Origin of the sequence: Streptomyces sp. NPDC127177, from assembly GCF_042672475.1 — a bacterium.
GTDB lineage: Bacteria > Actinomycetota > Actinomycetes > Streptomycetales > Streptomycetaceae > Streptomyces.
In genome coordinates, this window is sequence record NZ_JBHXUW010000031.1 from 1 (window position 1) to 97,951 (window position 97,951).

Genomic DNA, 97,951 nt, shown 5'->3' on the forward strand with positions numbered 1-97,951 from the left:
TCCGGAAAGAGCCCCCGGGGTACGCGATCGCGTACCCCGGGGGCTCTTTCCGGACAGTTCGGTTCCGCTGCCGCGGACTACTTCTTGTCCTGGCCGCCCTTGCCCTTGCCCTTGTCCTTGTCGCCGCCCGCGCCCATGGACTCGTAGATCTCCTTGCACATGGGGCATACCGGGTACTTCTTGGGGTCGCGCCCCGGTACCCAGACCTTGCCGCACAGTGCGACCACGGGGGTGCCCTCCAGGGCACTCGCCATGATCTTGTCCTTCTGGACGTAATGGGCGTAGCGCTCGTGGTCGCCGTCGCCGTTCGACACCTGTGGCGTCGGCTCCACGAGGGTTCCCGTACCTGCCCCGCGCTCGGGCTCAAGAGTGCTCATAACCGCCAAGCGTACTGAAGGACTGGCGCATCAGTTCAGCGAAGGGTCGTCCGGATAGGTGGCGATCATGGCCAGTTCGCTGCGCTGACGCCGCAGGACCGCTCTCCAGAGGCTCTCCGGACGGGGCGACGAGACGTCCCCGGGCTCCGACTCGACGACGTACCAGGCGCCCTCGGAGAGTTCCGACTCCAGCTGCCCGGGCCCCCAGCCCGCGTAGCCGGCGAAGATCCGCAGCGAACCGAGGGCCGCCGCCAGCAGCTCGGGCGGCGCCTCCAGATCCACCAGGCCGATCGCCCCGTAGACCCGGCGCCAGCCCAGAGGCCCCTCGTCCCCCGGGATCACCGCCACACCGAGCGCCGAGTCGAGGGAGACCGGGCCGCCCTGGAAGACGACGTCCGGCTCGCCGGTCAGGCCGGCCCAGGACGTGAGGATGTCACCGACGCCGACAGGGGTCGGGCGGTTGAGGACAACGCCGAGCGAGCCCTCCTCGTCGTGGTCGAGGAGCAGCACCACCGCGCGGTCGAAATTCGGGTCCGCCAGGGCGGGTGTGGCCACGAGCAGCCGCCCTGTGAGCGAGGACACCTCGGTCATGGCAGAAATGATCCCGCATCTTCGGCTTCCGCGGGGGACAAGTGACGCGGTCCTCGCGGTGCACGCCCGAGCGCAGCTCAGGGCGCACGGATGCACGAGGAGCGCACGGCCGGACCGCCATCCGGACGGCAACCCTCCGCGATCAGATGGACGCGGAGCGTGTTGTGACGGATTCATGACGTTCGTACACCACCCCTTCCCTTACGGAAGGAGGGCGTACGGCCATTACCCTTTCGATTGGCCCCCTGCCCGACCACTCCGGAACGCGAGATTCATGACCGGCACAGACGATGTCCTGCTTGTCCACGGCGGAACCCCGCTGGAGGGCGAGATCCGCGTCCGAGGCGCCAAGAACCTGGTGCCGAAGGCAATGGTCGCCGCGCTGCTCGGCAGCGGGCCCAGCCGGCTCCGCAACGTGCCCGACATCCGCGATGTGCGGGTGGTCCGCGGGCTGCTGCAGCTGCACGGTGTGACGGTCCGCCCGGGTGACGAACCGGGCGAGCTGATCCTCGACCCCACGCACGTCGAGAGCGCGAACGTCGCCGACATCGACGCCCACGCGGGCTCTTCGCGCATCCCGATCCTCTTCTGCGGCCCGCTGCTGCACCGGCTGGGCCATGCGTTCATCCCGGGGCTCGGCGGCTGCGACATCGGCGGACGGCCGATCGACTTCCACTTCGACGTGCTGCGCCAGTTCGGCGCGACGATCGAGAAGCGGGCGGACGGTCAGTACCTGGAGGCCCCGCAGCGGCTGCGCGGCACCAAGATCCGGCTGCCGTACCCGTCGGTGGGCTCCACCGAGCAGGTGCTGCTGACGGCCGTGCTGGCCGAAGGCGTCACCGAGCTGTCCAACGCTGCCGTCGAACCGGAGATCGAGGACCTCATCTGCGTACTGCAGAAGATGGGCGCGATCATCTCCATGGACACCGACCGGACCATCCGGATCACCGGTGTCGACCGTCTCGACGGCTACACGCACCGGGCGATCCCGGACCGCCTGGAGGCCGCATCCTGGGCGTCCGCGGCGCTGGCGACCGAGGGCAACATCTACGTCCACGGGGCGCAGCAGCGCTCCATGATGACGTTCCTGAACACCTTCCGCCGGGTCGGCGGCGCCTTCGAGATCGACGACGAGGGCATCCGCTTCTGGCATCCGGGCGGCGCGCTGAACGCCATCGCGCTGGAGACGGACGTGCACCCCGGCTTCCAGACCGACTGGCAGCAGCCGCTGGTCGTGGCGCTGACGCAGGCCGCGGGCCTGTCGATCGTGCACGAGACGGTGTACGAGTCCCGGCTCGGCTTCACCTCGGCGCTCAACCAGATGGGCGCGCACATCCAGCTCTACCGCGAGTGCCTGGGCGGTTCGGACTGCCGCTTCGGCCAGCGCAACTTCCTGCACTCCGCGGTCGTCTCCGGGCCCACGAAGCTCCAGGGCGCGGATCTGGTCATCCCCGACCTGCGCGGTGGCTTCTCGTACCTGATCGCCGCTCTGGCGGCGCAGGGGACGTCCCGGGTGCACGGGATCGACCTGATCAACCGCGGTTACGAGAACTTCATGGAGAAGCTGGAGAAGCTCGGCGCGAAGGTCGAGCTGCCGGGCGGTTCACTCGTCTGAGGCGGGCAATCCGCGGTCGCGGGGGTTCGGAGGCGCCGCCTCCGGGCCCCCGCTTCTCGGTCCGGCCGACCGCAGGGGCCCGGCCGGACCGCCCGGAGGGGTCCGTTCCGGCCTCCGAGAGGCCGGGAACGGCCTTCTGCGGCCCGTACGCCGAAGGGCGGCCACCCTGGTCGGGGTGACCGCCCTCCGTCGTGCCTATGGGGCCTTACTTGCCCTTGGCGGCTTCCTTGAGCTTCGAGCCCGCGGAGACCTTCACGCTGTAGCCGGCCGGGATGTTGATCGGGTCGCCGGTCTGCGGGTTACGAGCGGTGCGAGCGGCACGGTGCGTGCGCTCGAAGGTCAGGAAGCCGGGGATGGTGACCTTCTCGTCGCCCTTGGCGACGATCTCACCGACGGTCTCGGCGAGCGCGGCCAGCACGGCGTCGGCGTCCTTGCGAGTCACCTCGGCGCGGTCGGCCAGGGCGGCCACCAGCTCACTGCGGTTCATGTTGTTACTCCCGTGTTCTTCTTGCCTGTGAGGCGTGAGATCGAAGCCGATGCTGCCAGGGCCCTCGGACAGTCCCCGGACCCGGGTCCGTGTTAGACCCTCGCGCCCCGTGGGGTCTCCCCCGGACGAAGTCCTTGGGAAAGCATCCTGCCCCCACCTGCGGCGGGAAAGCCAATCCGGCACCCGCCGGAGTCACACGAAAAGCGCCACTGCCTCGTAGTGGTGACGTTCCGTCGACTCCCCGAAAGCGGTCCGCAGCGGGTGCGGGGCTCTGCGGGACGCGTCGCCCGCCCACCCTAAAGGGGCGTTTGGGGCGCCGCGACCCGCGACGCGCCGGACATCAGACCGACGTGGGACCCGTCACAGCCGCGCCGGCCGCTTTGGCGGCGTCCCGGACCGCTCCGGCGACCGCTCCGGCGACCTTGTCGTTGAAGACCGACGGGATGATGTAGTTCGCGTTCACCTCGTCCTCGGCGACGACATCGGCGAGGGCGCGCGCGGCGGCGAGCATCATCTCCGTGTTGACGGTGCGGGACTGGGCGTCCAGCAGTCCGCGGAAGACACCGGGGAAGACCAGGACGTTGTTGATCTGGTTGGGGAAGTCGGAGCGGCCGGTGGCCACGACCGCGGCCGTCTCGCGGGCGATCGTCGGGTCGACCTCGGGGTCCGGGTTCGCGAGCGCGAACACGATCGCACCGTCCGCCATGGCCGCGACGTCGTCCCCGTCCAGCACGTTGGGGGCCGAGACGCCGATGAAGACGTCGGCGCCCACGACAGCCTGCTTGAGGGTGCCGGTGACGGACTCCGGGTTGGTGTTGTCGGCGATCCAGCGCAGCGGCGAGTCGGCATCCGCGGAGACCAGGTCCTCGCGGCCGGAGTGCACCACGCCGTGGATGTCGGCGACGACCGCGTGCTTGACGCCCGCGGCGATGAGGAGCTTCAGGATGGCCGTACCGGCCGCCCCGGCGCCGGACATGACGACCCGTACGTCCCCGATGGCCTTGCCCACCACGCGCAGCGCGTTGGTCAGCGAGGCGAGCACGACGATGGCGGTGCCGTGCTGGTCGTCGTGGAAGACGGGGATGTCCAGGGCCTCGCGCAGCCGGGCCTCGATCTCGAAGCAGCGCGGCGCGGAGATGTCCTCCAGGTTGATGCCCGCGAAGCCGGGGGCGATCGCCTTGACGATCTCGACGATGGCATCGGTGTCCTGGGTGTCCAGGCAGATCGGCCAGGCGTCGATGCCGGCGAACCGCTTGAAGAGGGCCGCCTTGCCCTCCATCACCGGGAGGGCGGCCATCGGACCGATGTTGCCGAGGCCGAGCACCGCGGAACCGTCCGTCACGACTGCGACGGAGTTGCGCTTGATGGTCAGACGGCGGGCGTCCTCGGGGTTCTCGGCGATCGCCATGCACACCCGGGCCACACCCGGGGTGTAGATCATCGAGAGGTCGTCACGGTTGCGGATGGGGTGCTTCGACTGCATCTCGATCTTGCCGCCGAGGTGCATCAGGAACGTACGGTCGGACACCTTGCCGAGGATGACGCCCTCGACGTCGCGCAGACCTTCGACGATCTCATCCGCGTGCGACGTGGAGGAGGCCGCGATCGTGACGTCGATCCGAAGCTTGTCGTGGCCGGAAGCGGTCACGTCGAGGCCGGTGACCGAACCACCGGAGGACTCCACGGCCGTGGTGAGCTGGGAGACCGCTGTGCCGCTCGCGGGCACCTCCAGCCTGACCGTCATCGAGTACGAGACGCTGGGCGCCGTTGCCATGGCCGAGTCCTTCGCTTTCCTTAGCTTCATTGCTACGCGGCCGGGTCCGTCGATAGGGGAACAGATCCGCACACGCCTTCAGATATTCGCACCTACCGGTGGGTAGCCGGTAATGACTGCCACACTTCGGAAAGTGTTTTCCACCATACGAGATATGAGGGCCCCAATGGAACCCCCGTTCGCCCTCGTTCGGAGCCGTTCGGACCCGTAAACGAAAACAGACCCACGCCACCGGAGGGTGACGCGGGTCTGTCTTCTTCAGTTAGGTGACACCGGCCCGCCATGCTCGCCTCGCGGCAAGTGGTCGCTCGAAGCGACGAAGGTTGGGCCCGGGGGCTTGGATCGAGCCGGTGCCAACACCAGGCTAACAAACACCCCGGAGAAGTGATTCCCGCAGCGCAGGTTGACCGAAAAAAGGCTCCTGCACCGGCCACCGCCCCGGTAGGCGTCAGTCCCTCAAGAGGTCCGGCACCCCGTCCCCATCAGGCAGATCGCGCTCCCCGGAGACGACCGTGAGCTGCTGCGTCGCCCGCGTCAACGCGACGTACAGCACCCGCAGCCCCGCCGGGGACTCGTCGGCGATCTCCGCGGGCGAGACGACCACCGTGGCGTCGTACTCCAGACCCTTGGCCTCAAGACTGCCGAGCGCGACCACCCGTTCGCCGAGTTCCGCGAGCCACGCACGGGCCTGCGCCCGCCGGTTCATCGCGACGACCACACCGACCGTGCCGTCCACCTCGCCGAGCAGCCGTCGCGCCTCCTCGCGCACCGTGCCGGCCAGATCACCGTCCCGGACGGTGACGAAGCGCGGCTCGACGCCCGTGGAGCGGACGGCGGCCGGTGACTCCATGCCCGGCATCGCGAGTGCGAGGACCTTGGCGGCCAGCTCGGCGATCTCCGCCGGGTTGCGGTAGTTCACGGTCAGGGTGAACCGGCGGCGCGGCCGGTTGCCGAGCGCCTCGTCACGGGCCGCGGCCGCCTCGTCCGGATCGGACCAGGAGGACTGCGCCGGGTCGCCGACGATCGTCCAGGTGGCGTGCCGGCCCCGGCGGCCGACCATGCGCCACTGCATCGGCGTGAGGTCCTGCGCCTCGTCGACGATGACGTGCGCGTACTCCGTGCGCTCGGCCGCGAGCCGCTCCGCCCGCTCCCACTGGGTCTCCTCGCGCTGCGGCATCAGCTCCTCCAGACCGGTGAGGTGGTCCAGCGGATCGGACTCGCGCCTGCGCTTGGGGCGGTTCGGCGTGCCGATCAGATGCTGCAGCTCGTCCAGCATCGCCACGTCGTGGACGGAGAGCGGTCCCTGCCCCGCGCCGTCCAACCGCTTCAGGGAGCGCGCCAGCCGGCGCACCTCCCCCTGGTTCAGGGTCCGCCGCGACCACCGGGCGAGCCGCTTCTCGTCGGACATCGCGGCGAGCACCCCGCGCGGGGTGAGCTCGGGCCACCACGCGTTCAGGAACTCGATGAACGGCGTCTCGGTGGAGACGTCCTCGTCGAACGACGAGCGCAGTTCGGCGGCGAGCTCCGGATCGGTGTAGCGGCCCCGGCCGGACGACCTGCTCCACAGCGCGTCCAGCAGCAGTTTGCGGGCGCGCGGGCGCAGCAGGTTGACCGGTGCGGTGCCGCTGAGCACGTTGTTCCGGATGCGCCGGAGCTCGTCCTCGTTCAGCTCGACGCGGGCGCCGAAGGCGACCACCCGCAGCCGGGTGGGCGTGGCGGCGGCCTCCTGCGGGGCCTCCTCCTCGCCGAACGCCAGCTGGCCGTCGTCCCCGGCGGCCGACCGGACCACCGGCTGCTCCAGCGCCCCGCGGGCCGCCTTGCGCAGCACGTGGAGGATCCGGGACGAGCCCTTGATCCGGGCGACGGCCGGTTCGTCGTACGTGGTGGCGCCCGCGGGCCCGGCCGCCTCGTCCGACAGGGAGCCGACCGCACGGATCGCGACCTGGCCCTCCTCGCCGAGCGAGGGCAGCACCCCTTCGGTGTAGGCGACCAGCAGCGGCGTCGGCGAGACGACGAGGATGCCGCCCGCGTACCGCCGCCGGTCCTGGTAGAGCAGGTAGGCGGCACGGTGCAGGGCGACCGCGGTCTTGCCGGTGCCGGGGCCGCCCGAGACCTCGGTGACCGAGGCGGCGGGCGCACGGATCACCAGGTCCTGCTCGGCCTGGATGGAGGAGACGATGTCCCGCATGGTGTGGCTGCGGGCCTGCCCGAGCGCCGCCATCAGGGCGCCGTCCCCGATGACCGGGAGCTTCTCACCCCCCAGGTACGCGGTCAGTTCGGGACGCATCAGGTCGTCCTCGACGCCGAGGACCCGGCGGCCCTTGGAGCGGATGACCCGGCGGCGTACCACCCGGCCCGGCTCCTTGGGCGTCGACCGGTAGAAGGGCGCGGCGGCCGGCGCGCGCCAGTCGATGACCAGCGGCGCGTAGTCGGAGTCCAGGACCCCGATCCGGCCGATGTGCAGCGTCTCCGCGATATCGGCGGTGCTGTCCTCCCGTACGACGTCGTCGGCCGGCTCGACGGAGGTGAACGCGCCGTCCGGGCCGCGTTCGCCGTCCTTCCCGAGCAGCAGGTCGATCCTCCCGAAGAGGAAGTCCTCGAACTCGCTGTTCAGCCGGTTGAGGTGGATTCCGGCCCGGAACACCTGGGCGTCGCGTTCGGCGAGCGCTCCCGGTGTGCCGACCTGGCCGCGTTTGACGGCATCACTCATGAGAAATTCCGCCTCGTGGATCTTCTCCTCGAGGCGGTGGTAAACACGGTCGAGATGTTCCTGCTCGACACCGATTTCCCGGTCCCGCAACGAATCGACAGCGGCATCCTGCGCGGCCACCGAGACCCCCTTCTGACGTGCATTGGGCAGCCGTCAACCCTATGCGACGCGGGGCCCGTCGCGCACCCGCCACGAGCGTCGATCTCGGCGACCGGGATAACGGTCAGGCGTCGACGCTCACCAGCCGCTTCCCGTCGAACGTCCGCACCTCGAAGTGGTCGATGTCGCTCCGGGCCATCGCCGCCCCGCCGTGGACGTAGAGCGGGTAGGCGGCGGCGGGGTGCGCGGAGGTCTTGACGCCGTACCCCCACCTCGGTACGGACCAGGAGGTGACGACCTCCTCCTCGCCGGTCTTCGAGACCGCGACCAGGCGGCACTTCCGCGGCCCCGTCACGTTCGTCAGCTCCAGCACGGTGTCGGTGCCCCACGGCTCGGGTTCCATGCCGATCGTGGCGGAGACCGCGGTGGTGGGGTCGGTGGCCCGTACCTTCTCCGCCATGCGGTGGAGGAACGCGTCCTCGGCGGGGCCCGTCGGGTACGGGGGGGCCGCCTCGGCCGCGGGCCGGTCGCCGCCGGTGGCCGTCACCGCGAGCACCGGGCCGCCGATGACCAGCACCGCCGCCGCCGCGACCAGATACCGGCCCCGCCGGGTGCGCCGGGCGCGCCGGGCGCGCCGGGCGGTGACCTCGTCGAGCAGTTCAGCGAGCATCCGGGGCGCGGGCGGCCCCGGTACGTGCGGGACGGGAAGCGCGCCGGGCACTCCGGACGGGGACTCGGCGAGCATCGCGAGCATCGGCTCCAGGCCGGCGAACTCGTCGAGACGGGCGCCGCAGCGGGCGCAGCCGGCCAGATGCGCCTCGAAGGCGGCGGCCTCGGCGTCGTCCAGGACGCCCAGGGCGTACGCGCCCGCGGCGTCGTGCCCGGACTCGTCATCGCCCGGGCCGAGGGGGCCGGCCGGCCGGCGCCCGAAGGGCTCCCACTCGTGGTCGCTCATGCCGTGATCCCCCTCTCCTCCAGTACGAGCTTCATCGAGCGCAGGGCGTAGAAGACCCGGGAGCGGACCGTGCCGCTGGGGATGCCGAGCGCCTCGGCGGCCTCGTTGACCGTGCGGCCCCTGAAGTAGGTCTCGACCAGTGCCTCCCGGTGGGCGGGGGTCAGATCGTCGAGCGCGTCCGACAACGTCATCAGCCACAGGGCCCTGTCGATCTCGTCCTCCGCGGGAATGGCATCGAGCGGCGACGGCTCGACCTCGCGCGGCCGGGCCAGGCGGCTCCGGTGGCCGTCGATGACGATCCGCCGGGCGACCGTCACCAGCCAGGGCCGGACGGAACCGGTGGCCCGGCCCAGCGAACCGGCGTTCTTCCAGGCCCGGATGAGCGTCTCCTGCACCACGTCCTCGGCACGCTGCCGGTCCCCGGCGACGAGCCGGAGCACGTAGGCGATCAGCGGCCCGGCGTGTTCGCGGTAGAGCGCGCGCATCAGCTCCTCGTCGGGGGCGGCGGAGGGCGACGGGGGCGGCTTGCCGCGGTGCCGAGCCCCGCGAGGACGGTCGTCGGCCACGGCCGCATCCTTGCGCACCCGCACCTCCCGGTCGAGACCCTGTCGAGCTCCTTGCCCTTCGGTACGGGGATGCGGGGCGAACCATTCAATCCGGGTCCAAGATTCTTTACGGCGGCGGGCGTTGACGGCCCCGGGCGGTCAACGTCCCGCGGGACCGCCCGCCGGACCGGCGTTCCGCCGCCGGTGCCGGGCGACCCGTTCGCGGTTCCCGCACCCCTCGCCGGAGCACCAGCGCCTGCGCCGCCCGCGTGAGGTGTCCAGGTAGATCCGGCGGCAGTTGTCGCCCTCACAGCGGCGCAGCCCGCCCAGGGCCACCGGGTCGGTCAGCAGCTCCACCGCGTCGCGCGCCACGGCGGCCAGCAGCGCCCGGCAGTCGGGTTCGGTGCTGAGCCCGCGCACCAGGGCGCCGCTCCCGGTGCGCACGGCGCGCACGCCGGGCGGGGCTCCGGCGGCGAGGGCGTTGACGCGGTCCAGGGCGCCCTCGGCCCCGCGGCCGTCGAGCTGTGCGGTCAGCAGCCGGTCGACGGCGGTCCTCAACTGCCGGAACAGCACGAGCCAGTTGTGGTCGACGTGGGCGAGCCGGGTGCCCTGCGGCACGGTCCGGGAGGCCACCAGCCAGTCGGCCAGCCGCTCGGGTCTGTCGAGCGGATCGGGGACACCGGGGCTGCCCGCCCCGGTCGCCACCAGGTCCAGACAGAGCCGTCCGGCGTCGAACCGCCAGTCGCACGAGCCCTTGCGCGCCGCCATGCGCATGCCACCGCCTTGGGTCCGGCCGTCGTCCACACCAGAGTGCCCCTCGGAGCCCCCGCCCGTAACCCCTGCCACCGCGCGGGCGGGGGCGGCCCCCCTCGTACGATGCCCGGATGAGCGACCACCCGCGCACCGCCCGCCTCCGGAACGGCTCCCTGGTGCTGCGCCCCTGGCTGCCGGGCGACCTGGAGGTCCTGCTCGACGCCTACCGCGACCCGGCGGTGCGGGCGGGGTCCCGCGCCGCGGTGGCGGACGAGGAGGCGGGAGTGGGCTGGCTGCGGGCCCAGGACGAGGGCCGGGTGTCCGGGCTGCGCTACGGCTTCGCCGTGGTGGACACCTCGCTGGGGGACGGACCGGTCGCAAACGTCGCCCTCGTGTTCCCCTCCCCCGGGTCGGCTTCGGCCGAGGTGGGCTACTGGACGGTCGCCCGGGCCCGTGGCCGCGGGATCGCCCCGGGAGCCCTGCGCACGCTCACGGACTGGGCGTTCGGGTCCTTTGCCGGGGACGGGCTCGTACGGCTTGACCTGCTGCACCAGGTGGACAACGAGGCGTCGTGCCGGGTGGCGGGAAAGGCCGGCTACGGCCTCGCGGAGGTGCTGCCCGCGCATCCGCCGTGGCCGCTGGAAGGACACCGCCACGAGCGCCGGGCGGCCGGCTGACGAGGCCCCGGAGGCTCCGGGCCCTCAGGCTCCGGGCCCGGCCGGTTCCCCGGTCACCGGTCCGTCGTGCAGGATGCGCTGGAAGAGCCGGTGGTCGCGCCATTCGCCGTCGATGTGGAGATACCGCGGGGCGAAGCCGAACTCCTCGAAGCCGCACTTGGCGAGCACCCGCTGCGACGCCGTGTTGTCCGCCACCGTGCCGGCCTCGACGCGGTGCAGCCGCAGCTCGTCCCGGGCCAGATCGCAGATCCGGCGCACGGCGGCGGTGGCCAGCCCGCGGCCGGCGTGACCGACGTCCACCCAGTAGCCGAGCGTGGCGCTGCGGAACGGCCCGAGCACCACGGCGTTGAGGTTGAACCCGCCGATCGCCCGGTCCTGCCCGTCCGCCAGCACCCACGGCATCACGCGCCCCGCCTCGCGTTCGGCCAGCAGCAGGGCCAGTCGCTGCCGCTGCCCCTCCTCGGTGTAGAAGGCCTCGGTCCGTACGGGCTCCCAGGGCCGCATGTACGCACGGCTGCGGGTCATGGAGACCGCGAGAGAGGCGGCATCCGCCTCCGTTACCGGACGGAGCCGTATCTCCGCGTCGAGCCAGTGGGTGTCGTCGATCATCCCTGCACGGTATCCCGGTCCCCCGCACCGGCCCTTGGACGCCCTCGTATGGAACTGCGCGCCCGAGCGATGGATCGGGCCCTCGCGCGCCACTTCACTGGAGACCATGACAACCACCCTGGCCTGCCCGCCGGTCCGCACCCTCAACCACCTCGTGCTCGGTGGCGCGGCCGTCACCACCGGCCTCGTCGCGGGCACGTTCTACGTGTTCTCCTGCGCGGTCATGCCCGCGCTCGGCCGAAGCGACGACCGGACCTTCATCGAGGTGATGCAGAACATCAACGACGTCATCGAGAACCCGGTCTTCTTCGCCGGATTCCTCGGCGCGCTGGTCCTCACCGCGGCCGCCGCCTGGCAGCAGCGCCGTACCCCCGGCCCGCGCGGCCCGCTCGTCGCGGCGCTCGTGGTGTACACCGTCGCCTTCCTGCTCACCTCGGGCGTCAGCGTCCCGCTCAACGAGGCACTCGCACACGCCGGGAACCCGGCGCGCATCGCCGATCCCGCCTCCGTGCGGGAGCGGTTCGAGGACGCGTGGGTCGCCTGGAACGCCGTACGGGCGGTGCTGTGCACGGCCGCCCTCGCCCTCCTGCTGCGGGCCTCGTACCTGATGGCGCGCCGGCTCCCTCAGGAGTCCGCGTACTTGGCGTCCGACGCCGGGTCCAGGGCCAGCCGGTAGCCGCGTTTGACCACCGTCTGGACGATCCGGGGCACGCCGAGCGCGGTACGCAGCCGGGCCATGGCCGTCTCCACCGCGTGCTCGTCCGTACCGCTGCCGGGCAGGGCGCGCAGCAGATCGGCGCGGGCCACCACCCAGCCCGGCTTGCGGGCCAGGGTGTGCAGCAGGGACATCCCGGCCGGTGGTACCGGCCGCAGCTCGTCGTCGACCAGGACGGCGTGGCCGCGGATCTCCACCCGGTGCCCGGCGATGGGCAACGTGCGTGCGCCGGAGGGAAGTTCGCGGCAGAGCAGCTGGACGAGCGGGCCGAGCCGGAAGCGCTCCGGCTGGACGGTGTCCACCCCGCGGGCCTGCAACGGCAGTGCGGTGACCGGTCCGACGCAGGCCGATACGACGCCGTCGCGCAGGGCGCCCAGCAGTTCGGGCAGCAGGCCGCGCTCCTCGGCCCGGCGCAGCAGCGAGGCGGCGGCCGGGGCGCTGGTGAAGGTGAGCGCGTCCAGACCGCGGGCGATGGTGAGGTCGAGGAGCCGGTCGAGCGGGGTGATGTCCTCGGGCGGCATCCAGCGGTAGACGGGGACGCCGATGACCTCGGCCCCGGCGGCCCTCAGTGACTCCACGAAGCCGGGGAGCGGTTCGCCGTGCAACTGGAGCGCGATGCGGCGGCCCTCGACGCCCTCCGCCAGGAGCCGTTCCAGCACCTCCGCCATGGATTCCGAGGCGGGCGACCACGCCTCGATGAGCCCGGCGGCCCGGACCGCGCCCTTGACCTTGGGGCCGCGGGCCAGCAGCTCCACGCCGCGCAGCCGGTCCAGCAGCTGGGCGCCGATGCCCCAGCCGTCGGCGGCCTCGATCCAGCCCCGGAAGCCGATCGCCGTGGTGGCGAGGACCACGTCGGGGACGCTCTCGATGAGTTCCTCGGTGGCCGCGAGCAGTTCGCTGTCGTCGGCGAGCGGCACGATCCGCAGGGCGGGTGCGTGCACCACGGTGGCGCCCCGTCGCCGCAGCAGCGTGCCGAGCTCCTCCGCCCGGCGCGCGGCGGTGACGCCGACCGTGAAGCCCGCGAGGGGCCCGTGCTGTTCGTCGTCGCTCATATGGTCTTCCCGGCTCTCGTCCCGCTGCTGCTCGATGGTGCGGAGGACCGAGACTGCCAACGATGCGTGACAGGCTCGGTTCACCCGTATTTCCCGCCCGTTACGTCACCCGACACCATCCCGCCATCATCACACCTCGGCGTAGCTGAGCTGCGGCTTCGCCGGGACCGGAGCGGTGCGGCGAAGGTATACCGCCCAGGTGAGCCCGAAACACACACCGTAGAAGACCAGGAAGGACCAGAAGGCCGCCGTTCCGGTGCCCGAGGCCTGGAAGGACTGCCGGAAGGCGAGGTTGATGGCGAGCCCGCCCAGCGCCCCGACCGCCCCGATGAGCCCCATGGCCGCCCCGGACAGCCGCCGCCCCCGGGCCGCCGCCGCCTCGCCGCGCAGCCCGCGCGCGACCGCCTTGGCGTGGAAGATGCCCGGGATCATCTTGTACGTCGATCCGTTGCCGAGCCCGGTCAGCACGAACAGTGCGGTGAAGCCGGTCAGGAACACGGTGAGCGACTCGATGCCGGAGGCGTACACGACGACACCGGTCGCCGCGGCCATCGCGGCGAAGTTCGCCATGGTGATGCGGGCGCCGCCGTACCGGTCGGCGAGCCGGCCGCCCACCGGCCTGACCAGCGAGCCCAGCAGCGGGCCGATGAAGGTGAGCGAGGCGGCCTCCAGCGGGGTCCGGCCGAACTGGGTCTGCAGGACGAGGCCGAAGGCGAAGCTGTAGCCGATGAAGGAGCCGAACGTGCCGATGTAGAGCACCGCCATGATCCAGGTGTGCCGATCGCGCACGGCCTCCCTGGCGGCCCCGGTGTCGTTCTGCACGGGAGCCAGGTTGTCCATGAAGGCCGCGGCGCACAGCGCGGCGACGAGGATCAGCGGAATGTACGCGCCGAGCACGATCCGCGGATGCGTGGCGCCCGCCGTCCCGATGACCAGCAGCCCGGCGAGCTGGACGACGGGCACCCCGATGTTGCCGCCGCCCGCGTTGAGGCCGAGCGCCCAGCCCTTCTTCCGCAGCGGGAAGAAGGCGTTGATGTTCGTCATGGACGAGGCGAAGTTCCCGCCGCCGATCCCGGTGAGCGCGGACACCACCATGAAGGTGGTGTACGAGGTGCCCGGCTCCATCACCGCATAGGCGGCGACGGTCGGCAGCAGCAGGGTGAGTGCGCTGAACACGGTCCAGTTCCGTCCGCCGAACCGGGCCACGGCGAAGGTGTACGGCACCCGGGCGACCGCACCGACCAGCGTCGCGGTGGAGATCAGGAAGAACTTGCCCGCCGGGTCCACCCCGTACTCCGGTCCCATGAACAGGACCATCACCGACCACAGGGTCCAGACCGAGAAACCGATGTGCTCGGAGAGGACGGAGAACCACAGGTTCCGGCGGGCGATCCGCTCGCCCTTCTCCCGCCAGAACGTCTCGTCCTCGGGTTCCCACTGCTCGATCCAACGGCCGGCCATGACGCGCCTCCACAGGGGGTCGGGGTGTTGTCCCCGACGCTAGGGAGCGCGCGTTTCGGCGCGGTGCCGTGAGGTGACCGGTGCGCAACCTTGCTCTCACCGGGCCGGCGAAGGCCCGGTGAGGGCGGTCACCACCTGGGCGGTCCCGGGGTGCCGGGCGGTTCCGTTGTACCGGCCGGTTCCGGTGTGCCTGCCCGGGCGGCGCGCTTCCCGGTCCGCTTCGGTGCGCCGTTGGGCCAGAGCCTCGGCCGCCGTTTGGCCGCCACGTCCTCGACCCAGCCGATCGCGACGATCATCACCCCTATCAGGGGCCATATCAGGATCAGCACGAGCACGTCGTACGAGGCGTCGATGTACGTGTCGAGGTGGTCGCCGACCCAGGGGATGTTCCACAGCTGGTCGATGATCGGCATCGCCGCCATGAGCAGCATGTTGTGCCAGAGGTAGATCGTCACGGCCCGGTTGTTGGCCAGGGTGATCGGGCTGTCCCAGCCGGCGAGGCGGCCGGGCAGCTCCTTCCAGGAGGGCGCGTACTGGAGCAGGATCGCGCAGAAGCCCAGCGACCAGGTGGCCTGGGCGAGCGGGATCTCGTCCAGGTTCCAGCCCTCGTCGGTCAGGTGTCCGGACGCCCACCAGAGGCCGAAGGCCATGATCATCGCGGCGGACGAGACCGAGATGTAGCGCGGGATCTGTCGCAGCAGCCCGTCGTTGTGGGCGAAGCCCAGGATCCAGCAGGAGCCGAAGGTACCGAAGTCGACGAGCGCCTCGCCCGTCGCCCCGGGGACGCTGACCAGGCCGGTGCCGATGACGGCGGTGAGGCCGATCGGCGCGAGCAGCGTCGCCCACGGCAGTCTGCGGAAGGCCTTCAGCAGCAGCGGGGAGGCCAGGACGAACCACAGGTAGGCGCGGATGTACCAGAGCGGGCCCGCCGCCTGCTCGGCCCACGACTGCTCCAGGAAGCCGCTCTCGGAACCGCTCTCCCAGGGGAACGGGGGTGAGCCGACGGGAAGGATGTAGCAGCCCAGCTTGAGGAACCACCAGATGCCCTCCTCCCGTACCGGCTTGAGCCCCATCACGAACATCATCGGTACGACGAGGGCGGCGAACGCCCACATCGGCGGCAGCAGCCTGCGCAGCCTGCCCCGGATGACGCTCAGGGCGGGCCGGGCCAGCGACCGGGCCATCAGGGAGCCGGCCAGGGCGAACATCACGCCCATGGACGGGAACAGGATGGTCAGCCAGGCCCAGCCGAACAGGTGGAAGACGACGACGCGGACGAGCGCCACGGCACGGAGCAGGTCGAGATAGCGGTCCCGGCCGCCCCCCTTCGCCGCGGCGGCCGGTGCCTTCGCGTGCGAGGGCGCCGCCGCCCCGGCCCCGGGCACCGGCCCCTGCGGGGTGGCGGCCGGCGGGTACGGCGCCTGCACCGGGAACGGCACGGTGTGCGGCTCCGGCGGCTGCTGCGGGTACGCGGAGGGATAGCTCGGGTGGGTCATGCGACGGGCCTCCGGTCGTTGCTGCTCCCCCGCCGCCGGCCGGTCATCGAGCCGGGCGCCTCCACGACGCCGGTGCGGCGCAGCTTCTGCCAGCGCAGCCGGCCACCGGTGAGAGCGGTGATCCAGGACTGGAGCAGCACCACGTACATGAGCTGCCGGTAGAGGATCTGCTGGAGGGGCAGCGAGATCAGGTGCGTCATGCGTTCCCGGTCGAGCCGGAAGGCGTACGCGGCGCAGACCGCCTGCACGGCGAGGACGCCGAGCCAGGCGACGACCGTCTGCTGGGTGGGGCCGAAGACGAGTCCGTAGAGCAGGAAGACGTCGATGAGGGGCGCGAGCAGCGGGGCGACGACCATGAAGAGGGCGACGAACGGCAGGCCCACGCGTCCGAACCGGCCGGACGGCCCGCGTTCGACGACCGCGCGGCGGTGCTTCCAGATCGCCTGCATCGTGCCGTACGACCACCGGTAGCGCTGCGACCACAGCTGCTGCACGGACTCCGGCGCCTCGGTCCAGGCGCGGGCGTTCTCCGCGTAGACGACGCGCCAGCCGTCCCGGTGCAGGGCCATCGTGACGTCGGTGTCCTCGGCGAGGGTGTCCTCGCTCATCCCGCCGATCCGGTCCAGCGCGTCACGGCGGAACGCCCCGACCGCGCCGGGGATGGTGGGCATGCAGCGCAGCAGGTCGTACATCCGGCGGTCGAGGTTGAAGCCCATCACGTACTCGATGTGCTGCCAGGCCCCGATGAGCGAGTCGCGGTTGCCGACCTTGGCGTTGCCTGCGACGGCTCCGACCCGCGGGTCCGCGAAGGGCTGCACCAGTTCACGGACGGTGGCCGGTTCGAAGACCGTGTCGCCGTCCATCATCACGATGATGTCGTGGCGGGCGTGCGCGATGCCGTTGTTGAGGGCGGCGGGCTTCCCCCCGTTGCGCTGGCGCACCACCCGTACGTTCGGCAGCCGCATCGCCTCGACGATGTCCGCGGTGCCGTCCGTGGAGCCGTCGTCGATGACGATGACTTCGACCGGATAGTCACTTGCCACCAGGGAGCGCACCGTGTTGGCGATGCACTCGCGCTCGTTGTACGCGGGCACCAGGACGGTCACCGGGCGGGTCACCGGCTCACCCCAGCGGAAGTCCCGTTTCCGGACCCGGCGGGCGTGCACGAAGGAGAGCAGCAGCATCAGCCCGAAGCGGCTGATGACCAGCACCCCGATGACGGCGAGACCGGCCACCATCACATCGGTGATGTGGTCCGAGACGCCGACGGCGTAGACGAACGCCTTGCCCTTCCAGAGGGCGAGACCACTGACGGGGGTGTGCGCGCTGGGGCCGCCGAGGGCGGCGGTGAGGTTGGCGAACTCGTATCCCTGGCCCTGCATCCTGGGCAGGAAGCGGTCGAGTGCGGCCACGGTCTCGGACCGGTCGCCGCCGGAGTCGTGCATCAGGACGATGGCGCCCTTGCCGTGCTTCGGTGTGGCGTTCTTGATGATGGTGCGGACACCGGGGCGCTTCCAGTCCTCGCTGTCGGTGTTGTTGACGACGGTGAGGTAGCCGCGGCTGCCTATGTACTGGGCGACCGGCCAGGACTTGTCGTCCATGGCGTCGGCGAAGGAGGAGTACGGGGGCCGGAAGAGCGAGGTACGAATTCCGGCCGCGCCCGCCAGCACCAGTTGGTTCTGCGAGAGCTCCCAGTCGATGCGGGAGTGGGACTGGTAGGAGAGGTCGGGGTGGTTGAAGGTGTGCAGCCCCACCTCGTGCCCCTCCTTGACCATGCGCTCCACCAGCTCGGGATAGCGCGAGGCCATGGTGCCGGTGACGAAGAAGACGGCGTGCGCGTCGTACTCCTTGAGCTTGTCGAGCACGCGCGGGGTCCACTCGGGGTCCGGGCCGTCGTCGAAGGTCAGCACGATGCGGTGATCGGGGATGCGCAGGGACTTGGCCGGTTCCGTCGCGCTGCGCGCGTCGATGACCGGTCCGCCTTCGAGGATCTGATCGGGCACCTGATCGGTGGCCGCCGGTGGCTGGATCCGGTGGTCGGCATGGATCTCGCTGTGCACGTATCCACGCAGCATCAGCATGGCGAGCAGGGCGACAAGAAGCAGGAACGGCAGCAGATAGCGCAGGGGGAGCCTGCGCCTGCGGATCTGCTTCTTGCGGTTGTGCCTGCCCCGCGGTACGGGGATGGTCATCTACTTGGCGCCTTCTTGGTCTTGCACAGGAGGTTCCGGAGTCTCCGCGGGCGGGGTCGTGGTGTCCGGCGGAGGGCTCTCCGGATCGCCGCTGGGCGCCACGGGGCCGACGGGCGGGGCCGAGACCGAGGTGTCGGCGGACGGCGTTTTTGCGCCACCGCCACCGCCCGCACCACCGGCGGAGCCTCCCGCGGTCTCGGTGCCTGCCTTGGGCGGGGCGGCGGTGGCCGATGCCGAAGAGCCGGCGCCCGGCGTCGACGAGGCTCCGGCCGCGGAGCCGCCCGGCGCCGCTGCGCCGGTCCCGTCGACCGGGGCGGACGGCGAGGAGCTGGGTGTCGCACCCGGTGACACCGGGGCGCCCGCGCTCTCGCCGGGGGCGGCGGGCACCTCCACCTCCTCCGCCTTCTTGTGCTCCTCCTGGCCGGAAAGCGGCAGGAAGGGAGCGCTGGAGTTGCCGCCGAGGACAGCGCCGACGAGCACCACCGCGAAACAGACACAGACGGCGGCCACGACCCAGCCGAGCCGCCGGAGGTTCTTGCTGCGCCGACCGCTCTCGTCGACGAAGACGGGGCCGTCGGAGCCGTCCGGCGCGCCCGGTTCCGGGAGCAGCTCGGAGAGCTGTCGTCCCAGTCCGTCGAGCTGGATGGTGACTTCGTTCGGCTCGTGTGTGTGCCCCACCTGGGCACCTTCACGCCAAGTTTCCACTGTTGTACGCACTTCCCCCACTCAGGATCGGGTGCGCGCAACTGACCGGTTATATGCCGCCGGACCGGGCCCCCACCCTGTCCGCGCCCCCCCACCACAGTGCACCCGGACGACGAATGTAGCGCACGCCGACGACACTTCGACCCCACAGTGACGTGTTGTTCACCATGAGAGACGAGGCCTGAACGCACGCCGGGGGCGCACGCCCCCCCACGCCCCCGTGGGCGGTCCGCCGCCCCGCGGGCAGCAAAAAACGAGGACCCCGTTGCCGGTGGCAACGGGGTCCTCGTTCACATGGGAATTGTGGAGATGGCGGGAATCGAACCCGCGTCCAACGGTGCGGAACCAGGGCTTCTCCGAGTGCAGTTCGCTGCGCTTTTCTCGGCCCCGGAGGTCACGCGAACAAGCCTCCGACAGGCCCAGTCACTGTTTGATTTCCTTCAGGGCCCCGTGACCGGGCCTAGAAGTTTAGATCCCTTAATGATGCCAGGATCCGGGTCGGGATCACCCCCGGGCTGACACTCCGCAGAGTCTTCGCTTAGCTGCTAATTAGGCAGCGAGGGCGAAGGCGGAGGAATCGCGCTTGGAATTGGCGATTATTGGTTGCGACATATGGTTAACGAGATCATTGCCGCTTCCTCGACTCGCTTCCCCTGCTTCGACATCCGCTGTCGAAACCGATCATCCCCATGTTGATTTTTCAAAGGTGGTACACACCCCGTGGGGTGCAGTGCCATCGTACGTGACCAACGCACGACGATGCCAGCGTATTCCCGGCGGACCGGCCGGTGGCCGGTGCCCCGTGCCCGGTCAGGCGGCCCGCTGGCGGCGGCGCGCCGCCGAGATCGCCCGGTTCGTCTCCCTCGTGTCCTGCTTCTCGCGCAGCGTCTGCCGCTTGTCGTACTCCTTCTTGCCCTTCGCCAGCGCGATCTCGACCTTGACCCGGCCGTTCACGAAGTACAGGGAGAGCGGCACGATCGTGTGCCCGGTCTCCTGCGACTTCGACTCCAGCTTGTCGATCTCGGCCCGGTGCATCAGCAGCTTGCGCTTGCGCTTGGCCGAGTGGTTGGTCCAGGTGCCCTGGACGTACTCCGGGACGTGGATGTTGTGCAGCCACGCCTCGCCGCCGTCGATCTGCACGAAGCCGTCCACCAGGGAGGCCCGGCCCATGCGCAGCGATTTGACCTCGGTGCCCATCAGCACGAGGCCGCACTCATGGGTGTCGAGGATGGTGTAGTCGTGACGCGCCTTCTTGTTCTGCGCGATGATCTTGCGCCCGGTGTCCTTTTCCTTAGCCATAGTGCGGCCATTTTCGCACTACGACCCACCCCCGAGGCCACTCAATACCGACTCGGCCCGCTCCTGGGCCCGTGAGCTCACCGCGAGGTCCGGCGTGATGCCCCGGTTGTCGATGCTCCGGCCCGCCGGAGTCCGGTAGTGGCCCACGGTCAGCTCGGCCACCGAACCGCCGGCGAGCTTGCTCGGCATCTGGACCGATCCCTTGCCGAAGGTGCGGGAACCGACGGTGACCGCGCGCCCCCGGTCCTGCAGGGCGCCGGTCAGGAGTTCGGCCGCGCTCATCGTGCCGCCGTCCATCAGGACGACGACGGGGCGCTCGGTGTCGCCCCCCGCGTCCGCGTACAGGGCGCGCTGGTCCCCGTGCACGTCGTAGGTGGCGACCAGGCCGCCGTCCAGGAAGGCGGAGGCGGCGGTGACGGCCTCCGTGACCAGCCCGCCCGAGTTGCCGCGCAGGTCCAGCAGCACCCCCGCGCCCGCCGGTGCCTCCCGGACCGCGTCACGGACCTCGGCACCCGATCCCTTGGTGAACGAGTCGACGTCGATCAGTACAGCTGCGGAGGAATCGGAACGGTCCGGTCCGATCCGGCGCACGGTGACGGCCTCGGTGGTGAGGCGGGCCCGGTGCAGGGTCTCGGTGCGGGCGACGGAACCCCGCTGCACGCCCAGGACGACGGGGCTCCCCGCCACCGCGCCGGTACGGTCGCCGCGCAGCCGGGCCACGACGTCGGCGACCGGGCGCCGGTCGACCCGGCTGCCGTCGATCGTGCGGAGCAGGTCGCCCGCGCGGATACCGGCCCGGTCGGCGGGGCTGCCGGGCTGGACCCGGGCGACGGCGACCAGCCCGTCCGCGGAGCGTCTGGCCGCGATCCCGACGCCCGTGTACGAACCGTCGAGGGCCTGCTCGAACTCCTGGTACTCACGCTCGTCGTACACCGCGCCCCAGCGGTCCCCGCTGCGGCTGACGGCCTCCTCGGCCGCCTCCGTGCCGGATTTGCCGTCCGCCACGGCATCGGCCGCCGCGTCGGCCACCGCGTCGCGGTCGGCGAAGGAGGCGACGGACCGGGCCTTTATCTCCGGTGCGTGCCCGTCGCCGTGCGGCAGCGAGCCGGTGGCGGCGGCCGTGGCGAGCACGCTCGCGAAGACCAATGTCAGGGCCGCCCCGCGGCAGAGCCCGCGGGGACCGACTCGGGGAACAGGGTCCGGCATGGCGCCGAGTCTAGGACAACGCCCCGGGGGCGCACGGCCGGTTGGCCGCGCGCCGCACGGGGCGCTTGTCACACCTTGAGGTACTTGCGCAGCGCGAAGAGAGCGGCAACCGCGGGCATCAGCAGGCCGATCGCCAGCACCAGCGGGAGCTTGGTGAGGACCGCCTCCCAGCCGATGAAGTCGATCAGATTCAGCTTGTCCTGGAGGGCGAGACCGCCGTCGATCAGGAAGTAGCGCCCGGCCAGCAGCATGACGCAGGCCAGCACACCGCCGATCAGACCGGCGAACGCGGCCTCCATGATGAACGGCATCTGGATGTAGAAGCCGGAGGCACCGACGAGCCGCATGATGCCCGTCTCGCGCCGTCGGCTGAACGCGGAGACCCGGACCGTGTTCACGATCAGCATCAACGCGATGACCAGCATCAGCGCCATCACGAAGAGCGCGGCGACGTTCATGCCGTTCATCAGCCCGAAGAGGTTGTCCAGGATGCTTCTCTGGTCCTGGACCGACTGCACCCCGTTGCGGCCTGCGAAGGCGGTGGCGACGACCTTGTACTTCGTCGGGTCGTGGAGCTTGACGCGGAAGGACTCCGGCATCTGGTCCGGCGTGATGTTCCCCGCCATCGGGGAGTCGCCGAACTCCTCCTGGTAGTGCTTGTACGCCTCGTCCGACGACTCGTACGTCACCGTCTCGACGACGTCCATCTTCTTGAGATCGCCCTCGATCTCCTTCTTCTGCTCAGCGGTGACCGCACCCTTGGCGCACTGGACCACCGTCTCCGCATCCCCCTTGCCGCAGAGGTAGATGGAGACGTTGACCTTGTCGTACCAGTAGTCCTTCATCGTGCTGACCTGCTCGCGCATGAGCAGCGCGCCGCCGAACAGGGCGAGCGAGAGGGCGACGGAGACGACGACGGCGAAGGTCATCGTGAGGTTGCGACGGAGGCCGACGCCGATCTCCGACAGGACGAACTGGGCGCGCATGGCGTCCTTTCAGTGCTGAGTGCTCAGTGCTGGTAGCCGTAGACGCCGCGCGCCTGGTCACGTACGAGACGGCCCTGCTCGAGCTCGATGACGCGTTTGCGCATCTGGTCGACGATGTTCTGGTCGTGGGTCGCCATGATCACGGTGGTCCCGGTCCGGTTGATCCGGTCCAGCAGCTTCATGATGCCGACCGAGGTCTGCGGGTCGAGGTTGCCGGTCGGTTCGTCCGCGATCAGCAGCATGGGCCGGTTCACGAAGGCCCGCGCGATCGCCACGCGCTGCTGCTCACCACCGGAGAGCTCACCGGGCATCCGGTCCTCCTTGCCGCCGAGACCGACGAGGTCGAGGACCTGCGGGACCGCCTTGCGGATCTCGCCGCGCGGCTTGCCGATGACTTCCTGGGCGAACGCCACGTTCTCCGCGACGGTCTTGTTGGGAAGCAGCCGGAAGTCCTGGAAGACCGTGCCCAGCTGGCGGCGCATGTGCGGCACCTTCCAGTTGGACATGCGGGCGAGGTCCTTGCCGAGGACGTGGACCATGCCCTGGCTGGCGCGCTCCTCGCGGAGGATGAGCCGCATGAAGGTGGACTTGCCGGAGCCGGAGGAGCCCACCAGGAAGACGAACTCGCCCTTCTCGATATCGAGAGACACATCCCGTAGAGCGGGACGGCTCTGCTTCGGGTAGGTCTTGGAGACGTTGTCGAATCGGATCACGGATGCACCACGGTCGGCCGGGAGTAGGTGAGCGTGACCATACGCGAACCCGGCTGACGCGTGCAGGCGCGCGTACCGGGATGGGTGATTTATGCCGGAACGCAAGCGGGAGCGAACCAGGAGCTTCCGGGACCTGTCCGGCGGGCCGCGCCGAAATCCTCGCGAGCTGGCACAGTGGTAGGGGGAACGGTCGCGTTTCCGTGAGCGTTGTGCGGAGAGAAAGCCTTGTGCGGCTCCGCCGCGCGGGAGGAGGAAAGCGCATGACCTATGACCGGCTGGTGTGCGCGAACTGCGCGGCGCCCGTGGCCGAGGGGCGCTGCCCCGTGTGCCGGGCCAGCCGCGCGCGGCTGGAACAGCAGGGGCAGGGACAGGGCCCCCTCGGCGGGATGAACCCGATGATGCTGATCGCCCTGCTGGTGGTGCTGCTGTGCGCGCTGGCACTGCTCGCCCACCAGGCGGCGTGACCCGAGGCGACGCCCGGGTCACCTGGGGTAATCCACCCTGTTCAGGCCGCCGTCTCTCGCGCGGGTAGGCGCACGAGCACCTCGGCCAGTAGCTCCCCCGCCCTCAGCTTGCCCGTCGGGCTGTACGGGATCGAGGCGACCGGCACCACATGGGCGGGCAGGCAGGGCACCCTGCTCGCGCAGGCGACCAGGACCGCCCAGCGGCCCTCTGCCTCGCGCTCCGGGGAGACCGGCACGAAGGGCACGATCAGCGCGTCACCGACGTCCGGCAGATCCACGCGCAGGACCGCGGTGTCCCGCACACAGTCCAGGTCCATCAGGTCGTATTCGAGCCCGAAGACGTTGACGTCCAGCGGCGCGGTGCCGTCGACCTTGGAGACGCCGTCCGTGCGGCCGGTGAGTTCGAGGCGCCCCTCCTCGTCGAGCACACCGCTGTCGCCGGTGAGCAGGAAGCGCCGGGTGCCTTCGCCGTCGCCGGGATCGAGCTCCAGGAAGACCGGCCGGCCACTCGCGTAGTCGTCCATCAGCTGGAAGCTCGCGACGGCGACGCGACCCCGGACGCCCGGTGGCACGAGATGCCCCTGTGCGTCGACCACGGCGACGGCGCTGCCCTCCATCGCCCGGCCCGCGCGGCCGGGGTCGTCGTGCAGTTCGTCGGGGGTGATGAGGGTGTTCAGTCCGGTCTCGGTGGTCCCGTAGTACAGGTGCAGCACGGGTCCGAGCCGTTTCCAGGCGGTGTCGACCAGCCAGCGGTTGAGGTGCCTGCCGCCGGAGAGCACGAAGCGCAGCCGGGAGCCGGTGGCCAGGTCCGCCGATTCGGGGTGCGACACCAGCGACGCCAGGACGGGCGGCACCACGAGCGTGGTGGAGACGCCCTCCGTGCGGATCAGCCGGGCCATCTGCGCCGGGTCCCCCGGCGGGCAGAGGACGATCCGGCCGCCGACGGCGAGGAACACCCGCGCCCAGCCGGGGCCCGACGAGTGGTGGAGGGGCACGGTCACCAGGTGCACGTCGTCCCGGCCGAACGCGAACTGCTCGACCAGCAGGGCAAGTCGGCGGGCCTCGAACGAGGCGTGCCGGATGACCATCCGGGGTGTGCCGCTGGTCCCGGACGTGAAGCAGTACATCGCGAACGGCTGGTCGACCGGGTCCACGTCACGGGGTTCGGCGGCCGCAAGGGAGGCGTAGCTGGTGGGGCTCCCGGCAGGACCGTCGAGGTGGACGGAGAGCACGTCGCCGTCCTGCGGGCCGGCGGCGGACGCCAGCAGGGCCCGGTGCGGGGCGGTGCTGAACAGCACGGTGGGGCGCAGCTGTTCCAGCGCGCGGGCGGTCGCTTCGGGCGTCGCGGTGAAGTCGAGGCCGACGCAGGGGATGCCGAGGGTCGAGCAGGCGGCCATGACGACGACGAGCTGCCAGCTGTTCCGGGCGGCGAACGCGGCGCGGGCCGGGCGTCCGGGCGGCAGGAGCGCGTGCAGGGCGGCCGTCACCCGGCTCACCTGGTCCTCGAACTGCTGCCAGGTCAGCCGTGTCGGGCCGTCGACGACGGCCACGTGTTCGGGGCGGTCGGCCGCGTGCCTGCGGATGTCGACGAGTCTGAGCATCGGGTCACTCCGTATCTGCCGTTCCACTGAGGAGGGAGGATGCCGGAGCCGGGTGGGGCGCTGCGCCTCCTTGGCGCAGCGTGTAGATCTCGACGCCGCTGGTGCGCAGCGCGTCGAGTTCCTCGCGGGTCCGGTCAGAGAGCCTCTCGCCCGGCACGGTGATCGGTATGCCCGGCGGGTAGGCGATGATGAAGTGTTCGGCGGTGTCCCCGGCCAGCGCCTCGGACGTGGCCCGGTAGGTGCGCTGGATGGTGCGCAGGGCGTCGAGCAGCCGCAGCAGCGTCCCCTCGTCCACGCCGATGTGGACGTGGAAGACGACGGCGTCGCCGCTCTCCCGGGCGACGTAGAGGGCGTACTCGTCGAACAGGATGCGGCGGAACTCCGCGGCGGTGATGCCGAGGGCGCCGATGTCCACCAGGACCCGGGTGGGGTCCTCGTGGACGAGGAGGGCCGGATCGCTCAGGTGCCCCTCCGGTCCCAGTACCCGGAAGGCCGAGAGCCGGGGGTCCGAGCGGATCTCGGCGCGCAGGGTCCGGGCCAGCCGCAGGGAGCGCTCGAGCAGCGCCTCCCCCTCGGTCTCGGCCTGCAGCCTGGCCAGGTCGAGACTGGCCAGCACGGGCCAGCTCGGTGAGGTCGTGTGGTGCTGGAACAGGGACTGCGCGACGCGTTCGCGCAGCTCGCCGTCGCCCATCAGGTGCAGGTACGAACCCTGTCGCAGCGCCGACATGGACTTGTGGGCGGAGTGCGTCACCGCGACCGTCATCGGCAGCCCCGGCTCCCTCTCGCGCAGCCGCCGCACCGCCTCCAGCGCGGTCAGCGAGCGCAGCGTGGAGTGGTAGTGGTGGACGGCGCCCCAGGCCTCGTCGACCAGGACCGATACGGCCGGGTGCAGTTCGGCCAGGGCCGCGAGCAGGGCGGGCAGGTCGTAGCGGACCCCGTCGTAGGAGACGGCCGACAGCACGACCGTGTCGTAGGGCACCCCTTCGGCGACGGCGAGCGCGAACATGTCGAGGAGCTGCCGGAGGTCGGCGAAGGTCCGCGGGCAGTCGGCGCAGCAGCGGCGCATCGGCGCGTACTCGGTCACGGCGTCGAGGTCGCCGAGGGCGAAGTGCACGGACTGGTGGCAGCTGCGGTCGGCCAGTACCCGGCCGCCGGTGGGTACCAGGGCGCCGAGCGCGACGCGGTTGGCGGTGCTGGTGCCGGCGGACAGGAAGAGGGTGGCGTCCGCGCCGAAGCTGCTCGCCGCCAGCCGTTGTGCGGCGCGCAGTGGTCCGCGCGGGCGGAAGAACGAGTCGAGCATCGTGCCGCTGTAGGACACCTCGGCGGCGAGCTGCGCCTGCCCGAAGAGTGCCTCGTAGACGTCGCGGATCTTCGAGTTCCTGATGGATCCCCCGTGCGAGAGGGGCAGGGCGTGGAAGGAGGCGATGTCCCGCTGGGCCACGGCGAGGACCGCCTCGGCCAGCGGGGCGCCGCCCCGGCCGGACTCGCCCCGGGCCCCGGGCCCCGGACGTACAGCAGAACCGCTACCGGGTTCAGGCATGGCTGTGCACTCCAGAAGGTGAGGGAACACCCGGTCAGGGGTGCCGTTGGCCCACTCTGCGCAGCCGTCCCGCGGTACGTCAGGGGCTCGCCCCGGCCCTGTCAGTTGCGGGTGACTTCGTCAGGTGTTCCGTCACATGCGCGGCACTTCCGCACTACCGGGATGGTGCCCGCACCACACCCCCCACCGCCCCACAACGGGTGATCCGGGCTGCCGGGACCGGCCCGGTGGTGGCCGGAGCACCATCGCGGGAGCGGATCTGGTGCCCGGCGCACCTCGCCCCGGGCGGGCCGGCCGGGTCACCGTTGGCGTATGAGTGGAGCCCTGAACCAAGTCCGGGACGTATTCGCCGGTTTCCCGGACGCAGACGAACCGTCCGATGTGGTTTCCGAGCTGGCCGCCACGGTGTTCTCCCAGTCGCTGCGCCGCAGGGATCAGCGCACGAAGGGCGAGCAGTACCTGCGCGGTCTGCTGACCGTGGGCGGGCGCAAGACGATGCGCAACATCGCCTCTCTCACCGGTGGTTCGGCCGCCGAGCAGAGCCTCCAGCACTTCATCTCCAGTTCCACCTGGGACTGGACGCCGGTCCGGGAGGCGCTGGCCGGTCATGTGCAGCGGACTGTTCCGCCGCAGGCCTGGGTCCTTCAGCAGATGTCGATCCCCAAGGCCGGTGACCAGTCGGTGGGTGTGGTGCCGGTACGGGCCGGGGGCGGCTCGGCGGGTCAGCGGGCCTTCGGGCTGTGGTTCGCCTCCGAGGAGATGAGCGTGCCGGTCAACTGGCGGCTGCATCTGCCCGAGTGCTGGATCGATGACACGGCACGCCGCCGGCGCGCGGACATTCCGGCGGAGACCGTGGCGGAGTCGCCGGACGAGGGGGCGGTGGCCGTGGTGCTGGAGACGATGAACCGCTCCCCGGCGCCTGGCCGGCCGCTGCTGTTCAACGCCGGTGGTCATGATCTTCCGCTGCTGATGCGGGAGTTCGCCGGTGCGGGTGTTCCGGTGCTGGCCCGGATCGGAGCGTCCAGCAGGCTCGCGGTCGCCGATCCGGCGCTGCCGGGGTACGGGGCCGGCGCGGTGTCGGCGCAGCAGATCGTCGAGACGGTCAAGGGTCTCCGCCACCAGGTCCGCTGGAGCGGGTCGAGCGCGCTGGTCGTGGCGGTACGGGTGGTGTTCGGGCGGCGGGTCGGGGCCCCGCGGGCCGGCGAGCCGGGCCGGGGTCAGCGCAGCATGCTGCTGCTCGGGGTGTGGAACGATCCGCTCCGGCCGGCGGGCGAACTCTTCCTCACCGATATGACACAGGCCCCGCTGCCCGCGCTGCTGCGGATGAGCCGGCTGACCCGCCGGGTCGCCCGGGACTTCACCGAGGTGGGCGAGCGGGTCGGGCTGCGGGACTTCGAGGGCCGTTCGTTCCGGGGCTGGCACCGGCACATCACGTTGGCGTCCGTGGCCCACGCGGCCGCGCTGCTCGGCGGTCCGAGCCGGGGCGGGCACGCCCCGCGGCCGCCCTACCCGGTCGCCGTTCCGGACCTGGCCCACCCGCAGCCACGGCCCCGGGACCAGCTGGGCGCACCGGTCCCGGAGTCCGGGCACGCGGTCCGGCCCCTTCGGGTGCCCAGCCCCTACGTGGCGGGCGCGTCGGCCTGAGGCGGCGGGGTGGAGCCGGTCCGGCGCAGTGTGTGCCGGGCGCGCTGGAGGCGCAGCGCCAGCTGTACTTCGAGTGCGCGTACGGGCTCCTGCCAGCCGGCGCCCAGGAGGTCGGTGATGCGCTCCAGCCGTCGCGAGACGGTGTTGGGGTGCACGTGCAGGCTCTCCGCCGCACGCGTGGGGCTGTTCCCGGCGGCGAAGTACGCCTCCAGGGTGCGCACCAGCTCGGTGAACTGCTGTGTGTCGTAGTCCAGTACGGGGCCGATGGTGGCGCCTATGAAGGAGTGCGCGTCCGGCCGGTCGGAGAGCAGCATGCCGAGGAAGCCGAGTTCCTCGGGCGACGCGGTGGCACCGGTGCTCCCGAGCGCGGTCAGCGCGTCCAGGCAGCGCCGTGCCTCACGGTAGGTGAGGAGGATGGAGACGGGGTCGGTGATCGGTCCGGCCGCGCCCACGGTCACCGGATGGCCGAGTACCGACGACATCTCGCGCGAGACGTCGCGGGCCCGGGAGCCCGGATCGGTGCCGGGCAGCAGCAGGACGATGCAGCCCGCCTCCGTGGTCCTGAGCCCGGAGAGCCGGTGGGCGTACGACGACGCCCATACGACGGCCTTGCCCTGCGCGCCGCCCTCCGGCCTGGCCACGACGGTGACATGGGGTTCGGTCAGGTCGACCGCGAGCCTGCGGGCCCGTTCGGCGAGCTGTCCCGGGGTGAACTGCGATGTGCTGAGCAGTTCGTGGAAGAGCTGGTCGCGCATGTGCCCCTCGGCCGCGGCCGCGCTGCGCTGCACCTGGAGCAGGATCGCGGTGGTCTGCGCGACCGTCCGCAACAGCTGGAGGGTGTGGTCGGTGGCGGGTCCGTCGGGTGCGAGGACCAGGGTGGCGAGGATCTCGTCGCCCGCGTCGGCCGGGCAGCACCACAGTCCGGCGGCCGAGCGGATGGGTGCGCGCTCGGTGTGGGCGTCGAGGACCGCCTTCAGTAACTCGCCCTCGTCCAGCGGGGGTACGTCGCCGGTGACGGCCAGCTGTCTGCCGGCCACATCGCGTACGAGCAGGGCGCCGCCGAGTGCCTCGCCCGCGGCGGCGGTCAGCTCGTGCAGATCCCGGCCGCGCAGCACCATGTCCGTCAGCCTGCTCTGGGTCTCGCGCAGATGGCGGGCGGCGTAGGAGGAGTCCAGGGCGCGTGAGGAGTCGAGTTCCAGCTCGGAGATCTCCTGCTTGGCCTGGGCGAGCAGCCGGGTCTTCTTGATCGCCACCGATACGAGGTCGCCGAGCGAGGACATCTGGGTGATCTCGTCGGGCGTGAAGTGCCGTACGTTCCGGTCGGCCAGGTAGAGGGAGCCGAAGACCTGGGTCCCGTCGTGCAGCGGGACCGCCATCAGGGCGTGCAGCCCTTCGGCGCGCACCACGTCGTCGATGACGGCGGAGTGCGGGAAGCGTTCGTCCTTCAGGTAGTCGGGGGACCAGAAGGGGGCACCGAGTGATCTGGACCGGTTGCCCACCCCGCCGGAGCCGGGGATCCGGAAGCCGACGGTGATCGCGGAGGCGTGCCCGTCGGCCGCGCGGACGTACGAGCAGTCCTCGGCCGGGTCGTGGAAGCTGATCCAGGACATGTCGAGGTTGAGCAGGAGCCGCGCGCGGCGGGTGATGACCTTGAGCAGGGTGTCCAGTTCGTAGGGCAGGGTGAGTTCCCTGGCCGTGTCGACGAGGGCGGCGAGCCCGGCCTCGCGCTGGTGGCGGCGGGCGAAGAGGCTGTGGATGTCGAGGGCGAGGCCCCGCGCGCGGTCCAGCAGCGCGGCGGACTCGGCGCCGTCCACGCCCTCGGCGCGGGCGGTGCTCACCAGGTCCGCGAAGCGGTCGGGCGGGGCCTCGGTCGCGAGCAGTTCGAGCAGGCCGAACAGGGCCCTGCTCACCGGGTCGGCTTCGCTCGGCACTGTCGGTCCCCTCCCCCAGGGCCGCCCCGGCTGTTCCAGGACGTATGAACCACGAAAGTCCTGCCGCGAACCTAAAACCTGTGAGCGGACTGAGTCAACCAGTGGCTTGAATTGCGAAGTTGCTGGTCAGAGCGGGTGAGGGTGGCCGGAGCACCACCCGGGTGGCCGAGGCTGTGGCCGGGACACCTTCCTGGGGACACGGCCGCGACGGCATCGTCATGACCGGGGCGCCGCTCCGATCGCTCATCCCATGACTCACCGAAACGGGGACCCACACGTGATGCGAGTCCAGTGCTACGAACGCTCGTTGCAGCGCAGCCACACCTCCCTCACCCGGGACGACCGGCCGCGTGTCTTCTCCATGGCCGGCCGGGAGTGGGATCTGCTGGACGAGGTCTTCGCACCCGTGTACTCGCCGTCGACCGCGACGGCGATCGGTTTCCTGGGACTGGCCGGCGGGGGCGCGTCGGAGCCGGTCGTCCCGTCTTCGGAACCGCCCTTGTCCGGCGGGGCGTTCCTGGAGATCGGCTGCGGCAGCGGGGTCATCGCGGTGCTGGGTGCGCTGGCCGGCTGCCCGCGCGTGGTCGCCGCCGACATCAGCCGTCCCGCGGTACGGAACACGGCGCTGAACGCGGAACGCCACGGTGTGCGGGACCGGCTGGCCGCGGTGCACAGCGATCTGTTCTCGGGGCTGGGCGGCGAGCGCTTCGACACCGTCTTCTGGAGCTCCAACTACGTGCGCGCGCCCGACACGTACACCTACGGTTCCATTCACGAGGCCGCCTACGTGGACCCCGGCTACCGCACCCACCGCCGCTTCCTGGCCGAGGCGCCGCACGCCGTCACCGGGAACGGCCGGGTCCTGCTGCACTTCAGCGACCGCGGCGACGTCGACCGGCTGCACGAGATCGCCGCCGAGTGCGGACGCACGCTGAGCACGGTCGCCCGTGAGCTGATGGTCGAGGGCGAGTACGGCAGCGAACCTGTCGAGCACATGCTGCTCGAAGTCGCCGTCGCGAACGGCTGAGGAGGGGCCGCGCGGACCGGCCGGCCGCCGTGCCGCACCCCCCGCGCTCAGGAGCGGGCCGTGCGGCCCGCTCCGCCGCGCGCGGCCTCCAGCGCGAGTGAGACCTCCGCCATGTCGATGCCCAGTTCGCCGAGCCCCGCCAGCGCGGCCCGTCCCGCCGCGTCCCGCTTCAGCAGGGTGTCACCGCGCGGGGCACCATGGGCGACCGCCTCCTCCAGCGCCTCCACGGAGACCGCCTGTCCGGTCCGCCAGCCCACCAGGGCGGTCAGCTGGTGCGGCCGGGGCGCGGTCCACAGCAGACGTGGCGGCCGGGCGCCGGCGGCGCGGAGTACCCGCCACCACTCCTGGCCCAGCTTCTCCTCACGTATCCGGAACGCCACCCTGGCCACCGCGAGCGCCGCCGTACCGCGGCGTTCCAGGGCCTTCTGCGAGGCCAGCCGGTCCAGCCGGGCGTCGACCTCCTCGTCGAGCTGCCCCACCGGCACCGAGATGACGGCGGTGAGCCGCTCCAGCGAGAGCCCGGCGGAGAGGGCCCGTTCCAGCCCGGTGAAGTACGCGTCCATGGCCTCGACGCAGTCGTCCAGGGTGCAGACGGGCGCGATGTCGACGCCGAGCCCGACGGCCAGCGCGGCGGTGGCCGCTCGCAGGCCCGGTCCGTCCGGCGTGCTGCGCAGCAGGAGATTGGGCCGGTCCACGGCCCGGCAGACGTCGCGGCCGACCGCGGCGGAGACCAGTCCGTCGTCGCCGTCCCCCGCCTCGTACAGCCGGAGCAGCGCGTCGCAGGCGTCACGGACGGAGTCGGCCGTGCCGGCGGTGGAGAGCAGACCGCTGAAGGTTCCCTTGGCGGTGAGCCGGCGGAGCCTGGCCCGGCTGAAGGGTGCGGCGGCGTCCTCCGCCAGCCAGCCTGCCACGCCTTCTGCGGCCAGTTGCCGCAACAGTGCGGCGGCCAGTGGGCTGATCATGGGAGCCGAGATTAGAGGAGGCCGCAGGTGCGCGGAAGGCCCGCCCCGGTTCTCCGTCAAGTCGGCGGATTCGGCGTCACATCGCGGGCTCCACGTCACCTCGTACGGCCGTAGTTGACTTATTCCGGAGCAGTTGACGCAATGCCCCCGCACCCTTTGCCCGCCTCCCTGAGCGAACGCGATATTCGACGAGGCCGCCGATCCGGTGGCCGCCGAGACGGGAGGAACGAAATGCCTGCAACCATTTCCGCGCCGCAGTGCCTGGTGTGCGACACGGACTTCGTCATCCAGGACGACTGGGAGAAGGGCGAGATAACCGAGTGCGGTGCCTGCGGGCAGGAGCACGAGGTCGTCGAGAAGGACGACGCCGTCGTCCGGGTCGCCCTGGCCCCCGAGGTGGAAGAGGACTGGGGCGAGTGACTTCCGCCCCCGAGGTCCTGCTCTCGGTCACCATGCTGCGGCCGGACGAGAAGCTCCTCCTCAACGCACTGCGCGAAGAGGGACTGAACGTCCGGCCGCTGCTGGCGGAGGACCTCGCGGAGGTGGTCGCGGGGGTGACGCCCCCGCCCGCCTTCGCCGTGATCCGCAACCTGTCCCACCGTGACGCCGTCGGCGTCGCCCGCCGTCTCGAATTCACCGGCGTCACCACGCTCAACCGGGCCGCCACCATCGAGACCTGCAACGACAAGGGCTTGCAGGCCCTGCTGTTCGCCCGGCACGGCATCCCGCACCCGGTCTCGCGCCACACCTTCAGCTACGACCAGGTGCGCAGCACGGTGGCGGAACTCGGCCTGCCGGCCGTCATCAAGCCCGTCAGCGGTTCCTGGGGCCGGGGCGTCACCAAGGTGACCGACACGGACTCGGTCGAGGCGTGGGTCGGCGGGCGCGAGTCCGCGGACGCCGGGGGCAAGCTGTTCCCCGTCCTGGTCCAGAGCTACGTCGACAAGCCGGGCCACGATCTGCGGGTCGTGGTGGTGGGACGCACTCCGGTCGTCGCCATCCAGCGGGTGTCCGACCACTGGCGCACCAATACGCATCTGGGTGCCCGGGTCGAGCGCATCGGGATCACCGGCCCGATCGAGAAGCTCTGCGGACAGGTCGTGGACGCGCTCGGTGAGGGCTTTTACGGAATCGATCTCATCGAGGACCTCTCCACCGGGGAACTCCTGGTTCTCGAGGTGAACGCGAATCCCGAGTTCGCCCGTTCGTCCGCCGTGCACGGCGTGAATGTGGCAGGCCATCTGGCCTCGTACATCGCGCAATTGTGCAGCGAGACCCCGCTGCCCGCGGCCGCGTGACACGAAGGAAGACAGATCTCATGGAACTGTTCGACACAGCGACCGTACTCACCAGGGTGATGACCTCCGGTGTGGTCATGAGCATCGAGAAGAGCGACCGCGAACTACCGGGTCTGGAAAGGCTGCTGACCAAGCGGGCCGGACGGACCCACGCCGTGCTGCTCAACAGCCGCAGCGCCGCCGTGCACGCGGCCCTCGCCGGCCAGGGCATCGGCCACGGCGACACCGTCCGCGCCCCGGAGCTGAGCCCGAAGGACACCGCCTTCCTGAACTGGCTCGGCATCGAGGTGACGGACGGGCCGGGACCGGTGGCGTTCGACCACATCGCCCTGGACGCCGGCCGGGACCAGCTGCTCGACGACCGGGCCCGGGACCGGTCCGCCCCCGCCCTGGTGGTGGACCTCACCGGTCTCGGTTTCGGCCCGGCCGCCGCGGTCCTCACCGACGACCGCGCGGTCCGGGACCGTGCCGAACGGCTGAAGATCTTCGGCGCCCACGACCTGCGGACCATGTGGACGCAGGAGGAGGCCGACCCGGACCTGATCCCCGGCGTGCAGTTCAACTACCGGCTGAGCCCGCTCGTCGCGGCCTGTGTCCGGATGGCCCTGAGCCAGGCCGCGCGCCCCCTCACCACCGGAGCCCCGTCATGATCACCGACTTTCCCTCCGCCCCGCTTCCGCTGCCATCCGCCGAGGAACTCACCGCCGAACTGGCCGCCTTCGGCGGCGAGGCGCTGATCCCCAAGGAACTGCGCCGCACGCTCTTCCCCGTCATCACCAAGGAAGACGTCTTCAACATGCTGCTGTCGCAGCGCCGCGCACCCGAGAAGGTCGTCTCCGACTTCGCCGAGGCCTACCGCGGCTACGTCGGGGCCGAGTACGCGCTGCCGACCGCGAGCGGCACCTCCAGCCTGCACCTCGCCCTGATCGGCGCCGGTGTGCAGCCCGGTGACGAGGTCATCGTGCCCGCGTTCACCTTCATCGCCACCGCGCAGGCCGTCGTCGCCGCGCACGCGATCCCGGTGTTCGTCGACATCGACCCGCGTACCTACTGCATGGACCCGGCCGCCGCGGCGGCCGCCGTCACCGACCGGACCCGGGCCCTCATGCCGGTGCACGTGCACGGGCTGCCGGCCGATGTGCCCGCGCTGCGGGCGCTGGCCGACCGGCACGGGATCGCGCTCGTCGAGGACGCCTCGCACGCCCACTCGGCCCGGATCGGGGACCGTATCGCCGGATCGTTCGGCGATGCCGCCGGCCAGAGCCTGATGGCCGACAAGAACTTCCCGCTCGGCGGCGAGGGCGGCATCGCCTTCTTCGCGACCGAGGAGGCCCACCGGCGCGCCGTCGACTACACCCGGCTCAACGGCATCGACTACGAGATGTCCTGGGTCGCCGCCGCGTTCGGCCACAGCCAGCTGGAGCGGCTGCCGTACTACGACGAGGTGCGGGCCCGTAACTCGCGCCTGATCGCGGACACGTTGAACGCCACCGGCTTCTTCCGTGCCCCGTACGTGCCCGATGGCCACGTCCACGCGTACAACATGTACCGCATCACGCTGCGGCCCGAGGCCATCGGCCTGGAGGACCTCCCGGTGTGGGCGGTCAAGGACGCGGTGCACGACCTGCTGGTCGCCGAGGGCGTACCGGCCCGGGAGTGGCAGAACACCCCGATCCCCTGCCACCTGCCGTTCGTCCACCGGGCGGGGTTCGGCAACGGCTACCCGTTCACCCTCAACCCGGGTGCGGTCCGCGACCACCGGCCGGAGGACTTCCCCGCCACCCTCGCCATGCTCGACTCCACGCTGGTCCTCTGCCGGGAGCTTCGCTCGCCGGTCGAGTACGAGCGGGCCCTGCGGTACGCCGACGCGTTCACCAAGGTCGCCAGGCGCCCCGACGCCATCCGCAAGCTCGTCCAGGACGGCGACTACCGCCGGCCCTACGAGAAGGTGGCGCGCCTTGGCTGAGCAGACGACACTCCAGAGTCCACCGCCCGAACGGAAGATTCGCGTCGCCGTGATCGGCGCGAGCGGCTACACCGGTGGCGAGGTCATCCGGCTGCTGCTCAACCACCCCCACGTGGAGCTCGCCTTCCTGTCCGCCGAGCGCGGTGCCGGAAAGCTGGTGGGCTCCGTCCACCCGTGGCTGCGCAACCACCCCCGTCTCGCCGGCATCAAGCTGCGGCCGCTGGACCAGCTCGGTGAGGTCGACGTGGCCATCACCTGCCTGCCCACCGGGGCACTGCCCGAGCGGCTGCCGCAGATCGCGGACCGCGCCAAGTACGTACTCAACCTGGCCGGGGACTTCCGGCTGACCAACCCGCAGGAGCAGGCGAAGCACTATCCGGCGTCGGTGGCGCACCCGCCCGCCGACGACTTCCTCTACTTCGTGCCGGACCTGTCGGAATCACTGCCGGAGGGCAGGTTCATCAACCTGCCCGGCTGCATGGCCGTGGCGACGATCTACGCGCTCTACCCGCTCTTCGCCGAGGGGCTGGTCGAACGGGACGTGGTGGTCGACGCCAAGACCGGCTCCACCGGCGGCGGCCGCGGCGGCTCCGAGCAGCCCGCGGAACGCTCCGGGAACTTCCGGGTGCACAAGCTGCACGGCCACCGTCATCTGCCGGAGATCACCCAGGCGTTGACGCACTTCACCGGCAACGCGCCCGAGCTGCGCTTCTCCACGCACAGCCTGGACGTGCCGCGCGGCATCCTGATCTCCGCGTACAGCCGGCTCAAGGACGGCGTCTCCCCGCTGGACGTCAAGCGCGCCTACGCCAAGGCGTACACGGGCAAGGCGTTCCTCCGGGTACGGCCGTCGCCCAAGGCGCCGCAGGACTTCCCGATGCTCAAGGCCGTCGTCGGTTCGAACATCGCCGAGGTCGCGGTCTCCGTCGAGGGCGACGAGTGCGTGTCCATCGCCGCGATCGACAACCTCATCAAGGGCGCCGCCGGCCAGGCGGTCCAGGCGATGAACCTGGCGCTCGGGTACACCGAGTGGACCGGTCTCAGCTGTGCGGCGGTGGCGCCGTGAGCCGCCCCCTGTACGTGGTCAAGGTGGGCAGCGCCACCCTGGACCGCGGTTCCGTCTACGCGGAGCTGGCCCCGCTCGTGGCACGCGGCGCCCGGGTCCTGCTGGTCGCCGGGGGCGCCGCCGGTATCGAGCGGCACTACGGCGCCATCGGCCGGGCCATGCCCGAACTGCGGCTCGCCAACGGGGACGCGGTGCGTTACTGCCCGCCCGAGGAGATGACGCACCTGGTCGACGCCTACGAGCGGGTCACCCTGCCCGCCGTCGAGGACGGGCTGCGCGCGCTCGGCCTCGACGTGTTCACCGCGGTCGCCGCCCGCGGCTCCCTGGTCACCGGGCGCGCCAACCGGCCGCTGAAGACGGTGAACGCCGAGGGCCGCAGCCGGGTGGTGCGCGACCACCGGGCCGGGGTGCCGGCCGAGGTCGACACGGCCCGGCTGCTGACCCTGCTGGACGCGTACGACGTGGTGTGCCTCTCCGCGCCGGTACGCGACCGGGACGGCGGCGCCCCGCTGAACGTGGACGCCGACGTGCTCGCCGCCGCGCTCTCCAACGCGCTGGGCGCCGACCATCTGCGGCTGGTCACCGGCACCGCCGGACTCCTCACCGACCCCTCGGACCCGGCGTCCACGCTGCGCCACGCCCACCAGGGCGAGGCGGCGCGGTACGCGGGCGGCAGGATGCGGCAGAAGGTCCGCGCAGCCGAGATGGCGCTGGAGGGCGGCAGCGCCGACGTCGCCGTCACCGGTCCGCACACGCTGGCCGATCCGTCCGGCTGGACCAGGTTCTGGCGGGGCGGCCGCGCCGATGAGGACCTGGAGCTGCTCGGCCGGGCGGTCGGCGTGCCCTCGGTCTCCGGCGACGAGCACGAACTCGCCGCCTACCTGCTGGACTGGTGCGCCGAGCGCGGCATCGACGCCAAGGTCGACGCCGTCGGGAACCTCGTCGCCACCAAGGGCACCGGGGAGCGCGGTCTGCTGCTGCTCGGCCACCTCGACACCGTCCCGCACCACTGGCCGGCCGAGTGGCGCGAGGGCGAACTGCACGGCCGGGGCAGCGTGGACGCCAAGGGCAGTCTCGCCGCCTTCCTGGAGGTGCTGGCCGCCGCCGATGTACCGGCCGACGGCCAACTGCGGGTGGTGGGCGCGGTCGAGGAGGAGATCTCCTCGTCGAAGGGCGCCTTCCACGCCCGTGACCACTATCCGGCCGACGCCGTCGTCATCGGTGAGCCCAGCGGCAGCGACAAGCTGACGCTCGGCTACTACGGCCTGTTCAAGCTCCGTGTCACGGCCGTGGTGGACAGCGGCCACTCGGCGGGCATGGACGCGGTCTCCGCACCCGACGCCCTGATCCGGGCCGTCGGGGACATCAGGGCCTCGGTGGCCGAGCAGGCCCCGGACGCCCTCAGCGCCGTCATCGACGTCCGCTGCGGGACGGGCCGGGAGCAGCACCACGCGGTCGGCATCCTCAACTTCCGGGTGCCGCCGGGCGCCGACCTGGACGCCCTGCGCACGGCTGCGCTGGCGCACGAGGACGACGGCGTGCGGATCGTGATGGAGCGGGCCACCCCCGGCCACAGCGGGGGCCGCACCAGCTCGCTGGTGAAGGTGTTCACCCGTGCCTTCGGACAGACGGGCGCCCGGCCCCGGTTCGTCGTCAAGAAGGGCACCTCGGACATGAACACGCTCGCCACCACCTGGCGCGGCGTGCCGATGGTCGCCTACGGCCCCGGTGACTCCGCGCTCGACCACACGGACCAGGAGCGCATCGGCGCGGAGGAGTACCGCACCGCGCGGTCGCTGCTCGGCGACGCGGTGGCCCGCTGGTTCGCACTTGCGGAAGGGAGCCGATGATGACCGTACTGACCGACACGATCGACGCGGGGACCCCCTCGGAGGCCGTCACCGGCCCAGCCGTCCACCCGGACCACGCCATGCTGGTGGAGCGGGCGCTGCGGGCCCGCAGGCTCGTCGTCGACATGGCCGCGAGCCCGCGCGGCTGCCACCTCGGGGGCAGCCTGTCCGTCCTGGACATCCTGATCGCGGCCCTGCACCGGACCGCGGCCGACGAGGGCACGGAAGTGGTCCTCAGCAAGGGCCACGCGGCCGCGGGACTGTACGCGGCGCTGTACGTGAACGGCATCCTGCCGGATAACCCGGCCCCGCTGTACGGACTGGCGGGCCACCCCTACACGGGCCACCCGGGCCCCAAGGTGCCCGGGGTGCGCTTCCCGACCGGGAGCCTCGGGCACGGTGTGCCGTACGCGGCCGGCTGGGCGCTGTCGCGCCGGCTCGGCGGGCGGCAGGGCCTCGGCATCGCCGTGACGGGTGACGGCGAGCTCCAGGAGGGGCTCGTCTGGGAGACCTGCCAGGTCGCCGCGGCCCAGCGGCTGGGCAACTTCGTCCTGGTGGTCGACCGCAACGGCGGACAGAACGACGGCATGGTCGCGGACGTCTCCCCGCTGCCCCGGCTCGCCGACCGCTTCACCGCCTTCGGATTCGAGACGGCCGAGGTGGACGGACACGACCTAGCGGCCCTCACCGCGGTGCTGTCCGACGGCCGTGCGGCGGCCACCCGGCCGCTCGCGGTCATCGCCGACACCGTCAAGGGCCGGGGCGTCCCCGCCGTGGAGGGCAAGGCCGCCTCCCACTACGTCACCATCGACGCGGCGCGCGCCGCCAAGTGGAAGCGAGCGATCCGATGACGGCGACCGCGGCGGAGGCCCGCGCCCCGCAGGTGGCACCGAAACCCCTCTCGGGCCGGGACGCCTACCGCGACGAGCTGACCAGGATCGCCTCCGACGACCCCCGGGTGCTCTGTCTGGAGGCCGACCTCGGCGGCAAGAACCACCCCTTCCAACTGGCCCACCCGGAGCGGTTCTTCAACCTGGGTATCGCCGAAGGGGCCATGGTCGACATGGCCGCCGGTCTCGCCGTGGGCGGCTACCGCCCGTTCGTGTCGACCTTCGCACCGTTCGCGGCGCTCCGGGCGGCCGAGAGCCTCAAGCTGACACTGGGCTACCTCGGTGCGGGAGTGAGCGTCGTCGCGCCCTACGCCGGTGTCTCCGGCGCCTGGTTCGGGACGACCCACCACTGCCTGGAGGACCTCGCCGTCCTGCGCAGCGTGCCCGGCGTGACGATCGCGGCACCGTACGGGGAGGCCGAGATGCGGGCCGTCGTGCGCGCCGCCGCCCGGTCGGGGAGGCCGCACTACATCCGTACCGGACGCAACGCCTCGTACGCCTCGCTGCCGGCCGACGGCTATGAACCGCCCCTGGTGACCTGGGACTCCACCGGCCGCGACGGCGAGACCTGCCTCGTCTCCGTGGGCGAGGAGGGCACCCGGCTGGCGCTGGAGGCGCGTGAGCGGCGGCCGGAGCTCGCTCACGCCCACCTCGTCTACCTGGACCACGACCACCTGTCCCGTGCGGCCGCCGAACTGTCCGGGAGGCACCGGCGGTTCGTCGTCGTCGAGGAGCACCGCCGCGAGGGCGGCGTCGCCGAGGCCCTGGCCCTCCTGCTGCCCGGGTGCGAGGTCGTGGGCGTGAACGCGGGCCACCGCTGGCCCACCGAGGGCGGCGACCACCACGAGGTGATGGCCGGGCTCGGATTCGATCTGCCGGCGGTCCTCGCCGCCGTCACCGGACCGGCCCCCGAACGCCGCATCCCCTGAACTTCCCCAACTCCCGTTCTACGTAAAGGAATCCGCCATGCACATCCTGATGGTCGAATGCAACCCGAACGGCATCGCCGGCATCGCCAACGCCCTCCAGCTGGGTCACGACGTCACCTTCGTCTCCGCCGACCCCGACTTCTACCTCGGCGCATCCCCGCTGGCCGAGGCGGCCTTCGCACATCCCAAGTGCGACGTCATCAAGAGCGTGGAGGCCTTCTCCATCGACGAGCTGGAGCGGCTCGCCAAGGAGATCCACGCCCGTAATCCGGTGCACGGCGTCATGACGTACAGCGAGTACCACACGGTGCACGCCGCGTCGGTGGCCCGTTCACTGGGGCTGCCCGGGATGAGCGTGGAGGGGGCCCTCAACGCCCGCCACAAGCACCGCACCCGCCTGACGCTGGAGAACACGGACGTGCGCCAGCCGCGCTTCGTCTCGGTGGCCGACCCGAAGGACATGGTGGCGGCGGTCCGCGAGATCGGCTTCCCGTGCGTGGTGAAGCCGTCCGACGGCACCGCGAGCCTGCACGTCCTGCTGCTCCGCAACGACCAGGAGCTCGACGACTACCTGGCCGACCTGGCGAAGGTGGACGACTACGGCCGCGGCGTGACCCGCATCCCGGAGATCGTCGTGGAGGAGTTCGTCGAGGGCGAGCTGGTCTCGGTCGAGGCGTGCGTGCTGCGGAGCGGTGAGATCGTCAACCTCGGCATCACCGACCGCAATCTGAGCGGCTTCCCGTACTTCATCGAGATGGGCCTGACCTACTTCCGCGGCCATCCGCTGGAGGCCGAGCTGTTCACGATGAACGAGAAGGTACTCAAGGGCCTCGGCGTCGACTTCGGTTTCATCCACGCCGAGTACATCCTCGCCGAGGGCGGACCGGTGCTCTGCGAGGTCAACGGCCGGCTCACCGGCGGCATCGTGCCGCAGCTGATGGAGCTCTCCAGCGGCGTCAACCCCTACCTGGAGGTCATCCGCCAGGCCCTCGGCGAGGACCCCGAACTGCCCGTCCCCGGTGATGTCATCGCCGGCGGGCACTGGTTCGGCTCGCCCGTCGACGGAGAGATCGTCTCCATCGGCTTCGACCGCCTCAAGGGCTCCCCGGGATTCGAGGAGGCGCTCGCGTACGCCAAGCCCGGCCGTACCGTCTCCCGGCTCTCCAAGAGCAACTTCGACTGGCTCGGCCACCTGATCTACACCGGCAAGGACCGGGACGAGGCGGCCGGACGCGTGCGGGCGGCCCTCGACGACATCGAGTTCACCATCTCCGCGAAGGTGGCCCGCTGATGCGCGTCGCCATCCCGGAACTCGACCCGGGCGCCCTGTACGAAGTCAGCGTGGAGGAAGGCCACTTCGCCGCCGTCCGGGCCGTCGCGGACCGGGCCGCGGACGACAGTGCGACGCCGGAGCTGTGGCCCGGCTTCACCGAGGCGCACGCCCACCTCGGGCTGCCCGCCAACTTCGACGACTCGCTGGACGACCCCCGCATCTCGGCGATGCAGTACCTCTACCACGGGGTCACGCACGTCGTGGACATGTTCGGCTTCCCGCTGGTCAAGGACGGCTGGGAACAGGGCAAGGAGGAGTCGCCGCTGCCCTGGCCCGAGGTGGCCCACTGCGGTTACGCGGCCACGGCGACCAAGGACCTGGACGGGCACTACGGCCACGGGGTCGAATTCCCGGCGCCCGTCTTCATGCTGGGCGTCCAGGACGACCTGGCGACGGTGCTGGCGGCCAACGCGGCCCGCGGCGCCACCTTCCTGAAGGTCATGTTCACCGAGGGCGCCGAACAGCCGGAGAGCGCCAAGCGCTTCTCCCGGCTGCCGGCCGACATCCTCTCCCACGTACCGCGGCTGGCCGCCGAGGCCGGGCTGAGGACCGTCATCGACTGCAACACCCGTGACGAGGTGATGCAGGCCTACTCCTTCGGCTTCCGGATCTTCGCCCACCCGGTGCGGGACGTCGGCCTGTCGGCCGCCGACTGGCAGCAGTTGGAGGGGGCCCGGTTCGTCTCGACGCTGAGCGGGCTGCGCCCCATGATCATGGAGCGCCAGGACTTCCTGCGCGAGTACGAGCGTCCCGGCTTCCGCGAGACCCAGGACCTCGCCAACCTGACGTACGTGTCGGAGATCGAGGAGCCCTTCGGCATCCAGTTCCAGGTCCAGGACACCCGGACCGCCGCGCTGGTCAACATGCGCGACAACAGCCTGGCGGCTCTGGAGCGCGGAAAGCTGCTGATCGGCACGGACTGCGGCAACACCGGCGCGTTCCACGGCGACGCGCTCAAGGGCGAGCTGGATCTGCTGGCCGGTGACGACCTGGGCAAGCCGGGGCTGCGCGAGGCTCTGCTGCGCACGGCGACCAGCACGGCCCGCGGCTTCTTCGACGAACTGTCGGGTCGCGAGCCGTCGACGGATCTCATCGCCGAGGGCCGTCCGGCCACGTTCAACCTGATCGCGCCGGCCGCCGCCGGCCGTCCCCTGTCGGAGCTTCCGCAGGCGACGTACATCAAGGGCAGGGCCGTCGACCGTGCGGCGATCGTGGCGGCGATCCGCGACCTGCGCGCCACCCCGACCCACGGAAAGGTCACCGTATGAGCCGCCAGGAACGCCATGTCCTGAGCCCGGAGAGCCGCAAGGTACTGCTGGGCGTCAACTCCGGAATCGCCCTCGCCCACATCGGCAACTACATCTGGTTCCCGCATCTGATCTCGACGCTCGGCGTGGAGTACAGCGGCTTCTGGGCCGGCTTCGTGATGTTCCTGACGTACGTGGGCCGGCTGAGCGCCACCTTCTTCTACGAGGGGGTCGCCGCCCGGTTCGGCACCCGGTCGAGCATCATCGTGGGCATCGCCGTGGAGGCCGTCGCGCTGGGCGGCATGGGCTTCGCGCACGGGGTGCTGTTCTACAGCCTGCTGGCCTTCTTCGTCGGCTTCGGCTCCGGGATCTCCTTCCCGGGCCTGAAGAACATCCTGGGCACACTGCCGGAGAAGGACCGCCCCAAGGCCTTCTCCTCGTTCCAGATGTCCTGCCAGCTCGGTGTCATCGCGGGTTCGGTGATCGGCGGCATCTTCCTCGGATCGTCCATGGCGATCCTGTTCCTGGTGGTGTTCGTCCTGTTCGCCGGGTACTGCGCCGCCGCGGCCTCGTTCATCCCGGCCGACGCGGGCGGGCAGCGCGAACCGGCTGCCGAACGGTCGCCGCTGGTCAACGTGCAGATCCTGAAGGGCCTTCAGCTCGGCGGTGGCGGCAGCTACTTCCTGCTCTCCAGCGTCTTCTGGGTGCTGTCGATCACCTTCCTCGTCGGGATGCCCCTGCACATGGAGGAGTTCGCCTCGGAGCTGCCGGTCTCCACCCCCTTCTGGATCACCGGCCTCGCCCTCCTGGTCCTGCAGTACCCGGCGTTCCGCTACATGTCGAAGCGGCTGCGGCCGGGCCAGGTCATGGGCGTCGCGTTCCTCGCGATGGCCGCGGCGTACGCCCTGTTCGGCGCGGGGCAGACGGCGACGTGGGTGGTCGTGGGCTGCCTGGTCGTGGTCTTCGGCGACATCCTGTTCACGCCGTCCTTCGACCTCTGGGTCGCCAACCGGATGCCGGCGGACCGGCTCGCGCGGGCCATGGGCGCGATGCACTTCTTCCGCAGCTTCGGCAACATGGTCGGCACGCTGTCGGCAGGTGCGCTCTACGACCTCTCGCGCTCCACCCACACCCCGGGCCTCAACTGGTACGTGGTCGGGGTGATCGCGCTGGTCTGCGCGGCCGTCAGCTTCCTCTCCGCCCGACGGGAGGGCGTCCCCGCGACGAGCACTCCGGTCGCCGACGTGGTGGACGTCGTGGGTTCCACGGAGGTGCCTCCCGCCGCGGAGCCGCGTGAGACGGCCAGGACCACGGCTTGACCCTCGCTCCCCCCACGTACGAGGCGCACGAACAGAGGGACCCGGTCCGCTTCCGCGGACCGGGTCCCTCTCTTTCGTGCGGTGCTGCTGTGCCCTTAGGCGGCCGTGCGGCCGCCCGCCAGACGCGGCAGGAAGCGGAAGCCGACGCCTCCGGCGATCATCGTCGCGGCACCGAGCAGCAGGAACGTGGTCTGGCCCGCACCGGTCTCGGCGAGCTCGTCCTTGCCCTTGCCCTGCTCGGCCGGCTGGTTGCCGACCGAGTCGGTGTCGGTGTTGTCCGCGCACTTGGCACCGTCGAGGTCGACGGTGCAGGTGCCCGCGTCGCCCTCGGTGGAGCCGGAGGTGGAGCTGCCGGCAGCGGTACCGGCGTCGGTGCCCGCGTCGGTTCCGGCGTCCGTACCTGCATCGGTACCGGCGTCCGTACCCGCGTCAGCACCGCCATCGGTACCGGCGTCAGTTCCGCCATCCGTACCCGCGTCGGTACCGCCATCGGTACCGGCGTCAGTTCCGCCATCCGTACCCGCGTCAGTACCGCCATCGGTACCGGCGTCAGTTCCGCCATCCGTACCCGCGTCAGTACCGCCATCGGTACCGGCGTCAGTACCGCCATCCGTACCCGCGTCAGTACCGCCATCCGTACCCGCGTCAGCACCGCCATCGGTACCGGCGTCAGTACCGCCATCCGTACCCGCGTCAGTACCGCCATCCGTACCCGCGTCAGCACCGCCATCGGTACCGGCGTCAGTACCGCCATCCGTACCCGCGTCAGTACCGCCATCCGTACCCGCGTCAGCACCGCCATCGGTACCCGCGTCCACGCCGCCGAGCGGGTCGCCGTCGGCGCCCCCGTCAGTAGTACCCTCGTCGTCGCCCTCACCGGCCGTGACATTGACACCGGCGTTGAGCCCGCCGACATCCACGCCGATACCGATGGCCTGTGCGGCACCGGCGGCGGTGAGCGAGGCGCCTGCGGCGATGACCGCACCCGCCGCTATCCGCGCGACGCGGACTCGCGTCTTCTTCGTCATGTGCTGCTACCCCCAGTAGCTGTTCTCGTCAGTGGAGCAGCCATATGCGGGGCGATGGCCCTGCGGGGTTTGCTCCGAACGCCGGCTCACGTCGTGCCGTGGCCATGCCGCCCGCCCCCGATCACACCCGTCCCAGACATACGCATGCTGCTTCAGCAGCCTGTCCAGAGTTAAGGACTACGTCAAGGCCGTTGTGTGCAATGTGCCCTGGTTTGAAGGGAGGTGACCCTCATTCGGGACCACGACTGTGACGCATTCACCACGACATCCCCTCGACTCGCCCGTTCCGGAAACGCGGAGGAGCCCGGGCGTGATGACCGCCCGGGCTCCAACTTCTGTTCGGGTGAGGCTACTTCTCGCTCTGCTTGCGCCAGCGGATGCCCGCCTCCACGAAGCCGTCGATCTCGCCGTTGAAGACCGCTTCGGGGTTGCCCATCTCGAACTCCGTACGCAGGTCCTTGACCATCTGGTACGGGTGCAGGACGTACGACCGCATCTGGTTGCCCCAGGAGTTGCCGCCGTCGCCCTTGAGCGCGTTCATCTTCGCCTGCTCCTCCTGGCGGCGGCGCTCGAGGAGCTTCGCCTGGAGGACGTTCATCGCGGACGCCTTGTTCTGGATCTGCGAGCGCTCGTTCTGACAGGAGACGACGATGCCGGTCGGCAGGTGGGTCAGCCGGACCGCGGAGTCGGTGGTGTTGACACCCTGTCCGCCGGGGCCCGAGGAGCGGTACACGTCGACGCGGAGCTCGGACTCGTCGATCTCGACGTGGTCCGTCTGCTCGACCACGGGCAGCACCTCGACGCCGGCGAAGGACGTCTGGCGGCGGCCCTGGTTGTCGAACGGGGAGATCCGGACGAGCCGGTGGGTGCCCTGCTCCACGGAGAGCGTGCCGTAGGCGTACGGCACCTCCACGGCGAAGGTGGTCGACTTGATGCCGGCCTCTTCGGCGTACGCGGTCTCGTAGACCTCGGTCTTGTAGTTGTGCCGCTCGGCCCAGCGCAGGTACATGCGCTGGAGCTTCTCGGCGAAGTCCGCCGCGTCCACGCCACCGGCCTCGGCGCGGATGGTCACGAGCGCCTCGCGGGCGTCGTACTCACCGGAGAGGAGGGTGCGGACCTCCATCTCGTCGAGCGCCTTGCGGACGGACGTGAGCTCGGCCTCGGCCTCGGCGAGCGCGTCGGCGTCGCCCTCGTCCTCGGCGAGCTCGAAGAGAACCTCGAGATCGTCGATCCGGCCGCGGAGGGCCTCGGTCTTGCGGACCTCGGCCTGCAGGTGCGAAAGCTTGCTGGTGATCTTCTGCGCCGCCTCCGGGTCATCCCAGAGGGACGGCGCTGCCGCCTGCTCCTCGAGCGCGGCGATGTCCGACCTCAGCGCATCCAGGTCCAGGACGGCCTCGATCGACCCCATGGTCGAGGAGAGGGACTTCAGCTCTTCGGAAATATCGACGACTGCCACGGGTCCAGCGTAACGGCTGTCGGCGCGGACAATCCTCGGGCCGGGCGATCGCCACCCCGCCGGCCCGCCGCTCAGGGGTTGCCGGGGGCGGAGTTCCTGGTGTCCTGCGGGGTCGCTCCCGCGTCGTCGCCGCTCATCGCCAGCCAGCCGCCGACGCCGAGAGCGGCGACGAGTATCAGCGCCGCCGCACCCAGGGTGATCCGGCGCTTACGGATGGCCGCCGCCTTGTTGCGGGCCGAGCCGGGCCGGGGCCGGCCGGGGGCGCGCGGGGCACGGGCGGTGCCCCGGGGGCCGCCGGAGAGCTCGTCGGGGGCCGGCACCCGCATGCTCGTGTGGGTGTCGCGGTTGGAGTCGGGTGACGAGCCGGGGACCAGCGGGACCGCGCCGCGACGGCGGGGCTCCTCGGCGGCCGGGGTGTACTGCTGCTCGTCGTAGCCCGGTCCGTGCTGCTGGGCCTCCGGCTCGTCGTCCGGCTCGTCCACGTCCAGGGGCGGGATGCCCGCCAGGTGCGGGAGCTGTTCGCGCAGCCGGGCCGCCAGCTCGGAGGCGCGCAGCCGGGAGGCGGGGGCCTTCGCCAGGCACTGGACCAGCAACTGCCAGAGCTCGTCGGGGATGCCGGGGAGCGGGACGACGGTCTCGGTGACGTGGCGGCGCAGGACCGCGCCGGGGTGGCCGCCGCCGAACGGTGTGAAGCCCGCGAGGAGCTCGTACAGAACCGTCGCGAGGGCGTAGATGTCGACGGCGGCGCGCGGCGGGAGCCCCTCGACGATCTCGGGGGCCAGATAGTCCGGCGTTCCGATGATCTTGGTGGCCTTCGTGCGGCGCGGGGTGTCGATCAGCTTGGCCACGCCGAAGTCGGTGAGCAGCGCGGGGTGGGAGTTGCCGGGGCCGAGCGGGCCCTCCATGTCGAGCAGGATGTTCTCCGGCTTGACGTCGCGGTGGACCACTCCGGCGGCGTGCGCGGCGGCGAGGCCGTCGGCGACGTCCGCGACGATCGCGGCGGCGGCCGCCGGGGCCAGCCTGCGTTCACGGTCCAGCCTGGTGCGCAGATCCGTGCCGCGGACGAGGTCCATGACCAGGGCCAGGTCGTTGCCGTCCACCACGAGGTCGCGGACGGCGACGACGTGCGGATGGTCGAGCTTGAGCAGGGCGGCGCGCTCCTGGACGAACCGGCCCACGAGTTCCTGGTCGGACGCGAGGTCCTCGCGCAGCAGCTTGATGGCGACCGGCCCCTCGGGGCCGTCGCCGAGCCACACCGTGCCGGCGCTGCCGCGCCCCAGGATCTGGTGGGCGGTGTACCGGCTGCCGATATTCCGTGCCAAGACTGCTCCCTCAGCGGCTGGCGATGGGACCCTCGCTCAACAACCCCCGGTCGACAAAGTTACGCGGCGATCGGGGGGTTGCGTGCGCAGGATGACGCCAACCTTCACTTCTGCGTACGAATTGCCGTGGAATTGGTCCGCAGAAGTCGATATAGCTACAGAATTGACAGGGCGCCGGCCCGGATCGGTGGCGCCCCGCCCCGTCAACCGCTGCTGTCGCCGCCCAGTTTCGAGATCCAGCCGGTGATCTTGTCCGCGGCGTCACTGATCGCGTGCCAGTAACTCTGGCCCTGTCCGATCCAGTCCTTCAGCGGAGTGAGCTCCCAGATCAGCCAGCTCGCGACGACGAGGAGCACCAGCGTGAACAGGCAGCCCTTCAGGCAGCCGAGGCCGGGGATCTTCATCGGGTTGGCGCTGCGCTGCCTCGGCTCGCGGGGCGGGCGCTGGGCGGGCTGCTGTGGCTGCTGGGGCTGCTGCTGCGGCGCGTACTGCTGGCGCTGCTGCTGCGGCTGGTACTGCTGCTGGGGCTGCGGCTGATACTGCTGCCGCTGCGGCTGGTACTGCTGCTGCTGGTGCTGCGGGGGGTACTGCTGCTGCCGGCGCGGCTGCTGTTGCTGAGGCTGCTGGCGCTGGGGGCGGCGGCGCAACGGGTCCTGGCTCGGGTCGAGGTACTGGACCTGCGTCTGCTCGTTGCGGTCGCGGGCGGCCTGGAGCTGGGACTGCCACGGGTGCGGCCCGTCGGGCTGCGGGGCGTCCTCGGGGCGCGGCGGTACGGGCGGCAACACCGCGGTCGGGTCGGCGTGACCGGCGTTGTGGCCGGTGTTCTGCGGCATGACACCGGTGACCGCGTTGGGGTCGTACGAGCCCGCGTTGCTGGGCAGCACCTGCGTCGGGTCCGCCGCGCCGGGCGCCTCGGGGACGGCCGTGGGCGCGGGGTCGGGCGCGAGCAGGGCGGCCACCCCGTCGGCGGCCGCGATCTGCGCGGGCGTGGCGTGCACACCGATACCGGCGGCGACGGTACGCAGCCCGCGGGCCAGGTTCTCGGCGCTGGGCCGGCGGTCGGGGTCCTTGCTCAGGCAGTGCTCTATCACCGTCCACAGCGGGGCGGGGACGGTGCTGGGGCGGCGGGGCTCCTCGCTGAGGTGCCGCTGGAGGACCTCGAGCGCCGTGCCGCCGGCGAACGGCGGCCGGCCGGTGAGCAGCTCGTACAGCAGGATTCCGGCGCCGTAGATGTCGACGGCGGAGGTCTGCGGGCGGCCCTCCGCCGATTCGGGCGCCACATAGGCCGGCGTACCGACGAACTCGTGCGTCCGGGTCAGCCCCGGGGAGTCCGCGAGCCGGGCGATGCCGAAGTCGGTGAGCATCGGGTGCATCGCGCCGTCGCGCTCGTCGAGCAGAACGTTGGCGGGTTTCAGGTCACGGTGGACGACGCCGTCGGCGTGGCTGGCGGCGAGCGCGTCCGCGATCTGCGCGGTGAGCAGCGAGGCGGCGACCGGGGTCAGCGGGCCGCTGTCGCGGAGGTAGCGGTGCAGGTCCGGGCCGTCGACCAGGTCCATCACCAGGGCGAGCAGATCGCCCTCCACGACCAGGTCCCTGGTGCGCACGATGTTCGGATGGGTCAGCCGCAGCAGCACGGATCGCTCGCGCAGGAACCGCATGACGACATCCGCGTCGTTGGCGAGCTCCTCCTTGAGGACCTTGATCGCGACGGTCTCGCCGGGCTGGCCCGTGACGGCCGCCTCGGCGCCCGCGGCCTCGCGCTGGCGGGCGCGCCAGACGGTGCCCGTGGCGCCGCGTCCCAGCGGCTCCTCGAGCAGGTACTTGCTGCCTACCGGCCGCACGTCATGCGCTCCCTGCTGATCGTGGTGCTTGCGGTCCCCCGGATCCCTCGGATCCCTTGGATCCCTCCAGGAGTTTCCGGCCCACTCTAGAGCCTGTCCGGCGGTGGGTGACCGAGTCCGTCCGCTTGCCGCTTTGTCCCGAATTCCCCCGCGGCCGGTGCTCACGGCCACGGGCGCACCCGTTGCGGAGGAAGACGCTCACTCGGGACGGATGGTTGCCGCGGGTGGCCACGAGGGGGCCGGAGCGGACCGTTTCGGCCGCGACCGAGAACGGGCCAAGCAGGCACTTTTGGGCGCACAGCCGACGTTTCAAGATCACTTAGCGGTGACCCCCGGGCGTGTTGTCAGTGGCAGGTGCGAGGATGCCTCCAGCACGGAACCGTGGGGCCGGGAGCCCTGCGGCACGTGACGAACCTGTACCGGACGACGCGTCCGTGCCGGGTGGGGGGAATCACAGGGCGTTTCCCCTGCCGGGCACCCCGCGCAGAAGGGACCGCTGACGGCGATGCAGATCCGGCTGACCGTCCTCGCGCCGCGCAGCGGCCAGACCCCGGCGCGCGCCTGCGACGTGCTGGTCACCGCCCCAGCGGGGACGGCGCTGGCCGCCGTGGCGTCCAGCCTCGCCGCTGCCGTCTCCGGGCCCGACGGCTCCCTCGGCAGCGGTGCGGTGGTGCTGTTCGCCGGGCGGGAGCGGCTCGACACGCAGCGGTGCGCGCTCGGTGAGCCGCCCCTGGTCGACGGGGCGGTGCTCTCGCTCCAGTCCCCGGGCGAGGACGAGACGGTGGACGACGCCGTTCCGGCGCGCCTGCACGTGATCGCGGGACCGGACGCGGGCGGGGTCCATCTGCTGCACGGCGGCCGGATCCGGATCGGCCGCTCGGCCGAAGCCGACGTCCCGCTCGACGATCCGGACGTGTCCCGGCTGCACTGTGCCGTGACGGTCTCCGAGGACGGCCGGGTCTCGGTGGCCGACCTCGGCTCCACCAACGGCACATCGCTGGACGGCGCGGAGGTCCGCGACCGTCCGGTCAGGCTGCAGCCGGGCGCCCTGCTGCGGCTCGGCGAGTCGACCCTGCGCCTGACGTCCGGCGCGCGCACGGCGACGCTGGAGACCGCACCGGACGGCGAAGGACACCTGCGGGTCGCCAGAGCACCCGCAGCCCCCGCCGCGGCCACGCACCACGGCTACGGGGACGGCGCCGCCCACGCCTACAGCCCGGCCGCCCCCGGGGCCCACGAGGAGCCCGCCGCCCACGGCCACGAGCGCGGCGGGGACGACATCGGCGCCGGGCAGGACGCGGCCCGATCGCAGTACGAACCGGGGCGTCCCGGCCGCCACCCCGACGAGGAGCCGCCCCGGCGGGGCGGCATAGGCGCCTGGGCCCGCCGGCTGGCGGGCGGCAAGGGCGATCCGGTCCACGAGAGCGCTCCCGACGAGACCGCCGCACAGCTCCCGGCCCCCGCCACCTTCACCGCGCTGCCCACCGTCCCGGAGGGCACCTGGCCCGATCCGGCGTCCGTGCTGCTGACCGCGCTCGGCCCCGGCCCCCGGCTGTGGGAGCGCGACTGGGCGCACCCGGAGGCGCTGGTGGTCCGGCTGGGCACGACGGAGCGGGCCGAGCTGCCCGCCGTGCCGGTGACCGTGGGGCTGCGGGAGGCGGGCTCCCTGGGCCTCGCCGGACCGCGCGCCCGGCTGACGGGCCTCGCCCGCTCCGCGGTGGCGCAGCTGGCCGCTCTGCACTCCCCCGCCGACCTGGAGATCGTGCTGATCAGCACGGACCGGGCGCGCGGGGTGGACGAACGCAGACGTGAGTGGTCCTGGCTCGGCTGGCTGCCGCACCTTCGGCCGATGCACGGCCAGGACTGCCGGCTGCTGCTCGCCTACGACCGCGAGCAGGCGGTGGCCCGCACGACGGAGCTGGTGCGCCGGCTGGACGACGGACCGCTCGGCCCGGGCTGGGCGAGTCTGGACCGGGCGACGGTCGCCGAGGCCGCCCGGCACCACGAGGGCCCGTTCACCGTGGTGATCGTGGACGGCGACCCCGGCTCCGCGGTCCTGCGCGAGAACACCGCCCGGCTGGCCGCGGCCGGCGCGGCGGCGGGCATCCACCTGATCTGTCTGGCCGAGACCCCGGCCGCCACCCCCACATCTCCGGTCGCCGCGACCTACGAGGCGGCGTGCCACGCCTCGATCGCCTTCCGCGAGTGCGGGGCCGTGGCGATGCTCAGCGGCGATGTGGCGACGGCCCTGCGGCTGCTGCGCACGGCGGGCGGTCACGCGGCCGGCCACGGCACGGTCGCCTCCGTGGACGCGGTGTCGGCGCACTGGGCGCAGCGCTTCGGACGGGCCCTGGCCCCGCTTCGCGCGGAGGGCTCGACCGCGCTGCCTGGCCGCCCGACGACGGTGGCGCTCCCGCCCTCCGCCCGCCTCCTGGACGAACTGGGCCTGGCCCGCGCCACCCCGGCCTCCCTGATGGCCCGCTGGGCCTCGACGGCGGACGACCAGCCGGGCGCGACGGTCCGCGGCTCCGGCAGCTGGCCCGGCGGCGCGAGCCACCCGTCGGGTCCGGCCCCCCGGGTGGGAGCCCAACGCACCAGCAGCGAGTCAGCCCGCACCCCGGCCGACCAGGGCTCGGGGCGCACGCCGTACCCCCGCACAGACGGCCCCGGCTCGGGCCGCACCCCGTACCCGGACAGCACGGGCGGCCGGGGCAGCGGACGCACTCCGTACCCGGATGTCGTGGAGAACCGGGAGTCGGGCCGCACCCTGTACCCGGGCGCGCCGGACGGCGGTCCCGGCTCCGGCCGCACGCCCCACCCCCGGAACCCGGACGGCTCCGGCTCCGGCCGCATGCCCCACCCCAGCGCCTTCGAGACTCGCGGCGGGTCGAACGAGACCCACGCCGGCCAGCCGCGCGCTTCCGGCCGGGGCGACACGTACGAAGGCACGGGCTCGGGCCGCACCCCGTATCCCCGCGCAGACGGACCCGGTTCGGATCGCACTCCCTACCCGGGCCGTCCCGACAACACGGGCTCGGACCGCACTCCGTACCCCGACCGTCCCGACGCCGCCGTCTCCGGGCGTACCCCACACCCACGGGCGGGCGGGCAGCGGTACGACGCGGATCCCGGGGACACACCGAGTTCGCGCACGCTGCCGGGCTCCGACACCCGCGCCCGGGACGGCTCCGCGGATGTGCCGGGCACCGGCAGCCTGCGCGCCGCCGGTTCGGGGCGCTCATCGAACCGGGTCAGCGGCCCGCGGCAGGGCGACGCCCCCCGGGTCGCCGCCCGCACCGGCTCCGGACCTGGCGGCGCGGCCACGGAGGGCGCCCCCCGACCGGCCCCCGCGGGCGCGTCGGTCTTCGCCGGGCGGCCGGTCGTGGTGCTCGGGGCCGGACCGCGCGGGCCGGTGAGTGTGGACCTCGCCGACGAGGGGCCGCACCTCCTGATCGAGGGGCCGGGCGGCAGCGGCCGTACCGAGCTGCTGAGGGCCGTCGCCGCGTCGCTGGCGGCCGCCGCCCGACCGGACAGGCTCGGCATCCTGCTGGTGGACGGTGCCGGCGGCGAGCGCGGCGAGAGTCTGCGCCCCTGCACCGAACTCCCGCACGTTTTCACGCACTTGGTGGCGTCCGACCCGATCAGGATGCGGGAGTTCGCCCAGGCACTGGGCGCCGAGGTGAAGCGGCGGGCCGAACTGCTGGGCGGCCTCGACTTCGCCGAGTGGCACAGCCGGCCCGAGGTGGCGCGGCAGATGGTCGCCCCGCGGTCGCAGGGCACGGCCGAGCAGCGCGGCGACGTGGACTCCCGGACGAGCGGCACGCTGCATCTGCGGCCCTTCGCCGCCCCGCCGCCGGAACCGGGTCCCTCGCCGCTGCCCAGGCTCGTCGTCCTCGTGGACGACTTCGACGCGCTGATCGCCCCCGCGCTCGGCAGCCCGGGCCGGCCGACCGCGGGTTCGGTCGTGCGGGCGCTGGAGGCGGTGGCCAGGGAGGGCGGCCGGCTCGGCATCCACCTGGTCGCGACGTCCGCCCGCCCGGACCGTACGGAGGACACCGATCTGGCGCGCGGGGCCCGGCTGCGGGTGGTGCTCGATCCGCCCGTCGTCCCGCCATCGCCGGACGATCCGGCACCGGGCCGCGGCCGGCTGGGCCACCCGGACGGCCGGGTGACACCGTTCCAGGGCGGCCGGGTGTCGGGCCGAATCCCGCGCACGGCGACGCTGCGGCCCACGGTCGTACCGCTGGAGTGGGAGCGGATGGGCGACCCGCCCACCCGCCGCCCGGTGCGCGAGCTGGGCAACGGCCCGACGGATCTCGCTCTGCTGGCCAGTGCGCTGGAACGGGCGGCGCGTTCGGTGAACGCCGAGCCGCTGGCACCCCTGGCGCCCGTTCACCCCTGAGGGCGGTCACTGACCTGTCGTCCCCAATCTCCGGATACCGCCCCTGACCTGACGTCACGAGCCCATCACGATCACCGAGTTGGGCCCGAGGTTGGTATTGCGGCGCCCGGGTGCCGGGCGTAGGACTGTGCGCACACGACCACATGATGAATGACCGGCACCGTCGGGATCCGACGGTGCCGGTCAGTGCACGCGCACAGGAGAGACGGGGCAGGGATGCGCACAACGCTTCGGGTTCGCAGGGCGGCCTTGGTGTTCACAGCCATCGGCGCGCTGGCCCTCACGGGCTGCGGCGACGACGGTGACGGCGGAAAGGGAAAGACCGACGGGGGCGGGTCCGAGGGAAGCAAGGACAGCGCGTCGAGTGTCGTACTACCGAAACTGGACGGCGAGAAGATCTCGGTCGCCGCGGTCTGGACCGGGCCGGAACAGGCCAACTTCACCAAGGTCCTGAAGGAGTTCGAGAAGCGCACTGGGGCACAGGTCAGCTTCGTCCCGGCGCAGGACCCGATCGTCAACTTCCTCGGTACGAAGATCGCGGGCGGTCAGCCGCCGGACGTCGCGATGATCCCGCAGGTCGGTGCGATCCAGCAGGCCGTCGCGAAGAAGTGGGCGAAGCCGGCCGGCGCCGAGGCGAAGGCCCAGCTGGCCAAGAACTACTCCAAGGTCTGGCAGGACCTGGGCGCGGTGGACGGCACCCAGTACGGCGTGTACTTCAAGGCCGCCAACAAGTCCCTGATCTGGTACAACACCAAGGCGTTCGAGAACGCGGGGGCGGCCGAGCCGAAGACCTGGAAGGACTTCCTGGCGACCGCGGAGACGGTGTCCGCCTCGGGTGTCACCCCGGTCTCCGTCGGCGGTGCGGACGGCTGGACGCTGACCGACTGGTTCGAGAACGTCTACCTCTCCCAGGCGGGCCCGGAGAAGTACGACCAGCTCGCCCAGCACAAGATCAAGTGGACGGACCCGTCCGTCAAGGACGCGCTGACCACGCTCGCGCAGCTCTTCGGTAAGCCCGACCTGATCACGGGTGGTGCCGACGGCGCGCTCCAGACGGAGTTCCCGGCCTCGGTCACCCAGACGTTCACGGGCGGCGACCAGCCCAAGGGCGCCATGGTCTTCGAGGGTGACTTCGTCGGCGTCAACATCGCCCAGACGAAGGCCAAGATCGGTACGGACGCCAAGGTGTTCCCGTTCCCCGCGGTCGGCGCCGAGTCGCCCGTGGTGACCGGCGGGGACGCCGCGGTGGCCCTGAAGGACAGCAAGGGCGCGCAGGCCCTGCTGACCTGGCTGGCCTCCACGGACGCCGCGAAGATCTGGGCCGAGCAGGGCGGGTTCATCTCGCCCAACAAGGCCCTGGACGCCACCGCGTACCCCAACGAGGTGCAGCGCACGATGGCCAAGGCGCTGATCGCGGCCGGTGACGGTGTCCGGTTCGACATGTCCGACCAGGCACCGCAGTCGTTCGGCGGTACGCCCGGCAAGGGTGAGTGGAAGACGCTGCAGGACTTCCTGAAGAACCCGAAGGACATCGCGGGGACTCAAGCCAAGCTGGAGTCCGACGCGGCCAAGGCGTACAAGAGCTGACGGGATGACGACAGCCGCAGCGGGGGGCGCCGACGAGGCGCCCCCCGCCGACACCCAACGGTCCGGCGGGACCTCGGTCCCCGCCCCCCGCAAGCCGTCCGGAGAGCCGCCCACCCGCCGGGTGCGCAGCCGCAGGAGCGTGACCGGCACCCGCAGAGTCATCGCGGCGCTGTTCCTGGCGCCCGCGCTGATCCTGCTCGGCGCGCTCGTGGTGTACCCGATCCTGTACTCCGTCTACCGGTCGTTCTTCGACCAGGCGGGCACCGGTTTCGCCGGATTCGACAACTACAAGGCGCTGTTCACGGATGACACCATCCGTACGGCGGTCAAGAACAACGCGATCTGGGTGGTCTTCGCACCCACCGTCTCCACCGCGCTCGGCCTGATCTTCGCGGTGCTGACCGAACGCATCCGCTGGGGCACGGCGTTCAAGCTGATCGTCTTCATGCCGATGGCGATCTCGATGCTCGCCGCGGGCATCATCTTCCGGCTGGTGTACGACCAGGCGCCGGAGCGCGGGGTCGCCAACGCCGTATGGGTGGGCGTGCACGACACGTTCGCCGAGTCGGCCGGCTTCCCCAAGGCGCATCCGCTGCCCGTGCATCCGCTGAAGGCTGCGGGCGGCGGTGCCTTCGTGACGAAGGTGCCGGTCCGGGCCGGTGAACCGGTCCAGCTGCCGCTGGTCGGGGTGGCGCCCGCGAAGATGCCCGGCGACGCGAAGCCGGCACGGGCCCCCGGGGCGGCCGGTGACGGCAGGATCAGTGGCACCGCCTGGCTGGACTTCACCAAGGGCGGCGGCGGAAAGCCCAACGTCATCGACGCCCAGGAGCTGGGCCTCAAGGGCATCAAGGTCGAGGCGGTCAAGGGCGGCGAGGTGGTCGCGTCGGCCACCGCGGCGGCCGACGGTACGTTCACCCTGCCCGCGTCGGCGGACGGCGCCGAACTCCGGCTCCCGGCCGCCAACTTCAAGGAGCCGTACAACGGGGTCGACTGGCTCGGCCCGTCCCTCGTGACGCCCGGCATCATCGGCAGTTACGTCTGGATGTGGGCGGGCTTCGCCATGGTGCTGATCGCGGCCGGCCTGGCGGGTCTGCCGCGCGAACTCCTCGAAGCGGCCCGGGTCGACGGGGCCAACGAGTGGCAGGTGTTCCGCCGGATCACGGTGCCGATGCTCGCCCCGGTCCTCGCGGTGGTGCTGGTGACGCTGATGATCAACGTGCTGAAGGTCTTCGACCTGGTCTTCATCATCGCGCCCGGCTCCTCGCAGGACGACGCGAACGTACTGGCGCTCCAGCTCTACCGGTCCTCGTTCGGCACGGACGCGGACCTGGGGATCGGCAGCGCCATCGCCGTACTCCTGCTGCTGCTGGTGGTCCCGGTGATGCTCTTCAACATCAGGCGGATACGGAAGGAGGGGCGCCGATGACGACACCCTCGACCACGGCCCCGCCCGCCGGGGCAGGCACCGGCACGGGCACGGCGAAGGCCGGGCGGTCGATCGGCGCCCGGCTCGCGGCACGGGCCGGCGGCGGCGTGATGCGCGTCGTGCTGGTCCTGGTGGCCCTGTTCTGGCTGATGCCCACCATCGGACTGCTGCTGTCCTCGCTGCGCAGCCCGGACAAGATCGCGGCGACCGGCTGGTGGAAGGTCTTCACCGCTCCGTCCGAGGTGACCCTCGACAACTACTCCCGGCTGCTCGACAACTCGACGTTCACCGATTCGCTGTTCAGCACGATCATGATCACCGTTCCTTCGACGCTCCTGGTCGTGGTCATCGGATCGCTCGCCGGATACGCCTTCGCCTGGATGGACTTCCCGGGCCGCGACTGGTGGTTCCTGGTCGTGGTGGGGCTGTTGGTGGTCCCGGTGCAGGTCGCCCTGATCCCGGTCTCCAAGCTCTTCGGAGCGGTCGGCATCTTCGAGACGACCTTCGGCGTGATCATCTTCCACACCGCGTTCGGTCTGCCCTTCGCGATCTTCCTCCTGCGCAACTTCTTCGCGGAGATCCCGAGGGAGCTGCTGGAGGCGGCCAGGCTGGACGGCGCGGGCGAGATCCGGCTCTTCACCCGGGTCGTGATGCCGCTGGGCGGGCCCGCGATCGCCTCGCTCGGGATCTTCCAGTTCCTGTGGGTGTGGAACGACATGCTGGTCGCCCTGATCTTCGCGGATTCCGACTCCCCGCCGATCACGGTCGCACTCCAGCAGCAGGTGAGGCAGTTCGGCAACAACATCGACGTCCTGGCGCCCGGCGCCTTCGTCTCGATGGTGATCCCGCTGGCGGTGTTCTTCGCCTTCCAGAGACAGTTCGTCTCCGGTGTCATGGCGGGCGCGGTCAAGTAGCGGTCCGGGCGTGATCCACGCCCTCGTACGTAGTTACGCGTCCACGCGGGGCAGTCCACCGGAACCATGGGCTGCCCCGCCCGCGTGACCGGACAAATCCAGGTGGCACGGGCCCCGCGGATGTCCAAGGTTCACTTAAGGGCCTGGGTAGTATGATAAGTGGGGCCTTTTATCAGCCGTGCGGCCGACCTGCCGCCAGCAGGGGCCGACCCGCCCGCCTCTTTGCCACCGCACCCTTGTCAGCCCCCTGCCCGTTCTGCTGAGCGCCCCGCAGTAATCTGTGTGCGCCCCCCAGTACGCACAGTCCGAGAAAGAGTCTGTATGCCCCGGCTGAGTGTCATCATCCCCGTCCGCCGCGCCCGAGGAAGCCTGCGCGAGTGCCTGGAGTCGGTGCTCTCGCAGTCCTTCACGGACTTCGAGGTGATCGGTGTGGATGACGGCGCCCCGGACGGCTCGGGACTGGTGCTGGACGAGTTCGCCGCTCGGGACAGCAGAGTCCAGGCCATCCATCTGCCCGAGGGCGCCGGAGCCCACGGCCGGCGCAACGCCGGGGCCGAGCGGGCCACCGGTGACTACCTCCTGTTCCTGGAGGGCCACTACATCTACCTGCCGAACGCCCTGCAGGAGATCGCCGACCGGCTGGACTCCACCGGCGACCCCGATGTGCTGGTCTTCGGCCACCGCAAGCGGCCCTTCCGCGGCAAGACCCGCACGACCCGGTCGCTGGAGCTGCTGAGCGGCATGCCCGAGGGCCCGCACACCCTGGCCGCGCGCACCGACCTCCTCGACATCGCGCCCGTCTCCTGGAACCGTGCGGTGCGCCGCACGGTCGCCGAGAGCGAGAACCTGGCCTTCGGCCCCGGGCAGCACGGTGAGCGCATGTACGCGCTGAAGGCGCTCGCCGCCGCCGGTTCCGTCGCCACGCTGGGCGCCGCCTGCGTCGAGCACCGCCAGCAGCGCTATCTGCCCGGTCTCACGGACGAGGCTGAGCCGTCGGCCGGCACGACGCCGCTGGAGCTGGTCGACGCCTACGCGGACCTGATGACGTTCGTGGAGGCGCGGCCCGCCCTGAGCCCGGTGCGCAAGCTGCTCTTCGACCGGGCCATCCAGGAGCTCCTGTCCGCGTACCCGTCGGTGACCAAGCGCCGCAGGCAGTACGTGACCGCCGTCGCCTCCTTCCACAGCGCCCACCGCCCCGACGGATTCAAGTTCCCGGGCGGCGCGAAGGGGCTCCGGCCGCAGCTGATGAGCGGCGGGAAGTACGCCGCGCTCGGCGCCCTGGACACCGCCCTCGCCACCCGCCGCGGCCTGCGTTCCGCACCCACCACGGCCCGTGCGAAGGCGAAGAAGTCGTTCACCTCGCGCTACTACAAGGCGCAGCGCAAGCTTCCGCTGGACCCGAAGCTCGCCGTCTACGCGGCGTACTGGAACCGCGGCGTGAGCTGCAACCCCGAGGCGATCTACCGCAAGGCCCAGGAGCTGGCCCCCGACATCCACGGGGTCTGGGTGGTGTCGAAGAACCAGGTGGACTCGCTGCCCAAGGGCATCGACTACGTGGTGCCCGGCACCCGCCGCTACTGGGCGGCGCTGGCCCGTGCCACGTACTTCTTCAACAACGTGAACTTCGCCGACCACCTGGTCAAGCGCCCCGGCCAGATCCACGTGATGACCCACCACGGCACCCCGCTGAAGATCATGGGGATGGACCAGCAGAACTACCCGGCGGCCGCGCAGGGGCTCAACTTCGACCGGCTGCTCAAGCGCGTCGACCGGTGGGACTGGAGCGTCTCCGCCAACCCGCACTCCACCGAGGTGTGGTCCCGCGCCTACCCGAGCGCCGCGCGCTCGCTGGAGACGGGCTACCCCCGCAACGACGTCTTCGCGACGGCGACGCAGGAGCAGATCGACACGATCCGCGAGGGCCTCGGTATCCGCCCCGGCCAGCGCGCCCTGCTGTACGCGCCCACCCACCGGGACTACGAGTCCGGCTTCAACAGCCGTCTGGACCTGGCGCGGTTCTGCGAGGTCGTCGGCCCGGACACCGTGGTCATGGTGCGCGCGCACTACTTCTACGGCGGCGCCGGGCTCCCGGACAACGCGCAGATCATCGACGTCAGCGACCACCCGCGGATCGAGGACCTCTGCCTGGCCGCGGACGCGCTGATCACGGACTACTCGTCGGTGATGTTCGACTACGCCCACCTGAACCGCCCGATCGTGGTGCACGCCCCGGACTGGGAGACCTACCGCACGGTCCGCGGTGTCGTCTTCGACCTGCTCTCCGGCAAGCCCGGTGAGACCCCGGGCGCCGTCGCGACGACGACGGAGGAGCTCGCGCAGGCGTTCACCGACGGCAGCTGGGACAGCCCGGCCAACGAGGCGCTGCTGAAGGCCTTCCGCGCCCGGTTCTGCCCGTACGACGACGGCCGCGCCGCCGAGCGTGTGGTGCGCCGGGTCCTGCTGGGCGAGGAGCCCGAGGCGCCCGGAGCCGTCTGACCGAGCCGTCCATGCCGAAGGGCCCGCCACCGGAGCGTTCCGGTGGCGGGCCCTTCGGCATGGGACGGGCGGGCTCAGCGTTGCTGGCCCGCCATGACGGTGGCGAGGCCGACGACCACGAGCAGCGAGCCGCCCCAGGTCCACATCGAGGTCCGCTCGTGCAGCACGGTCGCCCCGGCCAGCACGATCAGCAGATAGCCGAGTGCGTTGAACGGGTACGCGATGGAGAGCGGCACCTTGGCCAGGGTCGACATCCAGGCGAGGGCGGAGACGGCGAAGACCACCAGGCCCACGACCACCCAGGGGCTGGTGGCGGCCCGCAGTGCGACGGAGCCTCCGTGCTCCCCGGCGGTGGCCGCGGCGCCCTTCATCCCGTGCTTGAGCATGATCTGGCCGCCCGCGGACGAGAACACGGCGAACAGCAGCAGCAGCAGACTGGGAAGGGTCAAGACCTTGCTCCTGACGACGGCGGCCGGGTTCCCGGCCGCGGGGGCGGCGGTGGGTGGGGGGACGGTCGCCTCAGACGCCGACCCGGTCGGCAGGGACGTACTGTCGGTTGAGGATGTCCTGTACATCGACGTGCTCTCCAGCGATGATCGTCTCGGCCGCATGCGGGGTGAGCAGTGCGACGTGCTGATAGCCGAACAGTGTCGGCCTGATCCGGGTCAGCAGCCTCGACAGTCCGCCGAGTACCGCGGCGAGCGGGCCGCGCCCGAGCAGCGACCAGAACGGCGCCCCCGTCGACGCGATGTCCAGGACGTCGTAGCCCGCGTTGCGCACGGTGCGGCGCAGACTGGCCCGGGTGAAGAACCGCAGATGTGTCTCGTCGAGGATGCCGCGGCGGTCGTAGTCGAAGGCGCCGATCGCGACCCGCAGCCGTGAGTACCAGTGGCTGAAGTTCGGTACGGACAGCAGCACCTGGCCGCCGGGGCGGAGCACGGTGGCCACCTCGGTGAGGACCCGCTCGGGGCGGGAGAGGTGCTCGATGACGTCGCCGGCGACGACGTAGTCGAAGTCGACGCCGACCTCGACCGGCAGACCCTCCTCCAGGTTCGCGAGGTGGAAGTGGGTGCACTTCTCGCGCACTCCGGGGACCTCGACGTAGTCCACCCCGGTCACCTCGTGGCCCAGTGCCTCCAGCCGCTCGGCGAACAGACCGCCGGAACAGCCGAGGTCCAGGACCCGGCCCGGGGGCAGCTTGCGCATCTTCTCCAGGATGACGGCGTGCGAGGAGCCGTCGCCCTCCTTGAAGGCGTACTCGACGGGCTTGGGGATCCAGGCGCAGGTGCCGAACCCCTTGACCGCCAGCCGGTATTCGAGGACGTCCTTGACGACGTCCTTCGCGTACTTCATGCCGTTGACGTAGCAGATCTCGTCGCCGTAGTACGTGGGTACGGGGATCTCCTTGATCCGCATTCCCTCGTTGATGAGCTGGACGATGATCTGGGTGTCGAAGTCGAAGGCGTCGGTGTTCCGGTCGATGGGCAGCCGCTTCAGCGCCTCGACGCTGTACGCGCGGTACCCCGAGTGGAATTCGGTCAGCCGCGAACCGAGCAGACCGTTCTCCAGCCGGGTCAGGATGCGGTTGCCCAGCCATTTGTAGACCGGCATTCCGCCCTTGAGAGCGTGGCCGGACTTCATCATCCGCGATCCGAACACGGCTTCGCATTCGCCGCGTTCGATGGGGGCGACCATTTCGGGGAGCAGCTCGGGGGCGTACTGTCCGTCGCCGTGCAGGAGCACGATGATGTCCAGTCCGTGTGCGGCCGCCAGTGCGTATCCCGCCTTCTGGTTTCCGCCGTATCCGAGGTTCTTGGTGTGCCTCATCACGACGGTCCGTGGCATTCCCTCCGCCTGGGACCAGCGGCAGCCGGCGGTGAAGGTCGCGTCATGACTCGCGTCATCGAGAATGAGAATCTCGTCGACCCGGGAGCGGAAGTCCTCCGGAATCCGGTCGAGGGTCTTCTCCAGCGTTGTCTCCGCGTTGTACGCGACCACCAGGATGCCGATCCTGGGGCTCGGGCTTTCCTTCACGGGGCGTTCTCCAGTTGCGCTCGATGCTCGGTGCCGGTGTCGGGGACGGGTCTGTGGGCGGGTGAAGCGCCGGTGTGCGCGGTCAGTTGACGGCGGATCCGGAAGCCTGCGTGGTACGGGGAGCGGAGAGCGCCGAGCGCCCGGCGGGGGCCTGCGGGGGCGTGCCCGGCTGTGTGGCGAGGATCCGGCGGACGCCGGTGGCGAGGCCGGCCGCGAGGACGAGCCATCCGGCCGCGCCCAGTTCGAGCACCGGCTCGCTCCAGCGCACGGCGGAGCGTCCGCTGTAGCCGAACACGGCCAGCAGACCGGCCACGCCGTTGAACGCGAGCCCTTCGCGGAGCCCGAGGACGAACGTTCCGGCGGCGGCCCAGGTGAGGTACTGCAGGCCCGAGGCGGGCGACAGGAGCAGCAGCAGGGCCAGGGTGACGGCGACGACCCCGGGCAGCTGCGCGGGCCGCAGCCAGGCCAGCCAGGCGCCCGCCGCGACACAGACGAGCACGAAGAGGAAGTGGCCGCCGCCCTGCATGAAGGTGATGACGGACTCCGGCAGCCCGAAGGCGTCGGCGAACCGTACGAGCCCCCAGAGGCGGTAGCTGCCGCCCGCGTACTCCAGGACGTTCGCCTTGAGGTCCTGCGGCACGGTCACCAGCACCGGCCCCCACACGAGGGCGAACAGCGCGCCGAACCCGGCGGCGAAACGGACCAGGACCGGCCGGCCGCCGCGCAGCGCGGCGACGAACAGCGCGGGGATCACCACCGCGGGGATGAACTTGACGCTGATCGAGAGCGCCGCGGCCACCCCGGCCGCGAGCGGCGACTTCCGGTCGGCCAGCAGATGGGCGGCGGCCAGGGCGAACACGATGGCGACCGCGTCGGTGTTGCCGTGGTAGCCGGAGGTGGCGATCAGTACGGGGCTGACAGCCACGCCGATGCCGCACAGCACCGCGGAGGTCTGGGTGGCGCGCCTGCGGACGATTTCGAACACGAGGAGCGCGCAGAGGAAATCGGCGATCGACGCGGGTGAGCGGATGAGCGTGCCGAACGACATGCCGAGTTCGGAAAGGCCGTTCAGTCCGAGCAGCATCCAGCCGGCCAGCGGCGGGTGGTTGTAGACGGGCAGTCCGGGCAGCGGGTGCTCATAGATCCGAATGGGCCCGTACACGGTGATGGCCTTGGCGAACCCGGCGAAGATGCGCACATCGGCAGGGCCCGGCACATTCGCCGCGATGATCATGCGAGTCAGGAGGCCCACGGCCGCGGCGACGAGCACAACGGCTCTCGCGCGTCGCACGCCCCAGGATTCGCACCGCATTCGGATACCCATGAAAACAGAACGTAGCAACCCGGCGACGCTATGCGACGCACCGATGAACACACTTATGCCCCGTGCGGGTCGGATGCGCTGCGTATCTGTACAAACGCCGGGAATGCCGAATCACTCGAACGGTTCACGCCGTTCGTACGGTCCGTGCGTCAATTCCCGTTCACCACCGGTCCGCACCACGGTTCACCACACGCCGGTGCCCGGCCGGTATGGATACCGGCCGGGCACATGTGCCCCTCGGGGGGCGATGATTCGCGCGAGAAGCGGACTACAGCATCCGGTCGACCACCCGGGCGGTCGCACGGCCGTCGTCGAGGTCGCAGAAGTCCCGCCGAAATGCCTCGTACGCCTCCGCGTGTCCCGCGATGGCCCGTTCCGGGTCGCGCAGGGCCTCGATCAGGTCGTCGGAGCCCGGGATCAGCGGGCCGGGGGCCCGCGTCTCGAAGTCGAAGCTGAATCCGCGCAGCGTGTCGCGGTAGTGCTCCAGGTCGTAGGTGTGGAAGAGCATCGGACGGCCGGTCTGGGCGAAGTCGAACATCAGCGAGGAGTAGTCGGTGACCAGCACGTCGCTGATCAGCATCAGCTCGCCGACGTCCGGGTAGCGCGAGACGTCACGGACGAAACCGGTTCCGCTGTCCGGGAGCCGGTCGGTGACCATGTAGTGACGGCGCACCAGGAGGACGGTGTCCGCGCCCAGTTCGCGTTCGGCCGCGGCCAGGTCGAGCTGGAGGCCCAGCGAGTAGCGCCCGCCGCCCAGCTGCTGGTCCTCGCGCCAGGTCGGCGCGTACAGCACGACCCGCTTGTCCTTGGCGATCCCCAGCTTCTCCCGCACCACCTCGGCGACCTTCGTGCGGTCGGCGGCGTGGAAGATGTCGTTACGGGGATAGCCGCACTCCAGGACCTCGCCCTCGAAGCCGAACGAGCGGCGCAGGACGGGGGTGGAGAAGGTGTTCGGGGAGACCAGGAAGTTCCACTGGCCGGCCCGCTGCTTGAGCGTGGCGATGTAGCCGGCGTTCGCCTGGATGGTGCCGGCGAGTTCGAGGCCGATGCGCTTGAGCGGGGTGCCGTGCCAGGTCTGGACGACCGTCTGGTCCTCGCGGCGCACGAACCACTCGGGCAGCTGCGTGTTGGTGACGACGTACCGGCTGCGGGCCAGCGCGTCGTGCCAGGCGGCCGAGCCGTGTTCCACCGCGGTTGCGCCCGCGGGGATGATGGCCTGCTGGTCGCGGACGACCCACAGGTGCTCCAGCTCGACGCCCCTGGCGACCAGCTCCTCGTAGACCGCACGCGGCGAGTCGGAGAACTGGCGGCCGTCGAAGGTGCTGTAGAGAGCCGCCTCGCGCAGCGGCGCGGTGCGCTTGGCCGCGTAGGAGTCGCTGAGCAGCTTCTTGGCCCGCAGGCCTCGCTCCGATGCGGTGAGCACCGGGCCGGAGACGACCAGCAGCTGGTCGCCGAAGCGCCGTTCGATGGTGTAGTCGCGCCCGGCGAGCCGGCGGACGGCGGGCAGGGTGCGGAACGCGGAGGCCGGGATGCGCAGCGCGGTGTCGCCGCTCTCGTCGCCGGCGCCCTTCTCACGGAAGAAGAAGTACCAGTTGCCCTCGCCCAGGGGGAGCGGGCCGCCGGGTCCCTCGACGGCGTCCGGCCGCAGCTCGGCCCGGAAGCGGCGGGCGTCCCGCGCGCCGGTGAACTCGACCGGGAACGTCGCCTCCTCGCGGTGGCTGCTGTTCTGGGCGACCAGCTCGACGGGGTGTTCGGGGTCCTCCGGGAAGGTGCCCTCCAGGAACAGCTGCCCGTCCTCGGTCCAGCTCGCCAGCTCGACGGAGGGCTGCACGCTGCGATCGCTGATCAGCAGGTTCCCGCGGGAACTCGTGACGAAGGCGAGCTCGCGGCGCACGCCCTCCTCGCCGTCACCGAGCGGGTAGCGGCCGGGCAGCACGGGGCCGGGCACGTCGACCGGTGTCCGCTGGTCCGTGGGTCCGACCAGGTGGACGCTGTAACCGAGGTTCTTCGTGGTGTCGTCCGCCGTGGAGCGGGCCTCGGTGACGGCCGCGAGCGGGAGTTCGGCGGTGAAGCGGCGCCAGCCGGCGGCCGCGGACTCGGTGCCCTCGCCCACGGTGACCGGGACGTCGTAGGCGGCGCCGGTGGCCTTGTGCGTGAGCGCCAGGCGCAGGTCGCCCTTGGCGAGACGGTCGCGGACCATGCCGGACACCAGGACGGTGCCGGAGGTGTCGCCCGCGCGGTGGGTCTCGAACCGGGCGTCGATCCGCTCCGCGTGCAGCACCAGCTTGTCGCCCTCGAAGGCGGGAACGATCCGGTGGTCCCCGTCCGGCCGGTACACGGGCGGCGCGGCCGAGGCCTCACGGACGGAGGGGAAGGCGCGGCGCAGCAGGCCGTTCCTGGCGATGCCGACCTCCAGACGCCAGGTGAGCTGCTTGGGGCTGCCGTCGGCGGAGATCCGGAGCTTCGCCGGGTCGATGACCGCCTCGAAGCCCGCGCGGTCGTAGTCGTGCAGGCTCTGGCGGGAGCGTGCGGTGGCCTCCGGCTCGTCGGTCCTGCGCAGCCGCAGCGGCACCACATGGCGCCGGCCGGCCCGCAGCCAGCCGATCCGGAACTCGCTGGGGCCCGAGGCGACGGGCAGGTTGCGGATGTAGGCGTACCCCGTGAGGTGCAGCTTGCCGTCGCGCCACTGCGCGTCCCGCAGCCGGGCGGCGAGCGGGAGGTCGCGGTCGGCCACGCGCAGCACCTGGGCCGGCACGGGCCGCTTCAGCACCGGGTAGCTGGCCTGCCGGCGGCGTACCCCGCGCACGCCGAAGGCGCCCGGCTCACGCTTGTCGAAGGCGAGCAGGGCCAGCAGCTCGTCCATCCGGCGCTCGCGCACCAGGTGCCACATCAGGCGCAGACGCAGCGGGATTCCGTCGAGGACCGAGGGGTCGACCTGGTCGAGGAACGCGTTGCAGTGCGTCAGGAAGGCGTCCCGGTACTCCTGGTCGCCGTCCGGCAGCACCTCCATGAAGTACCAGAGGTCGTTGGCCAGCGCGTGCGCCTCGTAGTGGTTCTTGTCGGCGGCCGGGCGGTTCTCCGCCAGGAAGGTGGAGACCCCCTGCACGTGCGCCACCCGGTCGCGGACACCGCGGACGACGGCCCGGCTGGTGGTGATCGAGCCGGGGCGGTCCCGCCAGTGGTAGACGGGGTCCTTCACGATGTCGACGGAGCCGGCCAGGAAGTGGGCCGGCAGGACGACCGGGATGTCCTCGTAGAGCGCGCCGACCGGGAAGGCGAACGCGTGCTTGTCCCAGAAGGAGCGGCGGAAGACCTTGTTGCAGGCGATGCGGTCGCCGAGGAGATCCAGGTCACGGGAGACGTGGGTGCGCAGCCGGGTCGTGGCCATGGGCTTGCGGAACATCGGCGACTGCTGGAGCTTTCCGCCTGCGCGGAGCCGCAGCACGTTGCCGGAGGCCAGGTCGGAGCCGGTCTCCTCCAGCGCCCCGACGAGCAGCTCGTAGGCGTTCGGCGGGATGATGTCGTCACTGTCGACGAAGGCGAGATAACGGCTCTCCGGGTCGCAGTTGCGGACACCGGTGTTACGCGCGTGCCCCAGTCCGCCGTTCTCCTGGCTCACCAGGCGGAAGCGGTCGTCCGTCGCGGCGAACTCGGCCGCCAGGGCGGCGCTGCCGTCGGTGGACCCGTCGTCGACCATCACCACCTCGAGGTCGGTCATGGTCTGCTCCGCGAGGGACTTCAGGCAGTCCGTCAGGAAGAGCTCGACGTTGTAGACGGGGACAACGACACTGAGCCGTGGCGGCATGTTGAGCACGTCCGTTCATCGGGGGCCTGGCTGTCCGTATGGCTCAACCGTGTGAACGGTCGGGGGTCACCGGTTACGGTCCCGAACGAGTGACAACGCCTGCACCGTGCTCGCCCCGTGGACAAAGCCGCTCCGTTCCAGGGTTCGTCCTCGGCGGTGACGGCGGTGCCAGGGGCTTCGCCCGGACGGCCCGGGAGCACGGTGTGGCGCATGCTCCGGGAGGCCCGGTGGGCGGCCCGTCACCAGACTATCCGATGGACCGGCAGCACTAAAAAACACACTCATACCCCGGCCCGAAGCGCAACCGGAGTGGCGGACGCGCTCGGGATCACGCGCCTGCCACGAGAGAAGACGTAAGGGGCGCGCGACCGGTTCCGTCGCGCGCCCGCTCCGGAGGGTCAGCGGGTCAGCGCGGCCACGGCCGAGGCCGCCAGATCGTCCAGGTACCCCGCGGGCAGCTCGCCCCGGACCACCGCGAGGCGCCAGTAGAGCGGGCCGACGATGAGATCGAGGGCCCGGTCGGGGTCACTGCCCTCGGGCAGTTCCCCGCGGGCGACGGCGTCCCGTACGACGACGGCCGCGATGCCCAGCTGCGGGTCGAACAGGGCGGCCTTGATGGTGTCGGAGATCTCAGGGTTGCGGGCCGCCTCGACGAGCAGGTCCGGGATGACCTGGGAGGCGAGCGGGTGGCGCAGGGCGTAGGCGGCCAGTTCGAGCACGGCGCGGACGTCCCCGTGGAGCGAGCCGGTGGCCGGGGCGGGCATCCCCTGCACGGCGACGGCGGAGACCAGGTCCAGGACCAGGTGCAGCTTGGACTTCCAGCGGCGGTAGACCGCGGTCTTGCCGACGCCCGCGCGCCGGGCGATGCCCTCGATGGACATCCGGGCGAAGCCGACCGCGGCGAGCTCCTCGAACACCGCGCTGCGGATCGCGTCGGTCACGTCCTCGCGCAGCACGGCGGCTCCGGCGGGGGCACGGCGGCGGCTTCCCGGGTCGGTGTTCATCCCCGAATCATAGTCCGTGACGACGAAACGGTTGCGTTGCGACGTCAACGCGTCCTACCCTCGGCGTTGCGACGATACGGTTCCGTTCCGTCGCCTGTGTGTGTTCCTGCCCCCGACGAAAGCGATCGTGGTGAGCCAGACAACAGCCCCGGCGGCCCCGGCGGACACTCCGCCGCCGACCGGGTTCCGGCCCGTGTACGCACCGGGGGAACTCGCCGACCTCGCCGCCCGGCACGGGCTGACCGTGAGCGGGGCGAGGCCGACCCTGCCGGCGTACGTCCGGCAGCTGTGGGGACGCCGGCACTTCATCACGGCGTTCGCCACCGCCAAGCTCACCGCCCAGTACAGCCAGGCGAAGCTCGGCCAGATCTGGCAGATCATGACCCCGCTGCTCAACGCGACGGTCTACTACTTCATCTTCGGCGTCCTGATGAAGACGAAGCACGGAGTCCCCGACTACGTCCCCTTCCTGGTCACCGGCGTCTTCATCTGGACCTTCACCAGCAGCTCGATCACGGTCGGCACCCGGGCGATCAGCGGCAACATCGGGCTCGTACGGGCCCTGCACTTCCCGCGCGCCTCACTGCCGATCGCCCTGGCCCTGCAACAGCTCCAGCAGCTCCTCTTCTCGCTGGGCGCCCTGGCGCTGATCCTGCTGGCGTTCGGCCAGTACCCGCGGCCCTCCTGGCTGCTGGCCGTACCCGCCCTGGCGCTGCAGGCCGTGTTCAACACCGGCATCTCGATGGTCATGGCCCGGCTGGCCGCACGGACCCCGGACATCGCCCAGCTGACGCCGTTCGTCCTGCGCACCTGGATGTACGCGTCGGGCGTCATGTGGAGCGTCGGCACGATGCTCCAGGGCGGCCGGGTCCCGCACCTGGTGAAGCTGGCGCTGGAGGTCAATCCGGCCGCCGTCTTCATCAACCTGATGCGGTTCGCGCTCATCGACAGCTTCGGCAGCGACCAGTTGCCCCCGCACGTGTGGGCCATCGCCGCGAGCTGGGCCCTGGTGTGCGGCGTGGGCGGATTCATCTACTTCTGGAAGGCCGAGGAGAGTTACGGACGTGGCTGAGCGCACGGAGCCCGGAGCACCGACGGTCGTCGTCGACGACGTCCACATCACGTACAAGGTCAACGGCGCCCGCACCGGCAAGGGCAGCGCCACCTCGGCCCTCAGCCGGATCACCTCGCGCCGGCAGGCGCCCGGGGTGCGCGAGGTGCACGCCGTGAAGGGGGTCAGCTTCGCCGCGTACAAAGGGGAGGCGATCGGCCTGATCGGCTCCAACGGCTCGGGGAAGTCCACCCTGCTGAAGGCCATCGCCGGACTGCTGCCCGCCACGAAGGGCCGCGTCCACACCCAGGGCCAGCCCTCGCTGCTCGGGGTCAACGCGGCGCTGATGAGCGATCTGACCGGCGAGCGCAACGTCGTCCTCGGCGGACTCGCGATGGGCATGACCCGCGACGAGATCCGCGAGCGCTACGAGGACATCGTCGACTTCTCCGGGATCAACGAGAAGGGCGACTTCATCACCCTTCCGATGCGCACGTACTCCTCCGGCATGGGGGCCAGGCTGCGCTTCTCGATCGCCGCGGCGAAGGACCACGACGTCCTGCTGATCGACGAGGCCCTGTCCACGGGCGACGCGAAGTTCCAGCGCCGCAGCAAGGACCGGATCATCGAACTGCGCCAGCAGGCCGGCACGGTCTTCCTGGTCAGCCACAACAACAAGTCGATCACCGAGACCTGCGACCGGGCGATCTGGCTGGAGGCGGGAACGCTGCGCATGGACGGCCCGGCGAAAGAAGTCGTGGCGGCCTACGAGAAGTTCACCAACAGGAAGTAACCACCCCAGCCCGGCTGCCTCCCCCAAGCCCGCCGCGGCAGATCAGGCCCGCCCCGGCAGAACGAGCCGGTCCGGCGATCGAGGGCGACTCCCGCGCCAGGGTCCGCGCCGGCACCATTTCGAGCCCGTCCGGCGATCGAGGGCGAGGCGGCCACCGGACACACCCGGCAGCCGCCTCGCCCTCACCGCGCTACGCGTGCGTACGCAGCAACGTCCGCATCGTCCGCATGGCCACGGACAGGTTCGCCAGATCGAACGCGTCCGACCCCTGGATCTCCTCCAACGTGGACCGCGACCGAGTCAGAATCGCCGCGTTCTTCTCCTCCCACGCCTCGAACCGCTCCTGCGGCGTGGACCCCCCGTTGCCCACACTCAGCACGTCACCCGTGAGCGCCGCGTGCGCCGCGTACAGGTCCTCGCGGATGGACGCACGGGCCATCGACTGCCAGCGGTCGGCCCGCGGCAGATCGATGATCCGGTCCATCAGCTGGGTGATGCCCAGCCGGTCCGCGAGGTCGTAGTACACCTCGGCGACGGACAGCGGGTCCTTGTCCGTGCGGTCCGCGATCGCCACGATGTCGAGCGCCGGGAAGGCGGACGAGAACCCGGCGACGCGCTGCGCCAGCTCGTCCGGGACCCCGGCCTCGGTGAGCTCGTTCAGGATCGACCGGTACCACTCCTGGTCGGCACCCATCAGCATCTTGGGCAGCTCGCCCCAGACCTGCTCGACACCGGTCCGGAAGAAGTCGATCGTCCCGGCGATCTCCAGCGGCTGCGGCCGGTTGCCGAGCAGCCAGCGCGAACCCCGCTCGACGAGCCGCCGCGAGTGCAGCCTGATCCGCGTCTGCACATCGGCGGACACCCGGTTGTCGAGCGCCTCCACGGCGTCCCACACCCGGCCGAGCCCGAAGATCTCGCGCGCCGCGACCTGCGCCCGCACGATCTCCTCGATCGATGCCCCGGTCTCCTCACGCAGCCGGTGCAGGAACGTGGAACCACCGCTGTTCACCGTGTCGTTGACCAGCACCGTGGTGATGATCTCGCGCCGCAGCGCGTGCCCGTCGACCGCCTCGGGGTACAGCTCGCGCAGCTGCCGCGGGAAGTACGCGTGCAGCAGCTTCTGCAGGTACGCGTCGTCCGGCAGGCTCGTCCCGATCAGCTCCTGCGCCGCCGTGATCTTCGTGTAGGCGAGCAGCACGGCCAGCTCGGGCTGGCTGAGCCCCTTGCCGCCGCTCAGCAGTTCGCGGATCTGCCGGTCGGTGGGCAGGAACTCCAGCGCCCGGTCGAGGTGACCGTCGCGGCCGAGCCGGCGCATGAACCGCTGGTGGGCGTGGAGCAGCGAGGGCGCCTGCGCGACCGCGTTGGAGAGCGCCGTGTTCTGCGCGTAGTTGTTGCGCAGCACCAGATGGCCGATCTCGTCGGTCATCTCGGCCAGCAGCTTGTTGCGCTGCTTGACGGTCATGTCGCCGTCCCGCACCAGACCGTTGAGCAGGATCTTGATGTTCACCTCGTGGTCGGAGGTGTCCACACCGGCGCTGTTGTCGATCGCGTCGGTGTTGATCCGGCCGCCGGTCCGTGCGAACTCGATCCGGCCGAGCTGGGTGGCGCCGAGGTTGCCGCCCTCGCCGACGACCTTGGCCCGCAGGTCCTCGCCGTTGACGCGGATCGCGTCGTTGGCCTTGTCGCCGACGTCCGCGTTCGACTCGGCGGAGGACTTGATGTACGTGCCGATGCCGCCGTTCCACAGCAGGTCGACGCGGGCCCCGAGGATGGTCTGCATCAGGTCCGCGGGCGTCATCTTGGTGACCTTGGACTCGATACCGAGCGCCTCACGCATGTGCGCGTTGACCGGGATCGACTTGGCGCTGCGCGGGTGGATGCCACCGCCCGCGGAGATCAGCTCCTTCTTGTAGTCGGCCCACGAGCTGCGCGGCAGGTCGAAGAGGCGGCGCCGCTCGGCGTAGGAGACCTCGGCGTCCGGCTTCGGGTCGATGAAGATGTGCCGGTGGTCGAAGGCCGCGACGAGCCGGATGTGCTCGGAGAGCAGCATCCCGTTGCCGAAGACGTCACCCGACATGTCACCGACGCCGACGACGGTGAAGTCCTCGGTCTGGGTGTCGTGGCCGAGCTCGCGGAAGTGCCGCTTGACGGACTCCCAGGCGCCCCGGGCGGTGATGCCCATGCCCTTGTGGTCGTAGCCGGCGGAGCCTCCGGACGCGAACGCGTCACCCAGCCAGAAGCCGTACGCGACGGCGACCTCGTTGGCGATGTCGGAGAACTTCGCCGTGCCCTTGTCCGCGGCGACGACGAGGTAGGTGTCGTCCTCGTCGTGTCGGACGACGTCCTTGGGCGGCACGACCTCGCCGGCCACCATGTTGTCGGTGATGTCGAGCAGCGCCGAGATGAAGGTGCGGTACGAGGCGACGCCCTCGGCCAGCCAGGCGTCACGGTCGACGGCCGGGTCGGGGAGCTGCTTGGCGACGAAGCCGCCCTTGGCCCCGACCGGCACGATGACGGTGTTCTTCACCATCTGCGCCTTGACCAGGCCGAGGATCTCGGTGCGGAAGTCCTCGCGCCGGTCCGACCAGCGCAGACCACCGCGGGCGACCTTGCCGAAGCGCAGGTGGACGCCCTCGACGCGCGGCGAGTAGACCCAGATCTCGAACGCCGGACGGGGCGCCGGGAGGTCCGGGATGGACTGCGGGTCGAACTTCATCGACACGTAGTTGTGCGGCAGGCCGCTGTCCGCGTGCTGGAAGAAATTCGTCCGCAGGGTGGCCTTGATGACGGTGAGGAAGGACCGCAGGATCCGGTCCTCGTCGAGCGAGGCGACCTGGTCCAGGGCTCCGTCGAGCTCTTCGAGGAGACCGTCGGTCAGCTCCGTGCCCGCGCTCTGGCGGCCCGGCGACATCCGGGCCTCGAAGAGGGAGACCAGCAGCCGGGTGGTGTGGACGTTGTTCTGGAGGGTGCTCTCCATGTAGTCCTGGCTGAAGGTCGATCCGGCCTGGCGCAGGTACTTCGCGTAGGCGCGCAGCACCATCGCCTGCCGCCAGTTCAGACCGGCGCCCAGCACCAGCGAGTTGAAGCCGTCGTTCTCGGCCTCGCCGGTCCACACGGCCGCGAAGGCCTCCTGGAACCGCTCGCGGGCGTCGTCGGCCAGATAGCTGCCGTTGCCCGTGGCCTGCGGCATCCGCAGCCCGAAGTCGTAGATCCAGGCGTGTGTGCGGTCCGCGCAGCGCAGCTCGTAGGGGCGCTCGTCGACGACCTCGACGCCCAGTCGCTGGAGCGCCGGGAGGACGGCCGACAGGGAGACCTGTTCGCCGGTCCGGTAGATCTTGAAGCGGCGTTCGCCGGGGGCGGCGCCGACCGGCTCGTACAGGCTGAGGGCGAAGTCCCGCTCGTTCTGCTTGAGCGCTTCGAGGTGGACCAGGTCGGCGACGGCGGCACGCGCCGAGTGGTCGGCCTTGTAGCCCTCGGGGAACGAGTGCCCGTAGTTGCGCAGCAGCTCGGCGGCGCGCTCCTCGCCGCATTCGGCGTTCAGCGCCTCCTGGAAGCCGTCGGCCCAGGAGCGGGCGGCCTCGACGAGCCGTGCCTCGATGCGGTCTGCTTCGGCGTCGGTGAGACCGACGAGCTCGCTGCCGGGGGCGACCCGGACGACGAAGTGCAGCCTGGAGAGGATCGACTCGGTGTTCCAGGCGGTGAAGTCGACGCTGGTGCCGTTCAGCTCCTCCTTGAGGATGTCGATCAGCCGCAGGCGCACACCGGTCGTGTAGCGGTCACGCGGCAGGTAGACGATCGCGGAGTAGTAGCGCCCGTACTCGTCCTGGCGCAGGTAGAGCCGGAGCCGGCGCCGCTCCTGGAGGTAGAGCACCGAGGTGACGACGGAGCGCAGCTGGTCGGGCGGGGTCTGGAACAGCTCGTCGCGCGGGTACGTCTCCAGGATCTGGAGCAGGTCGCGGCCGTCGTGGCTGTTGTACGTGAAGCCCGCGCCCTCCAGCACCTCGGCGACCTTGCGGCGGATGACGGGCACCCGGCGCACGGACTCGGTGTAGGCGGCGGACGAGAACAGTCCGAGGAAGCGGCGCTCACCGATGACGTTGCCCTCGGCGTCGAACTTCTTCACACCGACGTAGTCGAGGTAGCTGGGGCGGTGCACGGTCGCCCGGCTGTTGGCCTTGGTCAGGATGAGGAGCCTGTGCTCGCGCGCCTTGGCACGGGCGTCGGCGGGCAGCCGGTCGAAGGAGGGGCTGACCGGGTGCGCCTCGTCCTCGGTGTGCTGCGGGTCGGAGCGCAGGATGCCGAGGCCGGTGCCGGGTACGGCGGCCAGCGCGTCGGAGTCCTTCAGCTCGTACTCGCGGTAGCCGAGGAAGGTGAAGTGGTCGGCGGCGAGCCAGCGCAGCAGTTCCCTGGCCTCGTTGACCTCGTCGTCGGCGAGGTCGTCGAGCGGCTCGCCGGGCAGGTCGTCGGCGATGCGCAGCGCGGCGTCCCGCATCTTCTCCCAGTCCTCGACGGTCTCCCGTACGTCGGACAGCACCCGCAACAGGTCGGCCTGGATCTGCTTGAGGTCGGCGCGGTCGGACTCACGGTCGATCTCGACGTGGATCCAGGACTCGACGAGCGCGTCGTGCGGCAGCTCGGCCTTGGCGTCCTTCGCCCCCTTGGCGTTCTTGCGCCCGTTCTGCGGGCCGGTCGAGATCCCGGCGCCTTCGGTGAGGACCTCGATCAGCTTGCCGGCCACATCGCGCCGGACGATGACCTGCGGGTGGATCACGACGTGGATGCCGCGCCCCTGTCGGGACAGCTCGTTGGTGACGGAGTCGACGAGGAACGGCATGTCGTCCGTGACGACCTCGACGACGGTGTGGCTGCACGTCCAGCCGTTCTCCTCGACGGTCGGGGTGTGCACCCGGACGTTCGCCGTGCCCTGCGGGCGGTTCTCCGCCAGCCGGTAGTGGGAGGAAGCGGCGCCGAAGACGTCGACCGGGTCCCGGCCGCCGATGTCCTCCGGAGCGGTGTGGAGGTAGTAGCGCTGGAGATAGGCGAGCAGTACGTCCCGGCCGTGACGCTCCTGCCCGGCCCCGGTGCCGTTGTCGGCGCCGGCGGCCGCGACGTGCACCCGGGGGGCACCGCCCGGGCCACCGACACCACCGCCCGGGCTGTTGTCAGCTACCTTGGCGGCCCGTGCGAGCAGCTCGGCCTTGGCTTCGTCCAGCTTGGTCTGCATGTCCTCTGGCTCCTGTCGCGCGCCGTTGCGTGACGTAGGTGAAAAAGACGACGTACCGCCACGACACGGGGTTTCCGGTCTGAGTCGACGCTATGCCGCTATGAGAGACGCCCGGGACCTTATTGGCCATTTTTGGCAGTCGGGCCGGGCTGAGGGGATCAGTCGGGGCCCGGGCGCTGTGGCGCTCCGGGCGCAGGCCGGGGGCTTCACTGCCCCCGAGGCGTATCGCGCTGATCACGGGGTCCAGGCTATCTCCCCCGTACCCATGGCCGTCACGAGCCGTATGTGTACAAAAGAAGGCCGCGAACTTTGACACTCTGGACAGCGCTCCGGACGGTGCCGACGCACTCCGGTACCGCCATGCCCCGCCCTCAAGGACCGCCGGGTCACGGCCGGGCCCCGGCCCCGCACCGCAAGGTCACAGCCCGGCGCCCGACCGCCGCACCCGAACCGGGCGTGCACCGGCACCGGGTCTGCACCGGTACCGGGTCTGCACCGGCACCGGGGGGACACCGGTACCGGACCCGGGGACGGCGGCGCCGCCGCGGCTACCCGGCCAGTTGCTCGGCCAGGGCCGCCGCTTCGGCCAGGGTGTCCACGACGGGCACTCCGGCCGCCTCCAGACTGGTCCGGCTGTGTGATCCGCCGGTGTAGAGCACCGCTCTCGCGCCGACATGGGCGGCTGCCACCGCATCGTCGACGGCGTCCCCGATGATCACCGTGTGCTCCGGGGATATCCCGTCCAGGGCCGCGAAATGCCGCTCCATGTACTGGGCCTTGCTGCCGCCGGACCGCCCGGTGCGCCCGTCGACACGCACGAAGTGGGGTTCGATGCCGTACCCCCGCACCACGGGGACGAGCTCGTCGTGCCCGTACATGCTCAGCAGGGACTGGCTCCGGCCGGCCCGCTGCCACTGCGCGAGCAGCTCGGCGGCACCCTCGGTGAGCCCGCAGGCTTCCCGCTGCTCGGTGTAGTGGCGGTGGAAGACCAGATCCATCCGGTCCCACTCGGCGTCCGTGGGCAGCCGGCCCATCAGGCGTTCGTAGAACCGGGGTATCGGGACGCAGTACGTCTCCCGGTACTGGTCCAGGGTGATCGGCGCGACGCCGACCTCCATGAACGCGGCGTTCGTCGCCCCGACGACCGCGATGTTGTCGTCGAGCAGCGTGCCGTTCCAGTCCCAGACCAGATGCGTGCGGTTCTTCCCCTGCGTCCCCATGCCAAGAAAAATACCCGCCGCCACTGACAAACGGACAGCCGACGGACAGCGACGGCCCGTCCGGCCCGCTCCCCGCCCTCAGGCGATCAGGCGATCAGGTTCGGAATCTCCTGGATACCGAACCAGAGCAGCTCGTGGTCCTCGGCGCCGTCCACGGTGAACTGGGCGTCGTCGTCGCCCAGGTCGGCCGCCCCCAGAGCCGCCGCGGCCGCCGTGACGTCCTTGTCGGCGTCGTCCGAGTCGACGTGCACCGCGGCGGCCTTGGCAAGCGTCACGGCGGAGGCGATCGTGACCTCACCGAGCGAGGAGGCGTCCAGGATGTGGTCGGGGTCGGCGACCGCGTCCCCGTCCGGCACATCGACGGCGACGACGACCCGACGGCGGGTGGCGTCCGGGTCGCCGGCGATCATCCGCAGCGACGCGGACGCGGCCCGGTTGAGCGCCGCGTACTCCAGCTCCTCGATGTCGTCGGAGACGTACCACTCACGCAGCCCGGGAGTCACCGCGTAGGCGGTGAGCGGACCGGGGCCGAGCTCGCCCGCCCTGTGCGCCGCTGCGAGACCGGAGAGGGTCAGGGGGACGTACACGCGCATGGCTTGGCCGCTTTCGTAGTCGGAGACGCCCTCAGGATACGTGCGGCGTCCCCCTTTGGGGTTACCTGTACGGGGCCCGCCCCGTCCACCCGGCGACCGCCCCTCACCCTGCCCGGCCCGTCCCCGCGCCTCCCGCCGAACCGGGTCCGCCCCCCGGATAGGTGAATTCCCCGCCCTCCTCCCCCGGCCCTGTCGATGCTTGCGGCCGGGTCGCCACCCCCGTAGAAGATCCACAGCAGAAGTTACCGCCCGGTATTCCACCGGGCCTCTGAAGCACGGGGGCGATGAACAGTGACCATGAACAGGACCCGGCCCGCCGGACGCCACGACGCACGCAGGCCCGAAACGGTCCCCCCGCAACGCCACCGGACACCCCGGCGCGTCCGCCCCCACCAGTGGTTCGCGGAACGCCTCCTGGCCGTCCTCAGCGGCCAGCGCCCGGTGCACTGGATGCTCGGCCACACCATCGGCGAGGCCTACGACCAACTTGCCGAACTGGCCCCCACCACCCCTCTCAGGAGCCGCGGCGCCCGCCCCGTGATCCGCATGTGCCGCGGCGCCCAGCCGGCCCCGGGCGTGGTGGAGGCCTGCGCGAGCATCGCGGCGGGCGAACAGGTCCGGGCCATGGCCTTCCGCCTGGAACAGGGCCCGGACCTCCGCTGGCGCTGCGCCGCAGTGGAACTGGGCAGCGCCCCGGCCCGCCGCCCGTCCTGACCGGCCGCCGCCCCTGTGGCCTGCACAGGGGCGGCGCCGAGCCGGGAGGGCCCCCCAGGGCCGCGCAAGGGCCGCAGGACCACACGCGGGCCCCGCAGAGCACTCCAGGACAGAAGGGAGCCACAACGCCCGCCAGAACCACTCAGAGCGCCGCGCCAATCAAGCCCCTCCGGCGCCTGAGGAGCGCTGCGCCAACCCAGCCCCTCCGGCGCTTGAGGAGCGCTGCGCCAACCCAGCCCCTCCGGCGCTTGAGGAGCGCTGCGCCAATCCAGCCCCTCCGGCGTTTGAGGAGCGGGGTCCGGGGCGGAGCCCCGGTTACGGGAAGGGGCGGGTAGGGGACAAGAGCCCCCGCAGGCGCCCCACCCCACCCCCCCACCGCACGGCATCGCACCGCACCACACACCGCACCGCACCGCACACCGCACACAACAACGGCCGGGGCCGGCCACCCCGAAGGTGCCCGGCCCCGGCCGCGATCAGCGCCCGCTACTTCTTGCGGCGCCGTCCACCCCCACCACTCTTCTGCGCCTTGCGCCGCTCCGCCCGGGTCAGCCCGTCCGACCCCGCGCCGGCAGCGCCGTCACCGTCACCCTCCCCGTTGGAGAAGTCGCCCTCGACGACACCGCCCTCCCCGTCCACCGTGGGAGCGGAGAAGTGCAGCCGGTCCGGACGCTGCGGGGCGTCGAGCCCCTTCGCCCGGATCTCCGGACGCGCCGCCGGAACGGCGTCCTCCTTGGACAGCGAGGTCGCCTCGTCCTGCACCGGCACCTCCTCGACCTGCTGCTCGACCTGAACCTCCAGGTTGAACAGGTAGCCGACGGACTCCTCCTTGATGCCCTCCATCATGGCGTTGAACATGTCGAAGCCCTCGCGCTGGTACTCGACCAGCGGGTCCTTCTGCGCCATGGCCCGCAGGCCGATGCCTTCCTGGAGGTAGTCCATCTCGTAGAGGTGCTCACGCCACTTGCGGTCCAGCACGGAGAGCACCACACGCCGCTCCAGCTCACGCATGATGTCGGAGCCGAGCGTCTTCTCACGCTCGTCGTACTGCTCGTGGATGTCGTCCTTGACGGACTCGGCGATGAACTCGGCGGTGACCCCGGCAAGATCCCCGGCGGCCTCCTCCAGCTCGACAACCGTGACCTTCACCGGGTAGAGCTGCTTGAACGCGCCCCACAGCCGGTCCAGGTCCCACTCCTCGGCGAACCCCTCCGCCGTCTCCTGGCGGATGTAGTCGTCGATCGTGTCGTCCATGAAGTGGCGGATCTGGTCCTGCAGATCCTCACCCTCCAGGACCCGGCGCCGCTCGCCGTAGATGACCTCACGCTGCCGGTTGAGCACCTCGTCGTACTTCAGGACGTTCTTACGCGTCTCGAAGTTCTGCTGCTCGACCTGCGACTGCGCCGACGCGATCGCGCGCGTCACCATCTTGTTCTCGATCGGCACGTCGTCCGGCACGTTGGCCATCGACATCACACGCTCGACCATCTGCGCCTTGAACAGACGCATCAGGTCGTCACCCAGCGAGAGGTAGAAGCGGGACTCGCCCGGGTCGCCCTGACGGCCGGAACGACCGCGCAGCTGGTTGTCGATGCGGCGCGACTCGTGCCGCTCCGTGCCCAGGACGTACAGCCCGCCGAGGTCCTTGACCTCGTCGTGCTCGGCCTTCACGGCCTGCTCGGCCTTCTCCAGCGCCGCGGGCAGCGCGGCCGCCCACTCCTCGACGTGCTCGACCGGGTCGAGCCCGCGCTGACGCAGGTCCGCCTCGGCCAGGTCGTCGGGGTTGCCGCCGAGCTTGATGTCCGTACCGCGGCCCGCCATGTTCGTCGCGACCGTGACCGCGCCCTTGCGCCCGGCCTGGGCGATGATCGGCGCCTCCCGGTCGTGCTGCTTGGCGTTGAGCACCTCGTGCTGCACACCGCGCTTCGACAGCTGCTGCGAGAGGTACTCGGACTTCTCGACCGAGGTCGTGCCGACCAGGATCGGCTGGCCCTTCTCGTGCTTCTCGGCGATGTCGTCGACGACGGCGGCGAACTTCGCGACCTCCGTGCGGTAGATCAGGTCCGACTGGTCGGCCCGGACCATCGGCCGGTTGGTCGGGATCGGCACCACACCGAGCTTGTAGATCTGGTGGAACTCGGCGGCCTCGGTCATCGCCGTACCGGTCATCCCGGAGAGCTTGCCGTAGAGGCGGAAGAAGTTCTGCAGGGTGATCGTGGCAAGGGTCTGGTTCTCGTCCTTGATGTCCACCCCTTCCTTCGCCTCGATCGCCTGGTGCATGCCCTCGTTGTAGCGGCGGCCGGCGAGGATACGGCCGGTGTGCTCGTCGACGATCATGACTTCGCCGTCGATGACGACGTAGTCCTTGTCCTTCTTGAAGAGTTCCTTGGCCTTGATGGCGTTGTTGAGGTACCCGACGAGGGGGGTGTTCACCGACTCGTAGAGGTTCTCGATGCCGAGCCAGTCCTCCACCTTCGCGACACCGGGCTCGTGGATCGCGACGGTCCGCTTCTTCTCGTCGACCTCGTAGTCGCCGGTCTCCTCGATGCCCTTGAGCGGGTTGCCCGCCTCACCCTTCGACAGCCGGGTGACCAGCTTGGCGAAGTCGCCGTACCACTTGGTGGCCTGGTCGGCGGGACCGGAGATGATCAGCGGCGTACGGGCCTCGTCGACCAGGATCGAGTCGACCTCGTCGACGATCGCGAAGTTGTGACCGCGCTGGACGAGCTCGTCCTGCGACCACGCCATGTTGTCGCGGAGGTAGTCGAAGCCGAACTCGTTGTTCGTGCCGTACGTGATGTCGCGGCCGTACTGCTCACGGCGCTGGGCCGGAGTCATGTTGGCGATGATGCAGCCGACGCTCAGTCCGAGGAACTTGTGGACGCGGCCCATCATCTCCGAGTCACGCTCGGCGAGGTAGTCGTTGACCGTGATCAGGTGAACGCCCTTGCCGGAGAGCGCGTTGAGATACGCCGGCAGGGTGCCGACGAGGGTCTTGCCCTCGCCGGTCTTCATCTCGGCCACGTAACCGAGGTGCAGGGCTGCGCCGCCCATCATCTGGACGTCGTAGTGGCGCTGTCCGAGGACCCGCTTGGCGGCCTCACGGACGGTCGCGAATGCCTCGGGAAGCAGGTCGTCCAGGCTCTCGCCGTCCGCGTACCGTTCCTTGTACTCGTCGGTGAGCGCCCGCAGCTCGGCGTCGGAGAGGTTGACGAAGTCCTCTTCGATGGAGCTGACCTGGTCCGCGATGCGGTGCAGTTTGCGCAGGATCTTGCCTTCGCCTGCACGCATGAGCTTGTTGAAGACGGACACTGAGGCTGGTCTCCTTGCCGGTCGGGCCTGGCACTGGGTCGTGTTATGGACTCTGGCGCGGGCACGGCAGGTGGGCCCCACCGCAACGGCCATCGTAAGCGAGGACCCCGCCGCGCCGGGAGGGCTGCCACTGCCTTGAGCTCGCAGTGCCCTTCCCGGTCAACGGACAAAGGGCTCCGAAGGTGCCGGGAAGACCGAAAAGTGCTCGCCACGCACCCCCGAAGGTCACCAGAATCCGCACATGGAGCCGATCACCCTCACCACGGACCGTCTGCTGCTGCGCCCCTTCGCCCCGGACGACACGGACGAGGTGCACGCCGCCTGCCAGGATCCCGACATCCGGCGCTGGACGGTCGTGCCCTCCCCCTACAGCCGCACGGACGCGGAACTCTTCACCCGGCAGTTCTCCCCCGGCGGGTGGCAGGACGACTCCATGTACAACTTCGCCGTCGTACTGCGCGAGGGCGGGGCCCTGACCGGTGCGCTCGGCATCAACCGCTGCAGCGGGCCGGGCACCTACGAGGTGGGATTCTGGACCGCGCCGGAGCACCGCGGCCGCGGCTACACGACGGAAGCGGTCCGTCGCGCCGCCCACTGGACGTTCGCCTCGCTCGGCGGCGACCGGCTGGAGTGGCTGGCGGAGGCCGGCAATGTGGCCTCCCGGGCCGTGGCGCTGCGGGCCGGCTTCCGCATGGAGGGCGGCCGGCGCTCCGGGCTGCTGAACAAGGGCGTACGACGCGATACGTGGACCGGCGCACTGCTCCCGTCGGACCTCGGCCTGCCGGGCACCTGCGCCTATCTCCCGGCGAGCACCTCCACCGGTCCGTGAGGGACACGACGGGGCCCCGGATTGTCAGTGCCGCCCTCTAGGGTTCGACGCATGACGTCCGTGCAGCCTCCCGCAGTCGAACTCTCCGCCGACCAGGCCCGCAGGATCGCCCTGCGCGCCCAGGGATTTCTGGGCGCCCCGGACCGCCGGGGCGGGGTGCCGGGAGTGCTCCGGCATCTCGGCGCCGTGCAGCTCGACACGATCTCGGTGCTCGCCCGGTCGCACGAGCTGATTCCGTACGCCCGCCTCGGCGCGGTCGGCCGGCGCCCGGTCGAGGAGGCGTACTGGTCAGGTGGCCGCGCCTTCGAGTACTGGTCGCACGCGGCGTGCATCCTGCCGGTCGAGGAGTGGCCGCACTTCGCGTTCCGCCGCCGCGCCTACCGCTCCCGCCCGCAGTGGCACCACGACCTGCCGGACGGCGTGTACGACACCGTCATCAAGCAGCTGCGCGCCGAGGGCCCGCTGACCGCCACGGAGCTGGGCGGCGCGAAGAACGGCGGGGAGTGGTGGGACTGGTCGGCGTCGAAGGTGGCTGTCGAGCGGGCACTGATGTACGGCGAGGTGGTGTGCACCGAGCGGCGGGGCTGGAAGCGGGTCTACGACCTCGCGGAGCGGGCCCTGCCCGAGGCGGTGCTCCACGACGACCTGGATGACGCGGAGTGCCTGCGCCGGCTGGTGAAGCTCGCCGGGCAGTCACTGGGAGTGGGTACCCGCGCGGACATCGCCGACTACCACCGGCTCAAGGGCGAGCAGTTCGACGCGGTGGTCGCGGACTCGGGCCTGGTCCCGGTGTCGGTCCAGGGCTGGGCCAAGCCGGCCTGGGCCGATCCGGCGGCGCTGGCCGCGGAGCCGCGCGGCCGGCACCGTACGACGCTGCTGTCGCCGTTCGACTCGCTGGTCTGGGAGCGGGCGCGCACCGAGCGGATCTTCGCCTTCACCCACCGGCTGGAGGCCTACGTCCCCAAGCCGAAGCGGATCCACGGCTACTTCGCGATGCCCCTGCTGGCGGGCGGCAAGCTCCAGGGCCGGGTCGACCCGGCGCGCGAGGGCACGACGCTGATCGCCCGGCAGGCGTCCCTGGCGGGCGTGAAGGCCGTGCTTCCCATGGCGGAGGCGCTGGTCGAGGCTGCGTCCTGGGTCGGCTGCACGCACGTCCGGCTGGAGCGGGTCGACGCACCGGAGCTGCGCGAGCCGCTCACCCGGGAAATCGCTCGCCTCCTGGCATGAGGACCTCGCATTCCCAGGCCTTTACCCGGCCGGCTCATCTGATCTCGAGGATCTTCTCCCGCATGGCATAGACCACGGCTTCCATCCGGGAGTGCAACTGCAGCTTCTCGAGAATGTTGCGCACGTGGTTCTTCACGGTGTTCTCGGAAATGAAGAGTTCCTTCGCGATATCGCGATTGTTCATGCCCGTTGCAACCAATTTGAGGACTTCGAGCTCACGCTCGGTGAGCCGGGGAGCCGGTACCAGCCGGCGCTCGTCGGTCCGCTGGATCATCGACTTGAACTCGGTGAGCAGTTTGGACGCCATGGACGGACTGATCTGGGACTGCCCGTCGGCGACCGCCCGGATCGCGGTGGCCACCTCGTCCGTGGAGATCTCCTTGAGGAGGTATCCGGTGGCGCCCGCCTTGATCGCGTCGTAGAGGTCGGCTTCCTCGTCGCTGATCGTCAGCATGATGATCTTCGCGCTGGGAGCCACCTCCTTGATGGAGGTGCAGGCCTCGATGCCGCCGCGTTTGGGCATCCGTACGTCCATCAGCACGATGTCGGGCAGCAGATCGGCCGCCTTGTCCACCGCCTCCGCACCGTCCCCCGCTTCGCCGACGACCTGGATGTCCTCCTCCTGCGCGAGAACGATCTCCAGTCCTCTGCGGAAGAGTGCGTGGTCGTCCACCACGAGGACCCGGATCGGCTCCTTCCCGGAACCGCCGTCCTCGTCCGCTCCGGCGTGGGCACCGGCAGCGTCGTGGTCATTCGCATCGCGCACGGGCCCGAAGGTGTCCGCCATCGTTCCTCCCCCTGAAGTCCATGGCCTGAAGTTCACAAACCGTCCGCCAACGGCAGGTCGCACAGCACCGATTGGCTTGGGCCGCCATGATTTCATGCCCGGACGTCAGAGCGGTGATCCAGTGGTCGCACGCGGGTGCCCCTGGGGGCGCACAAGGCGCTCCAGGGGCACCACGGAGCGGTGGTGTCAGCCGCCGAGCGCGCCGCCCGCGCCGCCCGCCTCATCGGCGGCCAGCGGGTCGGTCCTCAGGTGGATGACGCCGTAGTCATAGGCATGCCTCCGGTAGACGACACTGGGTTCCTTCGTCTCGGAGTCGACGAACAGATAGAAGTCGTGTCCGACCAGTTCCATCTCGTAGAGCGCCTGGTCGAGCGACATGGGCGCCGCGACGTGCGTCTTCTCGCGCATCACCAGCGGTCCTTCGCCCTGCACCTCGAGCGAGCCGATCCTGGTGGTGGGTACGGGCTTGGCCACTTCGTCGGGGATCAGTTCGCCGTCCCCGTTGAACGACGCGGCCTCCGGCACGACTTCGGCGACTTCGGCGGCAGAGATGCGCCCCGAACCGCGGCGGCTGTAGCGCTTGTCGTGCTGCTTGCGCAGCCTGGCCTCCAGCTTGCCGGTGGCCAGGTCCAGCGCTGCGTACGGGTCGCCTGCGGCCGCTTCCGCCCTGATGACCGGTCCACGTGAGCGGAGCGTGATCTCCACCCGGTCGGAACGGTCCGCCTGACGGGGATTCGGCTCCTTGGACACCTCCACGTCGAGGCTGATCACCTTGCCGTCGAACTTCTGGATCTTGTCCAGCTTCAGCTTCTCGGCCACGTGCTTGCGGAACCGCTCGGGCACCTCGGTCTTGCGGCCCTTGACGACGATGTCCACGCAGAACTCCGTTCCCGGATCGCTCCGCTCAGCGGCGGAGCATCTCCCTTTTGCACCAGGCCCCGGTGGTCACCGGAGCCGCGGACTCGGTGACTTCCACCTCCTCCTCCCCCGTCGGCAAGGACTCCACCCCACCGAATTTGCGGATTCTCATCTGCTGGTGGGTTACCTGCCCGAAACCTGGTGGTGCATTCGCCGAGGTCTGGCATTCACCATTCCTCACAACCGAACATAGCCTGCCCGGCCGCCTGTCGGCACCCGCTACTCGCACGTACCTCCGTTCAGGTCTTTTTACCCACTCACTACCTGCAACGATGCAACTTCATGTGCAGTTCCGGTTTATTTCGAAGGCAGAAGGAGATACTGCGACAACCGCCGCAAGGCACGCCCCGGCAGCAAGGCCGTTCGACCCGTCGGCCCTGTCGATCGCCCGTGCCGCCTCGGCCAGCGAGGCACCCGTCGTGAGCAGGTCGTCGACCAGCACGACCTGTCCGGCCGCCAGCAGCCGGGCACCTCCCGCCGCCACGTCCAGCGCGCCCGTCAGATTCGCCCGGCGCTCCCGGGCCCCGAGCCCCGACTGGTCGGCCACCTGACGTCGCTGCCGCAGCACAGCGGCCACCCGCGCCGGGGTCCCCGCGCGCCGCAGTTCCGCCGCTGCCGCCAGGGCGATCCGGCGGGTCGGATCATGTCCGCGCGCGGCCACGGCCCGGCGTGCGGACGGCACGGGTACGAGCAGCAGGGGTCCAGGACGGTGCGGTGGCCCCGCCCCGGCTCTCACGGCACCCGCCAGCGCCTTGCCGAGCGCCCCTGCCAGGCCGAGTGCACCCCGCTCCTTGTGGGCCAGCAGCACCGCCCGTACCGCGTTCCCGTAGTCGGCGGCGGCGTGCACCTCTGGCAGGCCGTCAGGCTCCGGCACGGGTGTCACCCGGCGCGGCACCCCGCCGTGGAGCTGCGCACCGCAGTCGTCGCACAGCTCCGTCCGAGGCCTGCCGCAGCCTCCACAGGCCACCGGCAGGACCAGTCCGGTGATCTCCCGCCACCACCCGCGCATGGTTCCACTGTGCCCCCGGCCGGGCCGCCGGACCACCCCTGTGGAAAACCCGGACGCGCCTGGAGGCGTCAGCCCGGGTAGACCAGCGCCGAGCCCTCCTTGAGGACCGTCTGCCAGTTGTCGCCGGGCAGCAGTTTCACTATTCCGTCGCCCTGCGTGTCCGCCATCAGCGGCAGCTGCTCGTCGTCCGCCGCGGCGATCGCGAGCACCTGGTTCACCCCGGGCAGCACACCGGACGAGGGAGTCGAGCCGTCCGCCTGCACGTAGCGGACCTGCTGCACGCCGCCCTGTTCCTTGCCGACCACCACGAGACGGCTCCCACCGGACCACGACATCGCCGTCACATCGGCCAGCTGCGGTGCGGCCTGCCGCAGGTCCACCACGGAGATCCGCGGCTTGTCCTGCGGACCCCGGCGCTCGATCCGGCCGATCTTCAGGGTCGTATGACCGTCGCTCGTCAGCAGCAGGGCGATCCGCACCCCGTCCGAGGAGAGCCGCAGCCCCTTGATGCGGCTGCCGTCCAGGCCCGGCACGGCGACTTCCTGCGGCTTGCCCGCTCCACCGGCCAGCCGCAGCAGCCGGGGATTGTCCGGGTCGCGGTCGGCGACCCAGAGGTCGCCCCTGCCGTCCCAGCTGGGTGCCGTCAGACGGTTCTTGACGTTGGCGGCCTTGCTCGTCACCGCCGGGGCCGGCAGCTCACCGTCCTCGGTGATGGAGGCCACGTAGAGCGTGTCGCCCTGCTGCGACAGCGCCGCGGCCAGCTGCTCGTCCCGGGCCACGCCGACCGAACTCACCCTCGCCGTACCGGTACCGAACGGTCCGGCCACCGGCTCCGGCTTCCCGCTGCCCTTGGTGCTCCCCGGTATGCGCTGCACGTGCCCCTTGGCATCGACGAAGTACTGGCTGTCGGGCCCGCCGGACGAATCGTCGGGGGCGTACTCCTCGGCCTGGTCCGCTCCGAGCACGCACAGCGGCGAACCGTCCGAGCGCTGCAGCTCCACCTGCTCGACCCGTGCCGACGTCAGGTCCCGGAGGGTGAAGAGCACCTGCGAGGCCATCATCCGGCAGGAGTGCTGCCCGACCCCGTCCGCCTTCCTGTTGAGCGGGACCTTCAGCACGTTGCGGTCGTCGGGCGTCAGCGAGGTGACGTCCTTCCGCAGTCCCGCGCCGGCCGGGAAGCGTGATTCGACCACCGGCCGCAGCCAGTCGGTCGGGCCCCTCAGGAGACTGCGGACCGCCTGCGTCACGGTGTCCATCCCGGTGGCGGGGTCCGTCCGGTTACGGATGTAGACGGGGTCGGCGACGAGGGTCGACTCCGCCTCGGACCGCCCGCTCGCGAAGTAGAACTTGTTGACGGAGCGGTAGAGCCGCTTGAAGTCCGACTGCCCGAGCACCAGGCCGTCCGGCACGATGTCGATGCGCCACTGCTTGCCGTCCGGCCCGTTCTCCCGCACCAGATGGAGGGTGCGGGAGTAGTCCGTGGGAGCCAGCGGCTGGTACGCGTTCTGCTCGTCGACGGTCGCCACCCGCTCGCCGGTCAGGGTGTACGTGACCTCGGTGGTGCTGCCGTCGCTCTCGTGAAGCGGCCGGTCGCTCCGGTTCGGCGCCTTGGCCAGCACGGTGGTGACCGTGCTGGGCTTCCATGCCTTCGACGCCTCCTGCGTGAGGTACTTGCGCGTCGTGCGGAAATCGGAGTCGTCGCTGGTCATCGACTCCAGGAAGCCGTCGACCACCTCGTTCGGGGTGGCACCGTCACGCGGCGCGACCGCGTACACCTGGACCTGGGAGTCGCCGGGCTGCGAGGCGTCCACTGCCTTGACGTCCCCGGTGACGGGCATCGAGCCGCACGCGGTCAGCAGCAGGGCACCGCATCCCAGCAGCACGGTCATCCCCGCCGCACGTCCACGGCCACCCTGCAGACGGTCAGTGCCCACGAGTCGTGTCCTCCCGCCCCGGATCCTGCCCCGGAGAGTCGTTGTGGCCCGGCCGCTCCTCGGCGGGCCGCGGCACCACTCGCGCGCCACTGCCGGGCAGCGCCGCCGGATGTACCGAGACCGGAGCCTTCCGGGCGGCCGCGGGGGCTCGAGCCGGTACGGGCAGCGGTGAGCGGTCCGTACCCGCGGCCTGGGAGGGCACCGCCATCAGCCTGTGCTCGCCGCCGACCGCCGGTGCGGGAGCTGCCGCGGCACGCTCCCGGTCCTCGCGATTACGCCGTGAGTCCTCGGGCTCCAGCGGTATCGGCGAACCGCGCAGCGGCTCGTCCGCCGTACGCGGCAGCGTCAGCCGGAACTGCGAGCCGCCACCGGGCTCGCCCCAGGCCTGCAGCCAGCCGCCGTGCAGCCGGGCGTCCTCGACCGCGATCGACAGCCCCAGGCCGGTGCCGCCGGTCGTCCGTGCGCGGGCCGGGTCGGCCCGCCAGAAACGGTTGAACACCCGGGTCGCCTCGCCGGGCTTCAGCCCCACGCCGTAGTCCCGGACGGCGACCGCGACCGCTCCGCCGGCCACGCCCATGCGCACCACGACATCGCGGCCCTCGCCGTGCTCGACGGCGTTGACGACCAGGTTGCGCAGGACCCTCTCGACCCTCCGTGCGTCGGCCTCCGCTATCACCGGCTGCTCGTCACCGACCACCCGGATCCGGGTGCCCTTTCGCTCGGCGAGCGGCTCGGCGCCACCGATGACCCGTCGCACGACCTGCCGCAGGTCTATCGGCTCGGCCTCCAGCGCGGCGGCTCCCGCGTCGAACCGGCTGATCTCCAGCAGATCGGAGAGCAGCGACTCGAACCGGTCGAGCTGGTCACCGAGCAGCTCCGCGGAGCGTGCCGTGACGGGATCGAAGTCGACGCGTGCCTCATGGATGACATCGGCAGCCATCCGCACCGTCGTCAGTGGCGTCCGCAGCTCGTGCGAGACGTCGGAGACGAACCGCCGCTGCATCCGGGAGAGCTCCTCCAACTGCTGGATCTTCAGCTGGAGGCTCTGCGCCATCTTGTTGAAGGCCTCACCGAGCCGGGCGATGTCGTCCTCGCCGGTGACCTTCATCCGTTCCTGGAGCCGGCCGGCGGAGAGCCGTTCGGCGATCCCGGCCGCCATGCGGACAGGTGTGACGACCTGGCGCACCACGAACCAGGCGATGGCCCCGAGCAGGACCACCACGAACAGGCCCGCGGTGGCCAGCGTGCCCTTGACCAGCGTCAGGGACTTCTCCTCCTGCGTCAGCGGGAAGACGTAGTAGAGCTGGTAGGGGTTGCGGTCGATGTCGTACAGCCGCTTGCCCACGACGAGACCGGGCTGCGACTCCTGCCCGTTCGCGTAGCGGATCAGGGCGTACGTCTGGAACGCCCCCGGGCCCTTGTTCACGGACTCGCGGAGGCTCTGCGGAATACTCGCGGCCTCGACGCTGCCCGAGCCGCGGGGTGCGCGTGACCCCTCGTCGGCGCTGAGCGCCACCACGTTGAAGGCGTTCTTCCCGCCACTGGCGAGCTGGTCCACCAGCTCGGTCCGCCAGGAGTTGTTGGCGGTCGTGCCGTCCGTGGCGTCGCCGCCCTGCCCCGTGGGGGAGAGCGGTGCGTTCGCCTTCTCCTGGGCAGCGGCGAATCCGCCGGCGGCCTGGGTCTGCGCGGCTTTGCCCTTCGCGTCCAGCAGGCCGTTGCGCACCTGTCCGATCACGACCAGGCCGAGCAGCAGCACCACGCCGAGCGACATCAGCAGGGTGCCCGCGACGACCCGTAGCTGGAGGTTGCGCCGCCACAGCCGCACGGCGGGCAGCAGCGGACGCCGCACCCATCGCATCAGCAGTCGCGGCACCGGCCCGCCGGGCGCCCGGTTCTGGAACAACCGGCCGCCCTGCAGGAAGAGCCCGCCATGAGTCGACGTGTGCCCTGAACCGGCAGCCCGCTCCGAACGGACTCCCGGCTCCCCGGGCTTCGGAGCAGCGCTACGCAGGGACATGTCAGCTCGGTCCGGCCTTGTAACCGACGCCTCGGACGGTCACCACGATCTCCGGCCGCTCCGGGTCCTTCTCGACCTTGGAACGCAGACGCTGAACATGCACATTCACCAGCCGGGTGTCGGCGGCATGGCGGTATCCCCACACCTGCTCGAGCAGTACCTCACGGGTGAAGACCTGCCACGGCTTGCGTGCCAGCGCGACCAGCAGGTCGAACTCCAGCGGGGTCAGCGCGATGGACTGCCCGTCCCGCTTCACCGAGTGCCCGGCCACATCTATGACCAGGTCACCGATGGTCAGCTGCTCCGGCGCCGGCTCCTCGGACCTCCGCAAACGTGCCCTGATCCGGGCAACCAACTCCTTAGGTTTGAACGGTTTGACGATGTAGTCGTCGGCCCCGGACTCCAGGCCCACCACCACGTCAACCGTGTCGCTCTTGGCAGTGAGCATGACGATCGGCACACCGGACTCGGCCCTGATCAGCCTGCAGACCTCGATGCCGTCCCTACCGGGCAGCATGAGATCCAGCAGGACCAGGTCCGGCTTGGCCTCACGAAATGCAGCAAGTGCCTTGTCGCCGTCCGCTACGAACGACGGCTCGAACCCCTCACCACGCAGCACAATCCCGAGCATCTCGGCCAGTGCGGTGTCGTCGTCGACGACAAGGACGCGTCCCTTCATAAACGACATCATCCCATTAGCTAATCGTTATCTGCGATGATCTGGCACACAGCTCTGCCAGTCCGACCCCTGTGACCGGGGAGATTACGCCCTCTTCCGTGACGATGGCCGTGATCAGCTCCGACGGCGTGATGTCGAAGGCCGGGTTGTACGCCGGGGATCCCGGCGGTGCCACGACCACTGCACCCGCTTCCCGGCCGGAGAGCCCACCCTGCGGGAATGTGACCTCCGTCACTTCTCGAGCGGGTCTCTGTTCCACCGTGATCGCCGCCCCGTCCGCGGTGCCCAGATCCACGGTCGTGGTCGGTGCCACCACGATGAACGGTACGTGGTGATACTTCGCGAGCACCGCCAGCGGATAGCTCCCCACCTTGTTGGCCACCGATCCGTCCGCGGCGATGCGGTCAGCACCGATGAGTACGGCGTCCACCTCTCCCGCGGCGAACAGCGACCCCGCGGCGTTGTCCGTGAGCACGCTGTACGGCATGCCGTTGCGTGCAGCCTCGTACGCGGTCAGCCTGGCCCCCTGAAGCAGCGGCCGGGTCTCGTCCACCCACAGCCCCCTCAGCCGGCCCGCCCGGTGTGCCGCGAGCGCGACGGCGAAGGCGGTGCCCTCGCCTCCCGAGACGAGCGCCCCGGTGTTGCAGTGGGTCAGCAACTGATGCGCGCCCCCGGGCAGCAGCTCATCGAGGAGGGTGAGCCCGAACCGCGCCATACGCCCACTGGCCACGGCATCCTCCCGGTGCAGCGCCCTGGCCTCCGCCAGCGCCTCCGCAGCCGCCCGCTCCGGACCCGCTCCCTTGTCGAGCGCCGCCCGGTACGCCCCGGCCGCACGCCGCACGCCGTAACCCAGGTTCACCGCGGTGGGCCTCGCCCCTGCCAGCAGCCCCGCGGCCGCCGCCACGTCCTCACCCCGTGCCGCGGCCAGAGCCACCCCATAGGCTCCCGCGATGCCCAGCAGCGGTGCTCCCCGCACCGCCAGCGTCCGGATCGCCTCCACCAGCGCGGGCACATCGGCACACACCAGCTCGGCCTCCTCCGCCGGCAACCGCGTCTGGTCGAGGAGCACCAGCTCGGGACCTTCCGGAGGCTCGTCCCAGCGAAGTACGGGAAGCGCCGAAGGGGCGGTGCCCACCGGCGGTTGTGCGTCCTGATCAGCCATCCACCCAGTCTGCCCGGTAAGCGGCCCGCACATGAAGGGACGAAGGAGATAGAGCGCCAGGCCCGGACAGGTGCAACGCGTGGCACGATGGCTGCCAACCTGACGCCCCGATGAGCGGACAGGACCGTTAAGGAGCGAGAATGAACGACACTCCGGGCTGGGCCTCGCCCGGATCTGCCCCCTCCGACGATCAGGAGGCAGGCATTCCCCGGCCTTCCGAGCCTGTCGACGGCAGCGGACCTGCGGGAAACTGGTCTTCCACGCAGCCGCCCGCAGGGCAGTGGTCCCCGCCGAGCGGTTCCGCCCCCGGCCCCGGCGCACCCCCTCCCGCCCCCGGCTGGGGCGGTCGTCCCACGGGGCCCGGCTGGGGCGGTCGTCCGCCTGCGGCGAAGCCCGGCGTCATCCCGCTCCGGCCGCTGGGGACCGGCGAGATCCTCGACGGCGCCGTATCCACCATGCGCGCCCACTGGCGCACGGTCCTCGGCATCACGCTCACCGTCTCCGTGATCGCCCAGACCGCGATCATCCTGGTCCAGCGATACCTGCTGCCCGAGCCGCCGTCCGTCGACTCGAACGCCACGGGATCGGAGGCCCTGCGGCAGGAAGCCGACGCGCTCCAGTCCAACCTGTCGAACAGCGCCCCGACGCTGCTCATCACCATGCTCGCCACGATCTTCACCACAGCGGTGCTGACCGTCGTGATCAGCCGCTCGGTGCTCGGCCGTCCCGTCACCCTCTCCGACGCGTGGGCCGAGGCCCGGCCCAGGATGCTCCCGTTGCTGGGGCTGACGGTGCTGCTGGCCCTCATCGCAGCAGCCATCATGACCGCCGGTCTCCTTCCAAGCTTCCTGCTCGGCGGCACGGCCGGTGTCGGGCTCGCCTTCCTCACCCTTCTCGCCGCATGTGTCGGGCTCGTCTGGCTGATGGTTCGCCTCTGCCTCGCCTCCCCGGCACTGATGCTGGAGCGGCAGTCGATCACCGCGTCGATGCGCCGCAGCGCCAAACTGGTCCGCGGCGCCTGGTGGCGGACCTTCGGCATCCTGGCCCTCACCTGGCTGCTGACGATCATCGTGGCCCTGGTGGTCGGCATCCCGTTCGGCATCATCGCGATGGTGGTGGACGGCGGCGGCATGAGCGCGTTCCTCACCGACGGCCCCAACAGCTTCGGCTGGCCGTACCTGATCGTCTCCGGCATCGGCGACGTCGTCGTCTCGACGATCACCTACCCGCTCTCCGCGGGTGTCATGGCGCTGCTCTACGTCGACCAGCGCATCCGACGCGAGGCACTCGACCTCGACCTCGCCAGGGCAGCGGGCCTGCCGGGCTACGACGACAGGAGCTGACACGGTGTCGGGGGCGGGTGGCACAGCGGCAGCACGTCTGCTGGTCCGGGCTGGCGGCGACATACCCGTGGACACCCCGAGGGATCCCGCCCGCGAAGCGGCGAAGCACGAGCTGTCCAAACCGATGTACCACGAGAACGATCCGAACCTCCTCAAGCGGGCCCTCGACCACCTGTGGACGTGGATCGGCGACCTCCTTTCGTCCGCATCGGGCGCCGCCCCCGGCGGCCCGGTCGGACTGGTCGTGCTCGTACTCATCGCCCTCGCCCTGCTCGCCGCCCTCTGGTGGCGGCTCGGCACCCCGCAACGCGGGACCGGGCCGACGAACGCCCTCTTCACGAACGGCCCCCGCAGCGCGGCGGAGCACCGCACGGCCGCCGAGGCCCACGCAGCCGCCGGCCGCTGGAACCAGGCGGTCCAGGAACGGATGCGCGCCATCGTCCGCGCCCTCGAGGAACGGGCCCTGCTGGACCCACGCCCCGGCCGCACGGCCGATGAAGCGGCGGCGGAAGCCGGTCTCCCGCTCCCCGAACACGCCGGGGAACTGCGATCGGCGGCCCGGCGGTTCGACGACGTCACATACGGAGGCCGCACCGCCGACCGCCAGGTGTACCTGGCCATGGTCGCCCTTGACGTCGGTATCGAGTCAGCAAAGCCGCAGCTGACCGGCGCGCTCCAGGGAGCTACCGGATGACCGTGGCCACCGCGCCCTCCACCTCGGCCTCCCCCACCCCTCGTCAGATCTGGAACCGCACACGTGGGCTGCTGCTCGCCGTCCTCGTACTCGTCGCCGCCGGAATCGCCCTGGCGGCCACCCACTCCGGCGACCGGCACGGACGCCTCGACCCCCGCTCCGCGGACCGCTACGGCAGCCGGGCGGTCGCCGAACTCCTCAAGGAACAAGGCGTATCCGTCCGGGTCGTCACCACCCTCGGTGCCGCCACCTCCGCGGTCGGCCCCGACACCACTCTGCTCGTCACCACGCCCGACCTGCTGACACCGAACCAGCAGACCACGCTCCGCGCCGCGACATCTGACGCCGCGGGCCGGACCGTACTCCTCGCCGCCGGTCCTCCGTCCGTGAACACCCTGGCCCCAGGCGTCCGTACCGAGTCCTCCGTACCCGTGATCACACGCGCCCCTCGGTGCTCCCTGGACGCGGCCCGGCAGGCCGGCACCGCCGAGACCGGTGGTGTCCGCTACACCTCGGACACCCTCGACACACTCGACTGCTACCCGGCCGACGGGCTTCCCTCTCTGCTGCTCCTCCGGCAGCCGGCAGCGGGTGACACCGTCCTTCTCGGTTCCCCCGACATGCTCTACAACGACCGCCTGGACAAGCAGGGCAACGCCTCGCTGGCCCTTCAACTCCTCGGTTCCCACCCGCATCTGGTCTGGTACCTCCCCTCGCTCGATGACCCCTCCGCCTCAGCCGGCGGCAGAGGCAAGGACGGCGGCACGGATGACGACAGCACGGGCGGGAGCAGCTTCATCGATCTGATCCCCTCCGGCTGGCTGTGGGGCACACTGCAACTGGCGCTCGCGGCCGCGCTCGCCGCCGTCTGGCGAGCCCGCCGTCTGGGCCCCGTGGTAGCCGAACGGCTGCCCGTCGCCATTCGCGCATCCGAATCCACCGAGGGCCGCGCCCGCCTCCATCGCAAGGCCAACGCACGCGACCGCGCCGCCGCCTCACTGCGTCACGCAGCCCGCGCCCGTATCGCACTCCTCGTAGGCGTCTCCCCGAGGGACGCCCACTCCCCCGCATCGCTCCTGCCCGCCGTCTCCGCACGCCTCTGCACGACCGGCAACGGCCTCCACGACCTGGTCTTCGGCCCGGCTCCTTCCGACGACGCCGCGCTCGTCCTTCTGGCAGACCAACTCGACGCCCTCGAAAGAGAGGTTCGTACCTCATGACCGCCCCGCCCCCAGTTCCCTCCGGGACAACCGAGACCGTCGGGAACGACGGCACGGCCCGCGCCTCCCTGGAAGCGCTGCGCTCGGAGATCGCCAAGGCCGTAGTCGGACAGGACCCGGCGGTCACCGGACTTGTCGTCGCGCTGCTCTGCCGAGGTCACGTCCTGCTCGAAGGGGTCCCGGGCGTGGCCAAGACCCTGTTGGTCCGAGCTCTCGCGGCGTCGCTCGAACTCGACACCAAACGCGTTCAGTTCACCCCGGACCTGATGCCGAGTGACGTCACCGGATCCCTCGTCTACGACGCACGCACCGCCGAATTCTCCTTCCAGCCGGGTCCGGTCTTCACTAACCTCCTACTCGCCGACGAGATCAACCGGACTCCTCCCAAGACGCAGTCCTCACTCCTGGAGGCAATGGAGGAGCGACAGGTCACCGTCGACGGAACCCCGCGCCTGCTTCCCGACCCCTTTCTCGTAGCAGCCACCCAGAATCCGGTGGAGTACGAGGGCACGTACCCGCTTCCGGAAGCCCAGCTGGACCGCTTCCTGCTCAAGCTCACGGTGCCGCTGCCGTCCCGCGAGGACGAGATCAGCGTCCTGACCCGTCACGCCGACGGCTTCGACCCCCGCGATCTGAAGGCAGCGGGCATCCGCCCGGTCGCCGGCCCAGCCGACCTGGAAGCGGCCCGTACCGCCGTCGCCCGCACCAGCGTCTTCCCCGAGATCGCCGGCTACGTCGTGGATATCTGTCGTGCCACGCGCGATTCCCCCTCGCTCTCCCTCGGGGTCTCCCCCCGAGGTGCCACCGCTCTGCTGGCCACTGCCCGGGCCTGGGCCTGGCTCACAGGCCGCGACTACGTCATTCCGGATGACGTGAAGGCCCTGGCTCTCCCCACGCTCCGCCACCGCATCCAGCTACGCCCGGAGGCGGAGATGGAAGGTGTCACCCCCGACTCGGTCATCACCGCAGTCCTCGCCCAAGTACCCGTACCGCGATGAGGCGGTGAATCGTGGCCCTCACCGGACGCACCGCGCTGCTCGCCGCTCTGGGGTCACTCCCCGTAGGCGTTCTGGCCCCGAGCTGGACGGGAATGCTCGCGGTCAACGCCCCGCTGTCTCTGGCAATTCTGTGCGACTACGCCCTGGCCGCGCCAGTACGACCGCTCCAGTTCACCCGATCTGGTGACACAAGCGTTCGACTCGGTGACGGCGCGGAAGTGCAACTCACCGTAGTCAATACTTCCCGTCGCCGGCTGCGCGCGCACCTCCGTGACGCCTGGCCTCCGAGTAGTTGGCTCCCCGGCACGGAGCGGCCCGGCTCCCGCCACAGACTGGCGATCCCGCCCGGCGAACGCAGGCGCATCACCACGTTCCTGCGCCCCACCCGACGTGGGGACCGCCATGCCGAGCAGGTCACCGTCCGCTCATACGGTCCGATGGGGCTCGCGGCACGCCAGGGGAACCACCAGGTGCCGTGGACGGTCCGGGTCCTTCCCCCGTTCACCAGCCGCAAGCATCTGCCGTCCCGGCTCGCGAGACTCCGCGAACTCGACGGCCGCACAAGCGTCCTGACCCGCGGGGAGGGCACGGAGTTCGACAGCCTGCGCGCGTACGTCCCCGGTGACGACACCCGCTCCATCGACTGGAGGGCCACCGCCCGTCAGTCCGCAGTCGCCGTACGGACGTGGCGGCCCGAGCGAGACCGCCACATCCTGGTCGTCCTCGACACAGGCCGTACCTCGGCGGGGCGTGTCGGAGACGTCCCTCGTCTAGACGCGGCGATGGACGCGACTCTCCTCCTGGCCGCTCTCGCCACCCGGGCCGGCGATCGCGTGGACCTCCTCGCCTATGACCGCCGCGTGCGCGCCCGCGTTCAGCGCCGGGCAGCGGGGGAGGTCTTGGCTGCGATGGTCGACGCGATGGCGCCACTCGAACCGGAGCTGGTGGAGACGGATGCCCGAGGTCTCGGCGCGGCGGCTCTGTCGAGCGCCCCCAGCCGTTCCTTGATCGTGCTTCTGACCAGCCTCGACACGGCCCCCATCGAAGAGGGCCTGCTTCCGGTCCTCTCCCGCCTGACTCAGCGCCATACCGTGCTCCTGGCGGCCGTCAGCGACCCGCACATCGAGGAGATGGCCGGCGCGAGAGGCACAGTGGACGCGATCTATGAGGCGGCTGCCGGTGCCCGGGCCAAGGCGCAGCGCCGAAATACGGCGGAGCAGCTCCAGCGTCGCGGCGTCGTGGTTGTCGATGCCACCCCGGATGCGCTCGCGCCGGCTCTTGCCGACGCCTATCTGGCACTCAAAGCAGCAGGTCGCCTGTAGCGGGGGCCGGTGTCACGCCGCATCAGACACTGCGATGGATGAGGACGCGCCACGGCCGTCCTCATCCATGCCCTTGCGCATTCTGGCCCGGAACGCAGAAAAGCCCCGTGCCACAAGGGCACGGGGCTTAACTATCAAAAGGAGTTCGGCGGCGTCCTACTCTCCCACAGGGTCCCCCCTGC

Annotated in this window: 74 protein-coding genes and 1 other RNA gene; 32 read left to right on the forward strand and 43 right to left on the reverse strand. The window is 71.0% G+C overall.

What is annotated here, in order from left to right; all coding sequences use genetic code 11:
• Positions 1-77 precede the first annotated feature (77 nt).
• Together ACFVJX_RS20065 and ACFVJX_RS20070 are read right to left on the reverse strand one after the other, a co-directional pair.
• Entirely contained in the window at positions 78-377 is a 300-nt protein-coding gene (locus tag ACFVJX_RS20065; protein ID WP_384129806.1) for a DUF3039 domain-containing protein, read from the reverse strand.
• 30 nt (positions 378-407) lie between these two features.
• Positions 408-968: a YqgE/AlgH family protein gene (locus ACFVJX_RS20070; RefSeq protein ID WP_384129803.1), complete on the reverse strand. Its 561-nt coding sequence runs from the start codon at positions 966-968 to the stop codon at positions 408-410.
• A 274-nt stretch (positions 969-1,242) separates the two neighbouring features.
• On the opposite strand from ACFVJX_RS20070, the gene murA reads away from it, so the two are divergent.
• The gene (murA, locus tag ACFVJX_RS20075; RefSeq protein ID WP_384129800.1) at positions 1,243-2,583 is read left to right on the forward strand and encodes a UDP-N-acetylglucosamine 1-carboxyvinyltransferase; all 1,341 of its coding nucleotides are present in this window, start codon (positions 1,243-1,245) and stop codon (positions 2,581-2,583) included.
• A 205-nt stretch (positions 2,584-2,788) separates the two neighbouring features.
• Here the strand turns inward: murA and ACFVJX_RS20080 are convergent, their stop codons facing one another.
• From ACFVJX_RS20080 to ACFVJX_RS20105, 6 genes are all read right to left on the reverse strand, one after another.
• Entirely contained in the window at positions 2,789-3,070 is a 282-nt protein-coding gene (locus tag ACFVJX_RS20080) for an HU family DNA-binding protein (protein ID WP_003968811.1), read from the reverse strand.
• Between the two features lie 340 nt (positions 3,071-3,410).
• Positions 3,411-4,844, reverse strand: coding sequence for an NAD-dependent malic enzyme (locus tag ACFVJX_RS20085; RefSeq protein ID WP_384129797.1), 1,434 nt, complete (start codon positions 4,842-4,844; stop codon positions 3,411-3,413).
• 448 nt (positions 4,845-5,292) lie between these two features.
• Positions 5,293-7,674 (reverse strand): HelD family protein, encoded by a 2,382-nt coding sequence (locus ACFVJX_RS20090; RefSeq protein WP_384129795.1) that lies wholly within the window; start codon positions 7,672-7,674, stop codon positions 5,293-5,295.
• Positions 7,675-7,777: 103 nt separating this feature from the next.
• Positions 7,778-8,608 carry a zf-HC2 domain-containing protein gene (locus ACFVJX_RS20095; protein ID WP_384195447.1) on the reverse strand — a complete coding sequence of 277 codons (831 nt, stop codon included), beginning with the start codon at positions 8,606-8,608 and terminating at the stop codon, positions 7,778-7,780.
• Complete coding sequence (locus tag ACFVJX_RS20100) at positions 8,605-9,198, reverse strand: sigma-70 family RNA polymerase sigma factor (protein ID WP_384132780.1); 594 nt, start codon at positions 9,196-9,198, stop codon at positions 8,605-8,607. Before ACFVJX_RS20100 ends, ACFVJX_RS20095 begins: the two co-directional genes overlap by 4 nt.
• 114 nt (positions 9,199-9,312) lie before the next feature.
• Positions 9,313-9,921 (reverse strand): CGNR zinc finger domain-containing protein, encoded by a 609-nt coding sequence (locus tag ACFVJX_RS20105; RefSeq protein WP_384132792.1) that lies wholly within the window; start codon positions 9,919-9,921, stop codon positions 9,313-9,315.
• Between the two features lie 116 nt (positions 9,922-10,037).
• Between ACFVJX_RS20105 and ACFVJX_RS20110 the strand changes: the two genes are divergently transcribed.
• On the forward strand, positions 10,038-10,583 hold the full coding sequence (locus tag ACFVJX_RS20110; RefSeq protein ID WP_384132777.1) for a GNAT family N-acetyltransferase: 546 nt from the start codon (positions 10,038-10,040) through the stop codon (positions 10,581-10,583).
• 24 nt (positions 10,584-10,607) lie between these two features.
• Here the strand turns inward: ACFVJX_RS20110 and ACFVJX_RS20115 are convergent, their stop codons facing one another.
• Complete coding sequence (locus ACFVJX_RS20115) at positions 10,608-11,192, reverse strand: GNAT family N-acetyltransferase (protein WP_384132774.1); 585 nt, start codon at positions 11,190-11,192, stop codon at positions 10,608-10,610.
• Between the two features lie 106 nt (positions 11,193-11,298).
• Here ACFVJX_RS20115 and ACFVJX_RS20120 point away from each other — a divergent pair, with 106 nt between their 5' ends.
• Complete coding sequence (locus ACFVJX_RS20120) at positions 11,299-11,868, forward strand: DUF1772 domain-containing protein (protein WP_384132771.1); 570 nt, start codon at positions 11,299-11,301, stop codon at positions 11,866-11,868.
• Here ACFVJX_RS20120 and ACFVJX_RS20125 read toward each other — a convergent pair.
• The 10 genes from ACFVJX_RS20125 to ftsE form a co-directional block, all read right to left on the reverse strand.
• Positions 11,817-12,959, reverse strand: a complete 1,143-nt coding sequence (locus ACFVJX_RS20125) for a uroporphyrinogen-III synthase (protein ID WP_384132768.1) — start codon at positions 12,957-12,959, stop codon at positions 11,817-11,819. The genes ACFVJX_RS20120 and ACFVJX_RS20125 overlap by 52 nt on opposite strands.
• 129 nt (positions 12,960-13,088) lie before the next feature.
• On the reverse strand, positions 13,089-14,420 hold the full coding sequence (locus ACFVJX_RS20130) for a nitrate/nitrite transporter (RefSeq protein ID WP_384132765.1): 1,332 nt from the start codon (positions 14,418-14,420) through the stop codon (positions 13,089-13,091).
• 128 nt (positions 14,421-14,548) lie between these two features.
• Positions 14,549-15,916: an acyltransferase gene (locus ACFVJX_RS20135; RefSeq protein ID WP_384132762.1), complete on the reverse strand. Its 1,368-nt coding sequence runs from the start codon at positions 15,914-15,916 to the stop codon at positions 14,549-14,551.
• The gene (locus tag ACFVJX_RS20140; protein WP_384132760.1) at positions 15,913-18,108 is read right to left on the reverse strand and encodes a glycosyltransferase; all 2,196 of its coding nucleotides are present in this window, start codon (positions 18,106-18,108) and stop codon (positions 15,913-15,915) included. Before ACFVJX_RS20140 ends, ACFVJX_RS20135 begins: the two co-directional genes overlap by 4 nt.
• A complete protein-coding gene (locus ACFVJX_RS20145) occupies positions 18,109-18,786 on the reverse strand; it encodes a hypothetical protein (RefSeq protein ID WP_384132757.1) in 678 nt (225 codons plus the stop codon).
• Between the two features lie 328 nt (positions 18,787-19,114).
• Positions 19,115-19,502: a transfer-messenger RNA gene (gene ssrA / locus ACFVJX_RS20150) on the reverse strand.
• A 121-nt stretch (positions 19,503-19,623) separates the two neighbouring features.
• Positions 19,624-20,112, reverse strand: a complete 489-nt coding sequence (gene smpB, locus ACFVJX_RS20155) for an SsrA-binding protein SmpB (protein ID WP_384132754.1) — start codon at positions 20,110-20,112, stop codon at positions 19,624-19,626.
• Positions 20,113-20,130: 18 nt separating this feature from the next.
• Positions 20,131-21,318 (reverse strand): S41 family peptidase, encoded by a 1,188-nt coding sequence (locus ACFVJX_RS20160; protein ID WP_384132751.1) that lies wholly within the window; start codon positions 21,316-21,318, stop codon positions 20,131-20,133.
• 68 nt (positions 21,319-21,386) lie between these two features.
• Positions 21,387-22,304: a permease-like cell division protein FtsX gene (gene ftsX / locus ACFVJX_RS20165; protein ID WP_384132748.1), complete on the reverse strand. Its 918-nt coding sequence runs from the start codon at positions 22,302-22,304 to the stop codon at positions 21,387-21,389.
• Positions 22,305-22,327: 23 nt separating this feature from the next.
• A complete protein-coding gene (gene ftsE, locus ACFVJX_RS20170; RefSeq protein ID WP_024489199.1) occupies positions 22,328-23,017 on the reverse strand; it encodes a cell division ATP-binding protein FtsE in 690 nt (229 codons plus the stop codon).
• Positions 23,018-23,277: 260 nt separating this feature from the next.
• On the opposite strand from ftsE, the gene ACFVJX_RS20175 reads away from it, so the two are divergent.
• On the forward strand, positions 23,278-23,481 hold the full coding sequence (locus ACFVJX_RS20175) for a hypothetical protein (RefSeq protein WP_145763792.1): 204 nt from the start codon (positions 23,278-23,280) through the stop codon (positions 23,479-23,481).
• Between the two features lie 41 nt (positions 23,482-23,522).
• Here the strand turns inward: ACFVJX_RS20175 and ACFVJX_RS20180 are convergent, their stop codons facing one another.
• Entirely contained in the window at positions 23,523-25,082 is a 1,560-nt protein-coding gene (locus ACFVJX_RS20180; RefSeq protein WP_384132744.1) for a class I adenylate-forming enzyme family protein, read from the reverse strand.
• 4 nt (positions 25,083-25,086) lie between these two features.
• Complete coding sequence (locus tag ACFVJX_RS20185) at positions 25,087-26,622, reverse strand: arginine decarboxylase (protein ID WP_384132741.1); 1,536 nt, start codon at positions 26,620-26,622, stop codon at positions 25,087-25,089.
• A 312-nt stretch (positions 26,623-26,934) separates the two neighbouring features.
• On the opposite strand from ACFVJX_RS20185, the gene ACFVJX_RS20190 reads away from it, so the two are divergent.
• Positions 26,935-28,266 (forward strand): IS701 family transposase, encoded by a 1,332-nt coding sequence (locus tag ACFVJX_RS20190; protein WP_384132738.1) that lies wholly within the window; start codon positions 26,935-26,937, stop codon positions 28,264-28,266.
• Here the strand turns inward: ACFVJX_RS20190 and ACFVJX_RS20195 are convergent.
• Complete coding sequence (locus ACFVJX_RS20195; RefSeq protein ID WP_384132735.1) at positions 28,242-30,197, reverse strand: GAF domain-containing protein; 1,956 nt, start codon at positions 30,195-30,197, stop codon at positions 28,242-28,244. The genes ACFVJX_RS20190 and ACFVJX_RS20195 overlap by 25 nt on opposite strands.
• 280 nt (positions 30,198-30,477) lie before the next feature.
• Between ACFVJX_RS20195 and ACFVJX_RS20200 the strand changes: the two genes are divergently transcribed.
• Positions 30,478-31,224, forward strand: a complete 747-nt coding sequence (locus tag ACFVJX_RS20200) for a 50S ribosomal protein L11 methyltransferase (protein ID WP_384132789.1) — start codon at positions 30,478-30,480, stop codon at positions 31,222-31,224.
• Between the two features lie 47 nt (positions 31,225-31,271).
• Here the strand turns inward: ACFVJX_RS20200 and ACFVJX_RS20205 are convergent, their stop codons facing one another.
• Positions 31,272-32,186 (reverse strand): hypothetical protein, encoded by a 915-nt coding sequence (locus ACFVJX_RS20205; protein WP_384132732.1) that lies wholly within the window; start codon positions 32,184-32,186, stop codon positions 31,272-31,274.
• A gap of 231 nt (positions 32,187-32,417) precedes the next feature.
• Between ACFVJX_RS20205 and ACFVJX_RS20210 the strand changes: the two genes are divergently transcribed.
• Genes ACFVJX_RS20210 through ACFVJX_RS20260 form a run of 11 tightly spaced genes read left to right on the forward strand, consistent with a single transcriptional unit; the run spans position 32,418 to position 44,084 of the window.
• Complete coding sequence (locus tag ACFVJX_RS20210) at positions 32,418-32,606, forward strand: lysine biosynthesis protein LysW (RefSeq protein WP_362961380.1); 189 nt, start codon at positions 32,418-32,420, stop codon at positions 32,604-32,606.
• Positions 32,603-33,484, forward strand: coding sequence for a RimK family alpha-L-glutamate ligase (locus ACFVJX_RS20215; RefSeq protein WP_384132728.1), 882 nt, complete (start codon positions 32,603-32,605; stop codon positions 33,482-33,484). The genes ACFVJX_RS20210 and ACFVJX_RS20215 overlap by 4 nt, the downstream gene beginning before the upstream one ends.
• A 20-nt stretch (positions 33,485-33,504) precedes the next feature.
• Positions 33,505-34,134: a degT/DnrJ/EryC1/StrS aminotransferase gene (locus ACFVJX_RS20220; protein WP_384132725.1), complete on the forward strand. Its 630-nt coding sequence runs from the start codon at positions 33,505-33,507 to the stop codon at positions 34,132-34,134.
• Entirely contained in the window at positions 34,131-35,450 is a 1,320-nt protein-coding gene (locus ACFVJX_RS20225) for a DegT/DnrJ/EryC1/StrS family aminotransferase (RefSeq protein WP_384132722.1), read from the forward strand. The genes ACFVJX_RS20220 and ACFVJX_RS20225 overlap by 4 nt, the downstream gene beginning before the upstream one ends.
• Positions 35,443-36,516 (forward strand): N-acetyl-gamma-glutamyl-phosphate reductase, encoded by a 1,074-nt coding sequence (argC, locus tag ACFVJX_RS20230; RefSeq protein ID WP_384132719.1) that lies wholly within the window; start codon positions 35,443-35,445, stop codon positions 36,514-36,516. The genes ACFVJX_RS20225 and argC overlap by 8 nt, the downstream gene beginning before the upstream one ends.
• Complete coding sequence (locus ACFVJX_RS20235; protein WP_384132716.1) at positions 36,513-38,366, forward strand: M20/M25/M40 family metallo-hydrolase; 1,854 nt, start codon at positions 36,513-36,515, stop codon at positions 38,364-38,366. Before argC ends, ACFVJX_RS20235 begins: the two co-directional genes overlap by 4 nt.
• Entirely contained in the window at positions 38,366-39,217 is an 852-nt protein-coding gene (locus ACFVJX_RS20240) for a thiamine pyrophosphate-dependent enzyme (RefSeq protein ID WP_384132713.1), read from the forward strand. The genes ACFVJX_RS20235 and ACFVJX_RS20240 overlap by 1 nt, the downstream gene beginning before the upstream one ends.
• Positions 39,214-40,185: a transketolase family protein gene (locus ACFVJX_RS20245; RefSeq protein WP_384132711.1), complete on the forward strand. Its 972-nt coding sequence runs from the start codon at positions 39,214-39,216 to the stop codon at positions 40,183-40,185. The genes ACFVJX_RS20240 and ACFVJX_RS20245 overlap by 4 nt, the downstream gene beginning before the upstream one ends.
• A gap of 37 nt (positions 40,186-40,222) precedes the next feature.
• Positions 40,223-41,476, forward strand: coding sequence for an ATP-grasp domain-containing protein (locus ACFVJX_RS20250; protein WP_384132708.1), 1,254 nt, complete (start codon positions 40,223-40,225; stop codon positions 41,474-41,476).
• Positions 41,476-42,786 (forward strand): hydrolase, encoded by a 1,311-nt coding sequence (locus ACFVJX_RS20255; protein WP_384132706.1) that lies wholly within the window; start codon positions 41,476-41,478, stop codon positions 42,784-42,786. The genes ACFVJX_RS20250 and ACFVJX_RS20255 overlap by 1 nt, the downstream gene beginning before the upstream one ends.
• Positions 42,783-44,084 carry an MFS transporter gene (locus tag ACFVJX_RS20260; protein ID WP_384132703.1) on the forward strand — a complete coding sequence of 434 codons (1,302 nt, stop codon included), beginning with the start codon at positions 42,783-42,785 and terminating at the stop codon, positions 44,082-44,084. Before ACFVJX_RS20255 ends, ACFVJX_RS20260 begins: the two co-directional genes overlap by 4 nt.
• A 95-nt stretch (positions 44,085-44,179) precedes the next feature.
• Here ACFVJX_RS20260 and ACFVJX_RS20265 read toward each other — a convergent pair whose 3' ends face one another.
• The 4 genes from ACFVJX_RS20265 to ACFVJX_RS20280 all read right to left on the reverse strand — a co-directional run bounded on the left by ACFVJX_RS20265 (position 44,180) and on the right by ACFVJX_RS20280 (position 49,731).
• A complete protein-coding gene (locus tag ACFVJX_RS20265; RefSeq protein WP_385745266.1) occupies positions 44,180-45,112 on the reverse strand; it encodes a hypothetical protein in 933 nt (310 codons plus the stop codon).
• A gap of 349 nt (positions 45,113-45,461) precedes the next feature.
• Positions 45,462-46,568 (reverse strand): peptide chain release factor 2, encoded by a 1,107-nt coding sequence (gene prfB / locus ACFVJX_RS20270; RefSeq protein WP_384132697.1) that lies wholly within the window; start codon positions 46,566-46,568, stop codon positions 45,462-45,464.
• A 71-nt stretch (positions 46,569-46,639) separates the two neighbouring features.
• Positions 46,640-47,890: a serine/threonine-protein kinase gene (locus tag ACFVJX_RS20275; RefSeq protein ID WP_384132694.1), complete on the reverse strand. Its 1,251-nt coding sequence runs from the start codon at positions 47,888-47,890 to the stop codon at positions 46,640-46,642.
• Positions 47,891-48,093: 203 nt separating this feature from the next.
• Positions 48,094-49,731 (reverse strand): protein kinase, encoded by a 1,638-nt coding sequence (locus tag ACFVJX_RS20280; protein ID WP_384132691.1) that lies wholly within the window; start codon positions 49,729-49,731, stop codon positions 48,094-48,096.
• Between the two features lie 505 nt (positions 49,732-50,236).
• On the opposite strand from ACFVJX_RS20280, the gene ACFVJX_RS20285 reads away from it, so the two are divergent.
• From ACFVJX_RS20285 to ACFVJX_RS20305, 5 genes are all read left to right on the forward strand, one after another.
• Positions 50,237-54,133 carry an FHA domain-containing protein gene (locus ACFVJX_RS20285; protein ID WP_384132687.1) on the forward strand — a complete coding sequence of 1,299 codons (3,897 nt, stop codon included), beginning with the start codon at positions 50,237-50,239 and terminating at the stop codon, positions 54,131-54,133.
• Between the two features lie 216 nt (positions 54,134-54,349).
• The gene (locus ACFVJX_RS20290) at positions 54,350-55,720 is read left to right on the forward strand and encodes an ABC transporter substrate-binding protein (protein ID WP_384132684.1); all 1,371 of its coding nucleotides are present in this window, start codon (positions 54,350-54,352) and stop codon (positions 55,718-55,720) included.
• 139 nt (positions 55,721-55,859) lie between these two features.
• Positions 55,860-57,146 carry a carbohydrate ABC transporter permease gene (locus ACFVJX_RS20295; RefSeq protein ID WP_384132786.1) on the forward strand — a complete coding sequence of 429 codons (1,287 nt, stop codon included), beginning with the start codon at positions 55,860-55,862 and terminating at the stop codon, positions 57,144-57,146.
• A complete protein-coding gene (locus tag ACFVJX_RS20300) occupies positions 57,143-58,060 on the forward strand; it encodes a carbohydrate ABC transporter permease (RefSeq protein WP_384132681.1) in 918 nt (305 codons plus the stop codon). The genes ACFVJX_RS20295 and ACFVJX_RS20300 overlap by 4 nt, the downstream gene beginning before the upstream one ends.
• A 321-nt stretch (positions 58,061-58,381) precedes the next feature.
• The gene (locus tag ACFVJX_RS20305) at positions 58,382-60,556 is read left to right on the forward strand and encodes a CDP-glycerol glycerophosphotransferase family protein (protein ID WP_384132678.1); all 2,175 of its coding nucleotides are present in this window, start codon (positions 58,382-58,384) and stop codon (positions 60,554-60,556) included.
• Positions 60,557-60,630: 74 nt separating this feature from the next.
• Here ACFVJX_RS20305 and ACFVJX_RS20310 read toward each other — a convergent pair whose 3' ends face one another.
• The 5 genes from ACFVJX_RS20310 to ACFVJX_RS20330 form a co-directional block, all read right to left on the reverse strand.
• A complete protein-coding gene (locus ACFVJX_RS20310) occupies positions 60,631-61,005 on the reverse strand; it encodes a hypothetical protein (protein WP_384136357.1) in 375 nt (124 codons plus the stop codon).
• Between the two features lie 70 nt (positions 61,006-61,075).
• A complete protein-coding gene (locus ACFVJX_RS20315; protein WP_384136356.1) occupies positions 61,076-62,590 on the reverse strand; it encodes a methyltransferase domain-containing protein in 1,515 nt (504 codons plus the stop codon).
• Positions 62,591-62,672: 82 nt separating this feature from the next.
• The gene (locus tag ACFVJX_RS20320) at positions 62,673-63,824 is read right to left on the reverse strand and encodes a glycosyltransferase family 39 protein (protein ID WP_384136354.1); all 1,152 of its coding nucleotides are present in this window, start codon (positions 63,822-63,824) and stop codon (positions 62,673-62,675) included.
• A 358-nt stretch (positions 63,825-64,182) separates the two neighbouring features.
• The gene (locus tag ACFVJX_RS20325) at positions 64,183-67,728 is read right to left on the reverse strand and encodes a CDP-glycerol glycerophosphotransferase family protein (RefSeq protein WP_385745274.1); all 3,546 of its coding nucleotides are present in this window, start codon (positions 67,726-67,728) and stop codon (positions 64,183-64,185) included.
• A gap of 389 nt (positions 67,729-68,117) precedes the next feature.
• Complete coding sequence (locus ACFVJX_RS20330; RefSeq protein ID WP_384136351.1) at positions 68,118-68,723, reverse strand: TetR/AcrR family transcriptional regulator; 606 nt, start codon at positions 68,721-68,723, stop codon at positions 68,118-68,120.
• 130 nt (positions 68,724-68,853) lie between these two features.
• On the opposite strand from ACFVJX_RS20330, the gene ACFVJX_RS20335 reads away from it, so the two are divergent.
• The gene (locus ACFVJX_RS20335; RefSeq protein ID WP_384136349.1) at positions 68,854-69,795 is read left to right on the forward strand and encodes an ABC transporter permease; all 942 of its coding nucleotides are present in this window, start codon (positions 68,854-68,856) and stop codon (positions 69,793-69,795) included.
• Positions 69,788-70,567, forward strand: coding sequence for an ABC transporter ATP-binding protein (locus ACFVJX_RS20340; RefSeq protein WP_384136347.1), 780 nt, complete (start codon positions 69,788-69,790; stop codon positions 70,565-70,567). Before ACFVJX_RS20335 ends, ACFVJX_RS20340 begins: the two co-directional genes overlap by 8 nt.
• Before the next feature lie 190 nt (positions 70,568-70,757).
• On the opposite strand, the gene ACFVJX_RS20345 is transcribed toward ACFVJX_RS20340, so the two are convergent.
• The 3 genes from ACFVJX_RS20345 to ACFVJX_RS20355 form a co-directional block, all read right to left on the reverse strand.
• Positions 70,758-75,791: an NAD-glutamate dehydrogenase gene (locus tag ACFVJX_RS20345; protein WP_384136346.1), complete on the reverse strand. Its 5,034-nt coding sequence runs from the start codon at positions 75,789-75,791 to the stop codon at positions 70,758-70,760.
• 548 nt (positions 75,792-76,339) lie between these two features.
• Positions 76,340-77,011, reverse strand: a complete 672-nt coding sequence (locus tag ACFVJX_RS20350) for an HAD family hydrolase (RefSeq protein ID WP_384136344.1) — start codon at positions 77,009-77,011, stop codon at positions 76,340-76,342.
• Positions 77,012-77,097: 86 nt separating this feature from the next.
• Positions 77,098-77,604, reverse strand: a complete 507-nt coding sequence (locus tag ACFVJX_RS20355) for a DUF6912 family protein (RefSeq protein WP_384136343.1) — start codon at positions 77,602-77,604, stop codon at positions 77,098-77,100.
• Positions 77,605-77,895: 291 nt separating this feature from the next.
• Between ACFVJX_RS20355 and ACFVJX_RS20360 the strand changes: the two genes are divergently transcribed.
• Positions 77,896-78,318, forward strand: a complete 423-nt coding sequence (locus ACFVJX_RS20360; RefSeq protein WP_384136341.1) for an Rv3235 family protein — start codon at positions 77,896-77,898, stop codon at positions 78,316-78,318.
• 486 nt (positions 78,319-78,804) lie between these two features.
• Here the strand turns inward: ACFVJX_RS20360 and secA are convergent, their stop codons facing one another.
• Positions 78,805-81,630, reverse strand: a complete 2,826-nt coding sequence (gene secA, locus ACFVJX_RS20365; protein WP_384135934.1) for a preprotein translocase subunit SecA — start codon at positions 81,628-81,630, stop codon at positions 78,805-78,807.
• A 241-nt stretch (positions 81,631-81,871) separates the two neighbouring features.
• On the opposite strand from secA, the gene ACFVJX_RS20370 reads away from it, so the two are divergent.
• Together ACFVJX_RS20370 and ACFVJX_RS20375 are read left to right on the forward strand one after the other, a co-directional pair.
• Positions 81,872-82,459: a GNAT family N-acetyltransferase gene (locus ACFVJX_RS20370; RefSeq protein ID WP_384135932.1), complete on the forward strand. Its 588-nt coding sequence runs from the start codon at positions 81,872-81,874 to the stop codon at positions 82,457-82,459.
• Between the two features lie 51 nt (positions 82,460-82,510).
• Positions 82,511-83,686, forward strand: a complete 1,176-nt coding sequence (locus ACFVJX_RS20375; protein WP_384135930.1) for a winged helix-turn-helix domain-containing protein — start codon at positions 82,511-82,513, stop codon at positions 83,684-83,686.
• A 34-nt stretch (positions 83,687-83,720) separates the two neighbouring features.
• Here the strand turns inward: ACFVJX_RS20375 and ACFVJX_RS20380 are convergent, their stop codons facing one another.
• The 7 genes from ACFVJX_RS20380 to mtnA all read right to left on the reverse strand — a co-directional run bounded on the left by ACFVJX_RS20380 (position 83,721) and on the right by mtnA (position 92,192).
• Positions 83,721-84,473: a response regulator gene (locus tag ACFVJX_RS20380; RefSeq protein ID WP_384135928.1), complete on the reverse strand. Its 753-nt coding sequence runs from the start codon at positions 84,471-84,473 to the stop codon at positions 83,721-83,723.
• Between the two features lie 186 nt (positions 84,474-84,659).
• Positions 84,660-85,349 (reverse strand): ribosome hibernation-promoting factor, HPF/YfiA family, encoded by a 690-nt coding sequence (gene hpf / locus ACFVJX_RS20385; RefSeq protein ID WP_384135926.1) that lies wholly within the window; start codon positions 85,347-85,349, stop codon positions 84,660-84,662.
• 322 nt (positions 85,350-85,671) lie between these two features.
• On the reverse strand, positions 85,672-86,400 hold the full coding sequence (locus ACFVJX_RS20390; protein ID WP_384135924.1) for a ComF family protein: 729 nt from the start codon (positions 86,398-86,400) through the stop codon (positions 85,672-85,674).
• A 68-nt stretch (positions 86,401-86,468) separates the two neighbouring features.
• Positions 86,469-88,289, reverse strand: a complete 1,821-nt coding sequence (locus ACFVJX_RS20395; protein WP_384135949.1) for an LpqB family beta-propeller domain-containing protein — start codon at positions 88,287-88,289, stop codon at positions 86,469-86,471.
• Between the two features lie 34 nt (positions 88,290-88,323).
• Entirely contained in the window at positions 88,324-90,351 is a 2,028-nt protein-coding gene (gene mtrB, locus ACFVJX_RS20400) for an MtrAB system histidine kinase MtrB (protein WP_384135922.1), read from the reverse strand.
• A 1-nt stretch (position 90,352) separates the two neighbouring features.
• A complete protein-coding gene (gene mtrA / locus ACFVJX_RS20405; RefSeq protein ID WP_005316841.1) occupies positions 90,353-91,042 on the reverse strand; it encodes a two-component system response regulator MtrA in 690 nt (229 codons plus the stop codon).
• A gap of 4 nt (positions 91,043-91,046) precedes the next feature.
• On the reverse strand, positions 91,047-92,192 hold the full coding sequence (mtnA, locus tag ACFVJX_RS20410) for an S-methyl-5-thioribose-1-phosphate isomerase (RefSeq protein WP_384135920.1): 1,146 nt from the start codon (positions 92,190-92,192) through the stop codon (positions 91,047-91,049).
• A 140-nt stretch (positions 92,193-92,332) separates the two neighbouring features.
• On the opposite strand from mtnA, the gene ACFVJX_RS20415 reads away from it, so the two are divergent.
• Genes ACFVJX_RS20415 through ACFVJX_RS20435 form a run of 5 tightly spaced genes read left to right on the forward strand, consistent with a single transcriptional unit; the run spans position 92,333 to position 97,769 of the window.
• The gene (locus ACFVJX_RS20415) at positions 92,333-93,535 is read left to right on the forward strand and encodes a hypothetical protein (protein ID WP_384135919.1); all 1,203 of its coding nucleotides are present in this window, start codon (positions 92,333-92,335) and stop codon (positions 93,533-93,535) included.
• Between the two features lie 4 nt (positions 93,536-93,539).
• Positions 93,540-94,229 carry a DUF4129 domain-containing protein gene (locus ACFVJX_RS20420; protein WP_384135917.1) on the forward strand — a complete coding sequence of 230 codons (690 nt, stop codon included), beginning with the start codon at positions 93,540-93,542 and terminating at the stop codon, positions 94,227-94,229.
• Entirely contained in the window at positions 94,226-95,449 is a 1,224-nt protein-coding gene (locus ACFVJX_RS20425; RefSeq protein ID WP_384135916.1) for a DUF4350 domain-containing protein, read from the forward strand. The genes ACFVJX_RS20420 and ACFVJX_RS20425 overlap by 4 nt, the downstream gene beginning before the upstream one ends.
• On the forward strand, positions 95,446-96,447 hold the full coding sequence (locus tag ACFVJX_RS20430; protein WP_384135914.1) for an AAA family ATPase: 1,002 nt from the start codon (positions 95,446-95,448) through the stop codon (positions 96,445-96,447). Before ACFVJX_RS20425 ends, ACFVJX_RS20430 begins: the two co-directional genes overlap by 4 nt.
• A gap of 11 nt (positions 96,448-96,458) precedes the next feature.
• Positions 96,459-97,769 carry a DUF58 domain-containing protein gene (locus ACFVJX_RS20435; RefSeq protein WP_384135913.1) on the forward strand — a complete coding sequence of 437 codons (1,311 nt, stop codon included), beginning with the start codon at positions 96,459-96,461 and terminating at the stop codon, positions 97,767-97,769.
• Positions 97,770-97,951 lie beyond the last annotated feature (182 nt).

Bases quoted from the DNA above. Each gene is read 5' to 3' on its own strand.
- ACFVJX_RS20065 (WP_384129806.1), bottom strand. From the start codon at position 377: ATGAGCACTCTTGAGCCCGAGCGCGGGGCAGGTACGGGAACCCTCGTG.
- ACFVJX_RS20070 (WP_384129803.1), bottom strand. From the start codon at position 968: ATGACCGAGGTGTCCTCGCTCACAGGGCGGCTGCTCGTGGCCACACCC.
- murA (WP_384129800.1), top strand. From the start codon at position 1,243: ATGACCGGCACAGACGATGTCCTGCTTGTCCACGGCGGAACCCCGCTG.
- ACFVJX_RS20080 (WP_003968811.1), bottom strand. From the start codon at position 3,070: ATGAACCGCAGTGAGCTGGTGGCCGCCCTGGCCGACCGCGCCGAGGTG.
- ACFVJX_RS20085 (WP_384129797.1), bottom strand. From the start codon at position 4,844: ATGGCAACGGCGCCCAGCGTCTCGTACTCGATGACGGTCAGGCTGGAG.
- ACFVJX_RS20095 (WP_384195447.1), bottom strand. From the start codon at position 8,608: ATGAGCGACCACGAGTGGGAGCCCTTCGGGCGCCGGCCGGCCGGCCCC.
- ACFVJX_RS20105 (WP_384132792.1), bottom strand. From the start codon at position 9,921: ATGGCGGCGCGCAAGGGCTCGTGCGACTGGCGGTTCGACGCCGGACGG.
- ACFVJX_RS20110 (WP_384132777.1), top strand. From the start codon at position 10,038: ATGAGCGACCACCCGCGCACCGCCCGCCTCCGGAACGGCTCCCTGGTG.
- ACFVJX_RS20115 (WP_384132774.1), bottom strand. From the start codon at position 11,192: ATGATCGACGACACCCACTGGCTCGACGCGGAGATACGGCTCCGTCCG.
- ACFVJX_RS20120 (WP_384132771.1), top strand. From the start codon at position 11,299: ATGACAACCACCCTGGCCTGCCCGCCGGTCCGCACCCTCAACCACCTC.
- ACFVJX_RS20125 (WP_384132768.1), bottom strand. From the start codon at position 12,959: ATGAGCGACGACGAACAGCACGGGCCCCTCGCGGGCTTCACGGTCGGC.
- ACFVJX_RS20130 (WP_384132765.1), bottom strand. From the start codon at position 14,420: ATGGCCGGCCGTTGGATCGAGCAGTGGGAACCCGAGGACGAGACGTTC.
- ACFVJX_RS20135 (WP_384132762.1), bottom strand. From the start codon at position 15,916: ATGACCCACCCGAGCTATCCCTCCGCGTACCCGCAGCAGCCGCCGGAG.
- ACFVJX_RS20140 (WP_384132760.1), bottom strand. From the start codon at position 18,108: ATGACCATCCCCGTACCGCGGGGCAGGCACAACCGCAAGAAGCAGATC.
- smpB (WP_384132754.1), bottom strand. From the start codon at position 20,112: ATGGCTAAGGAAAAGGACACCGGGCGCAAGATCATCGCGCAGAACAAG.
- ACFVJX_RS20160 (WP_384132751.1), bottom strand. From the start codon at position 21,318: ATGCCGGACCCTGTTCCCCGAGTCGGTCCCCGCGGGCTCTGCCGCGGG.
- ftsX (WP_384132748.1), bottom strand. From the start codon at position 22,304: ATGCGCGCCCAGTTCGTCCTGTCGGAGATCGGCGTCGGCCTCCGTCGC.
- ACFVJX_RS20175 (WP_145763792.1), top strand. From the start codon at position 23,278: ATGACCTATGACCGGCTGGTGTGCGCGAACTGCGCGGCGCCCGTGGCC.
- ACFVJX_RS20180 (WP_384132744.1), bottom strand. From the start codon at position 25,082: ATGCTCAGACTCGTCGACATCCGCAGGCACGCGGCCGACCGCCCCGAA.
- ACFVJX_RS20185 (WP_384132741.1), bottom strand. From the start codon at position 26,622: ATGCCTGAACCCGGTAGCGGTTCTGCTGTACGTCCGGGGCCCGGGGCC.
- ACFVJX_RS20190 (WP_384132738.1), top strand. From the start codon at position 26,935: ATGAGTGGAGCCCTGAACCAAGTCCGGGACGTATTCGCCGGTTTCCCG.
- ACFVJX_RS20200 (WP_384132789.1), top strand. From the start codon at position 30,478: ATGCGAGTCCAGTGCTACGAACGCTCGTTGCAGCGCAGCCACACCTCC.
- ACFVJX_RS20205 (WP_384132732.1), bottom strand. From the start codon at position 32,186: ATGATCAGCCCACTGGCCGCCGCACTGTTGCGGCAACTGGCCGCAGAA.
- ACFVJX_RS20210 (WP_362961380.1), top strand. From the start codon at position 32,418: ATGCCTGCAACCATTTCCGCGCCGCAGTGCCTGGTGTGCGACACGGAC.
- ACFVJX_RS20220 (WP_384132725.1), top strand. From the start codon at position 33,505: ATGGAACTGTTCGACACAGCGACCGTACTCACCAGGGTGATGACCTCC.
- ACFVJX_RS20225 (WP_384132722.1), top strand. From the start codon at position 34,131: ATGATCACCGACTTTCCCTCCGCCCCGCTTCCGCTGCCATCCGCCGAG.
- ACFVJX_RS20240 (WP_384132713.1), top strand. From the start codon at position 38,366: ATGACCGTACTGACCGACACGATCGACGCGGGGACCCCCTCGGAGGCC.
- ACFVJX_RS20245 (WP_384132711.1), top strand. From the start codon at position 39,214: ATGACGGCGACCGCGGCGGAGGCCCGCGCCCCGCAGGTGGCACCGAAA.
- ACFVJX_RS20250 (WP_384132708.1), top strand. From the start codon at position 40,223: ATGCACATCCTGATGGTCGAATGCAACCCGAACGGCATCGCCGGCATC.
- ACFVJX_RS20255 (WP_384132706.1), top strand. From the start codon at position 41,476: ATGCGCGTCGCCATCCCGGAACTCGACCCGGGCGCCCTGTACGAAGTC.
- ACFVJX_RS20260 (WP_384132703.1), top strand. From the start codon at position 42,783: ATGAGCCGCCAGGAACGCCATGTCCTGAGCCCGGAGAGCCGCAAGGTA.
- ACFVJX_RS20265 (WP_385745266.1), bottom strand. From the start codon at position 45,112: ATGACGAAGAAGACGCGAGTCCGCGTCGCGCGGATAGCGGCGGGTGCG.
- ACFVJX_RS20285 (WP_384132687.1), top strand. From the start codon at position 50,237: ATGCAGATCCGGCTGACCGTCCTCGCGCCGCGCAGCGGCCAGACCCCG.
- ACFVJX_RS20290 (WP_384132684.1), top strand. From the start codon at position 54,350: ATGCGCACAACGCTTCGGGTTCGCAGGGCGGCCTTGGTGTTCACAGCC.
- ACFVJX_RS20300 (WP_384132681.1), top strand. From the start codon at position 57,143: ATGACGACACCCTCGACCACGGCCCCGCCCGCCGGGGCAGGCACCGGC.
- ACFVJX_RS20305 (WP_384132678.1), top strand. From the start codon at position 58,382: ATGCCCCGGCTGAGTGTCATCATCCCCGTCCGCCGCGCCCGAGGAAGC.
- ACFVJX_RS20320 (WP_384136354.1), bottom strand. From the start codon at position 63,824: ATGATCATCGCGGCGAATGTGCCGGGCCCTGCCGATGTGCGCATCTTC.
- ACFVJX_RS20330 (WP_384136351.1), bottom strand. From the start codon at position 68,723: ATGAACACCGACCCGGGAAGCCGCCGCCGTGCCCCCGCCGGAGCCGCC.
- ACFVJX_RS20345 (WP_384136346.1), bottom strand. From the start codon at position 75,791: ATGCAGACCAAGCTGGACGAAGCCAAGGCCGAGCTGCTCGCACGGGCC.
- ACFVJX_RS20350 (WP_384136344.1), bottom strand. From the start codon at position 77,011: ATGGGGACGCAGGGGAAGAACCGCACGCATCTGGTCTGGGACTGGAAC.
- ACFVJX_RS20355 (WP_384136343.1), bottom strand. From the start codon at position 77,604: ATGCGCGTGTACGTCCCCCTGACCCTCTCCGGTCTCGCAGCGGCGCAC.
- ACFVJX_RS20370 (WP_384135932.1), top strand. From the start codon at position 81,872: ATGGAGCCGATCACCCTCACCACGGACCGTCTGCTGCTGCGCCCCTTC.
- ACFVJX_RS20375 (WP_384135930.1), top strand. From the start codon at position 82,511: ATGACGTCCGTGCAGCCTCCCGCAGTCGAACTCTCCGCCGACCAGGCC.
- ACFVJX_RS20380 (WP_384135928.1), bottom strand. From the start codon at position 84,473: ATGGCGGACACCTTCGGGCCCGTGCGCGATGCGAATGACCACGACGCT.
- ACFVJX_RS20390 (WP_384135924.1), bottom strand. From the start codon at position 86,400: ATGCGCGGGTGGTGGCGGGAGATCACCGGACTGGTCCTGCCGGTGGCC.
- ACFVJX_RS20395 (WP_384135949.1), bottom strand. From the start codon at position 88,289: ATGACCGTGCTGCTGGGATGCGGTGCCCTGCTGCTGACCGCGTGCGGC.
- mtrB (WP_384135922.1), bottom strand. From the start codon at position 90,351: ATGTCCCTGCGTAGCGCTGCTCCGAAGCCCGGGGAGCCGGGAGTCCGT.
- mtrA (WP_005316841.1), bottom strand. From the start codon at position 91,042: ATGATGTCGTTTATGAAGGGACGCGTCCTTGTCGTCGACGACGACACC.
- mtnA (WP_384135920.1), bottom strand. From the start codon at position 92,192: ATGGCTGATCAGGACGCACAACCGCCGGTGGGCACCGCCCCTTCGGCG.
- ACFVJX_RS20415 (WP_384135919.1), top strand. From the start codon at position 92,333: ATGAACGACACTCCGGGCTGGGCCTCGCCCGGATCTGCCCCCTCCGAC.
- ACFVJX_RS20425 (WP_384135916.1), top strand. From the start codon at position 94,226: ATGACCGTGGCCACCGCGCCCTCCACCTCGGCCTCCCCCACCCCTCGT.
- ACFVJX_RS20430 (WP_384135914.1), top strand. From the start codon at position 95,446: ATGACCGCCCCGCCCCCAGTTCCCTCCGGGACAACCGAGACCGTCGGG.